90 protein-coding genes and 2 pseudogenes are annotated in these 105,467 nt (G+C 72.0%); 64 read left to right on the top strand and 28 right to left on the bottom strand.

Going from position 1 to position 105,467, the window contains the following annotated elements:
* Positions 1–104: 104 nt before the first annotated feature.
* Positions 105–1,220, bottom strand: coding sequence for a PAC2 family protein (locus tag ACFXKG_RS21770; RefSeq protein WP_384841392.1), 1,116 nt, complete (start codon positions 1,218–1,220; stop codon positions 105–107).
* Between the two features lie 305 nt (positions 1,221–1,525).
* Here ACFXKG_RS21770 and ACFXKG_RS21765 point away from each other — a divergent pair, with 305 nt between their 5' ends.
* From ACFXKG_RS21765 to ACFXKG_RS21745, 5 genes are all read left to right on the top strand, one after another.
* The gene (locus ACFXKG_RS21765) at positions 1,526–2,845 is read left to right on the top strand and encodes an enolase C-terminal domain-like protein (RefSeq protein ID WP_384841389.1); all 1,320 of its coding nucleotides are present in this window, start codon (positions 1,526–1,528) and stop codon (positions 2,843–2,845) included.
* The gene (locus tag ACFXKG_RS21760) at positions 2,842–3,618 is read left to right on the top strand and encodes an SDR family NAD(P)-dependent oxidoreductase (protein ID WP_384841386.1); all 777 of its coding nucleotides are present in this window, start codon (positions 2,842–2,844) and stop codon (positions 3,616–3,618) included. The genes ACFXKG_RS21765 and ACFXKG_RS21760 overlap by 4 nt, the downstream gene beginning before the upstream one ends.
* 83 nt (positions 3,619–3,701) lie before the next feature.
* Positions 3,702–4,781 (top strand): sugar ABC transporter substrate-binding protein, encoded by a 1,080-nt coding sequence (locus ACFXKG_RS21755; protein ID WP_384841383.1) that lies wholly within the window; start codon positions 3,702–3,704, stop codon positions 4,779–4,781.
* Between the two features lie 2 nt (positions 4,782–4,783).
* Positions 4,784–6,523: a sugar ABC transporter ATP-binding protein gene (locus tag ACFXKG_RS21750; RefSeq protein ID WP_384841380.1), complete on the top strand. Its 1,740-nt coding sequence runs from the start codon at positions 4,784–4,786 to the stop codon at positions 6,521–6,523.
* On the top strand, positions 6,520–7,548 hold the full coding sequence (locus ACFXKG_RS21745; RefSeq protein WP_384841377.1) for an ABC transporter permease: 1,029 nt from the start codon (positions 6,520–6,522) through the stop codon (positions 7,546–7,548). Before ACFXKG_RS21750 ends, ACFXKG_RS21745 begins: the two co-directional genes overlap by 4 nt.
* A gap of 45 nt (positions 7,549–7,593) precedes the next feature.
* On the opposite strand, the gene ACFXKG_RS21740 is transcribed toward ACFXKG_RS21745, so the two are convergent.
* From ACFXKG_RS21740 to ACFXKG_RS21720, 5 genes are all read right to left on the bottom strand, one after another.
* Positions 7,594–8,265 (bottom strand): FadR/GntR family transcriptional regulator, encoded by a 672-nt coding sequence (locus ACFXKG_RS21740; protein WP_384841373.1) that lies wholly within the window; start codon positions 8,263–8,265, stop codon positions 7,594–7,596.
* A gap of 162 nt (positions 8,266–8,427) precedes the next feature.
* Positions 8,428–10,038, bottom strand: coding sequence for an FAD-dependent oxidoreductase (locus ACFXKG_RS21735; RefSeq protein ID WP_384841370.1), 1,611 nt, complete (start codon positions 10,036–10,038; stop codon positions 8,428–8,430).
* Between the two features lie 52 nt (positions 10,039–10,090).
* Complete coding sequence (gene glpK, locus ACFXKG_RS21730) at positions 10,091–11,635, bottom strand: glycerol kinase GlpK (RefSeq protein WP_384841366.1); 1,545 nt, start codon at positions 11,633–11,635, stop codon at positions 10,091–10,093.
* Between the two features lie 45 nt (positions 11,636–11,680).
* On the bottom strand, positions 11,681–12,472 hold the full coding sequence (locus ACFXKG_RS21725) for an MIP/aquaporin family protein (protein ID WP_384841363.1): 792 nt from the start codon (positions 12,470–12,472) through the stop codon (positions 11,681–11,683).
* A gap of 237 nt (positions 12,473–12,709) precedes the next feature.
* Complete coding sequence (locus tag ACFXKG_RS21720) at positions 12,710–13,474, bottom strand: IclR family transcriptional regulator (RefSeq protein ID WP_384841360.1); 765 nt, start codon at positions 13,472–13,474, stop codon at positions 12,710–12,712.
* A gap of 240 nt (positions 13,475–13,714) precedes the next feature.
* Here ACFXKG_RS21720 and metH point away from each other — a divergent pair, with 240 nt between their 5' ends.
* From metH to ACFXKG_RS21705, 3 genes are all read left to right on the top strand, one after another.
* Positions 13,715–17,224, top strand: a complete 3,510-nt coding sequence (metH, locus tag ACFXKG_RS21715) for a methionine synthase (protein WP_384841357.1) — start codon at positions 13,715–13,717, stop codon at positions 17,222–17,224.
* 196 nt (positions 17,225–17,420) lie between these two features.
* Positions 17,421–18,134: an HAD family hydrolase gene (locus ACFXKG_RS21710; protein WP_384841354.1), complete on the top strand. Its 714-nt coding sequence runs from the start codon at positions 17,421–17,423 to the stop codon at positions 18,132–18,134.
* A gap of 489 nt (positions 18,135–18,623) precedes the next feature.
* Positions 18,624–20,222: an ABC transporter substrate-binding protein gene (locus ACFXKG_RS21705; RefSeq protein WP_384841350.1), complete on the top strand. Its 1,599-nt coding sequence runs from the start codon at positions 18,624–18,626 to the stop codon at positions 20,220–20,222.
* A 114-nt stretch (positions 20,223–20,336) separates the two neighbouring features.
* Here ACFXKG_RS21705 and ACFXKG_RS21700 read toward each other — a convergent pair whose 3' ends face one another.
* Together ACFXKG_RS21700 and ACFXKG_RS21695 are read right to left on the bottom strand one after the other, a co-directional pair.
* On the bottom strand, positions 20,337–21,008 hold the full coding sequence (locus ACFXKG_RS21700) for a response regulator transcription factor (RefSeq protein WP_365819535.1): 672 nt from the start codon (positions 21,006–21,008) through the stop codon (positions 20,337–20,339).
* A 56-nt stretch (positions 21,009–21,064) separates the two neighbouring features.
* Positions 21,065–21,997, bottom strand: coding sequence for a RecB family exonuclease (locus tag ACFXKG_RS21695; RefSeq protein WP_384841347.1), 933 nt, complete (start codon positions 21,995–21,997; stop codon positions 21,065–21,067).
* 58 nt (positions 21,998–22,055) lie between these two features.
* Here ACFXKG_RS21695 and ACFXKG_RS21690 point away from each other — a divergent pair, with 58 nt between their 5' ends.
* The 3 genes from ACFXKG_RS21690 (at position 22,056) to ACFXKG_RS21680 (ending at position 25,115) form a co-directional block, all read left to right on the top strand.
* On the top strand, positions 22,056–23,297 hold the full coding sequence (locus tag ACFXKG_RS21690; protein WP_382886971.1) for a site-2 protease family protein: 1,242 nt from the start codon (positions 22,056–22,058) through the stop codon (positions 23,295–23,297).
* A 105-nt stretch (positions 23,298–23,402) separates the two neighbouring features.
* Positions 23,403–24,308: a tRNA (adenine-N1)-methyltransferase gene (locus ACFXKG_RS21685; RefSeq protein WP_365819529.1), complete on the top strand. Its 906-nt coding sequence runs from the start codon at positions 23,403–23,405 to the stop codon at positions 24,306–24,308.
* 213 nt (positions 24,309–24,521) lie between these two features.
* Positions 24,522–25,115: a hypothetical protein gene (locus ACFXKG_RS21680; protein ID WP_384841342.1), complete on the top strand. Its 594-nt coding sequence runs from the start codon at positions 24,522–24,524 to the stop codon at positions 25,113–25,115.
* Positions 25,116–25,172: 57 nt separating this feature from the next.
* Here ACFXKG_RS21680 and ACFXKG_RS21675 read toward each other — a convergent pair whose 3' ends face one another.
* Positions 25,173–25,493: a ferredoxin gene (locus tag ACFXKG_RS21675; protein WP_365819525.1), complete on the bottom strand. Its 321-nt coding sequence runs from the start codon at positions 25,491–25,493 to the stop codon at positions 25,173–25,175.
* A 254-nt stretch (positions 25,494–25,747) separates the two neighbouring features.
* On the opposite strand from ACFXKG_RS21675, the gene arc reads away from it, so the two are divergent.
* The 5 genes from arc (at position 25,748) to prcA (ending at position 31,535) form a co-directional block, all read left to right on the top strand.
* Positions 25,748–27,514 carry a proteasome ATPase gene (gene arc, locus ACFXKG_RS21670; protein WP_384841339.1) on the top strand — a complete coding sequence of 589 codons (1,767 nt, stop codon included), beginning with the start codon at positions 25,748–25,750 and terminating at the stop codon, positions 27,512–27,514.
* A 261-nt stretch (positions 27,515–27,775) separates the two neighbouring features.
* Positions 27,776–29,287 carry a depupylase/deamidase Dop gene (dop, locus tag ACFXKG_RS21665; protein ID WP_384841336.1) on the top strand — a complete coding sequence of 504 codons (1,512 nt, stop codon included), beginning with the start codon at positions 27,776–27,778 and terminating at the stop codon, positions 29,285–29,287.
* Positions 29,288–29,421: 134 nt separating this feature from the next.
* Positions 29,422–29,640: a ubiquitin-like protein Pup gene (locus ACFXKG_RS21660; RefSeq protein WP_030754525.1), complete on the top strand. Its 219-nt coding sequence runs from the start codon at positions 29,422–29,424 to the stop codon at positions 29,638–29,640.
* Between the two features lie 141 nt (positions 29,641–29,781).
* Positions 29,782–30,627: a proteasome subunit beta gene (gene prcB, locus ACFXKG_RS21655; protein ID WP_384841331.1), complete on the top strand. Its 846-nt coding sequence runs from the start codon at positions 29,782–29,784 to the stop codon at positions 30,625–30,627.
* Between the two features lie 50 nt (positions 30,628–30,677).
* On the top strand, positions 30,678–31,535 hold the full coding sequence (gene prcA, locus ACFXKG_RS21650) for a proteasome subunit alpha (protein ID WP_384841328.1): 858 nt from the start codon (positions 30,678–30,680) through the stop codon (positions 31,533–31,535).
* A gap of 81 nt (positions 31,536–31,616) precedes the next feature.
* On the opposite strand, the gene ACFXKG_RS21645 is transcribed toward prcA, so the two are convergent.
* The gene (locus ACFXKG_RS21645) at positions 31,617–32,654 is read right to left on the bottom strand and encodes a LacI family DNA-binding transcriptional regulator (protein ID WP_384841323.1); all 1,038 of its coding nucleotides are present in this window, start codon (positions 32,652–32,654) and stop codon (positions 31,617–31,619) included.
* Between the two features lie 112 nt (positions 32,655–32,766).
* Between ACFXKG_RS21645 and ACFXKG_RS21640 the strand changes: the two genes are divergently transcribed.
* From ACFXKG_RS21640 to ACFXKG_RS21590, 11 genes are all read left to right on the top strand, one after another.
* Positions 32,767–34,041, top strand: coding sequence for an MFS transporter (locus ACFXKG_RS21640; protein WP_384841321.1), 1,275 nt, complete (start codon positions 32,767–32,769; stop codon positions 34,039–34,041).
* Positions 34,042–34,050: 9 nt separating this feature from the next.
* Positions 34,051–35,412 carry a Pup--protein ligase gene (pafA, locus tag ACFXKG_RS21635; RefSeq protein WP_382886954.1) on the top strand — a complete coding sequence of 454 codons (1,362 nt, stop codon included), beginning with the start codon at positions 34,051–34,053 and terminating at the stop codon, positions 35,410–35,412.
* Between the two features lie 129 nt (positions 35,413–35,541).
* Positions 35,542–36,480 carry an FKBP-type peptidyl-prolyl cis-trans isomerase gene (locus ACFXKG_RS21630; protein WP_384841316.1) on the top strand — a complete coding sequence of 313 codons (939 nt, stop codon included), beginning with the start codon at positions 35,542–35,544 and terminating at the stop codon, positions 36,478–36,480.
* Between the two features lie 45 nt (positions 36,481–36,525).
* The gene (locus tag ACFXKG_RS21625) at positions 36,526–36,897 is read left to right on the top strand and encodes an FKBP-type peptidyl-prolyl cis-trans isomerase (protein ID WP_384841313.1); all 372 of its coding nucleotides are present in this window, start codon (positions 36,526–36,528) and stop codon (positions 36,895–36,897) included.
* Between the two features lie 130 nt (positions 36,898–37,027).
* The gene (locus ACFXKG_RS21620) at positions 37,028–37,984 is read left to right on the top strand and encodes a helix-turn-helix transcriptional regulator (RefSeq protein WP_384841310.1); all 957 of its coding nucleotides are present in this window, start codon (positions 37,028–37,030) and stop codon (positions 37,982–37,984) included.
* A gap of 13 nt (positions 37,985–37,997) precedes the next feature.
* Positions 37,998–38,954 carry a helix-turn-helix transcriptional regulator gene (locus ACFXKG_RS21615; RefSeq protein WP_382886948.1) on the top strand — a complete coding sequence of 319 codons (957 nt, stop codon included), beginning with the start codon at positions 37,998–38,000 and terminating at the stop codon, positions 38,952–38,954.
* Positions 38,955–39,078: 124 nt separating this feature from the next.
* Entirely contained in the window at positions 39,079–39,360 is a 282-nt protein-coding gene (locus ACFXKG_RS21610) for a hypothetical protein (RefSeq protein ID WP_384841306.1), read from the top strand.
* 4 nt (positions 39,361–39,364) lie between these two features.
* Positions 39,365–39,562, top strand: a complete 198-nt coding sequence (locus tag ACFXKG_RS21605; RefSeq protein ID WP_384841303.1) for a hypothetical protein — start codon at positions 39,365–39,367, stop codon at positions 39,560–39,562.
* Positions 39,563–39,800: 238 nt separating this feature from the next.
* A complete protein-coding gene (gene tatA / locus ACFXKG_RS21600; RefSeq protein ID WP_365819061.1) occupies positions 39,801–40,088 on the top strand; it encodes a Sec-independent protein translocase subunit TatA in 288 nt (95 codons plus the stop codon).
* Positions 40,089–40,335: 247 nt separating this feature from the next.
* Positions 40,336–41,289: a twin-arginine translocase subunit TatC gene (gene tatC / locus ACFXKG_RS21595; protein ID WP_384841300.1), complete on the top strand. Its 954-nt coding sequence runs from the start codon at positions 40,336–40,338 to the stop codon at positions 41,287–41,289.
* A 104-nt stretch (positions 41,290–41,393) separates the two neighbouring features.
* Positions 41,394–44,222 carry a DEAD/DEAH box helicase gene (locus ACFXKG_RS21590; RefSeq protein WP_384841297.1) on the top strand — a complete coding sequence of 943 codons (2,829 nt, stop codon included), beginning with the start codon at positions 41,394–41,396 and terminating at the stop codon, positions 44,220–44,222.
* 75 nt (positions 44,223–44,297) lie between these two features.
* On the opposite strand, the gene ACFXKG_RS21585 is transcribed toward ACFXKG_RS21590, so the two are convergent.
* Complete coding sequence (locus tag ACFXKG_RS21585) at positions 44,298–44,951, bottom strand: fasciclin domain-containing protein (RefSeq protein WP_384841294.1); 654 nt, start codon at positions 44,949–44,951, stop codon at positions 44,298–44,300.
* 119 nt (positions 44,952–45,070) lie between these two features.
* Complete coding sequence (locus ACFXKG_RS21580; protein ID WP_384841291.1) at positions 45,071–46,693, bottom strand: molybdopterin-dependent oxidoreductase; 1,623 nt, start codon at positions 46,691–46,693, stop codon at positions 45,071–45,073.
* 211 nt (positions 46,694–46,904) lie between these two features.
* Between ACFXKG_RS21580 and ACFXKG_RS21575 the strand changes: the two genes are divergently transcribed.
* From ACFXKG_RS21575 to ACFXKG_RS21555, 5 genes are read left to right on the top strand one after another with little or no spacing between them, the layout of a single operon-like run.
* On the top strand, positions 46,905–48,182 hold the full coding sequence (locus ACFXKG_RS21575) for an NAD(P)/FAD-dependent oxidoreductase (RefSeq protein ID WP_384841288.1): 1,278 nt from the start codon (positions 46,905–46,907) through the stop codon (positions 48,180–48,182).
* A 47-nt stretch (positions 48,183–48,229) separates the two neighbouring features.
* Entirely contained in the window at positions 48,230–48,952 is a 723-nt protein-coding gene (locus ACFXKG_RS21570; protein ID WP_384841563.1) for a DUF1365 domain-containing protein, read from the top strand.
* Positions 48,953–48,954: 2 nt separating this feature from the next.
* Entirely contained in the window at positions 48,955–50,355 is a 1,401-nt protein-coding gene (locus tag ACFXKG_RS21565; protein WP_384841560.1) for a class I SAM-dependent methyltransferase, read from the top strand.
* Positions 50,352–51,698: a class I SAM-dependent methyltransferase gene (locus tag ACFXKG_RS21560; RefSeq protein WP_384841285.1), complete on the top strand. Its 1,347-nt coding sequence runs from the start codon at positions 50,352–50,354 to the stop codon at positions 51,696–51,698. The genes ACFXKG_RS21565 and ACFXKG_RS21560 overlap by 4 nt, the downstream gene beginning before the upstream one ends.
* Positions 51,695–52,507 (top strand): DUF1295 domain-containing protein, encoded by an 813-nt coding sequence (locus ACFXKG_RS21555; protein WP_384841282.1) that lies wholly within the window; start codon positions 51,695–51,697, stop codon positions 52,505–52,507. The genes ACFXKG_RS21560 and ACFXKG_RS21555 overlap by 4 nt, the downstream gene beginning before the upstream one ends.
* A 131-nt stretch (positions 52,508–52,638) precedes the next feature.
* On the opposite strand, the gene ACFXKG_RS21550 is transcribed toward ACFXKG_RS21555, so the two are convergent.
* On the bottom strand, positions 52,639–53,394 hold the full coding sequence (locus ACFXKG_RS21550; protein ID WP_384841279.1) for an anti-sigma factor domain-containing protein: 756 nt from the start codon (positions 53,392–53,394) through the stop codon (positions 52,639–52,641).
* Complete coding sequence (locus ACFXKG_RS21545; RefSeq protein ID WP_384841275.1) at positions 53,391–53,975, bottom strand: sigma-70 family RNA polymerase sigma factor; 585 nt, start codon at positions 53,973–53,975, stop codon at positions 53,391–53,393. The genes ACFXKG_RS21550 and ACFXKG_RS21545 overlap by 4 nt, the downstream gene beginning before the upstream one ends.
* Positions 53,976–54,181: 206 nt before the next feature.
* Between ACFXKG_RS21545 and ACFXKG_RS21540 the strand changes: the two genes are divergently transcribed.
* The 3 genes from ACFXKG_RS21540 to ACFXKG_RS21530 all read left to right on the top strand — a co-directional run bounded on the left by ACFXKG_RS21540 (position 54,182) and on the right by ACFXKG_RS21530 (position 56,988).
* Positions 54,182–54,901: a PadR family transcriptional regulator gene (locus tag ACFXKG_RS21540; protein ID WP_384841272.1), complete on the top strand. Its 720-nt coding sequence runs from the start codon at positions 54,182–54,184 to the stop codon at positions 54,899–54,901.
* A gap of 270 nt (positions 54,902–55,171) precedes the next feature.
* Positions 55,172–56,212: an ABC transporter ATP-binding protein gene (locus ACFXKG_RS21535; RefSeq protein ID WP_384841269.1), complete on the top strand. Its 1,041-nt coding sequence runs from the start codon at positions 55,172–55,174 to the stop codon at positions 56,210–56,212.
* Positions 56,209–56,988 (top strand): ABC transporter permease, encoded by a 780-nt coding sequence (locus ACFXKG_RS21530; protein ID WP_384841266.1) that lies wholly within the window; start codon positions 56,209–56,211, stop codon positions 56,986–56,988. Before ACFXKG_RS21535 ends, ACFXKG_RS21530 begins: the two co-directional genes overlap by 4 nt.
* A gap of 124 nt (positions 56,989–57,112) precedes the next feature.
* On the opposite strand, the gene ACFXKG_RS21525 is transcribed toward ACFXKG_RS21530, so the two are convergent.
* Positions 57,113–57,973 carry a siderophore-interacting protein gene (locus tag ACFXKG_RS21525; protein ID WP_384841263.1) on the bottom strand — a complete coding sequence of 287 codons (861 nt, stop codon included), beginning with the start codon at positions 57,971–57,973 and terminating at the stop codon, positions 57,113–57,115.
* Between the two features lie 52 nt (positions 57,974–58,025).
* Positions 58,026–58,931, bottom strand: coding sequence for a 5'-3' exonuclease H3TH domain-containing protein (locus ACFXKG_RS21520; RefSeq protein ID WP_384841557.1), 906 nt, complete (start codon positions 58,929–58,931; stop codon positions 58,026–58,028).
* A gap of 402 nt (positions 58,932–59,333) precedes the next feature.
* Here ACFXKG_RS21520 and ACFXKG_RS21515 point away from each other — a divergent pair, with 402 nt between their 5' ends.
* The 3 genes from ACFXKG_RS21515 to ACFXKG_RS21505 all read left to right on the top strand — a co-directional run bounded on the left by ACFXKG_RS21515 (position 59,334) and on the right by ACFXKG_RS21505 (position 63,858).
* Entirely contained in the window at positions 59,334–60,512 is a 1,179-nt protein-coding gene (locus tag ACFXKG_RS21515; RefSeq protein ID WP_384841260.1) for a glycine betaine/L-proline ABC transporter ATP-binding protein, read from the top strand.
* Positions 60,505–63,150: an ABC transporter permease/substrate binding protein gene (locus tag ACFXKG_RS21510; protein ID WP_384841257.1), complete on the top strand. Its 2,646-nt coding sequence runs from the start codon at positions 60,505–60,507 to the stop codon at positions 63,148–63,150. The genes ACFXKG_RS21515 and ACFXKG_RS21510 overlap by 8 nt, the downstream gene beginning before the upstream one ends.
* Before the next feature lie 165 nt (positions 63,151–63,315).
* On the top strand, positions 63,316–63,858 hold the full coding sequence (locus tag ACFXKG_RS21505; RefSeq protein WP_365819015.1) for a helix-turn-helix domain-containing protein: 543 nt from the start codon (positions 63,316–63,318) through the stop codon (positions 63,856–63,858).
* 81 nt (positions 63,859–63,939) lie between these two features.
* On the opposite strand, the gene ACFXKG_RS21500 is transcribed toward ACFXKG_RS21505, so the two are convergent.
* Positions 63,940–65,100: a TDT family transporter gene (locus tag ACFXKG_RS21500; protein ID WP_384841253.1), complete on the bottom strand. Its 1,161-nt coding sequence runs from the start codon at positions 65,098–65,100 to the stop codon at positions 63,940–63,942.
* A gap of 70 nt (positions 65,101–65,170) precedes the next feature.
* Here ACFXKG_RS21500 and ACFXKG_RS21495 point away from each other — a divergent pair, with 70 nt between their 5' ends.
* On the top strand, positions 65,171–66,127 hold the full coding sequence (locus ACFXKG_RS21495) for a LysR family transcriptional regulator (protein ID WP_384841250.1): 957 nt from the start codon (positions 65,171–65,173) through the stop codon (positions 66,125–66,127).
* Between the two features lie 32 nt (positions 66,128–66,159).
* Here ACFXKG_RS21495 and ACFXKG_RS21490 read toward each other — a convergent pair whose 3' ends face one another.
* From ACFXKG_RS21490 to ACFXKG_RS21480, 3 genes and pseudogenes are all read right to left on the bottom strand, one after another.
* Entirely contained in the window at positions 66,160–66,852 is a 693-nt protein-coding gene (locus tag ACFXKG_RS21490) for a gamma-glutamyl-gamma-aminobutyrate hydrolase family protein (RefSeq protein WP_384841247.1), read from the bottom strand.
* Between the two features lie 71 nt (positions 66,853–66,923).
* Positions 66,924–68,392, bottom strand: a pseudogene (gene eat / locus ACFXKG_RS21485) (ethanolamine permease).
* 217 nt (positions 68,393–68,609) lie between these two features.
* Entirely contained in the window at positions 68,610–69,359 is a 750-nt protein-coding gene (locus tag ACFXKG_RS21480) for a FadR/GntR family transcriptional regulator (protein WP_384841554.1), read from the bottom strand.
* Between the two features lie 87 nt (positions 69,360–69,446).
* Here ACFXKG_RS21480 and ACFXKG_RS21475 point away from each other — a divergent pair, with 87 nt between their 5' ends.
* From ACFXKG_RS21475 to ACFXKG_RS21455, 5 genes are read left to right on the top strand one after another with little or no spacing between them, the layout of a single operon-like run.
* Positions 69,447–70,811: a glutamine synthetase family protein gene (locus ACFXKG_RS21475; protein WP_384841244.1), complete on the top strand. Its 1,365-nt coding sequence runs from the start codon at positions 69,447–69,449 to the stop codon at positions 70,809–70,811.
* A 30-nt stretch (positions 70,812–70,841) separates the two neighbouring features.
* Positions 70,842–72,242, top strand: coding sequence for an aldehyde dehydrogenase family protein (locus tag ACFXKG_RS21470; protein WP_384841240.1), 1,401 nt, complete (start codon positions 70,842–70,844; stop codon positions 72,240–72,242).
* A gap of 5 nt (positions 72,243–72,247) precedes the next feature.
* Positions 72,248–73,111, top strand: coding sequence for a 3-oxoacyl-ACP reductase (locus tag ACFXKG_RS21465; RefSeq protein ID WP_384841237.1), 864 nt, complete (start codon positions 72,248–72,250; stop codon positions 73,109–73,111).
* Positions 73,112–73,134: 23 nt separating this feature from the next.
* Positions 73,135–73,407 carry a DUF2510 domain-containing protein gene (locus ACFXKG_RS21460; protein WP_384841551.1) on the top strand — a complete coding sequence of 91 codons (273 nt, stop codon included), beginning with the start codon at positions 73,135–73,137 and terminating at the stop codon, positions 73,405–73,407.
* A gap of 14 nt (positions 73,408–73,421) precedes the next feature.
* On the top strand, positions 73,422–74,168 hold the full coding sequence (locus tag ACFXKG_RS21455) for a hypothetical protein (protein WP_384841234.1): 747 nt from the start codon (positions 73,422–73,424) through the stop codon (positions 74,166–74,168).
* A 50-nt stretch (positions 74,169–74,218) separates the two neighbouring features.
* Here ACFXKG_RS21455 and ACFXKG_RS21450 read toward each other — a convergent pair whose 3' ends face one another.
* Complete coding sequence (locus ACFXKG_RS21450) at positions 74,219–75,433, bottom strand: amino acid deaminase/aldolase (protein ID WP_384841231.1); 1,215 nt, start codon at positions 75,431–75,433, stop codon at positions 74,219–74,221.
* A 205-nt stretch (positions 75,434–75,638) separates the two neighbouring features.
* Between ACFXKG_RS21450 and ACFXKG_RS21445 the strand changes: the two genes are divergently transcribed.
* Both ACFXKG_RS21445 and mycP read left to right on the top strand, forming a co-directional pair.
* Positions 75,639–77,639 carry a hypothetical protein gene (locus ACFXKG_RS21445; RefSeq protein WP_384841228.1) on the top strand — a complete coding sequence of 667 codons (2,001 nt, stop codon included), beginning with the start codon at positions 75,639–75,641 and terminating at the stop codon, positions 77,637–77,639.
* Between the two features lie 59 nt (positions 77,640–77,698).
* Entirely contained in the window at positions 77,699–78,928 is a 1,230-nt protein-coding gene (mycP, locus tag ACFXKG_RS21440; protein WP_384841547.1) for a type VII secretion-associated serine protease mycosin, read from the top strand.
* A gap of 91 nt (positions 78,929–79,019) precedes the next feature.
* Here the strand turns inward: mycP and ACFXKG_RS21435 are convergent, their stop codons facing one another.
* Complete coding sequence (locus ACFXKG_RS21435; RefSeq protein ID WP_384841225.1) at positions 79,020–79,697, bottom strand: serine hydrolase; 678 nt, start codon at positions 79,695–79,697, stop codon at positions 79,020–79,022.
* A gap of 41 nt (positions 79,698–79,738) precedes the next feature.
* On the opposite strand from ACFXKG_RS21435, the gene ACFXKG_RS21430 reads away from it, so the two are divergent.
* Complete coding sequence (locus tag ACFXKG_RS21430) at positions 79,739–80,554, top strand: SseB family protein (RefSeq protein WP_384841222.1); 816 nt, start codon at positions 79,739–79,741, stop codon at positions 80,552–80,554.
* Positions 80,555–80,576: 22 nt separating this feature from the next.
* On the opposite strand, the gene ACFXKG_RS21425 is transcribed toward ACFXKG_RS21430, so the two are convergent.
* Positions 80,577–80,957 (bottom strand): DUF1844 domain-containing protein, encoded by a 381-nt coding sequence (locus tag ACFXKG_RS21425; RefSeq protein WP_384841219.1) that lies wholly within the window; start codon positions 80,955–80,957, stop codon positions 80,577–80,579.
* A gap of 366 nt (positions 80,958–81,323) precedes the next feature.
* On the opposite strand from ACFXKG_RS21425, the gene infC reads away from it, so the two are divergent.
* From infC to ACFXKG_RS21375, 10 genes and pseudogenes are all read left to right on the top strand, one after another.
* Positions 81,324–81,998 carry a translation initiation factor IF-3 gene (infC, locus tag ACFXKG_RS21420; protein ID WP_384841216.1) on the top strand — a complete coding sequence of 225 codons (675 nt, stop codon included), beginning with the start codon at positions 81,324–81,326 and terminating at the stop codon, positions 81,996–81,998.
* 129 nt (positions 81,999–82,127) lie between these two features.
* Complete coding sequence (gene rpmI, locus ACFXKG_RS21415; protein WP_003947156.1) at positions 82,128–82,322, top strand: 50S ribosomal protein L35; 195 nt, start codon at positions 82,128–82,130, stop codon at positions 82,320–82,322.
* Between the two features lie 102 nt (positions 82,323–82,424).
* Positions 82,425–82,811: a 50S ribosomal protein L20 gene (gene rplT, locus ACFXKG_RS21410; protein WP_249951119.1), complete on the top strand. Its 387-nt coding sequence runs from the start codon at positions 82,425–82,427 to the stop codon at positions 82,809–82,811.
* Positions 82,812–83,076: 265 nt separating this feature from the next.
* A complete protein-coding gene (locus tag ACFXKG_RS21405) occupies positions 83,077–83,916 on the top strand; it encodes a TrmH family RNA methyltransferase (RefSeq protein WP_384841211.1) in 840 nt (279 codons plus the stop codon).
* An 83-nt stretch (positions 83,917–83,999) separates the two neighbouring features.
* Positions 84,000–85,130, top strand: a complete 1,131-nt coding sequence (locus tag ACFXKG_RS21400; RefSeq protein WP_384841208.1) for an ATP-binding protein — start codon at positions 84,000–84,002, stop codon at positions 85,128–85,130.
* 163 nt (positions 85,131–85,293) lie between these two features.
* The gene (pheS, locus tag ACFXKG_RS21395; protein WP_384841205.1) at positions 85,294–86,421 is read left to right on the top strand and encodes a phenylalanine--tRNA ligase subunit alpha; all 1,128 of its coding nucleotides are present in this window, start codon (positions 85,294–85,296) and stop codon (positions 86,419–86,421) included.
* The gene (pheT, locus tag ACFXKG_RS21390) at positions 86,421–88,949 is read left to right on the top strand and encodes a phenylalanine--tRNA ligase subunit beta (protein WP_384841202.1); all 2,529 of its coding nucleotides are present in this window, start codon (positions 86,421–86,423) and stop codon (positions 88,947–88,949) included. The genes pheS and pheT overlap by 1 nt, the downstream gene beginning before the upstream one ends.
* 375 nt (positions 88,950–89,324) lie before the next feature.
* A pseudogene (locus ACFXKG_RS21385) lies at positions 89,325–90,317 on the top strand (PP2C family protein-serine/threonine phosphatase); the annotation flags it as partial.
* Between the two features lie 714 nt (positions 90,318–91,031).
* Positions 91,032–92,372: a transcriptional regulator gene (locus ACFXKG_RS21380; RefSeq protein WP_384841199.1), complete on the top strand. Its 1,341-nt coding sequence runs from the start codon at positions 91,032–91,034 to the stop codon at positions 92,370–92,372.
* An 86-nt stretch (positions 92,373–92,458) separates the two neighbouring features.
* Positions 92,459–92,989, top strand: a complete 531-nt coding sequence (locus ACFXKG_RS21375; RefSeq protein WP_365813363.1) for an NUDIX hydrolase — start codon at positions 92,459–92,461, stop codon at positions 92,987–92,989.
* A gap of 32 nt (positions 92,990–93,021) precedes the next feature.
* Here the strand turns inward: ACFXKG_RS21375 and ACFXKG_RS21370 are convergent, their stop codons facing one another.
* Together ACFXKG_RS21370 and ACFXKG_RS21365 are read right to left on the bottom strand one after the other, a co-directional pair.
* Complete coding sequence (locus ACFXKG_RS21370; protein WP_365813361.1) at positions 93,022–93,279, bottom strand: hypothetical protein; 258 nt, start codon at positions 93,277–93,279, stop codon at positions 93,022–93,024.
* A gap of 158 nt (positions 93,280–93,437) precedes the next feature.
* Positions 93,438–94,298, bottom strand: coding sequence for a 3-hydroxybutyryl-CoA dehydrogenase (locus ACFXKG_RS21365; RefSeq protein WP_384841544.1), 861 nt, complete (start codon positions 94,296–94,298; stop codon positions 93,438–93,440).
* Positions 94,299–94,510: 212 nt separating this feature from the next.
* Here ACFXKG_RS21365 and ACFXKG_RS21360 point away from each other — a divergent pair, with 212 nt between their 5' ends.
* Entirely contained in the window at positions 94,511–95,890 is a 1,380-nt protein-coding gene (locus ACFXKG_RS21360) for a glycoside hydrolase family 10 protein (protein ID WP_384841194.1), read from the top strand.
* Here ACFXKG_RS21360 and ACFXKG_RS21355 read toward each other — a convergent pair.
* Complete coding sequence (locus ACFXKG_RS21355; protein WP_384841191.1) at positions 95,873–96,874, bottom strand: DMT family transporter; 1,002 nt, start codon at positions 96,872–96,874, stop codon at positions 95,873–95,875. The genes ACFXKG_RS21360 and ACFXKG_RS21355 overlap by 18 nt on opposite strands.
* Between ACFXKG_RS21355 and ACFXKG_RS21350 the strand changes: the two genes are divergently transcribed.
* Together ACFXKG_RS21350 and ACFXKG_RS21345 are read left to right on the top strand one after the other, a co-directional pair.
* Positions 96,873–98,315, top strand: coding sequence for a PLP-dependent aminotransferase family protein (locus ACFXKG_RS21350; RefSeq protein WP_384841188.1), 1,443 nt, complete (start codon positions 96,873–96,875; stop codon positions 98,313–98,315). The two genes, ACFXKG_RS21355 and ACFXKG_RS21350, sit on opposite strands and share 2 nt — an antisense overlap.
* 227 nt (positions 98,316–98,542) lie before the next feature.
* Complete coding sequence (locus ACFXKG_RS21345; protein ID WP_384841185.1) at positions 98,543–99,118, top strand: histidine phosphatase family protein; 576 nt, start codon at positions 98,543–98,545, stop codon at positions 99,116–99,118.
* A gap of 80 nt (positions 99,119–99,198) precedes the next feature.
* Here the strand turns inward: ACFXKG_RS21345 and recQ are convergent, their stop codons facing one another.
* Positions 99,199–101,301, bottom strand: a complete 2,103-nt coding sequence (recQ, locus tag ACFXKG_RS21340; RefSeq protein WP_384841182.1) for a DNA helicase RecQ — start codon at positions 101,299–101,301, stop codon at positions 99,199–99,201.
* A gap of 169 nt (positions 101,302–101,470) precedes the next feature.
* Here recQ and ACFXKG_RS21335 point away from each other — a divergent pair, with 169 nt between their 5' ends.
* Entirely contained in the window at positions 101,471–102,247 is a 777-nt protein-coding gene (locus ACFXKG_RS21335) for a VOC family protein (RefSeq protein WP_384841178.1), read from the top strand.
* Between the two features lie 67 nt (positions 102,248–102,314).
* Here ACFXKG_RS21335 and ACFXKG_RS21330 read toward each other — a convergent pair whose 3' ends face one another.
* Positions 102,315–102,506: a DUF1059 domain-containing protein gene (locus ACFXKG_RS21330; protein ID WP_384841175.1), complete on the bottom strand. Its 192-nt coding sequence runs from the start codon at positions 102,504–102,506 to the stop codon at positions 102,315–102,317.
* A gap of 138 nt (positions 102,507–102,644) precedes the next feature.
* On the opposite strand from ACFXKG_RS21330, the gene ACFXKG_RS21325 reads away from it, so the two are divergent.
* From ACFXKG_RS21325 to ACFXKG_RS21315, 3 genes are all read left to right on the top strand, one after another.
* Positions 102,645–103,100, top strand: a complete 456-nt coding sequence (locus tag ACFXKG_RS21325; protein WP_384841541.1) for a carboxymuconolactone decarboxylase family protein — start codon at positions 102,645–102,647, stop codon at positions 103,098–103,100.
* 137 nt (positions 103,101–103,237) lie between these two features.
* Positions 103,238–104,500, top strand: coding sequence for a glycosyltransferase family 4 protein (locus ACFXKG_RS21320; RefSeq protein WP_384841172.1), 1,263 nt, complete (start codon positions 103,238–103,240; stop codon positions 104,498–104,500).
* Entirely contained in the window at positions 104,497–105,393 is an 897-nt protein-coding gene (locus tag ACFXKG_RS21315; RefSeq protein WP_384841169.1) for a transferase, read from the top strand. The genes ACFXKG_RS21320 and ACFXKG_RS21315 overlap by 4 nt, the downstream gene beginning before the upstream one ends.
* Positions 105,394–105,467 lie beyond the last annotated feature (74 nt).

Here is a 105,467-nt window from a genome sequence, read left to right as displayed (position 1 = left end):
GGCACCCCCCCCCTTTTTTGTTGTATCCGGGGGGGGGCGGGCGGGGGCGGCCCCCCCCCCTCCATGTCCTCCACCGGTCCGCTGCTGGTGCACAGCGGCCGCGATCAGTCCTCGGACGGATCTCCGTCGTCGCCCTGCTCGCGTTCCCGGTCCTGCTCGCGTTCCTGACCCGGGCCCTGGTCCTTCTCCTGCGCGGAGGACTCCGGGGGGCCCGAAGGCCCGGACGGGCCGGGGCCCTTGTCCGTACCGGCGCCGCCGCGCGGCGGTCGCGGCGGACGGGCGCGGCCACCCGGGGCGTCCCGGCCGCCCGGTGTGTCGCGCAGGAACGACGGCCCGTCACCGCTCTCCGTGGCGTGGCTGCCCGGCGCCTGGCCGGGGCCGCCGTCCCGGCGACGCAGATACCGCTCGAACTCCCGGGCGATGGCCTCGCCGGACGCCTCGGGAAGCTCCGCGGTGTCCCGTGCCTCCTCCAGCGACTGGACGTACTCCGCCACCTCGCTGTCCTCGGCGGCCAGTTGGTCCACCCCGAGCTGCCAGGCCCGGGCGTCCTCGGCCAGTTCGCCCAGCGGGATCCGCAGACCGATCAGGTCCTCCAGGCGGTTGAGCAGTGCCAGCGTCGCCTTCGGGTTGGGCGGCTGCGACACGTAGTGCGGTACGGCGGCCCACAGGCTCACCGCGGGCACACCCGCGTGCGTACACGCCTCCTGGAGGATGCCGACGATGCCGGTCGGTCCCTCGTACCGCGTCTCCTCCAGATCCATCGTCCTGGCCAGGTCCGCGTCCGAGGTGACCCCGCTGACCGGCACCGGCCGGGTGTGCGGGGTGTCGCCGAGCAGCGCGCCCAGGATGACCACCATCTCCACGCCCAGCTCATGGGCGAAGCCCAGCAACTCGTTGCAGAACGAGCGCCAGCGCATGGACGGCTCGATGCCTCGGACCAGTACCAGGTCACGGGGCTTCTCGCCGCCGATCCGCACCACGGAGAGCCGGGTGGTCGGCCAGGTGATCTTGCGCAGGCCGCCCTCCATGAAGACCGTGGGCCGGTTGACCTGGAAGTCGTAGTAGTCCTCGGCGTCGAGCGCCGCGAACACCTCGCCCTTCCACTCCCGGTCCAGATGACCCACCGCTGTGGAGGCGGCGTCGCCCGCGTCGTTCCAGCCCTCGAACGCGGCCACCATGACCGGGTCGATCAGCTCGGGAACCCCCTCGAGCTCGATCACCCAGTGCCTCCTTCCGAAGTTCTCTCTTGTACGCACCAACCTTACGGCTTCACCGGTGCCCGCCCGCAGCCCCGTGCACGCTCCGCACACGCTCCGTGCACTTTTCCGCACCGGGTCATGGGCCAGGGAGCGTAGCCATTTCTCGCCCACCCTCCCGTCGATTCATCCGAGCTGTGGCCGTGAATTGACGTGAGGCTCTGGACGTCCGCACGTCAATGGCGCTATACATCGGATGACTGAAGAGATCCGATGTTCTTGTCCGTTCTCCTCTGTCTTCTCGAAGTTTCTTCTCAAAAGGGGCGTGCATGAGCCAGACCGTGACGGGGTTCGAGGTACACGACATCCGGTTCCCCACCTCGGAACAGCTCGACGGCTCGGACGCCATGAACCCCGACCCCGACTACTCGGCCGCCTACGTGGTGCTGCGTACCCAGGACGGCGCCGAGGGACACGGCTTCTGCTTCACCATCGGGCGCGGCAACGACATCACCGCCGCCGCCATCGAGGCGCTGCGCCCCTACGTCGTCGGAAGACCGGCGCCGCTCACCGCGGCCGACCTCGGCGCGCTCTACATCGAGCTGACCCACGACTCCCAACTGCGCTGGCTCGGCCCCGAGAAGGGCGTCATGCACATGGCCGCGGGCGCCGTCGTCAACGCCGCCTGGGACCTGGCCGCCAGGAGCGCGGGACTGCCCGTCTGGGAGTTCCTCGCCACCATGACGCCGGAGGAACTGGTCTCGCTCGTCGACTTCCGCTACCTCACCGACGTCCTCACCCCGGACGACGCGCTGGCCATCCTGCGCGCCGCCGAACCCGGCCGCGCCGAGCGGACCGCCCTGCTGCGCGCCGAGGGCTACCCCGCCTACACCACCTCGCCCGGCTGGCTCGGCTACTCCGACAGCAAGCTGGTCGCCCTCGCGGAACAGGCCGTCGCCGACGGGTTCGAGCAGATCAAGCTCAAGGTCGGCGGCGATCTCGCCGACGACATCCGGCGGATGAAACTGGCCCGCGCCGCCGTCGGCCCCGACGTGCGGATCGCCGTCGACGCCAACCAGCGCTGGGACGTGCCCGAGGCGCTGCACCGGCTGGCCGCCCTCGCCCCGTACGACCCGCACTGGATCGAGGAGCCCACCAGCCCCGACGACATCCTCGGCCACGCCGCCGTACGGGCCGGCCAGCCGGTCAAGGTGGCCACCGGTGAGCACGTCGCCAACCGGGTCGTCTTCAAGCAGCTCCTCCAGGCCGGCGCCGTCGACTACGTCCAGATCGACGCGGCCCGCGTCGCCGGCGTCAACGAGAACCTGGCGATCCTGCTGCTCGCCGCCAAGTACGGCGTGCCCGTCTGCCCGCACGCCGGGGGCGTCGGCCTCTGCGAACTCGTCCAGCACCTCGCGATGTTCGACTACGTCGCCGTCTCCGGCACCCGGGAGGGCCGGGTCATCGAGTACGTCGACCACCTCCACGAACACTTCGCCGACCCCGTGGTGATCGTCTCGGGACGGTACGCCGCCCCCGGCACGCCGGGCTTCTCCGCCCGGATGCTCCCCGAGTCGATCGCCGCGCACCGCTACCCGGAAGGGCCCGTCTGGCAGGCCCGCCGCACCACCGAGGAGATCACTTCATGACGGCCGCACGTGACTTCGACGGGCTCTGCGCCCTGGTGACCGGCGGCGCTTCGGGCATCGGCGCGGCCATCGCGACCCTGCTCCTGGAGCGCGGTGCCTGGGTCGCCGTACTGGACCGGGACACCGCGGGGGCACCCGCCGGGACCCTGCCCCTGGCGGCGGACGTCACCGACGACGCCGCCGTGAAGGCCGCGGTCGACGCGGCGGCGGCGGAGTTCGGCGCCCTGCACACCCTCGTCTCCAACGCGGGGATCGGCGCCATCGGCACCGTCGAGGACAACCCGGACGACGAGTGGAGCCGCGTCCTCGACATCAACGTCCTCGGCATGGTCCGTACGGCCCGGCACGCCCTGCCCCATCTGCGCCACGCGGCCCTCGCCCGGCCCGGCGCCGTCTCCATCACCCACACCTGCTCCATCGCCGCCACCGCCGGGCTGCCGCAGCGCGCCCTGTACTCGGCGAGCAAGGGCGCGGTCCTCTCGCTGACCATGGCGATGGCCGCCGACCACGTACGGGAGGGCATCCGCGTCAACTGCGTCAACCCGGGCACCGCCGACACACCGTGGGTCGGCCGGCTGCTCGACCAGGCCCAGGACCCCGCCGCCGAGCGCGCCGCCCTGGAGGCGCGCCAGCCCACGGGACGGCTGGTCACCGCGGCCGAGGTCGCCGCGGCGGTCGCCTATCTCGCCGGGCCGGCCGCGGCGGCCGTCACCGGAACGGCGCTCGCCGTCGACGGCGGAATGCAGGGACTCCGCCTGCGCCCCGCCCCCTGAGGCTCCGGCCCGCCCCTGAAACCCCGCCCCCTGAGAACAGCGCACCCCGCACTCACACCGAAGTGACAAGGAACGTGACTTCCATGCCGGGACACACCGTGGGGCGCTCCCCACTCCGCAGACCCCGTACGGCCACCACCTCGGCCTGCGCCCTCTTACTTGTGCTCGTGGCGGCCCTGACGGGCTGCAACCGTGATCAGGAAGGCGGGAAGGGGAGCGACGGCGGCGCGGTCGGCATCGATCTGCCGCGCAGCGACAGCGACTTCTGGAACTCCTACCAGCAGTACATCGAGAAGGGCGTGAAGGCCGGCGAGGTCCGCGCGCTCCCGCTGACCAACTCGCAGAACGACATCGGAAAGCTCGTCTCGAACGTCCAGGTCTTCACCGATCAGGGCGCCAAGGCCGTCGTCATGGCCCCGCAGGACACCGGGGCGATCGCCGAGACGCTGAGCACGCTCGCCGAGAAGAAGATCCCCGTCATCAGCGTGGACACCCGCCCCGACCAGGGCGACGTGTACATGGTCGTACGGGCCGACAACCGCGCGTACGGCGAGAAGGCCTGCCAGTTCCTGGGCGAGCGGCTGAAGGGCAAGGGCAAGGTCGCCGAGTTCCAGGGCGACCTCGCCTCGATCAACGGCCGGGACCGCTCCGAGGCGTTCAAGAGCTGTATGGCCGAGAAGTTCCCCGGCATCAAGGTCTTCGAGCTGGCCACCGAATGGAAGGGCGACGTCGCCTCCGCCAAGCTCCAGTCCACCCTCGCCGCCCACCCCGACCTGGGCGGCATCTACATGCAGGCGGGCGGTGTCTTCCTCCAGCCCACCCTGGCGCTGCTGGAGCAGAAGAAGCTGCTCAAGGCGCCGGACGAGCCCGGACACATCGCGATCGTCTCCAACGACGGCATCCCCGAGGAACTCGACGCCATCCGCGCCGGGAAGATCGACGCCACCGTCTCGCAGCCGGCCGACCTCTACGCGACGTACGCGCTGTACTGGGCGAATCAGGCACTGGCGGGCAAGAAGCCCGCGGCCGGGCCGACCGACCACGGCTCCACGGTCATCAAGATCCCGGGCGGTTTCGAGGACCAGCTCCCCGCGCCGCTGGTGACCAAGGAGAACGTGGACGACCCGAAGCTGTGGGCCAACCAGCTCGACGCGGGGGAGTAGCCGTGGCACCGCCGAGCACATCCCCCGAGGCCACGGCGGCGGACGGCGGGATCGTCCCGCCGCCCGCCGTACGGGCCGAGGGCATCGTCAAACGCTTCGGGCCCACCGTCGCGCTCGCCGGGGTCGGCATCACCGTCGGCCCCGGCGAGTCGCACGCCCTCGTCGGCCGCAACGGCGCGGGCAAGTCCACCCTGGTCGGCGTCCTCACCGGGCTGCACCGGCCCGACGAGGGAGAGGTGCGCTTCGGCGGCGCGCCCGCGCCCGCCGCCGGGGACACCGCGGCCTGGCGGACCAAGGTCGCCTGCGTCTACCAGAAGCCGATGATCGTGCCCGATCTGACCGTCGCCGAGAACCTGTTCCTCAACCACTACGGGCTGACGGGCCCCGGCTCCCGCTCCGGCGGGGGCCGTCTCATCGACTGGCGCGGACTGCGCCGCCGCGCCCGCGACCTGCTCGCGGAGTACGGCGTCGAGGCCGACCCGGACGCCCGGGCCAAGGATCTCCCGGTAGAGCAGCGGCAGTTCGTCGAGATCGCGCGGGCCCTCTCCTTCGGCGCCCGGCTGATCATCCTCGACGAGCCCACCGCGCAGCTCGACGCCCGCGGCATCCAGCGGCTCTTCGTCAAACTCCAGGAACTGCGCGGCCAGGGCGTGGCGTTCCTCTTCATCTCCCACCATCTCCAGGAGGTGTACGACCTGTGCACCACCGTCACCGTCTACCGTGACGCGCGCCATGTCCTGACCGCCCCGGTCGACTCGCTCCCCCGTACGGAACTGGTGGCCGCGATGACCGGGGACGCCGCGCGGACGGCCGCCACCCGGGGCGCCCGGCGCGCGGACCTGCCGGACCCGGCGGGCGAGCCGCCCGTACTGGAGGTCGAAGGGCTCGCCCTCGCCGGGGAGTTCGGGCCGCTGGACCTCGCCGTGCACCCCGGCGAGGTGCTCGGGCTGGCCGGCGCCACGGCCGCCGGCACCACCGCGTTCGGCGAGACCCTGGCGGGGATGCGGGCGGCGACCGCGGGCCGGATCGCGGTGCACGGCCGTACGGTACGGCCGGGCAGCGTCCCGGACGCGCTGGACGCGGGCATCGGCTACATCCCCGAGGACCGGCACCGCCAAGGGCTGATCCCCGACCGCAGCGTCGCGGAGAACGCCACGCTCACGGTCACCGGCCAGCTCGGCCCGTGGGGGACCGTACTGCCCGGACGGACCCGGGAGTTCGCCCAGAACGTGATCGACTCACTGGACATCAGGACGCGCGGCCCCGGGCAGCCGGTCTCCGGCCTGTCGGGCGGCAACCAGCAGAAGGTCGTGGTCGCCCGCGCCCTGGCGCGCGGACCCGGCGCGCTCATCGCCGTACGGCCCACGGCGGGGGTCGACGTCAAGTCCAAGGACGCGCTCCTCGGCGTGGTGCGCAGGGTGGCCGACGAGGGCCGGGCGGCCATGATCATCTCCGATGAGCTGGACGATCTGCGGGTGTGCGACCGGGTGCTCGCCCTCTTCCACGGGCGGGTGGTGGCCTCGTTCGGGAGCGACTGGACCGACCGGGAACTGGTGGCGGCCATGGAAGGCGTGGGCGGCACGGAACGTACGGACGGCGCGCTGGGTGACGACGGCGCCGACGGCACACAGGTTACGGACGGCACACGGGTTATGGACGGCACACAGGTTACGGACGGCATACGGGTGACGGAGGACACGGACGGCATGGCGGGCACGGACGACACGGGAGAGCGGCGATGACGGACACTCTGCGGCCGCGGGTGGCGGCCGGCCCCGAGGAGACGAGCCCGCTCCACCGGCTCCGGCTGATCCGGTGGAGCGACTTCTCGCTCGTGCCGGTGATCCTGGTGCTGATGGTGATCGGCTTCATCGTCTCGCCGGTCTTCCTCACCTCCGGCAATCTGATCAGCGTCGTCCAGCAGTCCTCGGAGCTGAGCCTGCTCGTCCTCGGCCAGGCGCTGATCCTGATCTGCGGCCGGATGGACCTGTCGCTGGAGTCGACGATCGGGATCGCGCCCGTCATCGCCATGTGGCTGGTGCTCCCCTCGGAGGGCGGCCGGTTCCTCGGGCTCGGGCTGCTGCCCGTCTGGGCGGCCATCCCGGTCTGCCTGCTCGTCGGGATGGCCATCGGCGGGATCAACGGCTTCCTCATGCTGAAGCTGCGCGTCAACGGCTTCATCGCCACGCTCGGCATGCTCACCATGCTGCGCGGCCTCCACATCGGCATCACCGAGGGCAAGTCGATCACCGATGTGCCGGAGTCCTTCCGCTACCTCGGCAAGACCGACTGGCTGGGCGCCCCGGCCGCCGTCTGGATCTGCCTGGTGCTCTTCGCCGTGGGCGGCGCCGCGCTGGCCTGGCTGCGCCACGGACGGGCGCTGTACGCGATCGGCGGCAACCCGGAGGCGGCCCGCGCCGCCGGGATCCGGGTGGACCGCGTCACCTGGATCGTGCTGGCGATCGGCGGGCTGCTGGCGGCGTTCGCCGGCATCCTCTACACCGGTCACTACGGTTCGGTCGCGGCCACCCAGGGCAACGGCTGGATCTTCCAGGTCTTCGCGGCCGCGGTCATCGGCGGCATCAGCCTGAAGGGCGGGCGCGGCACGCTCTTCGGCGCGCTGACCGGGGTGCTCACCCTTCAGCTGGTGGTCAACGTGATGACGCTCGGCGGGGTGCCCGCGCTCTGGAACCAGTTCCTGAACGGCGCCATCATCATCGTCGCCCTGGTCATCTCCCGCTTCGCGAGCGGCGAGAAGCAGGACTGACCACCGCGCGTGTGTTCGGCCCCTCCACGGACACCGGGGACGGCCTCAGAGCGTGGACCTGAGCCACATCTCCACGCTCGCGATGTGGACCGTGGCCCAGGACCTGGCCGCCTCGGCGTCCCGGGCACGCAGCGCCGCGAGGATCGCCCGGTGTTCGTGGAGCGTACGGCTGACGGCGTCCTCCTGGGTCAGCCCGCGCCAGATCCTGGCCCGGGTGGTGGGCCCGGAGAGCCCGTCCAGCAGGGAGCACAGCACCGCGTTGCCGGACTGCCGCACGATCCCGTGGTGGAATTCCAGGTCGGCGGCGACCAGTTCCTCCACCGAGGGCTCCGGGCCGAGCGCGTCGAGCTGGGCGCCGAGCGCGTCCAGCTCCTCCTCGGTGATCCGGGAGCTCGCCAGCGCCGTGGCGGCCGGTTCGAGTATCCGGCGCACGGCGAGGAACTCCAGCACGGTGTCGTCCCGGTGGAAGTCCACCACGAAGCTGAGCGCCTCCAGCAGGAGCTGGGGGGCCAGGCTGGTCACGTACGTACCGTCGCCCTGCCGTACGTCGAGGATGCGGATGAGCGACAGGGCGCGCACCGCCTCGCGCAGCGAGTTGCGCGAGAGCCCCAGCTCGGCGGCGAGCTCGCTCTCCTTGGGCAGCCGGTCGCCCGGGCGCAGCGCGCCCGAGACGATCATCCCCTTGATCCGCTCGATGGCCTCGTCGGTGACAGCCATGGGCACCCCTCCAGACATCCGATGTATCGGCCCCCATTATGCGTCCCGAACCGCCCGAACGGCGCACGAAGAGGGACGCATCCGGAAGGATGCGCCCCTCTCCCCGCTCACGCACCGCACACGGTGCGCCTCACGCGCCGCACAGATGTGCTGATGTACGGCTCAGTCGCGCTTGCCCAGCAGGTCCTCCACCCGGGCCCGGACCTCGTCCGTGTCCAGGCCGCGGATCGTCAGCGTCGTACGCCGGCGCAGCACGTCGTCGACCGTCTCGGCCCACTCGTGGTCGCGCGCGTAGACGGCCTGGGCCCAGATCTCCGGCGCGTCCGGGTGGATCCGCTCGGCCAGCTCCGGGTACTCGTTCGCGAGGCGCACGATGTCGAAGGCGAGCGAGCCGTAGTGGGTGGCGAGATGGCGCGCGGTGTCCACGGCCATGGACGGGCCCGTACCGCCGCCGTCGATCAGCAGCCGGTGCGCGACCGCGTTCGGGCTGGCGATCCCGGGCAGCGGAAGCTTCTTCGGCAGGTGGGAGACCGGCTCCATGCCCTCGCCGAGCGGATGGCCCGGCAGGGTCGCCAGCTTGTGCATGACCGTACGGCCGATGTGGCGGAAGGTCGTCCACTTGCCGCCCGCGACCGAGAGCATGCCGCCGCGGCCCTCGGTCACGACCGTCTCGCGCTTGGCCTTGGAGGTGTCGCCGGGGCCGCCGGGCAGCACCCGCAGCCCGGCGAAGGAGTAGGTGATCAGGTCGCGCGAGAGCTGCTGGTCGCGGACGGAGAACGCCGCCTCGTCGAGGATCTGGTGGATGTCCTTCTCGTTGACCGAGACGTCCGCCGGCTCGCCCTCGTACTCCTCGTCCGTGGTGCCGAGCAGCAGCATGTCCTCCCAGGGGAGGGCGAAGGTGATGCGGTACTTGTCGATCGGGGTCGCCAGCGCGGCCTTCCAGGGGGAGGTGCGCTTGAGGACCAGGTGCGCGCCCTTGGAGAGCCGGATGGAGGGCGCCGCGTCCGGGTTCTCCATCCGCCGCAGGTGGTCGACCCAGGGGCCGGTCGCGTTGAGGACCAGCCGGGCGTCGACACCGAACTCCGTACCGTCGATCCGGTCGCGCAGCTCGGCGCCGGTGACCCGGCCCTGGGTGAAGCGCAGCCCGGTGACCGTGGCGTGGTTGAGGACGGTGGCGCCGGAGTCGACCGCGGCGCGTACGGTCATCAGCGCCATCCGCGCGTCGTTCATCTGGTCGTCGCCGTAGACGGCCACGGCCTTGAGGTTGTCCGTACGCAGCTCGGGCACGGCCTGGCGGGCCCTGGCCGGGCTGATCACATGGCCGACGCCGTCGCCGAACGCGGAGAGCGCGGAGTAGGCGAAGACGCCCGCGCCGAGCTTGGCCGCGCCGTGCGGGCCGCCCTTGTAGACGGGCAGATAGAAGGTGAGCGGGTTGGCCAGGTGCGGTGCCACCTGCCGGGACACCGCCCGCCGCTCGAAGTGGTTCTCCGCGACCAGCTTCACCGCGCCGGTCTGGAGGTAGCGCAGACCGCCGTGGAGGAGCTTGGAGGAGGCGGACGAGGTGGCGCCGGCGAAGTCGCCGCCGTCCACCAGGGCCACCCGCAGTCCCGACTGGGAGGCATGCCAGGCGGTGGAGATGCCCAGAATGCCGCCGCCTATCACCAGGAGGTCGTACGTCGCGTTGGACAGTTGTTCCCGGGTTTCGGCACGGCTCGGCAGGGAACCGCCGGCCGGGTGCGTCCCCAGGGCGGGGACGCTGTGCGGGCTGCTCATGTGTAACTCCTCTTCAGCTCATCCCGGCTCTCCCGCCGGTGGCTGTGTTCGGTCAGCTTGCGTCGACGTCGAGCCAGCCCTTGGTCCGCTCGACGGCCTTGAGCCAGCTCTTGTACTCGCGGTCACGGGTGGCCGCGTCCATCCGGGGGGTCCACTCGGCGGCCCGGCGCCAGTTGGCGCGCAGCGCGTCGGTGTCCGGCCAGAAGCCCACGGCCAGTCCGGCGGCGTAGGCGGCGCCGAGGCAGGTGGTCTCGGCGACCATCGGGCGCACCACGGGAGCGTCCAGGACGTCGGAGAGCGTCTGCATCAGCAGGTTGTTGGAGGTCATGCCGCCGTCGACCTTGAGCGAGGTCAGCTCGACACCGGAGTCCTTGGTCATGGCGTCGCTGATCTCCCGGGTCTGCCACGCCGTGGCCTCCAGCACCGCGCGGGCGATGTGCGCCTTGGTGACGTAACCGGTCAGACCGGCGATGACGCCGCGGGCGTCGGGGCGCCAGTGCGGTGCGAAGAGGCCGGAGAAGGCGGGCACGAAGTACGCGCCGCCGTTGTCCTCGACCGAGGAGGCCAGGGTCTCGATCTCGGCCGCGGAGTTGATCAGGCCCATCTGGTCGCGCATCCACTGCACCAGCGAGCCGGTGACGGCGATGGAGCCCTCCAGGGCGTACACCGCGGGCTCGTCCCCGATGCGGTAGCCGACCGTGGTCAGCAGGCCGTTGTACGAGTTGACGGGCTTGCCGGCGGTGTTCATCAGCATGAAGGTGCCGGTGCCGTACGTGGACTTGGCCTCGCCCTCGGCGAAACAGGTCTGGCCGAAGAGGGCCGCCTGCTGGTCTCCGAGCGCGGAGGCGACCGGGATCCCGTCCAGGACGCCGCCCTTGGCGGTGCCGTACACCTCGGCGGAGGAGCGGATCTCCGGCAGGATCGCGGCCGGGACCTGCATCGAGTCCAGGATCTTGGCGTCCCACTGGAGGGTGTGCAGGTTCATCAGCATCGTGCGGGAGGCGTTGGTGACGTCGGTGACGTGCACACCGCCGTCGGTGCCGCCGGTCAGGTTCCAGATGACCCAGGAGTCCATGGTGCCGAAGAGGATGTCGCCGCGCTCGGCGCGCTCGCGCAGCCCCTCCACGTTGTCCAGCAGCCAGCGTGCCTTCGGCCCGGCGAAGTAGCTGGCCAGCGGCAGCCCGGTCTCGCGCCGGAAGCGGTCCTGGCCGACGTTGCGGCCCAGCTCGCGGCAGAGCGCGTCGGTGCGGGTGTCCTGCCAGACGATGGCGTTGTGGACGGGCTCGCCGGTGTTCCTGTCCCACAGCAGCGTGGTCTCGCGCTGGTTGGTGATGCCGATGGCCTTGACGTCGGCCGAGGTGATCCCGGCCTTCTCGACGGCGCGGGCCACGACTTCTTGGACGTTGGTCCAGATCTCGGTGGCGTTGTGCTCCACCCAGCCCGGCTTCGGGAAGATCTGCTCGTGTTCCTTCTGGTCGACGGCGACGATCCGGCCGTCCCGGTCGAAGACGATGCACCGGCTCGACGTGGTGCCCTGGTCGATGGCCGCGATGAACGGTCCTGTGCCGTGGGAGGAGGTGGTGTTCGTGTCGCTCACGGGGTGCTCCTGCTCGGTTCGAAGAGAAGGTTCGGGAAAGGTCGCCTACGCGAGGGCCAAGTTGTAGTACCCACCGGCCAGCGCGGCGCCGATCAGCGGGGCGACGACCGGTATCCAGGCGTAGCTCCAGTCCGAGCCGCCCTTGTTGGGCAGGGGCAGGAGCGCGTGCACGATACGGGGGCCCAGGTCACGGGCCGGGTTGATGGCGTACCCGGTCGGGCCGCCCAGCGAGAGGCCGATGCCGACCACGACGAACGAGGTGATCAGCACGCCGAGGGTGCCGAGCCCGTCGCCGGAGTTGTTGAGGCCCTGCGTGAGGATCGCGATGACCAGCACGAACGTGGCGATGATCTCCGTCAGCATGTTCTGCACGACATTGCGGACCTCGGGGCCCGTGGAGAAGACACCGAGCACGGGTCCGGCCTGGGGAGCCGCCTTCTGGTCGACGAGCCCCTCGGTGGCGGGCTGCGCCGCGAGGATCTCCGGGTCGGTGAGATGGGCCTTGAACTGGCCCAGGTACGCCGCCCAGACCAGGAACGCGCCGATCATCGCGCCCAGCATCTGGGAGCCGATGTAGAGCGGTACGTCACCCCACGCGACGCCGCCCTTGATCGCGAGGCCGATGGTGACCGCCGGGTTGAGCAGGGCCCCGGAGATCGGTGCGGAGAGATACGCGCCGACCATGACGGCGAATCCCCAGCCGAAGCTGATGGCGACCCATCCCGCGTTGTGCGCCTTGGAGCGCTTGAGAACGACCGCGGCGACCACGCCGCCACCGAGCAGGATCAGCAGGGCGGTACCTGTGACCTCGCCTATGAAGATGTCGAAGTTGGACACCCGAACTCCTTCGTCCAGGGGGAGACAAACCTCCGGCTCACACCAGTGGTCCGCGCCTTCAGATGAGGGCGTTACCCGCCGGTCGCGTTGTCACACACTAACTCGTATTACCGGTACGTGTTCGACAATGCCGACCGTTGAACGGCAGTTTTGTCCGTGGGGCGACGTGCCGTCAAGGGTGCTGTGGTCGAAACCTCGCTCTTCGTGCTGCTCACTGCCGATGATCGGGCATTGCGCTCAGAACCGCCCGGCGCCGATGTCCCGGGACACCGCGCGGGCGCACTCCCGTACGGCCGCCACCAGCTCGGACCGCACCTCTCCCGAGGGGCAGATCCGTTCCACCGCGCCGGTGATCGCGATCGCCCCGACCGGCATCTTCCGCCGGTCGTGGATGGGTGCCGCCACCGCGGCCACGCCCTCCCAGGTCTCCTCGACGTCGGCGGCCCAGCCGCGCGCCCTGGTCAGATCGAGCACCGCCTCGAAATCCGCCAAACCGGTGATCGTCCTGGGCGTGAAAGCCGTCCGCTCTCTCTCGACGGCCTCGCTGTGGGCCACCGGGTCGTACGCCGAGAGCACCTTGCCCAGTGCCGTGGAGTGCATCGGCTGCATGGCCCCCACCTCCAGGACCTGCCGGCTGTCGTCCGGGCGGAAGACATGGTGGACGATGAGCACGCCCTGCTGGTGCACCACCCCGAGATGGACGCTCTCGCCGCTGGAGCGGGCCAGGTCGTCCGTCCAGACCAGGGCGCGGGAGCGCAGCTCGTGCACGTCCAGATAGCTGTTCCCGAGCCGCAGCAGCTCGGCGCCGAGCTGGTAGCGGCCCGACGCGGCGTCCTGCTCGACGAACCCCTCCGCCTGCAGCGTGCGCAGAATCCCGTGCGCCGTCCCCTTGGCCAGACCCACCGAGGCGGCGATGTCGGAAAGACCGAGCCGCCGCTCGCCGCCCGCGAGCAGCCTGAGCATCGCCGCCGCCCGTTCCAGCGACTGGATGTTCTTCGCCATGGGCCCCAGACCTCCCCGTCCTGTTCGACAATGCTGAACACTATCGGTCGATGCCGACCTTCTCTCTCTGTCGAGAGGATCTGTCAAGTCCCGGCGCGCCGAATGTCGCAAAGGAACAGGATGCCGTCCGCCCGCTGGGACGACGCACCGTGACGGCGCCCGCCCGGCTACGCTGGCCCCGTGTGCCTGCCATCAGGACACGCAGAAGCCGACAGCCGTCGCAGCCCCGGGAGTACTTACATGGCCTCGTCGCCGACCCCCATCACCGACAGCCGGACCCGTATCGCAGCCCTGAGAGAGGCGCTCGCCACCCGTGTGGTGGTGGCCGACGGCGCGATGGGCACGATGCTCCAGGCGCAGGATCCGACGATGGAGGACTTCCAGGATCTGGAAGGCTGCAACGAGATCCTCAACGTGACGCGCCCGGACATCGTCCGCTCCGTCCACGAGGAGTACTTCGCGGTCGGCGTCGACTGCGTCGAGACGAACACCTTCGGTACGAACTACGCCGCGCTGGCGGAGTACGACATCCCCGAGCGGGTCCACGAGCTGGCCGAGGCGGGCGCGCGGATCGCCCGCGAGGTGGCCGACGAGTTCACCGCCTCCACCGGCCGGCAGCGCTGGGTCCTCGGCTCCATGGGTCCCGGCACCAAGCTCCCCACGCTCGGCCACGCCCCGTACCTCACGCTCCGCGACGCCTACCAGCAGAACGCCGAGGGCCTGATCGCCGGCGGCGCCGACGCCCTGCTCGTGGAGACCACGCAGGACCTGCTGCAGACCAAGGCCGCCGTCCTCGGCGCCCGCCGCGCCCTGAAGGCCACCGGCGCCGACCTGCCGGTCATCTGCTCCGTGACGGTGGAGACGACCGGCACGATGCTGCTCGGCTCCGAGATCGGCGCGGCCCTGACCGCGCTGGAACCGCTCGGCATCGACATGATCGGCCTGAACTGCGCCACCGGCCCCGCCGAGATGAGCGAGCACCTGCGCTACCTCGCCCGGCACTCCCGGATCCCGCTCTCCTGCATGCCCAACGCGGGCCTCCCGGTCCTCGGCAAGGACGGCGCGCACTACCCGCTGTCCCCGTCGGAGCTGGCCGACGCGCAGGAGACCTTCGTCCGCGAGTACGGGATGTCCCTGGTCGGCGGCTGCTGCGGTACGACACCGGAGCACCTGCGCCAGGTCGTCGAGCGGGTACAGGGCGCCGCCCTCACCGAGCGCACTCCGCACCCCGAGCCGGGCGCCGCCTCGCTCTACCAGACCGTGCCCTTCCGCCAGGACACCTCGTACCTCGCCATCGGCGAGCGGACCAACGCCAACGGGTCGAAGAAGTTCCGCGAGGCCATGCTGGCGGGCCGCTGGGACGACTGCGTGGAGATGGCCCGCGACCAGATCCGCGAGGGCGCCCACCTGCTGGACCTCTGCGTCGACTACGTCGGACGGGACGGCGTCGCCGACATGTCCGAGCTGGCCGGCCGGTTCGCCACCGCCTCCACCCTGCCGATCGTGCTCGACTCCACCGAGCTGCCCGTGCTCCGGGCCGGCCTGGAGAAGCTCGGCGGGCGCGCCGTCATCAACTCGGTCAACTACGAGGACGGCGACGGCCCCGAGTCGCGCTTCACCCAGGTCACCGAGCTGGCGGTCGAGCACGGCGCCGCGCTGATCGCGCTCACCATCGACGAGGAGGGCCAGGCCCGTACCGTCGAGCACAAGGTCGCCGTCGCCGAGCGCCTGATCACCGACCTCACCACCAACTGGGGCGTGCACGAGTCGGACATCCTCATCGACTGCCTCACCTTCACCATCTGCACCGGGCAGGAGGAGTCGCGGGGTGACGGCATCGCCACCATCGAGGCCATCCGCGAGCTGAAGAGCCGTCACCCCGACGTCCAGACCACCCTGGGCCTGTCGAACATCTCCTTCGGCCTCAACCCGGCCGCCCGTATCGTGCTCAACTCCGTCTTCCTGGACGAGTGCGTCAAGGCGGGACTGGACTCCGCGATCGTCCACGCCTCGAAGATCCTGCCCATCGCCCGGCTGGACGAGGAGCAGGTCAAGGTCGCCCACGACTTGATCTACGACCGGCGCTCCGAGGGGTACGACCCGCTCCAGCGGCTCATGGAGCTGTTCGAGGGCGTCAACACCAAGTCCATGAAGGACGGCCGCGCCGAGGAACTCCTCGCGCTGCCGCTGGAGGAGCGCCTCCAGCGCCGCATCATCGACGGAGAGAAGAACGGCCTGGAGGCCGACCTCGACACGGCGCTGGAGACCCGGCCCGCCCTCGACATCGTCAACGACACGCTGCTGGAAGGCATGAAGGTCGTCGGTGAGCTGTTCGGCTCCGGCCAGATGCAGCTGCCGTTCGTCCTCCAGTCCGCCGAGGTCATGAAGACCGCGGTGGCCTACCTGGAACCCCACATGGAGAAGTCGGACGCCGAGGGTAAGGGCACCATCGTGCTCGCCACCGTCCGTGGCGACGTCCACGACATCGGCAAGAACCTCGTCGACATCATCCTCTCCAACAACGGCTACAACGTGGTCAACCTGGGCATCAAGCAGCCCGTCGCCGCGATCCTGGAAGCCGCCGAGGAGCACCGGGCCGACGTCATCGGCATGTCCGGGCTGCTCGTGAAGTCGACCGTGATCATGAAGGAGAACCTGGAGGAGCTGAACCAGCGCAGCATGGCCGCCGACTACCCGGTCATCCTCGGTGGCGCGGCGCTCACCCGGGCCTATGTCGAGCAGGACCTGCACGAGATCTACGAGGGCGAGGTCCGCTACGCCCGCGACGCGTTCGAGGGCCTGCGCCTGATGGACGCGCTGATCGCCGTCAAGCGCGGGGTCCCCGGCGCCACCCTCCCGGAGCTGAAGCAGCGCCGCGTCAAGGCGACCGCGAACGCCGTGGTGGAGGAGCGCCCCGCGGAGGGCGCGGCCCGCTCCGACGTCTCCGTCGACAACCCCGTGCCCACCCCGCCGTTCTGGGGCACCCGCGTCGTCAAGGGCATCCAGCTCAAGGAGTACGCCTCCTGGCTGGACGAGGGCGCGCTCTTCAAGGGCCAGTGGGGGCTGAAGGAGTCCCGCAAGGGCGGCCCCAGCTACGAGGAGCTGGTCGAGACCGAGGGCCGGCCCCATCTGCGCGGCTGGCTGGACCAGTTGCAGACCCGGAACCTGCTGGAGGCGGCCGTCGTCTACGGCTACTTCCCCTGCGTCTCGAAGGGCGACGACCTCATCCTGCTCGGTGAGGACGGCTCCGAGCGCACCCGCTTCACCTTCCCGCGCCAGCGCCGCGGCCGGCGCCTCTGCCTGGCGGACTTCTTCCGCCCGGAGGAGTCCGGCGAGACGGACGTCGTCGGCCTCCAGGTCGTCACCGTCGGCTCGAAGATCGGCGAGGCGACCGCGGAGCTGTTCGAGGCCAACTCCTACCGCGACTACCTCGAACTGCACGGGCTCTCCGTCCAGCTCGCGGAGGCGCTCGCCGAGTACTGGCACGCCCGGGTCCGCTCCGAGCTGGGCTTCGCCGGTGAGGACCCCTCCGATGTCGAGGACATGTTCGCCCTGAAGTACCGGGGTGCGCGCTTCTCGCTCGGTTACGGCGCCTGCCCCGACCTGGAGGACCGCGCGAAGATCGCGGAGCTGCTGGAGCCCGAGCGGATCGGCGTACAGCTCTCGGAGGAGTTCCAGCTCCACCCCGAGCAGTCCACCGACGCCATCGTCATCCACCACCCCGAGGCGAAGTACTTCAACGCACGCTGAGACCTGGGGCCGGCCCGCGCCCGCACGTGCCGGCACCCGGTTCGCCGCGCCCCGCCCCACCCGGAGGAAACCGGGCGGCGCGGGGCGCGGACGGGTCGTACACTTGTCGGTCCAGCGCAGGCCGGTCGCCTGTCCCGGCGGGGATCCCCCGTGGGGCGGATGACCGGCCTTCTCGTCCCTCACGGAGGTGTGCCGGATGACCAGTACGGTCCCCGCGTCCTTGACCCGAACGGCCGAAGGGTCCGCCCTTCAGGCCGTCCTGCTCGACATGGACGGCACTCTGGTCGACACCGAGGGGTTCTGGTGGGACGCGGAGGTGGAGGTCTTCAAGGACCTCGGCCATGTCCTCGACGAGGCCTGGCGCGACGTGGTGGTCGGCGGGCCCATGAGCCGCAGCGCGGGCTTCCTCATCGAGGCCACCGGCGCCGACATCGCCCTCCCCGAGCTGACCGTCCGGCTCAACGACGCCTTCGAGGACCTCATCGGACGGGGCGTCCCCCTGATGCCCGGGGCGCTCCGGCTGCTCACCGAGCTGTCCGCGCACGAGGTGCCCACCGCGCTGGTCTCCGCCTCGCACCGGCGCATCATCGACCGCGTCCTGACCTCCCTGGGGCCGGAGTTCTTCGCGCTCACCGTCGCGGGCGACGAGGTGCCCCGTACGAAGCCGCACCCGGACCCGTACCTGCTGGCCGCGCGCGGTCTGGGCGCCGATCCGGCGCGGTGCGCGGTCATCGAGGACACCGCCACCGGAGTGGCCGCCGCCGAGGCCGCCGGGTGCCGGGTCGTCGCAGTACCGTCGGTGGCACCGATCGCCCCGGCGCACGGACGGACGGTGGTGGGCTCCCTCGAAGAGGTGGACCTGGTATTCCTGCGCGGTCTGATGACGCACGGGGACCGCACCGTGCACTGAGCGTCGCCATGAAATGCGCGACGGGAACTGTCGGCATTGGCCCGGATATTTTCCGTCACTTCACGTGGCGCATTCATGATCCCCGTAAAAGGGCGACGGAGTGACCTTTATCACCTGCGCACTCATCGACAGGGGCGCCAGGTGCTGATCCATGGCCGACACCGGTGGGGCTGCCTGTGCCCATGTGTCCCGCTTTGGGGAGGCCCGGAGGAAAGGCCGCCCCACCCGGATATCGACGCGCCGCTATTTCCGATCACTGTGTGATTGCGATGCCGATCAGGCCGGTTCCGGCATTACCGGCGCGTCCGACTAATCTCGTCGCGAGCACTTCGCCGTATCAACGAGCGTGTCCGCGACGGCCACCAAGTCGCCATGTACACAGGACCGATCGCCCTGTATCCCGGCCCGATCGCACTGCCCCGACCGGGTGGAGGCGGAGTCTCGTCAACACCGCTGTATCTCAGTGCCGGATGAGGGAGTACGTCCAGGATGAACCGCAAGACTTTGGCGCTGTCGGCCGCGCTCGGCCTGCTCGTGCCCGTGCTCGCCGGTTGTGGCGGCTCGGACGGTGGCTCCGGCGGCGGTGAAGCCATTGTCGTGGGCACGACGGACCAGTACATCGCCACGGAGGACGGCCCCGCACCCCTGGATCCGGCGTTCGCGTACGACACCGGTACCTGGAACGTGCTGCGGCAGGTCGTCCAGACGCTGGTGGCCGTCCCGCGCGGCGGCGGCAAGCCGGTGCCCGACGCGGCGTCCGAGTGCGGCTTCACGGACCGCGCGAACGAGAGCTACCGCTGCACGCTGCGCGAGGGGCTGAAGTTCCCCGGGGGCGACGCCATCACCGCCGACGACGTGAAGTTCTCCATCCAGCGCGCCCTGGACATGAAGGGCGAGAACGGTGTCGGCACGCTGCTGAGCAACATCGACACGATGGAGTCCGACGGCGCTCGCCAGATCGTCTTCCACCTCAAGTCGCCGGACGCGACCTTCCCCTACAAGCTCACCACCCCGGTCGCCGGCATCCTCAACCCCAAGGACTACCCGGCGAAGAAGGTCAGGACCGGCTTCGAGCTCAGCGGATCGGGCCCGTACACCCTGAAGACCGAGGTCAAGGGCGACGCGGTCGTCAAGGCCATCTTCACCAAGAACCCGGACTACAAGGGCAGCGTCAAGCTCCAGAACGACAAGGTCGAGCTGCGGCCCTTCAAGACCCCCGACGACATGGGCAAGGCGCTCTACGACGGCGACATCGACATGATGACCCGCGCCATGTCGCCCCAGCAGGTCGAGGCACTGATCGAGAAGCCCCGGGAGGACGTCCAGCTCACCGAGATGCCCGGGCTGGAGATCCGCTACCTCGTGTTCAACACCGACACCCCGCTCGTCAAGAAGAAGGCGGTACGCCAGGCGATGGCGTACACCGTCGACCGCGGTCAGCTCGTGACCGAGGCGTACGGCGCCATGGCCGAGCCGCTGTACTCGCTCGTCCCGTCGAGCGTGGCCACCCACACGAACCCGTTCTTCAACAAGTACGGCGACGGTGACGTCACCAAGGCGGCGCAGCTCCTGGAGGAGGCGGGCATCACCACGCCGGTGAAGCTGACGCTGGACTACACCACCGACCACTACGGCTCGGCCACGCAGAAGGAGTTCGAGACCCTCCGGGACCAGCTCAACGCCAGCAAGCTCTTCGATGTCGACATCAAGGGCACCGAGTGGTCGGAGTTCCGGCCGAACGGGCGGAAGGGCGAGTACACCGTCTACGGGATGGGCTGGTTCCCCGACTTCCCGGACCCGGACACCTACGTCGGTCCCTTCTTCGACCAGCCCAACTTCCTGGAGAACCCGTACGACAACGTCAAGATCCGCACCGAACTCCTCCCGGAGTCGCGGAAGCAGGCCGACCGCAGCGCGGCCACCAAGACGTTCGGTGAGATGCAGAACCTCGTCGCCGAGGAGGTCCCCTTCCTGCCGCTCTGGCAAGGCAAGCAGTACGTGGCGTCCCGGACCGAGATCTCCGGAGTGGAGTGGGCGGTCAACTCGTCCGCCGAACTGCACCTGTGGGAGCTCGGCCACGGAAACTGATCCACCGCACGCCGACGTACGAGAGGAGGGCCCCCGGGACACCCCGGGGGCCCTCCTCCGTCGTCATCACCCGTCAGGAGGCGCGCGACGGGCGCCCCCACGGCCGCTGCCGGGCTACTGGGCGCCGGGGCGCACCAGCCCGCTCTCGTACGCGTACACCGCCGCCTGGACCCGGTCGCGCAGGCTCAGCTTCGTCAGCACGTGCCCCACATGGGTCTTGACGGTCGTCTCGCTGACGAACAGGTCCGCCGCGATCTCCGCGTTGGACAGCCCGCGCGCCACCAGCTTCAGCACCTCCACCTCACGGTCGGTGAGGGTGTGCAGGGTGTCGGGGACCGGCTCCTCACCCGAAGGGAGGTGGTCCGCGTACTTGTCGAGCAGCCGGCGCGTGATGCTCGGCGCGAGCATCGCCTCGCCCGCCGCCACCACTCGGATGGCCTGCACCAGTTCATTGGCGGGCGCGTCCTTCAGCAGGAAGCCGCTGGCCCCCGCGCGCAGCGCCTCCACCACGTACTCGTCGAGGTCGAAGGTGGTCAGCACCAGCACCTTGGCCGGGCCGTCCCGGCCCGGGCCGGTGATCTGACGGGTGGCCTCCACCCCGTCCATCCGCGGCATCCGGATGTCCATCAGGACCACATCGGGCTGGAGCGCGCGCACCTGGTCGATGGCCTGGAGGCCGTCCCCGGCCTCGCCGACGACCGCGATGTCCTGCTCGGCCTCCAGGATCATCCGGAAGCCGGTGCGCAGCAGTGGCTGGTCGTCGACCAGTAGGACGCGGACTGTCACGGGTGAACTCCTTCAATAGACAGCCCCATTCTGCCCTGAGCCCCCCCCGCCCCGGGTCAGCCGGGCGCGGGGGCCTCGACCGGGGCCGCCGGCGCCGGCACGCTCAGCGGATAGACCGGTGGCGTGCCGCCGAACTCCGGACATACCGCCTGGTGGTCGCACCAGCCGCAGAGCTTCGAGGGCCGGGGCCGCCAGTCGCCGGTCTCCGTGGCCAGCTCGATCGCCTGCCAGAGCGCCAGCAGCTTGCGCTCCACCCGCTCCAGATCCGCCTCCACCGGGTCGTACGTCACGACCTCGCCGCTGCCCAGGTAGACCAGCTGGAGCCGGCGCGGCAGCACCCCCTTCAGCCGCCGCACCACCAGGGCGTAGAACGTCATCTGGAACCGCGCGCCCTCCGCGTACTCCGGACGCGGCGCCTTGCCCGTCTTGTAGTCGACGATCCGCACCTCGCCCGTGGGCGCGACGTCCACCCGGTCGATCACCCCGCGCAGCCGCAGCCCCGACTCCAGCTCCGTCTCGACGAAGAACTCACGCTCCGCCGGCTCCAGACGCGTCGGGTCCTCCAGCGAGAACCAGCGCTCCACCAGCCGCTCCGCCTGCCCCAGCCACGCCGCCAGCCGCTCGCCCGCAGCGCCCTCGGCGCCCGCAGTGCCCGCAGTGCCCTCGGGGGACTCCGCGAACAGTTCGCCCAGCTCGGGCCGGGCGGTCAGCAGCCGGTCCCACTGACCGGGCACCAGCGCCTTGGCCCGCGCCGCCGTGCGCTCCCCGGCCGGGGCGTCGAAGAGCCGCTCCAGCACCGCGTGCACCAGAGTGCCGCGCGTCGCCGCCTCGCTCGGCTTCTCCGGCAGCTTGTCGATCACCCGGAATCTGTACAGCAGCGGGCACTGCATGAAGTCGCTCGCACGCGACGGCGACAGCGAAGTGGGCGGCTTGCTCGTCCTCATGACGCAGACCCTACGGCCCGCCACCGACAGCAAGCCGAATACCATCGACTACAGAGCCACTCGCACCACATCGAGCGAGCGACGCCGCCGACGAAGGGAACCCGTGAAAGAGGACGACGAGAGCGGCGAAGGCAGGCTGCCGCAGCCCGGCAAGGGGGACACGGGCCCCGGTGGCAAGCCGCCGCGCCGTGAAGACCCCGGCGGTGGCATTCTCATGGGCCGCCCCTTCGGCGTGCCTGTTTACGTCGCCCCGAGCTGGTTCCTGGTGGCCGCGCTCATCACCTGGATCTTCGGCGGCCAGCTCGAACGCGTCCTGCCCGAGCTGGGGAACCTGAGGTATCTGGTCTCCCTGTTCTTCGCGGTCGCCTTCTACGCCTCCGTACTCGTCCACGAGCTGGCCCACACCGTCGCGGCGCTCCGCTTCAAGCTGCCCGTGCGCCGGATCCAGCTCCAGTTCTTCGGCGGGGTCTCCGAGATCGAGAAGGAGTCCGAGACACCGGGCCGGGAGTTCGTCCTCGCGTTCGTCGGACCGCTCCTCTCCCTGGTCCTCGCGGGCGTCTTCTACCTCGGCCTGTTCGCCGTCGAGCCCCGCACGGTCCCCGGCGTCCTGCTCGCGGGACTGATGATCTCCAACCTGATCGTCGCCGTCTTCAACCTGCTGCCCGGCCTCCCGCTGGACGGCGGCCGGATGCTGCGCGCGGTCGTCTGGAAGATCACCGGCAAGCCCATGAGCGGCACCGTCGCCGCCGCCTGGGTCGGCCGCGCGCTCGCGGTCACCGTCCTCATCGGCCTCCCGCTCCTCACCCGTACGGGTGCACTCGGCACGTCCGCCGCGAACGTCGGCGGCATGGAGACCGTCACGGACGCGCTGCTCGCGGCGATCCTCGCCGCCATCATCTGGACCGGCGCCGGCAACAGCCTGCGGATGGCCAGGCTCCGCGAACACCTCCCCGAACTCCAGGCCCGCGCCCTCACCCGCCGCGCGGTCCCCGTCGAGTCCGCCACCCCCCTCTCCGAGGCGCTCCGCCGCGCCAACGAGGCGGGCGCCCGCGCCCTGGTGGTCGTGGACGGCCAGGGCGCCCCGACGGCCCTCGTACGGGAGTCCGCGATCGTCGGCGTCCCGCAGCACCGCCGCCCCTGGGTCGCGGTGAGCGGCCTCGCCCAGGACCTCACGGAGGGCATGAAGGTCCCGGCGGACCTCGCGGGGGAGGCGCTCCTGGAACGCCTCAGGGCGAGCCCGGCGACGGAGTACCTGGTGCTGGAGGAGACGGGCGAGATCTACGGCGTCCTGTCGACGGCCGACGTGGAACGGGCCTTCGTCAGCGCGATGGCCCGGCCTCAGTGATTTTGCGGGCACCGTCGACGGTGCCCGCGGCCGGAGGCCGCTGATGGGCTCGGTCAGCGCCCGGAGGCGAACCGAGCCCTCAAAAAGAGGGGCTAAGCTTCGAACATGTCCGAACCGACCGGTGCCGCCCGACGACGCGGCCCCTTCAAGGTCGGGGACCAGGTCCAGCTCACCGACCCCAAGGGACGCCACTACACGTTCACGCTCGAAGCCGGGAAGAATTTCCACACCCACAAAGGGTCCTTCCCGCACGACGAGCTGATCGGTGCTCCCGAGGGCAGTGTTGTCCGTACCACGGGGAACGTCGCCTATCTCGCGCTGCGCCCCCTGCTCCCCGACTATGTCCTGTCCATGCCCCGCGGTGCCGCCGTGGTCTATCCGAAGGACGCCGGCCAGATCCTGGCCTTCGCCGACATCTTCCCCGGCGCCCGCGTCGTCGAGGCCGGTGTGGGTTCCGGCTCGCTCAGCAGTTTTCTGCTGCGGGTCATCGGCGATCAGGGCATGCTGCACTCGTACGAGCGCCGCGAGGACTTCGCGGACATCGCGCGGCAGAACGTGGAGCGCTACTTCGGCGAGCCGCACCCCGCCTGGACGCTGACGGTCGGTGACCTTCAGGACAATCTGTCGGACACGGACGTCGACCGCGTCATTCTGGACATGCTGGCTCCGTGGGAGTGCGTGGAGGCGGTCTCCAAGGCGCTCGTTCCCGGCGGCATCCTGTGCGCCTATGTCGCGACGACGACGCAACTGGCCCGTACGGTCGAGACGATCAGGGAGTTCGGCACGTTCAACGAGCCGGCCGCCTGGGAGTCGATGATCCGCAACTGGCATGTGGAGGGGCTGGCCGTGCGGCCGGACCACCGGATGATCGGGCACACCGGCTTCCTGGTCACGGCCCGCCGCCTCGCGGACGGTGTCGAGCCGCCGCTGCGCCGCCGCCGTCCCGCCAAGGGGGCGTACGGCGAGGACTACAGCGGTCCGGGCAGTGCGAGCGGCGGAGCCGCCCGCTGACCGCCACGGGCTGTCAATCGCCTACCGCCGCCGCCCAGTTCCCGCTCCGTACGGGGGAACTGGGCGGCGGCATCTTTACGTTGGGCATACGCACCGCATACGCACCGCATACGCACCCCGCTGTTCCGCCACCGTGTGACGTGTGGCACGATGCTGACTCCCTCCCACACCGTTGGTTACTCACCGGCACCGGCCTCACAGGAGACACCCCGCGTGCAGCTCTCCGACGCTCCGGACCTCGCGCACACCCGGCCCCGCCCCATCCACTGGCTCGCGACGGCGACCGCCATGGCCGCTGTCGTGGCGCTGGCGGGGCTGCTCCAGCCGGGGCCCGCCACCGCGTCCCAGACCGGCCCGGACGGCCTGAGAAAGGCCGCTGGGCCCGCCGAGGCGGCCCCGCTGCCCGCCCCCGACCCCGCGGGCGCCGACTTCCCGCTGGAGTGCGGGCCGGCCGGCACGGTGGTCACCCAGAAGGCCACCGGGGATCTCGACGGGGACGGCACCCCGGAGACCGTCGCGGTGGTCCGCTGCGACGCCGGCTCGGGGACCCCGCCGAGCGGGGTGTTCGTGCTGACGCGTACGGAGGGGGGCGCGCCCCGCGTCGTGGCCACTCTGGTGGACCCCGCGGACAAGCGGACCGTCGGGCCCGAGCTCACCGTGCGCGACGGTGTGATCCTGGCCACGCTCTTCGGCTACTCGGGGCCCTCCGTGCCGAGCTGCTGCCCGGACCAGGAGGACCGGGTCTCCTGGCAGTGGAGGAACGGCGCCTTCGTCCGGACCGAGCTGCCCGAAGCGCGCCGTAGCTGAGCGCTCGCTCCGGGTGCCCGGCGCCGCGGCGGACGGAGTCGCGGCGCCCGGAGCCGGTCAGGCCGCGTCCGGGCCGTACACCTCCACCTGGTCCGCCACTCTGCGTACATGGATGCAGTCACCGGGACACTCCCTGGCCGAATCCACCACGTCGGTCAGCAGCGGCAGCGGTACACGGGTGGTCGCGCCGGGTGACTGGAGCAGCTCGTCGTCGGCGCTCTTCACATAGGCCAGGCCGTCGATGTCCAGCTCGAAGACGTCCGGCGCGTACTGGGCGCAGATTCCGTCGCCGGTGCACAGGTCCTGGTCGATCCAGACCTCCAGCGGCTCACCGGTCCCGGTGACGCCTTCGGTGGGAGCCTCCTGCTGCACGCTCATCTCTCCTGCCGTTTGTCCGCGCCGGACGGCGCGTGACGGGGTAAGTCGCGCCAGCCCTGACGGGTGTTGAACACTTCGACGATACAACCGGCAGCTTTCCGATGTTCCTGGGTGGGTATTCCCCTGGCGTGAGGGAGAGCGCAAGGGTGAAGATCGGTCACACCCCGACCGTCTTTGTGATCTAGGGGTTTCAATCATCACCCACCCAGGTAGGGTCAGGAAGCGTCCAGCTCCCCTTGGAGGAGGTGAGGACCGTGGCAGCCCACGACGACGACATCAACCGCGGCATCCGGCCCGGGCGGGGGTCAGAAGACCCAGCCGGCCAGGTTGCCTATCTCGAGCAGGAAATCGCCGTCCTGCGACGTAAGCTCGCCGACTCTCCGCGGCACACGAGAATTCTCGAAGAGCGGATCGTCGAGTTGCAGACGAACCTGGCGGGTGTATCCGCGCAGAACGAGCGGCTCGCCAATACGCTGCGTGAGGCCCGCGACCAGATCGTGGCCCTCAAGGAAGAGGTCGACCGGCTCGCCCAGCCGCCGGCCGGCTTCGGTGTCTTCCTGCAGTCCAATGAGGACGGCACGGCCGACATTTTCACCGGGGGCCGCAAGCTCCGGGTGAATGTCAGTCCCGGCGTCGAGCTCGACGAGCTCCGGCGCGGCCAGGAAGTCATGCTCAACGAGGCGCTCAATGTGGTCGAGGCCATGGAATTCGAGCGTGCCGGGGACATCGTCACCCTCAAGGAGATCCTTGAGGACGGCGAGCGCGCCCTGGTCATCGGGCACACCGACGAGGAACGGGTGGTGCGGCTCGCGGAGCCACTCCTGGACATCACCATCCGCCCCGGCGACGCCCTGCTGCTCGAACCGCGCTCCGGCTATGTCTATGAAGTGGTTCCCAAGAGCGAGGTCGAGGAGCTGGTCCTCGAAGAGGTCCCGGACGTCGATTACGACAAGATCGGCGGCCTCGGCGGCCAGATCGAGATGATCAGGGACGCCGTCGAGCTTCCTTACCTCCACCCGGACCTCTTCAAGGAACACGAGCTGAGGCCGCCGAAGGGCATCCTGCTCTACGGTCCGCCCGGCTGCGGCAAGACGCTGATCGCCAAGGCGGTGGCCAATTCCCTCGCCAAGAAGGTCGCCGAGGTGACCGGGCGTCCGGCGGGGAAGAGCTATTTCCTCAACATCAAGGGTCCCGAGCTGCTCAACAAGTACGTCGGTGAGACCGAGCGCCACATCCGCCTGGTCTTCCAGCGTGCCCGGGAGAAGGCGAGCGAGGGCACTCCCGTCATCGTCTTCTTCGACGAGATGGAATCCCTCTTCCGCACCCGCGGCTCCGGTGTCAGCTCGGACGTGGAGAACACCATCGTCCCGCAGCTCCTCGCCGAGATCGACGGGGTGGAGGGCCTGGAGAACGTCATCGTCATCGGCGCCTCCAACCGCGAGGACATGATCGACCCCGCGATCCTGCGGCCCGGCCGGCTCGATGTGAAGATCAAGATCGAGCGTCCGGACGCGGAGGCGGCGAAGGACATCTTCGCGAAGTACCTGACGCCCACGCTGCCGCTGCACGTGGACGACATCTCCGAGCACAACGGATCCAAGGACGCCGCGGCCCACGGGATGATCCAGTCCGTCGTGGAGCAGATGTACGCGGAGTCCGAGGAGAACCGCTTCCTGGAGGTCACGTACGCCAACGGTGACAAGGAAGTCCTCTATTTCAAGGACTTCAACTCCGGCGCGATGATCCAGAACATCGTGGACCGGGCCAAGAAGATGGCGATCAAGGCCTTCCTCGACCACAACCAGAAGGGCCTCCGGGTCTCCCATCTCCTCCAGGCGTGCGTGGACGAGTTCAAGGAGAACGAGGACCTGCCGAACACCACCAACCCGGACGACTGGGCCCGTATCTCCGGCAAGAAGGGCGAGCGGATCGTCTTCATCCGCACCCTGGTGACCGGAAAGCAGGGCGCGGACACCGGACGCTCGATCGACACGGTGGCGAACACCGGTCAGTACCTGTAGAGCGCGGACCGGCTGCGGATGCCTCGGAGGGCATCCGCAGCCGGCTGCTTTCCCCGCACCTCCCACCACACCCGCACACCGGGCCAACCACCACACCAGGCCAATGACGAAAATGATCTCCCCGACGGCGCGGAGGGGCTCTAGGCTCGTTCGTACCGCCACGTCGCGCAGTGCGGGACCGGGCACCGCACACGCACCGGAGAGACAGCGGTACTTGAGCGCCGCTCCCGGAGGGGAGCGCCGCCGGGCAAGGAGGGCCGCATGACCGTACGGCGAGTAATGGGCATCGAGACGGAGTACGGCATCTCCGTCCCGGGCCACCCGAACGCCAATGCCATGCTCACCTCGTCCCAGATCGTCAACGCCTACGCGGCGGCGATGCACCGGGCGCGGCGCGCCCGCTGGGACTTCGAGGAGGAGAATCCGCTCCGGGACGCCCGTGGCTTCGACCTCGCCCGCGAGACGGCGGACTCCAGCCAGCTCACCGACGAGGACATCGGTCTGGCCAATGTGATCCTCACGAACGGTGCCCGGCTCTACGTGGACCACGCCCATCCGGAGTACAGCTCTCCCGAGATCACCAATCCGAGGGACGCCGTCCTGTGGGACAAGGCCGGCGAGCGGATCATGGCGGAGGCCGCGGAACGCGCGGCGCTGCTGCCCGGCGCCCAGCCCATCCACCTGTACAAGAACAACACCGACAACAAGGGCGCGTCCTACGGCACGCACGAGAACTACCTGATGAAGCGGGAGACCCCCTTCTCGGACATCGTGCGCCATCTGACGCCGTTCTTCGTCTCCCGGCAGGTCGTCACGGGCGCCGGCCGGGTCGGGATCGGCCAGGACGGCCACGAGCACGGCTTCCAGATCAGTCAGCGCGCGGACTACTTCGAGGTCGAGGTGGGGCTGGAGACGACCCTCAAGCGCCCCATCATCAACACCCGCGACGAGCCGCACTCGGACGCGGAGAAGTACCGCCGGCTGCACGTGATCATCGGCGACGCGAACCTCTCGGAGATCTCCACCTATCTCAAGCTCGGCACCACCGCGCTGGTCCTCTCCATGATCGAGGACGGCTTCATCAACGTCGACCTGGCGGTGGACCAGCCGGTCCGTACGCTGCACCAGGTCTCGCACGACCCGACGCTCGGCCGGCTGGTCACGCTCCGCAGCGGCCGGACACTCACCGCCGTCCAGCTCCAGATGGAGTACTACGAGCTGGCGAGAAAGTACGTCGAGGAGCGGTACGGGGCCGACGCCGACGAGCAGACCAAGGACGTCCTGGGCCGGTGGGAGGACACGCTCAACCGGCTGGAGAACGATCCGATGAGCCTCTCCGGCGAGCTGGACTGGATCACCAAGCGTGAGGTCCTGGAGGGCTACCGCCGCAGGGACGGCCTGGACTGGGACGCGGCGCGGCTGCACCTCGTCGACCTCCAGTACGCCGACGTACGTCCCGAGAAGGGCCTGTACAACCGTCTGGCGGCCCGCGGGAAGATGCGGCGCCTGCTGGACGACCGGGACGTCGAGCGGGCCAGGACCCAGCCTCCTGAGGACACCAGGGCGTATTTCCGGGGCCGCTGCCTGGAGCAGTACGCGGACGACGTGGCCGCCGCCTCGTGGGATTCGGTCATCTTCGACCTGCCGGGCCGCGACTCGCTCCAGCGGGTCCCCACGCTGGAGCCGCTGCGGGGCACGCGCAACCACGTCAAGGAGCTGCTGGACCGCTGCCGCACCGCGGAGGAGCTGGTCCGGGTGCTGTCCGGAGGCTGAAACAGTTCCGGCGTGGGAATGATCAGGGTGGCCCCCGGACGTTGTGGAAAGTGCGGGGCCGATGTCCGGCCCTCCTTGTAGGGTCGGATCTTGAAGGTCACATCCAGCGGGGCGAACCGAGCGGGGTGAGGGTTATGGCGACCAAGGACACCGGCGGCGGACAGCAGAAGGCGACGCGTTCCACGGAGGAGACCGAGGAGCAGGCGCAGGAAGCGCAGGCATCCGAGGACCTCAAGGAGCGCCAGGAGAAGTTGTCGGACGACGTGGACTCCGTCCTCGACGAGATCGACGACGTGCTGGAGGAGAACGCCGAGGACTTCGTGCGCTCCTTCGTGCAAAAGGGCGGCCAGTAGGCGCCGTTGTCCGTCCCCGGGGCCACCGGCGAAAGCCGGTCGCACCGGGGCGGATGACCGGCGACGGCGCGGGTAAGGTCCGTGCACAGATCTAAGATCGGCCCGGCCCGAGCGGGCCGCCGCCCATCCGGAAGGAAACGTGTGGAAGCCAACCCTCGTAACACCGGGCGTCTGCCGGCAGCCTTCCTGACGCCCGGCTCGTCCTCGTTCATGGATTTCCTCTCCCACCAGTCGCCGGAGATGCTGCCCGGCAAACGCGTCCTGCCGCCCTTGCAGGGCACGATCGAGGCACCGCACGGCACGACGATCGTCGCCGTGAGCTTCCCCGGCGGTGTGGTCCTCGCCGGTGACCGGCGGGCCACCATGGGCAACATGATCGCGCAGCGTGACATCGAGAAGGTCTTCCCGGCCGACGAGTACTCGGCGGTGGGCATCGCGGGCACCGCCGGGCTCGCCGTGGAGATGGTCAAGCTCTTCCAGCTCGAACTGGAGCACTTCGAGAAGGTCGAGGGGGCGCAGCTCTCGCTGGAGGGCAAGGCCAACCGGCTCTCCACGATGATCCGCAGCAATCTGGCGATGGCGATGCAGGGCCTGGCCGTCGTCCCGCTCTTCGCGGGGTGGGACGTGGACCGCGGGAAGGGCCGCATCTTCTCGTACGACGTGACGGGCGGGCGTTCCGAGGAGCCGGGTTACGCGTCCACGGGCTCCGGCTCCGTGTTCGCGCGCGGGGCGATGAAGAAGCTCTACCACGAGGACCTGACGGAGCAGCAGGCGTGCACCCTGGTCGTCCAGGCGCTGTACGACGCGGCGGACGACGACTCGGCCACGGGCGGTCCTGACGTGGCCCGCCGGATCTATCCGATCGTCACGGTCATCACCGAGGAGGGCTTCCGGAAGCTGGGCGACGGCGAGTCCGCCGACATCGCCCGGTCGATCCTGGAGCGCCGGCTCGAACAGCCCGACGGCCCGCGTGCCGCGCTGCTCTGACGCCGCCCTCCCGAACCACAACGCCTCTGACAGAAAGGGACGGATAGCCGGTGTCGACGCCGTTCTATGTCTCACCCCAGCAGGCCATGGCCGACCGGGCGGAGTACGCCCGCAAGGGCATCGCCCGCGGTCGCAGCCTGGTAGTGCTCCAGTACGCCGACGGCATCGTCTTCGTCGGTGAGAACCCGTCCCGCGCGCTCCACAAGTTCAGCGAGATCTACGACCGGATCGGTTTCGCCGCCGCCGGCAAGTACAACGAGTACGAGAACCTCCGCATCGGCGGTGTCCGCTACGCGGACCTGCGCGGATACACCTACGACCGTGACGATGTGACCGCCCGCGGTCTCGCCAACGTCTACGCCCAGACGCTCGGCACCATCTTCTCCAGCTCCGCCGAGAAGCCCTACGAGGTAGAGCTGGTCGTCGCCGAGGTGGGTGCCACGGCGGACGGGGACCAGATCTACCGGCTGCCGCACGACGGCTCGATCGTGGACGAGCACGGCTCGGTCGCGGTCGGCGGCAGCTCCGAGCAGATCAGCACCTTCCTCGACCAGCGGCACCGCGACGGCATGTCGCTCGCGGAGGCGCTGAAGCTCGCCGTGCAGGCGCTGTCCCGGGACACCAACGGCGGCGAGCGGGAGATCCCCGCCGAGCGGCTGGAAGTGGCCGTCCTGGACCGTACGAGACCGCAGCAGCGCAAGTTCAAGCGGATCGTCGGCCGACAGCTCGCCCGCCTGCTGGAGGCGGACGGAGCGGCCTCCACGCCGACGGACGCGCCGTCCGACACCGAGGAACCCGACGGGGCGACCCCGGTCCCGGCGGACGACGCCACGGACGCCTCCGACAAGCCGGATGCCCCGGACAAGCCGGACGCCTCCGACAAGCCGAAGGACACCGGCAAGAAGTAGCCGCACCGCCCGTGCCCCGGACCGCCCGCGCGCTCCGGGGCACGGGTGCGTCGGCGGCGCCCGGCTCCGCCCGCGGCGGTCTCAGTCTCCGCCGGCGCCCGGTGGCACCGGGGCCGTGGAGCCCCGGACGACCAGCGTGACCGGCAGCTCGCCGGTCTCCGGCCGCCGCCCCTCCAGGACGCTCAGCAGCGCCGCCATGCCGCGCCGCCCCACCTGCTCCGCGGGCAGTCGTACGGTGGTCAGCTCCGGCTCCACCGCCCGCGCCAGGGCCAGATCGTCGAAACCGGCGACGGAGATGTCCTCGGGGACGCGCAGCCCCAGCCGCCGTACCGCCTTGCAGGCCCCCGCGGCCAGCACGTCGCCGTCGCAGACCAGGGCCGTGGGACGGGCCCCCGGCGCCGCGAGGGCGCGCTCCGCGGCCGCCCGCCCCGCGTCGACCTCCAGGGGCGCGTGAACCGTCCGTACGGCCGCGCCGGGGACCTTCCGCACCGCCGCCGCGATGGCCTCGGCCCGTACCCGGAAGGTCCACGAGTCGACCGCGGAGGCGAGATGGAGCAGCCGCCGGTGGCCGAGGCCGAGGAGGTGCTCCGTCACCCCGCGCATGCCCCCCGCGATGTCGACGTTCACCCGGGCGGCGGCTCCCGGCGCCGCCGGATCGCTGTCCAGCATCACCAGCGGCAGATCCGCGCCGTCCGTGCCGCTGATCGCGTCGAGCGCGGCGGTCGCCATCGACGAGGCGATCACCCCGTCCAGCGCGGCCCGCGCCGAGGCGAACGGGTCCCTGGCCGGTCCCATCCCCTCCGGTGAGGGGTACAGGACCACCCCGAAGCCGTGCTCGGCGGCGACCTCGGCCGCGCCGGTGTAGACCCGGGCGAAGAACTCGTTGGTCAGCGCGGGCACCACCAGGAGCGCCGTCCTGGTCGTCCCCAGCCGCAGATTGCGGGCGGCGAGGTTGGGGCGGTAGCCCAGCGTGCGGGCCGCGTCCCTGACGAGCCCGGCGGTCCGCTCCGAAACCCTGCCCCGCCACTTGTCGCCGAGGACCAGCGAGACGGTGGCCTGGGAGACGCCCGCGGCCCGGGCCACGTCCCTGCTCGTGGGCCTGGCCGTGTGCTCTGTCATGACAGCCGTTCTCCGACGCGGGCGGGAATCGCGGTGGACCCGCGCACTGCGCACATGCTACTTATGAACCAGCCAGTTATACGTAACACGTAGTCAGAGGGAGAGACGGGCCATGGCCGCGGGAGCCACCGGGTACGCAGACATCATCAGGGCGCCGCACGCCGCGCGGCTGCTCACCGGCACGCTCGTGGGACGGCTGCCGAACGCCACGGCCCCCCTCGCGATCGTCCTGCTCGTCCGGGCGGGCGGCGGCAGCTACAGCCTCGCCGGGGCCCTCGCGGCCGTCTACGCCATCGGCAACGCCGTGGGGCAGCCGCTCCTCGGGCGCGCCGTGGACCTCCACGGCCAGCCCCGGATCCAGCTTCCCGCCGCCCTCGTGTCGGCCCTGGGAGCCGTCCTCCTCGTCGTCGCGGACATCGGTGACGACGGCCCGGTCCTCGCGTACGCCGCCGTGGCGGTCGCCGGGCTCTTCACCCCGCCCCTGGAGGGCGGGCTGCGGGCGCTGTGGCCCAGCGTTCTCGGCGGCGAGGAGCGGGTGCGCCGGGCGTACGCGATGGACGCGGTCGCCCAGGAGGTCATGTTCACGGTCGGCCCGCTGCTCGTCACCCTGCTGGTCGCGCTCTGGTCCCCGGCCGTCGCGCTGCTCGTCGTCAACGCGATCGGGGTGCTCGGCGCGCTCTCCGTCGTCCTGTCCGCGCCCTCCCGGGCCTGGCGCTCCGTGCCCCGCGAGGCGCACTGGCTCGGCGCCCTGCGCTCGCCGGGGCTGCTCGCCCTGCTGGGCGCGTTCCTCTTCATCGGGATGGCCCTCGGCTCCATCACGGTCGCGGGCGTCGCGTACGCCGACGACCAGGGCCGCGAGTCCGTCTACGGCTGGCTCATGGCCGCCCTGGGCCTGGGCGCGCTGGTGGGCGGGCTCGCGTACGGGGCCCGGCGGTGGACCGGCACCCCCGAGCGCCGGCTGCTCGGCATCACCGCCCTGCTGGCCCTCTGCTACCTGCCGCTGATGCTCACCCCGGGCATCCTCGCGATGACCGCGCTCGCCGCCCTCGCCGGTGTCTTCCTCGCGCCCGCGCTCGCCTGCGCCTTCGTCGTCGTGGACCGGCACGCGCCGCGCGGCACCGTCACCGAGGCGTTCTCCTGGCTCGTGACGACCTTCGGCGTCGGCGCCGCGCTCGGAACCGCCGCTGCGGGCCCGGTCGTCGAGATCGGCGGTACGTCCGCGAGCTTCGGGGTGGCGGGGGCCGCCGGCGCCGGCGCGCTGCTGGTCCTGCTGGCCACGGGGCGGGTCCTCGCAGTTCCCGGCGGTGCGCCCGAGGAGACCGTACGGACGGAAAATGATCCGAGCGGTGCGGTCGAACCCGGTTTCAGCTCAGGTCATCAGGCGTAATGTTCAGACATGGACCGCCGCATTTTCGGGCTGGAGAACGAGTACGGCGTCACGTGCACGTTCAGGGGACAGCGCCGACTGTCACCTGACGAAGTGGCGCGCTACCTCTTCCGCCGTGTTGTGTCATGGGGCCGCAGCAGCAATGTCTTCCTGCGGAACGGCGCCCGCCTCTACCTCGACGTGGGATCGCATCCGGAATACGCGACACCCGAATGCGACAACGTGACCGAGCTGGTCACGCACGACAAGGCCGGCGAGCGCATTCTCGAGGGCCTGCTCGTCGACGCCGAACGCCGCCTGCACGAGGAGGGAATCGCGGGCGACGTCTATCTCTTCAAGAACAACACCGACTCGGCGGGAAACTCCTACGGTTGCCACGAGAATTACCTCGTCGCCCGCCACGGGGAGTTCTCCCGGCTCGCGGACATTCTCATCCCCTTCCTCGTCACCCGGCAGCTCCTGTGCGGCGCGGGCAAGGTGCTCCAGACCCCGCGGGGCGCCGTCTACTGCGTCAGCCAGCGCGCGGAGCACATCTGGGAGGGCGTCAGCTCCGCGACGACCCGCTCCCGTCCGATCATCAACACCCGGGACGAGCCGCACGCCGACGCGGAGCGCTACCGCAGGCTCCATGTCATCGTCGGCGACTCCAACATGTCCGAGACGACCATGCTGCTCAAGGTCGGCGCCACCGATCTCGTCCTGCGCATGATCGAGGCGGGCACGGTGATGCGCGACCTCACCCTGGAGAACCCGATCAGGGCGATCCGCGAGGTCAGCCACGACCTCACCGGCCAGCGCAAGGTGCGCCTGGCGAGCGGCCGGGAGGCCTCCGCCCTGGAGGTCCAGCGGGAGTACTACGAGAAGGCCGTGGACTTCGTGGACCGCCGCGGCATCCGCACCGGCACCGTGGAACAGGTCCTCGAACTGTGGGGCCGTACGCTCGACGCGATCGAGGCCGAGGACCTCGACCGGATCGCCACGGAGATCGACTGGGTCATGAAGTACCAGCTCATCGAGCGGTACCGGGCCAAGCACAACATGACCATGTCGCATCCCCGGGTCGCGCAGATAGACCTCGCCTACCACGACATCCACCGTCGCCGCGGGCTCTATTACCTGCTGGAGAAGAAGGGCCAGGCCGCCCGGATCTGCAACGACATGAAGATCTTCGAAGGTAAGTCGGTGCCTCCGCAGACCACCAGGGCCCGGCTGCGCGGCGATTTCATCCGCCGCGCACAGGAACAGCGCAGGGACTTCACGGTCGACTGGGTCCATCTCAAGCTCAATGACCAGGCGCAGCGCACGGTGCTCTGCAAAGACCCGTTCCGTTCCGTGGACGAACGGGTGGAAAAGCTCATCGCCGGTATGTGAGCGCCCAAGTCAACCGGTAGCTGACACGCATAGGTGGAATGCGGCCAGGGCCCCGTACGTAGCGCGTACGGGGCCCCTGTCACGCCCTACAGTGGGCAGCTACTGTGCCGTCTGAGATCTGAGGAACACGTGCGCCGACTTGCCGGCCTGATCGTCGTCCCCTTGCTGCTGCTGTCCACAGCGGCCTGCGGTGGCGACGGAGGCTCCGAATCCACCTCGTCCAAGAACGGGCTCCCCGCCGTCACCGAGGGTGCCAAGTTCGGGGAGAAGCCGACCCTCGACAAGGGGGAGGGGGACCCGCCGAAGAAGCTGACGGTCGACGTCCTCAGCGAGGGCGACGGCGCGAAGGTCGAGAAGGGCGACGCGATCCAGGTCAACTACCTGGGCCAGACCTGGGACTCGACGAAGCCCTTCGACAACAGCTTCGACCGGAAGCAGCCGTTCGACCTGACCCTCGGCGCCGGCATGGTCATCAAGGGCTGGGACCAGGGCCTCGAAGGCCAGAAGGTCGGCAGCCGCGTCGAGTTGGGGATCCCCCCGGAGCTGGGCTACGGCTCCCAGGGACAGAGCAGCATCAAGCCCAACTCCACGCTGGTCTTCGTCGTCGACATCGTGAAGGCCACCAAGGTCCCCGCCTCCGCCAAGGGCACCGTGGTTCCGCAGGACGACAAGGCGCTGCCGCAGGTCGGCACCAACGACGACGGCAAGGAGCCGAAGGTCACCATCCCGAAGGGGACCGACCCGCCGAAGAAGCTCGTCTCCAACTATGTGCTGGAGAGCGACGGCGAGACCGTCAAGGACAGCGACACCGTGGTGCTCAACTACTCGGCGTACCTCTGGAAGGACGCCAAGCAGTTCGACAGCACGTACAAGACCGGCCGCACCACGACCTTCCCGCTGCCGCAGCTCACGCTGAAGGGCCTCAAGACGGGCATCGTCGACAAGAAGGTGGGCAGCAGGGTCCTGATCGTGATCCCGCCGGCCGAGGCGTTCGGGGACCAGGAGCAGCAGGGGATCCCGAAGAACTCCACACTGGTCTTCGCCGTGGACATCCTCGCGAAGGTGTAAGACTGTCCCGGTTGCACCGTTCATCATTTTGAGGAGCAGTTTCACGTGAGCATCGAGAAGCCCGAGATCGACTTCCCGGGCGGCGAGCCGCCGGCCGACCTGGAGATCAAGGACATCTGGGAGGGTGACGGACCGGTCGCGGCGGCGGGCGCCAACGTCAAGGTCCACTATGTCGGTGTGGCCTTCTCCACCGGTGAGGAGTTCGACTCCTCCTGGAACCGTGGCGCTCCGCTTCCGTTCACGCTCGGTGCCGGTCAGGTCATCGCCGGCTGGGACCAGGGTGTGCAGGGCATGAAGGTCGGCGGACGCCGTCAGCTCACCATCCCGCCGCACCTCGCGTACGGTGACCGCGGCGCGGGCGGCCGCATCGGCCCGGGCGAGACGCTGATCTTCGTCTGCGACCTCGTCTCCGTCTGACGTCCCGTTCCGAGGCGTACCACCGAGGGTCCGTGCCGTACGGCACGGACCCTCGGCTTTGCCGCGACACCCCGGGACGGTACGGTCAGCGGGCGGAGGCGGCACGATCAACGAGGGGTGCGAGGCGTCGATGGCCATTGCCAAGGCCGAGCGGCTGATGAATCTGGCGCTGTGTCTGCTCGGGACCCGGCGGCCGCTCAGCAAGCGTGAGCTGCGCGGCTCCATCGAGGCGTACCTGGAAGCCGGCACCGACGACGCCTTCAACCGGATGTTCGAGCGGGACAAGGACGACCTCCGTGAACTCGGCCTGGTCATCGAGACGGTGGAGAACCTCGACGGCGAGACCGGCTACCTGGCCCGCCGCGACAGCAACCGGCTGCCGCCCATCACCCTCGACGCCGAGGAGGCCGCGGCTCTCGGGCTCGCCGCCAAGGTCTGGCAGCAGGCGCGCCTCGCCGGCGCGGCGAGCGGCGCCCTCCAGAAGCTGCGCGCCGCCGGGATGCCCGAGGCCGAGGACAGCTACGAGGCCCACCACGGCGCCCTCGAACCCCGTATCCCCGTCCACGAGGCCGCCTTCGAGCCGCTGATGCTCGCCTGCCGCGACCGGCGCCCCGTCTCCTTCGAGTACCGCAAGGCCAATGCCGCCCGCGCCGAGCAGCGTCAGGTCGAGCCCTGGACGCTGGAGTGCTGGCGCGGTCACTGGTACCTGGCCGGCTGGGACCGCGACCGGGGCGCCGAGCGCGTCTTCCGGCTCTCCCGGATCGCCGGCCGGGTCCGCTCGCGCGTCGGCACGTTCACCGCGCCCGTACCCGACGCGGTGACCGTCCGCGAGACCGTGGAGAGCTGGGCGGGGGAGACCGCGACCCGCTCCGCGCTGATCAGACTGCGCGCCGGGTGCGGCTACCCGCTGCGCTCCCGGGCACTGGCCACCCGGCGGCTGGCCGACGGCTGGGACGAGCTGGAGATCCCGTACGGACACGGCCTGGACGCCTGGCTGGTGGAGTTCGGCCCGGACGTGGTCGTACTGGAGCCCGCGGATCTGCGGGCCGACGTCCTGGACCGGCTGCGCGCCGTGGCCAAGGACTGAGGGGGACAACACCGTGGCAGCCAACGCGATCGACCAGACCCGGCGGATGCTCTCGCTGGTGACCTATCTGCGGGAGCGCCCCGGCGCCCATGTCGGGGACGTGGCCCGCGCGTTCGGGATCAGCGAGGACGAGCTGATCTCCGACCTCGACGTCCTGCCCATGTGCGGGACGAGCTTCCGCGGCGGGGACCTGCTGGACATCGACACCGACGGCGACCGCATCTGGTGGCACAATCCGGACGATGTCGCCGAGCCGCTGCGGCTCGCCGCCGACGAGGCGACCGCGCTGCTCGTCGCGGCCCGCGCGGTCGCCACCCTGCCGGGGCTGCGCGAGGGCGACCGGCAGGCGCTGCTGCGCGCCACCGCCAAGCTGGAGGCCGCGGCCGGTGAGGCGGCGGGCGCCAGCTCCCGGCTCTCGGTGACCTTCGAGTCCGAGGGCGGGGTCTTCGCGGAGGTCGACCGGGCCATCTCCGAGCGGCGCCGGCTGTGGCTGCGCTACTACTCGCCGGCCCGTGACGAGCTGACGGAGCGCGAGGTCGACCCGATCAGGCTCTTCGCCGTCGGCCACACCTACATGGAGGCCTGGTGCCGGCTCTCCGAGGCGCGGCGTACGTTCCGGCTCGACCGGGTGGCCGAGATCCGGCTGCTCGACGCCCCGGCCGCGCCGCCCGAACTGGAGCTGCGGGACCTCTCCGAGGGGCTCGTACAGCCGTCGGCGGAGGACCCCGAGGTGATCGTCGAGGTGGGCCCCGGCGGGCGGTGGGTCGCCGAGTACTACCCGCACGACAGTGCGGTGGAACTGCCCGACGGCGGACTGCGCATCACCCTGCGGACCCCGGTGCCCGCCTCGCTGCGGCGGCTCGCGCTCCGGCTCGGCGGTGACGGGCGGATCGTCTCCCCGCCGGAGCTGGCGGACAGCGCGCGGCGGGCCGCGGCCGAGGCGCTGGCGGCGTACGACCTCCACGACTGAGCCCCGCCCGGCCGGTGACCGAACGGGCGAGAGTGCAGGACTGACAACGACAACGGCAACGACAACGACGATGGCAACGACAACGACGATGGCAACGGCAACGAGGACAAGGAGAAACGGAAATATGTCGGTAATGTCTGGGCCGTCTGGTTTTTCGACGGTGGTCCCGGTCCTCTTCAGGGCGGCCTGCCCCGAGTGCCGTGCCGCCTTCGAACTGTCGGCGGGCGCGCTGCGCCTGGCGATCGGGGCCAGCCGGCGCACCACCTTCTACTCCTTCGTCTGCCCCGAGTGCGAGGCCCCGGTCCGCAAGCCCGCCGGTGAACGCATCGTCGAACTCCTCACGGGCGGCGGCGTACGGACGATGCGTCTGCACTCCACGCTCCAGGAACTCCCCGGGACGGTCTAGTCACATGCTCTGGCCCATGATCGCCATCGCCCTGGGGTTCCTCGGGATCGCCGTCCTCGGCGTCCTGGCCGTCCGGGTCTTCCTCGAAGCCCAGCGGCTCGGCCGCCAGGTCGCCGCCACCACGGAGCGGATCAACCTCGCCGCCGAGGACCTGGAACGGGCCGCGACCCGGCTCGCCGCCACCGGCGACACACTGCGGTAGGCGGAGCCGGACGGCCGGCCCTCGCCCACGCGCCCCCTGCTCAGGGCGGTTCCGGAGAGGTACGCTGCACCACGTGGCCCGGGCAGCGAGGCACGGGCCGCGTGCTGGAAGTACGCACGGGGATTGCTCTGTGTTCACCCCCGCGCGTTACGATCGCTGGGCAACCTGTCGGACACAAGTCCGGCCTATCCACGCAGGCCCGTTCCGTGCCGCCTCGGTGAGAAGGTAAAGACTTATGCTGTTCGGAAAGATCGGTGCCCCCGAGATCATTCTCATCCTCGTCGTCGTCGTCCTCCTGTTCGGCGCGAAGAAGCTTCCCGACATGGCGCGTTCGCTGGGCAAGTCGGCCCGCATCCTCAAGAGCGAGGCCAAGGCGATGAAGTCCGAGGGACAGCAGACCGCCCCGGCCGATCCGCCGAACGACGCCCCGCAGGACCAGACCGTGCCGCGCACGATCCAGGCTTCCCCCGGCGACGTGACGAGCGCGCGCCCGGTGAACGAGCCGACGGACTCGACCAAGCGCTGACACCACCTGGGCCCTAGGGCCTGCCGTCTGGATCCAGGGCCTGTCGTTTGGATCATGCTGGGCTCGCGTGCCCTGGTGCCGCGCCTCGCGGCGTTGTCGTCAGTCGGCGACGCTCCGCGTCGCCTCCCTCCTCCGCCTTGCGATCCACGGCACCAGACCCCGCTCCCTGATCCAGCCTGATCCAAACGAAAGACCCTAGCGGGCACTGCCACGAGGGGCGGCCCGCCGCACGAGATGAGGACGTGGGTTGCTGAAGTCCGCCCGCAAGAAGGAGACGGACCCCGAGGGGCGGATGCCTCTGGTCGAGCATCTGCGCGAGCTGCGTAACCGGCTCGTCAAGGCGCTCATCGGGATCGTCATCGTGACCATCGTCGCGGCTTTCTCCTACAAGGAGATCATCGAGTTCTTCACGAACCCGGTGCTGCAGTCCGTCGGGTGCTCCGCGAGCTTCGCCGACCTCGCCCAGCGGGAGGACGGCACCTGCGCGCGGATCGTCCTCAACGGCCTGATCACGCCCTTCACCCTCGCCCTCAAGGTCTCCCTGATGGCCGGTGTCGTGCTCTCCTCGCCGGTCTGGCTCTACCAGCTCTGGGCGTTCATCGCGCCGGGGCTCCACAGGAACGAGAAGAAGTACTCCCTCGGCTTCGTCGCGGCGGGCTTCCCGCTCTTCCTGATGGGTGGCTTCTTCGCGTACAAGACGCTGCCCACCATGGCGAGGGTCCTCCTCGAGTTCTCGCCCGCCGACCTCGACAACCAGCTCCCGCTCGACGATCTGCTCGACCTGATCACCCGCATGGTGGTCGTCTTCGGCCTCGCCTTCGAACTGCCGCTCCTCCTCGTGATGCTCAACCTCGGCGGAGTGATCAGCGGCAAGCGGATGCTCGGCTGGTGGCGCGGCATGATCCTCGGCATCACGATCTTCGCGGCGGTCGCCACCCCGAGCACCGACCCGCTCAGCATGCTCGCCCTGGCCGTACCGATCTGGGTGCTGTACTTCTTCGCCACGGGGATCTCGCTGATCAACGACCGCCGCAAGCAGCGGCGCGAGGAAGACGGCCCCGGCGACGACGAGGCGTCGGACCTGGACCTGACGCCGTCCGACATCGGTGAGATCGAATCCGTGCCGACGCGGCGCGCGCTCCCGGAGCAGTCGGACGGCAACCGGAACAACCGGGTGAACGGGTTCGACGACGTCACCTGACCGGTGCCGGTGGAGCGGTGCCGCCCCAGGACGGAGCGGTGCCGCCCAAGGACGATTAAAGATCGGGCTGACTGTCAGAGGGGGCGGGTAGGCTCGACCGCAAGATGACAGAGGACCTCTCACCTGCCGAGCGCTACGCCGCTGCCCGGATCCGCGCCGCCGACCGGGCCACGGCGCTCGCGCCCTTCCGCGAGATGTACGAATTCGGTCTGGACCCCTTCCAGACCGAAGCCTGCCAGGCCCTGGAGGCCGGGAAGGGCGTGCTCGTCGCGGCCCCCACCGGCTCCGGCAAGACGATCGTCGGCGAGTTCGCCGTGCACCTCGCCCTGGCCGAGGGCCGCAAGTGCTTCTACACGACCCCGATCAAGGCGCTCTCCAACCAGAAGTACGCCGACCTCGCGAAGCGGTACGGCGCCGACAAGGTCGGCCTGCTCACCGGTGACAACAGTGTGAACGCGGACGCGCCGGTGGTCGTCATGACCACCGAGGTCCTGCGCAACATGCTCTACGCGAGCTCCCAGGCGCTCCTCGGGCTCGGTTATGTGGTGATGGACGAGGTCCACTACCTCTCCGACCGGTTCCGCGGCGCCGTCTGGGAAGAGGTGATCATCCACCTCCCCGCCTCCGTCACCCTGGTCTCGCTCTCGGCGACCGTGTCCAACGCCGAGGAGTTCGGCGACTGGCTGGACACCGTCCGGGGCGACACCGAAGTGATCGTCTCCGAGCAGCGGCCCGTGCCGCTGTGGCAGCACGTGATGGCCGGCCGCCGGATGTACGACCTCTTCGAGGAGGAGACCGACCACGGCGGCCGGGGCGTCGCCAAGCGCGAGGTCAGCCCGGACCTCGTCCGGCTGGCCCGGATGGAGAACCAGCGCACGTACAACCCCCGCGACCGCCGGCGCGGCAAGATGGTCCGCGAGGCGGACCGGGAGCGCGAGCGCCGCCAGCGCAGCCGCATCTGGACACCGGGCCGCCCCGAGGTCATCGAGCGGCTGGACGCCGAGGGACTGCTCCCCGCGATCACCTTCATCTTCAGCCGGGCCGGCTGCGAGGCCGCCGTCCAGCAGTGCCTCCACGCCGGCCTGCGGCTCAACACCGACGAGGCGCGCCGCCGGGTCCGGGAGATCGTAGAGGAGCGCACGGCCGCCATCCCCGGCGAGGACCTGCACGTCCTCGGCTACTACGAGTTCCTGGAGGGCCTGGAGCGGGGCATCGCAGCGCATCACGCGGGCATGCTGCCCACCTTCAAGGAGATCGTGGAGGAGCTGTTCGTCCGCGGTCTGGTCAAGGCGGTCTTCGCGACGGAGACCCTGGCCCTCGGCATCAACATGCCGGCCAGGTCCGTGGTCCTGGAGAAGCTCGTCAAGTGGAACGGCGAGCAGCACGCCGACATCACCCCCGGCGAGTACACCCAGCTCACCGGGCGGGCCGGGCGCCGGGGCATCGACGTCGAGGGCCACGCCGTGGTGCTCTGGCAGCGCGGCATGGACCCGGGCGCGCTCGCCGGGCTCGCCGGGACCCGTACGTATCCGCTGCGCTCCAGCTTCCGCCCCTCGTACAACATGGCCGTCAACCTCGTGCAGCAGTTCGGCCGGCACCGCTCGCGTGAGCTGCTGGAGACCTCCTTCGCCCAGTTCCAGGCCGACCGGTCGGTCGTCGGGATCTCCCGGCAGGTCCAGCGCAACGAGGAGGGCCTCGACGGGTACCGGGCGGGCATGACCTGCCATCTCGGGGACTTCGAGGAGTACGCGCGAATGCGCCGCGACCTCAAGGACCGCGAGACGGAGCTGGCCAAGCAGGGCGCGGCACAGCGCAGGGCCGCCGCGGCCTCCTCCCTGGAGCGGCTCAAGCCGGGCGACGTGATCCATGTGCCGACGGGCAAGTTCGCCGGCCTCGCGCTCGTGCTGGAGCCGGGGCTGCCCGCGGGACGGGCCAACGGCCACCGCGGCTTCGACTACCAGGAGGGCCCCCGTCCGCTCGTCCTGACCGCCGAGCGGCAGGTCAAGCGGCTGGGCGCGATGGACTTCCCGGTGGCCGTGGAGGCGCTGGAGCGGATGCGGATCCCCAAGTCGTTCAACGCGCGCTCACCGCAGTCGCGCCGCGATCTGGCGTCCGCGCTGCGCACGAAGGCCGGGCACATCGTTCCCGAGCGGCACCGCAAGCAGCGGGCGGAGGCCGCCGACGACCGGGAGATCTCCCGGCTCCGTACGGCGCTGCGCGCCCACCCCTGTCATGGCTGCGACGAGCGCGAGGACCACGCCCGCTGGGCCGAGCGCTACCACCGGCTGCAGCGGGACACCCGCCAGCTGGAGCGCAGGATCGAGGGGCGGACGAACACGATCGCCCGCACCTTCGACCGGATCGTCGCGCTCCTGACCGAGCTGGACTATCTCCGCGGCGACGAGGTCACCGAGCACGGCAAGCGGCTGGCCAGGCTCTACGGCGAGCTGGACCTCCTCGCCAGCGAATGCCTGCGGGACCATGTGTGGGAGGGACTCTCCCCGGCCGAGCTGGCCGCCTGTGTCTCGGCGCTGGTCTTCGAGGCCCGGCAGGCCGACGACGCGGTGGCGCCGAAGCTCCCCGGGGGCGCCGCGAAGACCGCGCTGGGCGAGATGGTCCGGATCTGGGGCCGGCTCGACGCCCTGGAGGAGGACCTGAAGATCAGCCAGACGGAAGGCGTGGGCCAGCGCGAGCCGGACCTGGGCTTCGCCTGGCCGGTCCACCTGTGGGCCTCCGGCAAGGGACTCGACGAGGTGCTGCGCGAGGCGGAGATGCCGGCCGGTGACTTCGTACGCTGGTGCAAGCAGGTCATCGACGTCCTCGGCCAGATCGCGGCGGCGGCCCCCCGCGAGAACAGCACGGTCGCGAAGAACGCCCGCAAGGCGATCGACGCGGTACGGCGCGGAGTGGTGGCGTACAGCTCGGTCGGCTGACGCCGGACCACCGCGGGCCCGTACTCCCCTGGGAGCGCGGGCCCGCGGCAGGTCCGCCGGGCGGCGGAAACCGGGTCACATCTTCGGCATCAGGACCGTGTCGATGATGTAGACGGTGGCGTTGGCGGTCGGGACGTTGCCGCAGACGACCTTCGCCGAGTCGTTCACCGTGTAGGACTCGCCCGAACCGGCCGTGGTCAGCGTGGACTTCTCCAGGGTCGGGAAGGTGCCGCTCTCCAGCGCCTTCGGGGGGAGCTTCTCGCCCACGACGTGGTACGTGAGGATCTTGGTCAGGGTGGCCTTGTCGGCGAGGACCTTGTCCAGGTCGGCCTTCGGGATCTTGGCGAAGGCCTCGTTGGTCGGGGCGAAGACCGTGATGTCCTTGGCATTGTTCAGGGTGTCGACCAGACCGGCCTCCTTCACCGCGGTGACCAGGGTGGAGAGGTCGGGGTTGTTCGACGCGGCGGTCGCCACCGGGTCCTTCGACATGCCGTCGAAGGAGCCCGCGCCGGTCGTCGGCACCGAGGCACAGGCCGAGCCGAAGGGCTGGTCGCCCGAGCCCGCCGCGTTGTCCGCCGGGGTGTCCGCCGTCTCCGGGGCGGCTTCGGACGCCGAGGACGCGGCCTTGGTGTCCTTGCTGTCGTCGCCGGAGCAGGCGGTGAGGGCGAGCGGCAGTACGGCGGCGCCGACGAGGGCGATGGCGGCGCGCTGGAAGCGGGTGGCGTTCATGGTGAATCTCCTTGGGAAGGCGGTGCTCGCCGGAATGCGGGCACAGGGGGGTAGGGACAGGTGGAAATGGCTTGTCGTGGGGTGGTTCCGGGTCAGATGGCGGCGGGACGGGTTGGCGGTCAGGTGACCGAGACGACCACCGAGTGCCAGCCGGTCGCCCCGTCGGGGACGGTGCCGACGCGTCTGCTCGTCTGGGTGTAGCCGTCCTGGTCGGTGGCGCGGACCTCAAGGGTGTGGCTGCCGGTGGTCGCGGGCCACTCCCACACCCACTGGCGCCAGGTGTCCCGGGTGTCCTCGGCCCCTAGCCGCGCCGGGTGCCAGGGGCCGCCGTCGACCCGTACCTCCACCCGGGCGATGCCCCGGTGCTGGGCCCAGGCGACCCCGGCGACCGGGACCTTGCCGGGCTTCGGGCTCGCGAAGGGGCGCGGGGTGTCGATGCGCGACTCGGTCTTGATGGGCGCCTGCTGTGACCAGCTCCGCTTCACCCAGTAGGCGTCGTAGGCGGCGAACGTGGTCAGCTCCAGGTCCTGGAGCCACTTGCAGGCCGATACGTAGCCGTACAGTCCCGGCACCACCATCCGGACCGGGAAGCCGTGGTCGAAGGGGAGCGGCTCGCCGTTCATCCCGACGGCCAGCAACGCGTCCCGGCCGTCCATGACCGTCTCGACCGGGGAACCGATGGTCATGCCGTCCACCGAGCGGGCCACCAGCTGGTCGGCGGGCCCGCCCTTCGAGGGCGGCCGCACGCCGGCCTCGCGCAGCAGGTCCGCCAGGCGTACGCCGATCCAGCGGGCGTTGCCCACGTACGGGCCGCCCACCTCGTTGGACACACAGGTCAGCGTGATGTCCCGCTCGATCAGTTCGCGCCGGAGCAGGTCGTCGAAGCCGACGGTGAGGGGCCGGGTGACCCCCTCGCCATGGATCTTCAGCCGCCAGCCCGTGGCATCGACCCGCGGCACCACCAGCGCGGTGTCCACCCGGTAGAAATCCTTGTTGGGTGTCGTGAACGGGCTGAGCCCGCGGATCCGCAGATCCGCCCCCGCCGGTACGGGCCGGGCCGGGGAGGCCGGAGCCGGTAGAACGGTCTTCTCCCGCGAGGCGACGGCGCCCGCGCTCCCCGACGCGTTGAGCCGGCGACCGAGAGCGCCCGCCCCGGCCGACGCCACCGCCGCCGCCGTCGCGGCGATCACGAAACCGCGCCGGTCGAACGTACCGTCCGTCCCGCCGGCCGCGCGGGACGGACGGAGCGCGAGCCGGCCGGCCAGCAGGTACAGCACCCCGCAGGCCACCAGCGCCCCCACCACCGAGGGCACGGCGTCGGCGGGGCCGCCGCCGGGACGGCCGACCGCCGCCACCGCGCCGATCGCACCGAAGACCAGGACCGCCGCGGAACCCGCCCGCCGGTGCCGCAGCGCGATCACGCCGACCGCCATCGCGAAGAGCGCCAGCACGACCAGGATGCCGAGCTGGAGCACCAGCTTGTCGTTGGTTCCGAAGTTCCGTACGGCGAAGTCCTTGAGCCACGGGGGAGTGCGGTCGATGAACGCGCTTCCGACCGCCGTCACGGGACTGGCCTCGGGGCGGACCGCCGCCGCGGCGAGCTCCGCCGTGGCGAGCGCGGAGAAGCCCGCGATCAGCCCGCTGAGCGCGCCCAGGCCGCGGTGCAGCAGGCGCGCCGTCGGGCCGTGGTGCTGAGGGGCCTCCGGTTCCGGCACTTTCCGATCTTCGCTCACACCGGCCATTCGGGGCCGGAAGCAAGGCGGATTGGTCCGCCACCCGAAGGAATGAAAAAACGTACCGCCGACGCCAGGAGCGGGCCCGGTCCCACGAGGGCCCCCGGAAAGATCGCGCCGGACACCAATCCCCGGCTCGTGCCGCCCCGAATGCCCCGTGGAGGAGGGTGCGTGCGGCACCTGCCGCACGGGCCCGGAAAGCCGGAGGAGAGGGAGCAGCATGAGTGGTGGGGAACGCCCGCGTACCGCCGTGGTGGGCGGGGGAGTGGCGGGGCTGACCGCCGCGTACGTCCTGCGGAGCGCGCACGAGGTGTCGCTGTACGAGGCGGACGACCGGCTCGGCGGCCACGCGCACACCCACGACGTCCCGTCGGCCGACGGCCGGGTCCACCACGTCGACTCCGGCTTCATCGTCCACAACGACCGCACCTACCCGTATCTGCGCAAGCTCTTCCGGGAACTCGGAGTCACCACACAGGAATCCGAGATGAGCATGTCCGTGCGGTGCGACGGCTGCGGACTGGAGTACGCGGGGGCCCGCGGCGCCGCCGGTCTCTTCGCCCAGCCGCGCAACGCGCTCCGCCCGCGTTATCTGCGGCTGCTCACCGAGGTGCCGCGCTTCCACCGGGCGGCCCGCCGGCTCCTCACCTCGGACGACGCCTCGCGCGACGACCGGACGCTGGGCGAGTTCCTCGCCGCGGGCCGCTTCTCGCCGTACTTCCTCTCCCACTTCATGACCCCGCTGGTCTCCTGCGTCTGGTCCTGCGACGCACGGACCGCGATGCGCTACCCGGCCCGCTACCTCTTCCGCTTCATGGCGCACCACGGCCTGCTGACGATCGCGGGCTCGCCGGTCTGGCGGACGGTCACCGGCGGCTCGCGCGCCTACGTCGACCTCATCGGCAAACACCTGGCCGCCGTCCACACCGCCACCCCGGTACGGTCCGTACGCCGCCACCCGGACGGCGTCGAGATCGTGGCCGGGGACGGCACCGCCCGGCGGTACGACGCGGTGGTCATCGCCGTCCACCCGGACCAGGCCTTGCGGCTGCTCTCCGACGCCACCGAGGACGAGCGCCGGGTGCTCGGCGCGTTCCCGTACTCCCGCAACGCCACCCAACTGCACACCGACACCGGGGTGCTGCCGCGCAGCGCGGGCGCCCGCGCCTCCTGGAACTACCTGATGCCGGCCTGCGACGCGGGCGCCGACGCCGTACGGGTGAGCTACGACATGAACCGGCTCCAGCGGCTCGACGCCCCCGAGACCTATGTGGTCACGCTGAACGGCGTCGACCGCGTCGACCAGGACCGGGTCCTCGCCCGCATGGTCTACGAACACCCCGTCTACACCCCGGAGTCGGTCGCCGCCCAGCGCGAACTGCCCGCGCTCAGCGGCCCGGTCACCGCGTTCGCCGGGGCCTACCACGGCTGGGGGTTCCACGAGGACGGCTGCCGCTCGGGCGTGGCGGCGGCGAAGGCACTGGGGGTGACCTGGTGACCACCTCGGAGGGCGGCCCGGCGACCACCACGGAGTCCGCCTCCGTCGTGCCCGCGCTCTACACCTGCGACGTCCGCCACGTCAGGACCGCGCCGCGCCGCTACACCCTGGGCCTGCGCACCTACATGTGGCTGATCGACCCCGACCGGCCGCCGCGGCTGCCCCGGCCGCTCCGTCCCCTCGCCCGCTTCGACGCCCGCGACCACTTCGGCGGGACCCGGCCCACCATCCGCGCCGGGCTGGCGGCGTTCCTCGCCGCCCAAGGGGTCGACCTCGGCGACGGCCGGGTGACGATGCTCGCCCACGCCCGGGTCCTCGGACACGTCTTCAACCCGCTCACCCTCTACTGGTGCCACCGGCCCGACGGCACACCCCTGTGTGTCGTCGCCGAGGTCCACAACACCTACGGGGAGCGGCACTGCTACCTGCTGCGCCCGGACGGGACCGGCCGGGCCACCGTGGGCAAGGAGTTCTACGTCTCACCGTTCTTCCCGGTCGACGGCGGCTACACCATGCGCCTGCCGGAACCCGATGAACGGCTGCGGCTGACGGTGCGTCTGGAGCGCGCCGGGGGAAGCCCGTTCACCGCGACCGTACGGGGCGAGCGCCGCCCCGCCACCCCCCGGACGCTGCTGCGCGCCGCTCTGCGCCACCCCTGGTCCACCGCCGTCGTCTCCGCCGGTATCCGGCTGCACGGCATCCGCCTCCACCTGCGCGGGCTGCCCGTCCAGCCCCGTCCCCGTCACCAGCCCCAGGAGGGTCTTCAGTGAGCGTGTCCGTCTCCCCGGCTTCCCCGGCGTCCCCCGGCGCTCCCGGGTCCCCCCGTCCCGGCCAGGCACCGGCACCCGCTGTCTCCGGGGCCCCCGCGTCGTCCGTCCCCGCGTCGTCCGTCCCCGCGTCGTCCGTCCCCGCGCCGGCCTCCGCCTCGTCCGCCTCCGCCTCGTCCGTCGCCCCCGACCCGTCGCGCTGGCCCGATGTCGCCCATCTGCCGCGCGGCTCCTGGCTCCGCACGGCCATAGCGGAACGGCTTGTCCGGCATGCCTTCGGCCGCCTCCCGCTGCGCGTCCGTTTCGACGGCGGCGAGACGATCGGCCTCGGCGGCCCGCTGATGGAGATCCACGACGCCAAGGCGTTCCACCGCCGGATCGGGGCCGGCGGACTGATCGGTTTCGGCGAGTCCTACATGGCCGGCGAATGGGAGGCCCGCGACCTGGTCGGCGTGCTGACCGTGCTGGCCGAACGCCTCGCCGAGCTCGTCCCCCGGCCGCTCCAGCGGCTCCGCGCCGCCTGGGCACCCCGGCAGCCCGCCGCCCAGCGGAACACCCCCGAGGGCTCGCGCGACAACATCAGCCGTCACTACGACCTCTCCAACGACCTCTTCGCCCTCTTCCTCGACGAGACCCTCTCCTACTCCTCGGCGCTCTTCCGCGGCTTCCCCGCCGACCACTCGCTGCTCGCCGCCGCCCAGCACCGCAAGATCGACCGGCTGCTCGACGAGGCCGGGGTCGGCCCCGGCACCTCGCTGCTGGAGATCGGCACCGGCTGGGGCGAACTGGCGCTGCGGGCCGCCGCCCGCGGCGCCCGCGTCCGTACCGTCACCCTCTCCGGGGAACAGCGCGAACTGGCCCTCGTCCGGATCCGCGAGGCCGGGTTCGAGGACCGTGTCTCCGTCGAGCTGTGCGACTACCGCCAGGTGGAGGGAGTCTTCGACGCCGTCGTCAGCGTCGAGATGATCGAGGCCGTCGGCGCGGAGTTCTGGCCCGAGTACTTCGCCACCCTGGACCGGCTCCTCGCCCCCGGCGGCCGGATCGCCCTCCAGGCGATCACCATGCCGCACGAGCGGATGCTCGCCACCCGGTCCACCTTCACCTGGATCCAGAAGTACATCTTCCCCGGCGGATTCCTGCCCTCGGTCGCGGCGATCGAACAGATCACCGCCGACCGCACCGCCCTGCGCGTGGCCTCCCGCGACGGTTTCGGCCCGCACTACGCCGAGACGCTGCGGCTGTGGCGCGAACGCTTCACCGAGCAGGCACCGCAGGTCGACGCGCTCGGCTTCGACCCGGTCTTCCGCCGCCTGTGGACCTTCTACCTCGCCTACTCGGAGGCGGGCTTCCGCTCCGGCTACCTCGACGTCCAGCAGATGGTGCTGACCAAGGAGACCTCCCGATGACCTCCACCCCGCCGGCCCCGCCGGCGCCGGCCCGGCCGCGCGCCGGCGCCGCCCACCAGCTCCACGCCCTCGTCGAACAGCTCCTCGGCGGCAGGCTCCCGCTGCGGCTGCGCGCCTGGGACGGCTCCGTCGCCGGCCCCGAGGGCGCGCCCGTCGTGGTGATCCGTTCCCGCCGCGCGCTGCGCCGACTGGTCTGGCAGCCGGACGAACTCGGCCTCGCCCAGGCGTACATCACGGGTGAGCTGGAGGTCGAGGGCGATCTCGCCGACGGGCTGCGCGTCCTGTGGGGTGCCGTACGCGACCGTGGCCTGCGCCCGCCCCGGCTCACCGTCGGCGACCGCGCGAGGGCCGTCCGTACCGCACTGCGCCTCGGCGCCGTCGGGGTCCGCCCGCCCGCGCCCGCCGCGCAGGCCCGGCTCACCGGCTCCCCGCACAGCAGGGCCAGGGACCGCGCCGCGATCAGCCATCACTACGACCTCTCCAACGACTTCTACGCGCTGCTGCTCGACGAGACCATGGCGTACTCCTGCGGCTACTGGACGAGCGGCGAGCCGGGTTACGGGCCCGCCGACGCCCAGCGCGACAAGCTGGAGCTGATCTGCCGCAAGCTCGCCCTGCGTCCCGGCGCCCGGCTGCTGGACATCGGCTGCGGCTGGGGATCGCTCACCCTCTACGCGGCCGAGGAGTTCCGGGCCCGGGTCACCGCCGTCACGCTGGCCGGGGAACAGGCCGCGTACGTGAGGGCGCAGGTCGCGGCGCGCGGTCTGGAGGAACTGGTCGAGGTACGGCTCTGCGACTACCGCGACATCGAGGCCGGCGGCTACGACGCGGTGTCCTCCGTCGAGATGGGCGAACACGTGGGCGACGCCGAGTACCCCGCCTTCACCGCCACCCTGTACGGGATGCTCGGGCCGGGCGGCCGGGTCCTCGTCCAGCAGATGTCGCGGTCCACGACGGTCCCCGGCGGCGGTGCCTTCATCGAGTCGTACATCGCCCCCGACATGCACATGCGCCCCCTGGGCGAGACCGTGTCGCTGCTGGAGGGCGCTGGCCTGGAGGTACGGGCCGTGGAGGCGATGCGCGAGCACTACGTCCGGACGATCCGGGCCTGGCACCGCACGCTGGAGGAGCGCTGGGGCGAGTTCACCGAGCTGGTCGGGGCGGGAACCGCGCGCGTCTGGCGCCTGTACCTGGTGGGCTCCGCGCTCGCCTTCGAGGAGGGCCGGATGGGCGTCGATCAGATCCTCGCCGTACGGCCGGCGGCCGCGGGGGAGAGCGGGATGTGCGGGAGCGGTCCGCCCGGCACGCTCCGGGAGTGGTACCAGGACGGCGGGCGGCGGTGAACGGCTTCTCGTGGGCGGCGTTCGGCCAGGGGATCGGCGGCGCCGCCGCGGCGGCCCTCGCCGTCATGCTCGTCACCTTCGCGGTCGCCGTCGCCAAGGGGGTGCACCGGATCGTCGACATCGCCTGGGGGCTCGCCTTCACGGCCGTCGCGGTCGTCTCGTACGCCGTGTCGGCCGACGGCGGCGGCGACGGAGCACGGCGGCTGCTGGTCACCGTCCTGACCATCGTGTGGGGGCTGCGCCTGGCCGGCCACATCGCCGCGCGCGGCTGGGGACACGGCGAGGACGCGCGGTACGAGGCGATGCTCGACAAGGCGCCCGGCAACCGGAATCTCTACGCCCTGCGCACGGTGTACCTGCTCCAGGGCGTCCTGGTGGTGCTGGTCTCGCTCCCCGTACAGGCGGCGCAGTACGTCACGGGTCCGCTCGGCCCGGTCGCGTACGCCGGCTGCGCGCTCTGGCTGGTCGGGCTGGTCTTCGAGGCGGTCGGGGACCGGCAGCTCGCCCGTTTCAAGGCGGATCCCGCGAACCGGGGCCGGCTGATGGACCAGGGGCTGTGGGGCTGGACCCGGCACCCCAACTACTTCGGGGACTTCTGCGTCTGGTGGGGGCTCTTCCTGATCGTCTGCGACGACCCGGTGGTGGCCGCGGCGACGGTGGCCGGTCCGCTGGTGATGAGCCTGCTGCTCATCAACGGCAGCGGGAAGCGGCTGCTGGAACGCCATATGGCGAACCGTCCGGGCTTCGCCGAGTACACCGCTCGCACGAGTGGTTTCCTCCCGCTGCCGCCGAGGAAGAGAGCGGGGTGAAGTGGCCCGGCGCCCCCAGGGAGGGCGCCGGGCTGTCGCGTGCGGTGCGTGCGGACTGCTGTTCGTGTGGACGTGCTGTGCGTCCGGCGTGGTGCGTGCGGTGTCCGTGTGCCGCACCCGGCACACGGGCCTCAGACGACCGGGAAGTTCATCAGGGCGAGCGGGGTGGAGGTGGGCTGCTGGGAACCACCCGCCGGTTCCACCGTGATGCCCATGCCGGACGCTCCGTTCACCGGACCCTCCATCAGCACCGAGGCGGAGCCGGTCGTGGGGTCCAGCAGCCCCGCGGCCCGCATCGTGCCGCCGTCGTTGTACCAGAGCTCGTAGACCTTGCCGCTCGGCGCCTTCGGCATCCCGGCGGCGACGAAGACCGCGCGGTCCTTGCTGCGGGAGACGATCACGCTCCCGGTCGCGCCGTTCGTCAGACCGCCCGTGGCCACTTTCGCGTCGGGTGCCGCGAGCACGGTGGCCAGCTCCTCGGAGTGCAACTGCGCCGCCCGCGCCTCCTGACGTGCGTCCCGCGCCTCCTGGTTCTGCCAGACCGCGACCCCGCCGAGCCCCGCCGCGGCGGCCAGGCACGCGGCCAGGGCGAAGCGGGAGAGCGTCCGGCCCCGGCCGGCGCCACCGGACCTGGCCTGATGGTGGGTCACCTTCGGTGGCTCCTGGCGCTCGGTCGCGATCCGCCGGAGCACCTGCTCCTTGAGCGCGGGCGGCGGGGCCACGGCCACCGCCCGGCCCAGCCGGGCCGCGGTCGCCGAGAGTTCCCGTACCTCCTGGGAGCACGCGTGACATGCCACCAGATGACGCTCGAACTCGGCGCGCTCCGCCGGGGCCAGGGCGTGCAGCGCGTACGCGCCGGTCAGCGTGTGGAGATCCGCGGTGGTCATCCGTTCACCCCCAAGCAGTCGCGCAGCCGGATGAGTCCGTCGCGCAATCGGGTCTTGACCGTGCCCAGCGGGACCGAGAGCAACTCGGCGACTTCCCGGTAGGCCAGGCCCTGGTAGTACGCCAGTGTGACGGACTGGCGCTGGAGTTCGGTGAGAGTCCGCAGGCAGCGGCGCACCTGTTCCCGTTCGAGACTGGCCTCCACCTGCTCGGTGACCTCGTCGAAGGCGGGCGTACGGTCGAGCAGCGCGGCGCGGTGCTCCCGGTCGCTCGACGCCTGCGCCGACCGCACCCGGTCCACGGCGCGCCGGTGCGCGAGGGTCAGTACCCAGGTCATGGCGCTGCCGCGGGAGGGCTGGTAGCGGGTGGCCGTCCGCCAGACCTCCAGCAGGACCTCCTGCGCCACCTCCTCCGACTGGGCCGGATCGCGCAGCACGCTGCGCACCAGGCCCAGTACGGGGCCGCAGACCTGGTCGTACACCCGGGAGAACGCCTCCTGGTCGCCCCGGGCCACATGGCCCAGCAATTCCTGAAGATCGGGCCCCGCCGAAGCGGGGCCGCCGATGTGTACGGCTTCTTTCACGCGGCTTTTCCTCCAGGTGCGCACATGTGCGTGTGTTCCGAACAGACTCCAGCATGGATTCGGAGTCCGGGGGGACTCGGATTGGTTGTCCCGCCCCCTAATATTCGAGATATGTCGCGTGTTCGGTTGACCGGAGCGCGGGGTCGCGATATGTTCGTCGCCGAGTATTCGTGAACGTATGTATGTGTGAGGCAGGGACGGTGACCATGGCGACCAAGCGGCGCAAGCTCGGCAATCCGCTGGCGCTCGCCGTGATGGCGCTGCTCTCGGAGCGCCCCATGCATCCGTACGAGATCGCGCAGACCCTGCGGCAGCGCGGCAAGGAACACAGCGTCAAGATCAATTTCGGCTCGCTCTACACCGTCGTCCAGAACCTGGAGAAGCACGGATTCGTGGAGGTGGCCGACGTCCAGCGGCAGGGCAACCGCCCCGAGCGCACGCTGTACGGACTGACCCCCGCGGGACACGAGGAGATGCTGGAGTGGCTGGCCGACCTCGTGGCCGTCCCCGCCCGTGAGTTCCCGCTCTTCGAAACCGCCCTCTCCCTGATCGGCGTGCTCACCCCCGACGAGGTGGTCTCGCTCCTCGATGAGCGGGTGGCGGCGCTCGACGTGCACGCCGCCGCGCTGCGCGGCGCGCTGACGAAGCTGTACGAGCAACTGCCGCGGCTCTTCGTCGTGGAGACCGAGTATCAGCTGCACATGGTGGAGGCCCAGGCCCGGTGGACTCGCGGGCTGCTGCGGGAGATCGCCGACGGCACGCTCACCGGCGTCGACGCGTGGCGCGCCCTGCGCGCGACCGGTGAGGTGCCGGCGGAGTGGAAGAGGCTGGAGGGCGTGCGGATCGACATCGACGTCGACACCGCGGCCGACGAGGAGAAGACGTCGTCGGGCGCCACGAAGGAGGAGCGTCCCCGGAACCGTTGAGACCGGATCGGGAGACCGTGGAACCGCGACCGGTCCCACGTCCCGGAAGCCGGAGCGCAGGACCCAAGAACCGGAACGACCCCGGCGGTCGCTGTTGCAGCAGCTCCCGCCAGGGTCCCCCAACCCCGGACCGGACCGCCGTGCAGGCGCCCGGGCGATCGAGGTGCGGCACACCCAGGATAGCCCGGCGCTCACGCGTGGATCCGGCTCGGGAGACCCGAGCCCCCTCGGCAGCCCCGAGAGGCCCGACCACCACAGGAGAGCTCTGCCATGAGTACCGGTAGTCCCGGTGTCACCCGCACCGGCGCGCCCGCCGTCCGGGCGCACGATCTGACCAAGACCTATCCCGGCGGGGTCACCGCCCTGAACGGAATGGGCATCACCGTCGAGGCGGGCACGGTCCTCGGCCTGCTCGGCCCCAACGGCGCCGGCAAGTCCACCACCGTCAAGATCCTCACCACCCTCGCCCGCCCCGACAGCGGCACCGCCACCGTCGCCGGACACGATGTGCTGCGCCATCCCGACCGGGTGCGCCGCGCGATCGGGGTCGTCGCCCAGAAGTCCGGCGCCGACCCCGTCGCCACCGGCCGGGAGAACCTCGTACTCCAGGGCCGGCTGTACGGCCTCCGGGGGACGGAGCTGGCGCGCCGCGTCGACGGGCTGCTGGAGCGGTTCGCCCTGTCCGACGCCGCGAAGCGGCCGGTCAGGGGGTACTCGGGCGGCATGCTGCGGCGCCTCGACGTGGCGCTCGGGCTGGTCCACCGGCCCGAGGTGCTCTTCCTGGACGAGCCGACGACCGGGCTCGACCCGGAGGCCCGTACGGCCATGTGGGAGGAGATCGGCCGGCTCGCCGGGGACGAGGGGCTGACCATCCTGCTCACCACGCACTACCTGGAGGAGGCCGACCGGCTCGCCGAGCGCATCGCGATCGTCGACCGCGGCCGGGTCGTCGTCGAGGGCACCCCCGACCAGCTCAAGGGCGAACTGCGCGGCGACGCCGTCCATATCGAACTGCGCGACGACGGCGACCGGGTGGTGCTCGCCGCCGCTCTCGCCGCGCTGCCCGGGGTGCACGACACGGTGGTGGAAGGACGCCGCGTCAGCGTCCGCGCCGACGACGGCGCCGCCGCCGTCCCCGTGCTGCTCGCCGCGCTGGAGCGCGCCGGGGCGGCCGTGACCGCCGCGACGGTGGCCCGGCCCTCCCTGGACGACGTCTACCTGCGGTACGCGGGACGCCGCTTCGCGGAGGCCGACGCCGCCGCGAACCCGCCCGTCCTCGCCGCCGCCCAGGCCGCCGGAGGTGCCCGATGAGTACCGAAGTCCTCAGCCACACCTGGTACATGACGCAGCGCCAGCTCATCGCGGTCCTGCGTCAGCCGGTCTTTCTGCTGATCTCCCTGATCCAGCCGGTGATCTGGCTGTTCCTCTTCGGCAACCTCTTCAAGAAGGTCGTCGAACTTGGCGGCTTCGGCACCACGTCGTACCTCGACTACCTGATCCCCGGCATCGTGGTGATGAGCGCGCTCGGCTCCAGCATGTGGGCCGGGATGGGCACCCTGGAGGAGATCGAGCGCGGCACGCTCAACCGTTTCCTGACCACCCCGGTCAGCCGCAGCGCCCTGATGAACGCCAATGTCGTGCAGAACGGCATCAGTACGGCCGTCCAGTCGGCGATCATCGTGCTGCTCGGGCTGCTCGCCGGGGCCGCCTACCCGGGCGGCGCCACCGGACTGGTCATCCTGGTCGCCGCGTCGATCCTGCTGGGCACGGTCTTCGGGGCGCTCTCCAACGCCCTGGGCATGCTGGTGCGGGAGCGCGAGTCGATCATCGGCATCAACACCTTCCTGCTGCTGCCGCTGACGTTCCTCTCCTCGGCGTTCATGGCCCCGGCGCAGATGCCGTCCTGGATGGCGCGGATCGCGGACTTCAACCCGGTCAACTGGGCGATGGTCGCGGGACGTTCCGCGCTGTCGGCCGACCCCGACTGGGGCGATGTGCTCAGCCGGGGAGGTGCTCTGCTGGCGCTGGCCGCCGGGGCGGTCTGGCTCTCCACCCGCACTTTCCACGCGTACCAGAAGTCCGTCTGAGAGCTGCTTCCGGTACGGGCCGGGCCTCCGGTAGGGGCCGGGCTTCCGGTACGGGCCGGGCTTCCGGTACAGGCGGTCCGCCGGTACCGGAAGCCCGGCCCGCAGAGGCGACGGCGGGCGCGGGTCAGGCTGCGGGGCGCTGCCCCGGGGCCCGCTCCTGCTCCTTCTCCACCTGCTCGTTCCACTCGCGCTTGACGGCGCGCCACGCCTCGTCGGTCTGGCCGAGCCGCCAGTACCCGGAGATCGAGAGCCGCTCGCGCGGTATGCCGCGCTCCAGCCGGAGGTGGCGGCGCAGTTCCTTCACGAAACCGGCCTCGCCGTGGACGAAGGCCAGGACGTCGCCGGGCGGGAAGTCGAGCGCGCGCACGGCGGCGGTCAGCGCCTCGCCCACCGGGCGGGAGCCGCGGTGCAGCCAGGTGATCCCGACCCCGTCCGGCGTCGTGATTTTCTGCTCCTCCTCGGGGCCGGAGATCTCCACGAACGCGTGCACGACCGCCCCGGCCGGCACCCGCTCCAGCGACGCGGCGATCGCCGGCAGCGCGCTCTCGTCCCCGACCAGCAGATGCCAGTCGGCGGCCGGGTCCGGCGCGTAGAGACCGCCGGGGCCCAGCAGCCGTACGGTCTCGCCGGGCTTCGCCCGCGCCGCCCACGGGCCGGCCAGGCCCTCGTCGCCGTGGACCACGAAGTCGATGGTCAGTTCGAGGGCCGCCGGGTCCCAGGCGCGCACGGTGTACGTACGGTTCGCGGGCCACTGGTCACGCGGGAACTCCGCCCGGATCCGGTCCATGTCGAACGGCTCCGGGTACGTCACGCCCTCCGGGGTGAAGAGCACCTTGACGTAGTGGTCCGTGAACTCCCCGGCCCGCACCGCGGCCAGCCCCTCGCCGCCGAGAACGACCCGCACCATGTGCGGGGTGATCCATTCGGTGCGCAGGACCTGTCCCTCATGGGCCTTCGGTGCTTGGCGGGCCGGCTGTTCTGCCACGGCGGTCTCCCTCGACTCCACGACGCTTAGGCTTACCTAAGTAAGCTAACACTCACCGTGGAAGTGTGGCGAGTAGGCGCTGAAGCGCTCCGCCGAGACCCCACCGCGCGCCCAGCGCGTCGACCATGGCCGGATCGCGGGGGCCGGCGGGCAGCGCGGGGTCGAACTCGGGCAGCGGGACGTCCCCGGCGACCCGGACCACCGTGGGCGCCACCGCCACGTACTCCCGGGCCCCGTCCAGCCGCTTGCGCTGCGACGGGGTGAGGCGGGAGGCCGGGTCGTCGACCGCCGCCATGATCCCGGCGAGGTCGCCGTAGGCGTCCAGCAGCTTGGCGGCGGTCTTCTCGCCGATCCCCGGCACCCCGGGCAGCCCGTCGCTCGGGTCGCCGCGCAGCAGTGCCAGATCGACATATCCGGCGCCGTCCACCCCGTACCGCTCGCGCAGCGCCGCCTCGTCCATGAGCTGGAGCGTCCCCACACCCTTGACCGGGTACAGCACCCGCACGCCCCGGGCGTCGTCGATGAGCTGGAAGAGGTCCCGGTCGCCCGTGACGATGTCGACCGGGCCCGTGGCGCGCCCGGCGAGCGTGCCGATCACGTCGTCCGCCTCGTACCCCGCGACGCCGACCCGCGCGATGCCCAGCGCGTCGAGGACCGCCTCGATCACCGGGACCTGCGGGGCCAGCGTGTCCGGGGTCTCCTCCTCGTCGGGCCCCTCCGGCCGCTCCTGGGCCACCCGGTGCGCCTTGTACGACGGGATCAGCTCCACCCGCCAGGCGGGCCGCCAGTCCGCGTCCATGCAGGCGACCAGGGAGTCCGGGTGGTGGTCCTGGACCAGCCGGGCGATGAAGTCGAGCAGACCGCGCACCGCGTTGACCGGCGTACCGTCCGGGGCCCGTACGGAGTCGGGGACCCCGAAGTAGGCGCGGAAGTAGAGGGAGGCGGTGTCGAGGAGCATGAGGCGTCGGGTCACATCCCGATGATGCCCCAGTGCACTGACAGCGGGGCCCACCACCCGGAGTGCACTGACAGCGGGTCCCGTCGCCCGGGACGGCCTGTCGCCCGGGACGGCCTGTCGCCCGGGACGGTCTGTCGCCCGGTACGGCCGGTCGTCCGGTACGGCCCGTCGCCGCCGTCGGACGGCTGTACGGGGAAGGGGTTTTCACGCCGATTTGCCGTGATCCCATGTGACCTGGGTCACTTAATTGTTTGCCTTCTGTAAGGACGGGCAGGCGCGATCACGGAGCCAGCTGGACGGCGATTTCACGCATCGTCCCCGGTGGGCGGACCGAATCCGCCCGCTCCACGGCCCGCCCGCGGGGGTGACGGGCCGTTTTTCCGTTCAACCCGTGAGGTGTATGTGACCAGGCTGCAAGCCGATCACCTGTACAAGGTATTCGGCAGACGACCGGACGAAGCCGTGACGAAGCTCAAGAACGGTACGGACCGTGAAGAGCTGCGCGCCGATGGTACGACCGCAGCGGTGATCGACGCCTCGTTCTCGGTCGAGCCCGGCCAGATCTTCGTGGTGATGGGTCTCTCGGGATCCGGCAAGTCCACGCTGCTGCGCATGCTCAACGGACTCCTGGAGCCCACCTCGGGCCAGGTCCTCTTCGACGGCCAGGACCTGACCGCCCTGCCCCCCGCCGAGCTGCGCCATGTCCGTTCCACCAAGATCAGCATGGTCTTCCAGCACTTCGCGCTCTTCCCGCACCGCAGCGTGCTGGAGAACGCCGGATACGGACTCGAAGTGCAGGGCGTGCCCCGCGCGGAGCGCGAGAAGCGCGCGGCGGAGGCCCTGGAGATGACCGGTCTGGGCGGCTGGGAGAAGTCCTGGCCGGACGAGCTGTCGGGCGGTATGCAGCAGCGCGTCGGGCTGGCCCGCGCGCTCGCCACCGACGCCGATCTGCTGCTGATGGACGAGTCCTTCAGCGCGCTCGACCCGCTGATCCGCCGCGACATGCAGGATCAGCTCCTCGAACTCCAGAAACGGCTCAAGAAGACCATCGTGTTCATCACCCACGACCTCAACGAGGCCATGCGCCTCGGTGACCGGATCGCGGTCATGCGCGACGGGGAGATCGTCCAGCTCGGCACCGCCGAGGACATCCTCGTCACCCCGGCCAACGACTACGTCGCCTCCTTCACCCAGGACGTCGACCGCTCCCGGGTGCTCACCGCGAGCGCCATCATGGCCGACCCGGATACCGCCTTCGGCACCCTCACGGACAGCGGCAAGGAACTCCGTACCGCGCGGGACGTCCTCGACGCCGCGCCCGCCACGGTCACCGAGTCCACCCCGATCATCGAGCTGTTCACGCCCTGCTCCACCAGTGGGGTCGCCGTCGCGGTCGTCGACGACGAGGGCACCCTCGTCGGGGTCGTCCCGCGCGCGCGACTGCTCGCCGTCCTCGGCGAGCCGATGACGCCCGCCGACGCCGCCGTCCCGGTCGCACGGACCGAGGCGGACACGCCCACGGCCGCCGCGGGAGCCGTGGCCAAGGGCACCGGCACGGACAAGGCGGTCGCCGGTGCCTAGGCTGCCTCTCGGTGACTGGGTCGACAACGCTGTCGACTTCCTCCAGAACCACTTCGCCTGGCTGTTCGACGCGATCGGCTGGGTTGTCTCACACCTGTACGACGCCATCAACGCCGTGCTCTCCGCGCCGCAGCCGCTGCTCCTCGCGGGGATCCTCGCCGTACTCGCCTGGTGGCTGCGGAGCCTCAGCGCGGGTGTCCTCGCCTTCGTCGGCTTCGCGCTCATCGACTCGATGGAGCTGTGGAGCGAGGCGATGGAGACGCTCTCGCTGGTGCTGGTCGCGACCATCGTGGTGCTGGCCATCGCGATGCCGCTCGGCATCTGGGCGGCCCGCTCCAAGACGGTCAGCTCGCTGATCCGGCCGGTGCTCGACCTGATGCAGACCATGCCCGCCATGGTCTACCTGATCCCCGGTGTGGTCTTCTTCGGCATCGGCGCGGTGCCCGGCATCATCGCCACGATCATCTTCGCCCTGCCGCCCGGCGTCCGGATGACCGAGCTGGGCATCCGGCAGGTCGACGCGGAACTGGTCGAGGCCGCCGAGGCGTTCGGCACCACCCCCCGGAACACCCTGCTGCGGGTCCAGCTGCCGCTGGCCCTCCAGACGATCATGGCAGGCATCAACCAGGTCATCATGCTGGGCCTGTCCATGGTGGTCATCGCCGGCATGGTCGGCGGCGGCGGGCTCGGTGGCGCCGTCTACCGCGCGCTCGGCAACATCGACGTGGGCCTCGGCTTCGAGGCCGGTCTCTCCGTCGTGATCCTCGCCGTCTACCTGGACCGGATCACCGGCGCGCTCAGCCTCCAGGTCTCCCCGGTCGGCCGCCGCATCCTGGCCAAGGCCAAGGAGGCGAGCGGCGGCCTGAAGATCTGGCAGCACCGTCCGCAGCCCGTCGTGGCCATCGCCGGCGTGCTCGCCCTCGCGCTCGCCGCGGGCGGCATCGGCCTCTTCGGCGGTTCCTCCTCGTCGTCCACCTCGAACGACGCGAGCAACGTGGGCCAGGGCAAGAAGATCAGCATGGGGTACATCCCCTGGGACGAGGGCATCGCCTCCACCTTCCTCTGGAAGGAGCTGCTGGAACGGCGCGGCTTCGAGGTCGACGCCCGGCAGTACGAGGCGGGCTCGCTCTACACCGGCCAGGCCAACGGCCAGATCGACATCCAGACCGACTCCTGGCTGCCGGTCACCCACGCCTCCTACTGGGCCAAGTACAAGGACGACCTGGAGGACATGGGGGCCTGGTACGAGAAGACCTCCCTGGAGCTCTCCGTGCCCTCGTACGTGAAGGGCGTCAACTCCCTGGCCGACCTCAAGGGGAAGAGCTCCACCTTCAAGGGCCGCATCATCGGCATCGAGCCCAGCGCGGGCGAGATGGGCCTCCTCAAGGACAAGGTCCTCAAGGCGTACGGCCTCGACAAGGAGTACACCCTGGTCGACGGCTCCACCTCCGGCATGCTCGCCGAGCTGAAGCGCTCGTACGCCAAGAAGGAACCCGTCGTCGTGGTGCTGTGGTCGCCGCACTGGGCGTACAACACGTACGACCTCACCAAGCTGGCCGACCCGAAGAAGGCCTTCGGCGCGGAGAGCGACGGCGTGCACACCCTGGCGCGCAAGGGCTTCTCCGAGGAGAACCCGGAGGTGGGCGCCTGGCTGAAGAACTTCAAGATGGACGAGGAGCAGCTCACCAGCCTGGAGGCCGAGATCCAGAAGGCCGGCCAGGGCAAGGAGCAGGAGGCCGTACGGACCTGGCTCGACGCCAACCCGGGCGTCGCCGACCAGTGGACCCCCGTCGACAAGGCGGGCATGTCCGGCACGGCGGCCAAGGCGGCGGCCGGCACGGGCGAGACCGAGCGCCCCGTCAACATCGCGTGGTTCCCCTGGGAGGAGGACATCGCCGCCACCTACCTGTGGAAGGCGGTCCTGGAGGAGCGCGGCTACAAGATCAACCTGAAGCAGTTCGAACTCGGCCCGATGTACGAGGCGATGTCCCGCGGCCAGATCGACGTCCAGTTCGACGCCTGGCTGCCGAACGCGCAGAAACGCTACTGGGACAAGTACAAGAACGACCTCACCGAGCTCGGGTCCTGGTACGGCCCCACCACTCGTGAGGTCGCCGTCCCCTCGTACGTCAAGGGCGTCGAGTCCCTGGACGACCTCAAGGACCGCGGTGACCAGTTCAAGGGCCGGATCGTCGGCATCGAGCCCGGCACCGAGCAGATGAACGTCCTCAAGGAGAAGGTGCTGCCCGGGTACGCCCTCGGCGACGAGTACAAGGTCGTCGACAGCTCGACGCCCGGCATGCTCGCCGAGCTGAAGCGCGCGTACGCCAAGAAGGAGCCGATCGCGGTCTCGCTGTGGAGCCCGCACTGGGCCTACAAGGAGTACGAGCTGACCAAGCTCAAGGACCCGAAGAAGGCCTTCGGTGACGGCGACCGGCTCACCACCGTCGCGCACAAGAGCTTCACCGGGAACTATCCGCAGCTCACGAAGTGGTTCAAGGACTTCAAGCTGAGCGAGGAGCAGCTCGCCGGTCTGGAGAACGAGATCCAGAAGGCCGGCACGGGCCACGAGGAGGAAGCCGTGAAGACCTGGATGGACCAGAATCCGGGCATCGCGGACAAGATGGCCCCGGTGTAGCCGGAAGTCATCACCGAGGTTGACCCGGAAGGGTGGGTGTCGCGCCGCGCGATACCCGCCCTTCCGGCGTTTCCGTTCCGTCTCTGCCGCGCGCATCATGGAGGACAGCTCTTGTAGGGCCGTCAACTCTGAGAGGATGACGATCCGGTCGGGAGGGAGCCAGTCATGGACGACAAGGAAGCGCTCAGGGTGGGCGCGGCCGTCCGCAGGCGGCGCAGGTCCCTCGGCCTGACCCTGGCGGCGGTCGCGGCCCGCAGCGGGCTGTCCGTGCCCTTCCTCAGCCAGATCGAGAACGAACGGGCCAGGCCGAGCACCCGCTCGCTCGACCGGGTCGCGGACGCCCTGGAGACCACCCCCGCACAGCTCCACGCCGCCGCCGACTCCGCCCGTACGGTCGATGTCGTACGGGCGGCTCCCGGGCCCGGCGTACGGCGCGTGGTCCGCGGCGGGCACCAGCTCAACGCCAAGGAGTTCACCGGCGAGCAGGACACGGGCCGGGAGTACCAGCACCGCAACGACGAGGTCATGTACATCGCCGACGGAGCCGCCGAGGTGGAGGCGGAGGGCCGGGCCTACCGGCTGGAGCGCGGTGACACGCTGTATCTCTCCGGTGGCGTACGGCACCGCTGGCGCGCCACCGAGCCCGGCACCCGCATCCTGGTCGTCGCCGTCGCGGAGGACGTCGACGCCACCTTCGACCGGCGCTGACCCGGGGGCCACCCGCCCTGACCGTCGTCCCTGACCCCGGGGCCAGCCTCGCAGGCCCGCCACCGGCCCGTCACGGGTCCGTCACGCGAGGTGCGCGGCCTCGGGGGCGGGCACCCGGGGCGCCCCCGGCAGCGTGCCGGCCAGCAGCCCGCGCACCGTGCCCCACCCGGCGACCGCCCAGGCCGTCACCAGCAGCGCGAACAGCCCCACGGCCAGCCACGAGAACGCCGCGAGCCCGGTGTGCCGCGCCAGCCCCGCCGCGCCCGTGACACACGTACCGACCGGGAAGGTGAAGGCCCACCACGTCATCGAGAACCGCATCCCGCGCCGGGCGCCCCGCGCCACCAGCGCCGCCGCGAGAGCCAGCCACAGCAGCGCGAACCCCATCACCGGCACCCCGTACACCACGGCGAACGCGGCGAGCGCGCCCGCGTACGGGGCGCCGACCGCCGAGGGCGCCACATCGGCGAGCCGGCCCACGGCGGTGGTCGACTGGCCCAGCGGGCCCAGCACCAGGCAGAGCGCCGGGGTCAGCGCGAGCGGCAGCGGGCCGTGCGTCACCAGCCGCGCGAAGACCAGCGGCAGCATCATCAGCGTGGCCAGCAGGCTCAGCCCGAACAGCGCGTAACAGCCGAGGAGCAGCGCCGTGCGCCCCTGGCCCGCCGGGAGGTACGGCACCAGCGACGGGCCGACCGCCGCCGAGACCATCGGGGTGACCACCGGCAGCAGCCATACCGGCGACGCGTCCGCGGCGGCGGGCCGGTGGCGTACGACCATCAGGTACGGGATCCCGACCACGATCACGAGGCCCAGCAGCGTCCCCGCGCCGAACAGCACCGCGTCCACGGCGAGCGCCGCCCGCTCGCCCAGCACGTCGCGGCCCACGGTGAGCGTCCCGCCGCCGACGGCCAGCAGCGCCATCGCGAGACAGCCGTGGAACGGCGCCACGGCCGGGTCGAGGAGATGGGCGCGGGCCTGGTCGCGGTGGTGCAGCCAGTGCCCGGCGCGGGCCGTCAGCACGGCGGCGAGCGCGATCACCGACAGCGCCCACACCGCCACCCAGACCGCCCGGAGCCCCGGCACCTCCAGCGGGAGGGCGGCGCCCGCGGCCGGGACGATCGCCGTGCCCATGACCGCCGCGTACCAGTTGGGCCCGAGATGGCGCAGCGCGGGGAGCCGGGCGCCGGGCGGGGGCCCGCCGACGGAACGGTCGGGACGGGCGGGGGGTGCGAGGACGGCCATGGGCTCAGCGTCCCGCCGGGCCCCGGCCCCCACCAGCCCCGCTCTTCCTATGAGGTCATAAGCTGGGTTTATGTCTGCGCCTATGTCCGAGGACCCGCTCGCGGCGCCGCTCTCGCACCGGGTGCCCGACCTCGGTGCGCTGGAGCTGCTCCTTGCCGTCGCCCGGCTGGGCAGCCTCGGCCGGGCCGCGCGTGAGACGGGGATCAGTCAGCCCGCCGCGAGCAGCCGGATCCGGGCGATGGAGCGGCAGCTCGGGGTGGCGCTGGTGGACCGCTCGCCGCGCGGCTCCCGGCTGACCGACGCGGGCACCCTGGTCACCGACTGGGCCCGGCGGGTGGTGGAGGCGGCCGAGGCGTTCGACGCGGGCGCGCAGGCGCTGCGCGGCCGCCGGGACTCCCGGCTGCGCGTCGCCGCCAGCATGACGATCGCCGAGTACCTGCTGCCGCGCTGGCTGATAGCGCTGCGCCGGGCGCGCCCCGACACCGCCGTCTCGCTGCACGCGGGCAACTCCGTCGCGGTCGCGGCGCGGCTGCTGAGCCATGAGGCGGACCTCGGCTTCGTGGAGGGCCTGGCCGCCCCCGACGGGCTGGACTCCGCGGTCATCGGCCACGACCGGCTGCTGGTGGTCACGGCGCCGGGGCACCCGTGGGCCCGCCGCCGCGCCCCGCTCGCCCCGGCCGAGCTGGCCGGGACGCCGCTGATCCTGCGGGAGCCGGGCTCCGGCACCCGCCAGGTGCTGGACGCCGGGCTGAGCGCCTACGGCGGTCCCGCCAGGCCGCTGCTGGAGCTGGCCTCCACCACCGCGCTGAAGGCCGCCGCGGTCAGCGGGGAGGGCCCGTGCGTGCTGAGCGAGCTCGCGGTCGGCGAGGAGCTGGCCGCGCGCAGGCTGGTCCGGGTGCCGGTGGCGGGCGTACGGCTCCGCCGCGACCTGCGGGCGGTCTGGCCGGCCGGTACCCGCCCGGCCGGCCCCGCGCGGGACCTGCTGTCACTGACGCGCGGCGCCGCTCCGGACCCGTCCACCGGTTGAGAGCCCGCCGGGCGGCCTTCGATCCGCCCAGGTCAGTCGGCAGCCTCCGAGGCGGCCTGGACCAGCCAGGACATCACGCGGGTGTCCTCGCCCATCTCGGGATGCCACTGCACCCCGAGCACCGGCCGGGGATCCGGCAGTTCCACGGCCTCGACGGTCCCGTCGGCGGCGAACGCCGAGGCGGTCAGCCCCGCGCCGAGCCGGTCCACCGTCTGGTGGTGGTACGTCGGTACGGCGGACTCCTCCGGCACCAGACCGGCGTAGCGGGTGCCGGGCAGCGGTTTCACCGGATGGCTGCCGAAGGAGCCGACGGCGGGGGAGGTGTGCCCGTCCACGTGCTGGACGAGCGTCCCGCCCAGCGCCACGTTGAGGAGCTGCATGCCCCGGCAGATCCCCAGCAGCGGGGTGCCGGAGGCCAGCGCCGCCTCGATCAGGGCGAGCTCCCAGGCGTCCCGCTCCAGGGCGGGCGGCCCGGTGCGGGGGTCGGTCCGCGCCCCGTACCGCGCGGGCCGTACATCGGGGCCGCCCGCGATCACCACCCCGTCCAGCCGGGCCACCACGGCGGCCGCCGTGTCCGGGTCGTCCGGCGGGAGCAGCACGGCCGTACCACCGGCGCGCTGGACGAGCCGGTGGTAGCCGGCCGGCAGCAGCGCCGCGGGCAGCTCCCACACGCCCCACGCGGCGGACTCCTCCAGATAGCTGCTGATGCCGATGAGCGGCTTCACTGTTCCTCCGTACGAGTGGTTCGGGCGCGGGCTGTGTGCGTACGGGCTGTCTGCGTACGCGCGGTGTGCCGTCAGCCGCGTTCGAGCTCGGCCTCGGCGGCGGCGAGGGCCGCGAACTCCTCCTCGGGCGCGGCCGCGACCAGCCGGTGCCGACTGTAGAAGGTGAAGTAGGCGAGGGCGACGACATAGACGCCGAGCGCGATGAACGCGGCGTCCCTGTCCACCAGGAACGTCGCGACCAGCGCGGACAGCGCGAGCACGAAGGCGACACCCGAGGTCAGCATGCCACCGGGGGTCCGGTACGGACGGGGCAGACCGGGCTCCCGGCGGCGCAGCACCAGGTGCGAGAGGGCCATCAGCGCGTACGAGATGGTGGCGCCGAACACGGCCACGTTGAGCATCCGCCCGCCGTCGCCGGTGCCCGCGGCGAGCGCGAAGCCGATGGCGCCGGGGATGACGAGACCCAGATAGGGGGCTTTGCGGCGGCTCGTGAGGGAGAGGAATCGCGGCAGGTATCCGGCGCGGGAGAGTGCGAAGAGCTGCCGGGACCCGGCGTAGATGAGCGAGAAGAAGGAGGCCACGAGCCCGGCGAGACCCGCGTAGTTCACGAACCGGCCGAGCGGGGTCGGCTCGCCCTCCCCCTGGAGCGCGACCACCAGCGGATTGCCCGCCTCCTGGATGGCCGCCGAGCCGCGGGCACCCGTCGCGGCGAAGAAGGTGAGCAGGGCGAGCAGCACGAGCACACCCATGGAGATCGACAGTGCCCTGGGCATCGAACGCACCGGGTCCTTGGCCTCCTCGGCGGCGAGCGGCACCCCCTCGACGCCCAGGAAGAACCACATGCCGAAGGGGAGGCCGCCCAGATGCCCAGTACGCCGTACGGGAGCCAGGAGCTGGAGCCGAACGCGTCCGGGTCGGCGGGGATGTCGTTGAGCCCACCGGCGTCGAACTCGGTGAACGCGCCCACCGCGAAGATCAGCAGCGCCGCCACGGCGACGGCGGTCACCACGAGGCTGAAGCGCAGCGCCTCCCCGACACCCCAGAGATGGATCCCGATGAAGATCACGAAGCAGGCCAGATAGACCGGCCAGCCGGCCGTCAGACCGAAGAGACGGAGGGACTCGACATACTCGCCGATGAAGATGGAGATCGCGGCCGGCGCCAGGATGTACTCGATGAGAATGGCCGTCCCGGTGAGAAAGCCGCCCCAGGTGCCGAGCGCGCGCCGGGCGAAGCCGTAACCGCCGCCCGCCGTGGGCAGGATGGCGGAGAGCTCCGCGAGCGAGAAGACCAGACAGGCGTACATCGCGCCCATGAGCAGGGTGGCGATGGCCAGCCCGCCGAAACCGCCCTCGGACAGGCCGATGTTCCACCCCGAGAAGTCCCCGGAGACGACATAGGCGACGCCCAGACCGGTGAGCAGCAGCCAGCCCGCGCTGCCGCGGCGCAGGGCGCGCCGCCGGAGGTAGTCGGCCTCCGGGGGAGCGGTGCCGTCCGCCACGGCGGCCGGTGGGGTGCGCGAGTCCGTGCCTTCGGACATGATCCGCTCCTGCCTCGGGGTATTGGTGTGGGGCCATACCATTGCCGCCGGGACGGCCGCGCGCAAGACCCGTGCGTTAAACGGCTGTTACGGATCGGCGTCACGGCGGGCCGGGCCGCGCGCGAGGCGAGCGGGCGGGGCCGGCAGGGGCGGGCGGCTCGCGCGGCGGGGCGGCACGCGGGGTGCGGGGCGGGGCGGCTCGCGGGGCGGGTGGCGCTCAGGCCAGGAAGCCCCGCAGCAGCGCCGCCGTACCGCCGCAGTGCTCGCGCGCGATCTCGCGCGCCGCGTCCACGTCACCGTCGAGCACCGCCCCGACCAGCGCGGTGTGCTGCCGCTGCGAGTGCTCCAGATTCCGTACCAGCAGCGGGATGCAGTCCAGCAGATCGTTCACCCCCGCCCGCACCGCCGCGTACTGCGCGGTCAGCGTCGCGGACCCGGCCAGCTCGGCGAGCGTGAGATGGAGCAGCGTGTCCAGCCTGCGGTACTCCGCCAGCGGCGCCTCGTGCGTCGCGGCCAGCGCCGAACGGAGCCGCTCCGCCTGCGAGGTGCTGAAGGCCGGCCCGTACGTCGCGCACAGCTCCGCCGCGCCGGTCTCCAGCACCTCACGGAAGCGCAGCACGTCCTCGATGTCCGTCCCCGCCACCCGCCGCCGCAGCTCCTCCTCGGCGCCCGCCACCGGGGCGTCGGGGCGGGGGCGTACGAAGGTCCCGCCGTACCGGCCGCGCCGGCTCTCCAGCAGCCCCTGGTCCTGGAGGACCTTGAGCACCTCGCGGAGCGTGACCCGGCTGATCCCCAGCCGCTCCGCCAGCTCCCGCTCGGCGGGCAGCCGCTCCCCGGCCGCGACCAGCCCCAGCCTGACGACCTGGAGGATCTGCTCCAGTGCCTCCTCGAAACCGTTCCCGGCCCGCACCGGCCGCAGCACCGGAGCGAGCGGGTCCGCGTCCGGCGGGTCCATCGGCTCGTTCATCCTCGCCACGTCGCCGTTTCCCCTTCCCAACCAAAGGTCTTCAGGAATACCTTATGGCTTCCGGCTGACCGAAGGAGGAACAATCCCGTGGCAGACCGCACACCCCCGCTCTCCGTCGAGGAACTCCGCGTACTCGTCGCGAGCGGTGAGATCGACACAGTTGTCCTGGCCTTCCCCGACATGCAGGGCCGGCTCCAGGGCAAGCGGTTCGCCGCGCCCTTCTTCCTCGACGACGTCCTGGAGCACGGCACCGAGGGCTGCAACTACCTCCTCGCCGTCGACACGGACATGAACACCGTCGACGGATACGCGATGTCCTCCTGGGAGCACGGTTACGGCGACTTCGCCATGCGCCCCGACCTCACCACGCTGCGCCGCGTCCCCTGGAACGAGGGCACGGCGATGCTCGTCGCCGACCTCGCCTGGCACGACGGCTCACCCGTCGTCGCCGCGCCCCGCCAGATCCTCCGCCGCCAGCTGGAGCGCCTCGCCGGGCACGGCTACACCGCGCACGTCGGTACGGAGCTGGAGTTCATCGTCTTCAAGGACACCTTCGAAGAGGCCTGGGACAGCGGCTACCGCGGCCTGACCCCCGCCAACCAGTACAACGTCGACTACTCCGTCCTCGGCACCGGCCGCGTCGAGCCCCTGCTGCGCCGGATCCGCAACGAGATGGCCGCCGCCGGACTCACCGTCGAGTCGGCCAAGGGCGAGTGCAACCCCGGCCAGCACGAGATCGCCTTCAAGTACGACGAGGCCCTCGTCACCTGCGACCAGCACGCCATCTACAAGACCGGCGCCAAGGAGATCGCCTCCCAGGAAGGCGTCTCCCTCACCTTCATGGCGAAGTTCAACGAACGCGAGGGCAACTCCTGCCACATCCACCTCTCGCTCCAGGACGCGGGCGGCACCAACGCCATGGCCGGGGACGGCCCCGGAGGCATGTCCCCCCTGATGCGCCACTTCCTGGCCGGGCAGCTCGCGGCACTGCGCGACTTCTCCCTCCTGTACGCGCCCACCGTCAACGCGTACAAACGCTTCCAGCCCGGCTCGTTCGCCCCCACCGCCGTCGCCTGGGGGTACGACAACCGCACCTGTTCGCTGCGGGTGGTCGGCCACGGCCGCTCGCTGCGCTTCGAGAACCGGCTGCCCGGCGGCGACGTCAACCCGCACCTCGCCGTCGCCGGACTCGTCGCGGCGGGCATCCACGGCATCGAGAACGAACTCGAACTCCCCGAGGCCTGCGCCGGGAACGCCTACTCGGCCGGGTACCCCCAGGTCCCGACCACCCTCGCGGAAGCCGCAGCCCTCTGGGAGAACAGCCCCATCGCGCACGCCGCCTTCGGCGAGGAGGTGGTGGCGCACTACGCCAACATGGCGCGCGTCGAGGTGGACGCCTTCAACGCCGCGGTGACCGACTGGGAGCTCCGCCGCTCCTTCGAACGCCTGTGAGGAACCACTGCCTGTGAGGAACGACCGCCGATGAGGAGCGACGTGCAGGAACAGGAACAGCAACACCACCCCGCCGTGCACCAGGTACTCGACCCCGCCACCGGGGAGACCGTCGCGGAGATCGCCGCGACCACCGTCGCCCAGGTCGACACCGCGGTACGGCGCGCCGCCGCCGCCCAGCGCGGATGGGCCGCCGCGGCCCCCGCCGACCGCGCCCGGCTGCTGCGCCGCTTCGCGGCCGTCGTCGACGCGCACACCGAGGAACTGGCCCGGCTGGAGGTCACCGAGGCGGGCCACACCATCGGCAACGCCCGCTGGGAGGCGGGCAACGTCCGCGACCTCCTGGACTACAGCGCCGGGGGAGTGGAACGGCTGACCGGCCGGCAGATCCCGGTGGCCGGGGGCCTCGACATCACCCTGCTGGAACCGCTCGGGGTGGTCGGGGTGATCGCCCCCTGGAACTTCCCCATGCCGATCGCCGCCTGGGGCACCGCCCCCGCGCTCGCCGCGGGCAACGCCGTCCTCCTCAAACCCGCCGAGACCACTCCGCTCACCGCGCTGCGACTGGCCGAACTCGCCCTGGAGGCGGGACTTCCCGAACACCTCTTCCAGGTCCTGCCCGGCGCGGGGGCCGTCGCGGGCGACGCCCTGGTCGAACACCCCGGCGTCGCCAAGATCGTCTTCACCGGCTCCACCCGGGTCGGCCGGCGGATCATGGCGAAGGGCGGCGCCCTGATGAAGCGCGTGACCCTCGAACTCGGCGGCAAGAGCCCCAACATCGTCTTCGCCGACTCCGACCTCGAACAGGCCGCCGCGTCCGCCCCGATGGCCTTCCTCGACAACGCGGGACAGGACTGCTGCGCCCGCAGCCGGATCCTCGTCCAGCGCGACGTCCACGACCGCTTCCTCGAACTGCTCGCCTCCGCCGTGGCGTCCGTCGTCGTCGGTGATCCCTCCGACGAGAAGACCCAGATGGGGCCGCTGATCTCGGCCCCGCAGCGGGAGCGCGTACGGGCGTACGTCCCGGACACGGCCGGCGCGATCCTGGGCAGCGCGCCCGACGGCCCCGGTTTCTGGTTCCCGCCGACCGTCCTCACCGACGCCGCCCCGGACTCCGCCGTCGCCACCGAGGAGGTCTTCGGCCCCGTCGCCGTCGTCCTGCCCTTCGAGGACGAGGACGACGCCGTCCGGCTGGCCAACGCCACCGAGTACGGCCTCGCCGGGTCGATCTGGACCCGGGACGTCGGCCGCGCCCTGCGGGTCTCGCGCGCCGTCGCCGCGGGCAATCTCTCCGTCAACTCGCACAGCGCAGTCCGCTACGGAACCCCCTTCGGCGGCTACAAACAGTCCGGCATCGGCCGCGAGCTGGGCCCGGACGCGCTCGCCGCCTTCACCGAAACCAAGAACGTCTTCCTCAGCACGGAGGTCTGAGCACGATGACCGACCCCATCACCGACCCGACGGCGGCCCCGGCGGCCGGCACCACGGCGGGTACCACGGCCGGCGCCACGTCCGACGCGGCGGCCGAGACCGTCTGCCGCCGCCTGGTCGGCCGTACCGCCGTCATCACCGGAGCCGGCAGCGGCATCGGGCTCGCCACCGCGCGCCGCCTCGCCTCCGAGGGCGCGCACATCGTCTGCGGCGACATCGACGAGACCGCGGGCAAGGCCGTCGCCGAGGCGGTCGGCGGCATCTTCGTACGCGTCGACGTCACCGACGCCGAGGAGGTCGAGGCGCTGTTCAAGGCCGCCCACGACACCTACGGCAGCGTCGACATCGCCTTCAACAACGCGGGCATCTCGCCGCCCGACGACGACTCCATCCTCACCACGGGACTGGAGGCCTGGAAGCGGGTCCAGGAGGTCAACCTCACCTCCGTCTACCTCTGCTGCAAGGCGGCCCTCCCCTACATGCGCCGCCAGGGCCGCGGCTCCATCATCAACACCGCCTCCTTCGTCGCCCGGATGGGCGCCGCCACCTCCCAGATCTCGTACACCGCCTCCAAGGGCGGCGTCCTCGCCATGTCCCGTGAACTGGGCGTGCAGTTCGCCCGGGAGGGGATCCGGGTCAACGCGCTCTGCCCCGGGCCGGTCAACACCCCGCTGCTCCAGGAACTGTTCGCGAAGGACCCGGAGCGGGCCGCGCGCCGGCTGGTGCACATCCCGCTGGGCCGATTCGCCGAGGCGACGGAGATCGCGGCGGCCGTCGCCTTCCTCGCCAGCGACGACTCGTCCTTCGTGAACGCCACCGACTTCCTGGTCGACGGCGGTATCTCGGGCGCGTACGTCACCCCTGTGTAGCCGCATAGGCTGGACGGGTGACCATGACGCCCCCGCCCGGCTGGTACCCCGACCCGAACGTCCCGGCCACCGAACGCTGGTGGGACGGGACCGTCTGGACCGCGCACACCCGCCCGCCCGGCGCCGCCCCCGCGCCGGGCGGTCGGGTGTGCGCGGCGGCGGCCCCGGCTCCGTGGGGGGGGGGGGGCTCCGGCCGCCCCCCCCCCCCCCCGCCCGGCCGGGCCCCCCCCCGGGCGGGGGGGGGGGGGCGCCCGCGGCGGCGGCCCCGGCGCCGGGCGGTGGCCGGAAGCGGCTGATAACCCTCCTCGCCGTGGGGCTGGCCGCCGCAGCCGTGGTCACCGCCGTGGCGCTGCGGCCCGGTGGCGACGACAGCGGCGCGGCACCGCACACCGCGGAGAGCGCGGCGCCGCCCACCACCGCACCACCGGAACGGAGCGCGGGAGGCGACGAGGAGAGCGGGAGCGCGGAGCCCGAGGAGGAACCCGGCGAGGACCCGACCCGCCTCACCGACCAGCTGAACGGCATCACCCTGCCGATCCCCGACGGCTGGGAGCGCCCGACCTCGGTCAGCGGCGGCGACCTCATGGTGCACACCGCCGACACCTACGCCTGCCCCGGTGCCCCCGCCAAGGAGTGCCGGCACGGCACGCTCTCCTCCCGTACCGCGAGCGGCACCGACAAGACCTCCCCCAAGGCACTCGCCGAGGAGGACATCGAGAAGGCGGCCCAAGAGGCGTTCGGCGACGCCGAGTACCTCGACTACAGCACCCACCGCGACATCACGTCCCACACGGTGGTCCTGTCCCGGGCCACCGTCGTCGCGGGCCGTACCGGACACCTGGTGCGCTGGAAGGTCACCACCGGTGCCGGCCCCGGCGGTTACGTCCAGTCCCTCGCCTTTCCCTCGGCCGTGGGCACCGAGTCACCCGTCATCGTGCGAACGGCCTTCGACGCGGGCCCCGGCGGCCCGCCGCTCACCCTGATGGACACGATCACCGAAGGGATCCGCCCCATCGGCGACGTCTCGGGCGGAGTGGGCAGCTCCATCGGCCCCTGAAGCGCCGGCCCCTGAAGTGCCGGTTCCGGCCTGTCCCCGCACGCCCGGGCTCAGAGGAAGGTGCGGCCCTCGCCCCGGTACGTGGGCACGGACGCCACCACGCGGTCGCCCTCGACCAGCCGCAGTGTGTCGAACCGCTCGCACAGCTCCCCGGCCTTCGCGTGCCGGAACCACACCTTGTCGCCGATCAGCAAGTCGTCGGCCGCCGCCCCCAGGAGCGGGGTCTGCACCTCGCCCGGTCCCTCCTGCGGGTCGTAACGCAGCCCCTCCGGAAGGTACGGCACGGGCAGCCGGTCGGCGCCCGCCGGGCCGGAGGCCGGATAGCCGCCCCCGAGTACGGTCACCACGCCGACGCCAGGCCTGCGCACCACGGGCTGGGCGAACAGCGCCGCCGGACGGCCCGTGAACGAGGTGTAGTTGTCGAAGAGCCGCGGTACGTAGAGGCCCGAGCCCGCCGCGATCTCCGTCACCGCGTCCTCGGCGGCCGTGTGCTGGACGCTGCCCGTCCCCCCGCCGTTGACGAACTCCAGGCCGGGCGTGACCGCCCGGACGGCACGCACCACCGCGGCGCGCCGCTCGGCCAGCTCCCGGCGGGCGGCGGACTGCATCAGCCGGATCGCGCGCGAGCGCAGCGGCCGTCCCGCCAGGGCGTCCCCCACCCCGGCCACATGTCCCTCGTACGCCATGAGCCCGACCAGCCGGAAGCCGGGGCGCCGCTCCACCGACCTGGCCAGCTCGGCCAGTTGGGCCGGCTCGCTCAGCGGGGAACGCAGGGCGCCGACCCTGATCCGGCCGCCGAACAGCCGCAGGGCCGTGTCCAGTTCCAGACAGACCTTCAGCTCCTCCCGGCCACCTTCGCGCGCCGCGTCGATCAGATCGAGGTGCGCCGGGTCGTCGATCATCACCGTGACCGACGCCGCCAGTTTGGGGTCCGCGGCGAGCTCCGCGTACCCCGCGCGGTCGGCCGACGGGTAGGCGAGCAGGATGTCGTCGAAGCCCGCCCGGGCCAGCCACAACGACTCCGCCAGCGTGAACGACATGATCCCCGCGAAGCCGTCCCTGCCCAGCACCCGCTCCAGCAGGGCGCGGCAGCGCACCGACTTGCTCGCCACCCGGATCGGCTTGCCGCCGGCCCGCCGGACGAGATCGTCCGCGTTGGCGTCGAATGCATCGAGATCGACCATCGCGAGCGGCGCGTCGAGATGGGCGGTGGCCCGGTCGTACCGGGCACGGTCGGTGGCGCGCGGGGGCGGGGACGGAGTCATGGGCCGAGCCTGCCAGACCGGATTACCGCGCGGTAGGGGGATGATCTGGGCAGATCACCACGGGCCTCCGCGGACGTTCCCGCGGGGTGCTCTCCAGCCCGTAGAGTGACGCACACGCCGCGTCGAACGGGCCTGCGCCGTACGGCCGACAGCGGTGTGGGGTGGATCAGGTCTGCATGGGTGTCACAGTGTCACAGGGGGTCGGATGAGCACCGAGACGCCACGGGCTCCGATCCCGCCCCGCCCCACGGCGCCCCCGCGCGTCCCCGCCCAGCCGGCCGCCCGTGGCCCGGAGCGGACGGAGGCGGAACCGCGCCCGACGGCCGACGGCTCCACTGCCGCCCCGCCGCCCGCACAGCCTCCGATTCCCGCTCAGGCTCCGGTGTCCGGTCAGGCTCCGGCCGCCGCGAACCCGGCCCCGGGCGGGGCGCGGACCGGGGCGCCGTCCCCGGTCCTGCCGTACGGGGATGTACGGTTCACCGCCGCCGGGCTCGTGCCGTACGGCCCCCGGCCCTCGGGCGGCGGGTACTTCAGCCGGGAGCGCGGCTCCGCCGCCGTCCCGAGCCGGCCCGCGGTCCCCGTCCCGCCCGCCGAGCAGCAGCCACAGCCACTGCCGCCGGCCGAGGCCCCCGCGCCGACACCCCCTCCCGGGCCGGGCCCGGCCCCCGCCGCCCCGGCAACGACGGACGAACCCCGGATCACGGGCACGGGCACAACTCCGGGTACGAGCACAACTCCGGGCACAGGGACGGGCAGCGGCCCGGAGCCGCGTACGGCCGACCGGCTCCGCCAGGACGAGAACGCACCCTTCGCAGCCCCGCGCCCCGCCCCGGTCGCCCCCGTGGAACCGCCGCACCCCGCCCCGGTCGCTCCTGCCGAGCGCCCGCGTCCCGCGCCGGTCGCCCCGGTCGAGCCCCCGTCGGCCGGGCTCTTCGCCCCGGTGGACCCTCCGCGCCCCGCGCCGGTCGCCCCTACCGGACCTCCGTCCGCCGAAGAGCCGCCGCCCGTCGAGCCCGCGCCCCCTGCCGTGGTTCGCGTGCCGCCACAGCCCGTCGCCGCCCCGCGTCCCCCGCAGGGGCCGCCGCCCGGCACGGCCCTTCCGCTGACCTACCAGCCGGCCGCCGACGAGCCCGGCCAGGGGATCGCCCACCGGCCCGGCGGCGCGGCGGGCCGGGCCGGCACACCGGCCGGCGGCATCCCCGTACCGCCGACCGGCCTGCCGCGGCCCCGCGCCTCGAACAGCCCGTTCCCCACCCCGTTCCTGATCGCGGGCTCCGCCGCCTCGTACGCCTCCTATGCACCGCCCCGCTCCGTGCCGGCCGTACCGCCGCTGCCCCCGCGCCCCCCGGCGATGCCGTCCGCCCCGGCCGTACCGAAGGCGTTCCCCTGGGCCACCGGGCCCGCCGGCCGGCGCTCGGAGAGCACCGCGCGGCTGCGTCCTGTCCCCGTACGGCGTCCGGCCCGGGCGGCCGCCGCCGTGGCCTGCGTGGTCCTCGGGGTCGGCCTCATCGGCGGCGCCGTCACCGGGAGCTGGCTGACCGGGGACTCGGCCGCGGAACCGGTCGTCAGGGACGACTTCACCGTCGCGCGCGGCCTCTGGCACAGCGTCCCCGTGGACACGCTCTTCCCGCGCACCCTCAAGGGGGACGGCGCCGGGCCCGGCGGCGCGGACCGGCGGTGGACCCGGATCGGCGTCGCGCCCGACAGCGGCTGCGCCGGCGCGCTCGACCCCCTGCTGGCGGGCCTGCTGCGCCCCCTGGGCTGTACGCGGGTCGTGCGTGCCACGTACGTCGACGCGACCTCCACCAGCGTCACCACCGTCGGACTAGTCTTCACCCAGGGCGACCCGGCCGCGATGGCGGCACTGCGCAACCGGTTCCGGGTGGACGACCTCACCGACCGCGCCGACCTGATGCCCCGTACGTTCCCCGTCCGGGACACCGCCGCCGCGGACTTCGGCGACGCGCAGCGCGCGAGCTGGACGGTGAACGTCCTCACCGAGGTGCCCGTCGTCGTGTACGCCGTCTCCGGCTTCGCCGACGGGCGCCCGGTCACCTCTCCGCAGCCCGCCGGCCAGGCCATGGTCAGCGGCGCCACGACGCCGGCCGCGGAGGCCGGGCTCGGACATGAGGCGAAAGGCGTCGCGGACCGTATAGAACGCGGGCTGCGCAAGGCAGTCAGCGCCGGCACGGCGGCTCCCCGTTGACCCGCCCCGATCCCGACGGGGCCGCCGCCGGCCACGAGAACGCGGAGAACCCGGACCCCATGACGTCGAAGACCGCCGCGCCGAGACGGAAGACCGCCGCGCCGGGACGGAGGCGCCGTCACCGCGTCGCCGCCGTCCTCACCGCCGCGTCCGTGCTGCTCCTCCCCGCGAACGCGGCGCACGCCGACGCGATCCGGGCGCAGCAGTGGGCGCTGGACGCGATGAACACCGAAGAGGCCTGGCGCCACGCGCAGGGCACGGGCGTCACCGTCGCGGTCCTGGACACCGGCGTGGACGGCACCCACCCGGACCTCGCGGGGCAGGTGCTGCCCGGCAAGGACCTGATCGGCTTCGGCGCGCGCAGCGGCGACCGCTCCTGGGCCAGGCACGGCACCGCCATGGCCGGGATCATCGCGGGACGCGGCCACGGCTCCGGCCGGGCGGACGGCGTGCTCGGCATCGCGCCCGAGTCGAAGATCCTTCCCGTCCGGGTCATCCTCGAAGGCAGCGACCCGGCCCGCGCGAAGGCACGCGCCTCCAAGGGCGGCGCGCTCGCCGAGGGCATCCGCTGGGCCGCCGACCAGGGCGCCGACGTCATCAACCTCTCCCTCGGCGACGACAGCGAGTCCGCCCATCCCGAACCCGCCGAGGACGCGGCCGTCCAGTACGCCCTGTCCCGGGGCGCGGTCGTCGTCGCCTCGGCGGGCAACGGCGGCGAGAAGGGCGACCACGTCTCGTACCCGGCGGCCTACCCCGGGGTGATCGCCGTGACCGCCGTCGACGAGTACGGCACGCACGCCTCCTTCTCCACCCGCCGCTGGTACGCCACGGTCAGCGCCCCCGGCGTCGACGTCGTCATCGCCGACCCGGACCGCCGCTACTACGAGGGCTGGGGCACCAGCGCCGCCGCCGCGTTCGTCTCCGGCGCGGTGGCGCTCATCCGCTCCGCCTACCCCGACCTCACCCCCGCCCAGATCAAGAAGCTCGTCGCGGACACCGCGCGCGACGCCCCCACGAGCGGCCGTGACGACGCCCGGGGGTACGGCTTCATCGACCCGGCCGCGGCCCTCGACGCGGGCGCGAAGCTGGCCCGTACGGATCTCGGGAGCCGGTCCGCCGGGTTCGGCAAGCAGTACTTCGGCAGCGGCCCCGCCGTCGCGCGCGAGAACCCGGACCCCGCCGCCTGGCTGGCCCCCGCCGCGGGCGTGACCGGCGCGGTCCTGCTGGCGGGCGCGGTGCTGCTGTGGCGCGGCTCGGGCCGCCGCATCGGCATCGGACGCCGGCGCTAGGGTTCCCGGGCGCCGCCACGGGTGGGGTGCCCGGGCCGCCACGGCCAGGGCAGCTCAGTCCAGGTCGCCTCACGCCGTACGGTGTTCCGCCTCACCCGCGCCGGAGCGCCGTGATCCGGCGTACCGCGCCGACCGCGGCCTCCTCGACCCGGGCGATGCCCGCCTCCTTCGAGGCGTGGCCGTCGGACAGGACCGCCACCAGGCAGCCGCTCACCCGCCCCACGGAGTGGACGACCCACAGTTCGCTCCCCGTGCGCGGCAGCCAGCCGTTCTTCAGAGCGACACCGGACGGGGCCGCCGCGCCGCCCGCCGCCGACACGCCCCAGTCCTGCCCCGCCACCACTCGCTCCATCAGGCCCGCCACATAGCGGCGGGACCGCGCGTCCAGAGGGGCCTCCGGCCGGGTCTCCGGGGCGAAGACCGCCTTCAGGAGGGTGAGCTGATCGCCCGCCGTGGTCCGCGTCAGCCCCCATGCCGGGGCCGCGGTGGTCCGGTCCATCCCGAGGCGCGCGTGCGCCGCGTCCAGCCCCGGCACACCCCCGGCGGCCGTCCGCAGCGCCGTCGCCGCCTCGTTGTCGCTGCGCCCGATCATGGCCTCGGCGAGCCGCTCCTCGCCCGCGTCCAGCCACCGGCCGGTGTCCCGCGCCCGCAGCAGCAGGGCGGCCAGCACCGCGACCTTCACCACACTGGCGGTGACATACGCGCGCTCCGGGCCGTACGCCGCCTCGTGCCCGCCCACCATGTCGTACACCGCGACCGAAAGATTCACCCCCGGACCGTACGCCCCGCCCGCTCCTCTAGGCTCGTCCCGTGGCGCTCAAGAACATTCCGGACCCCGGTTTCTCCGACGACGACGGCACCGCCGATCCCGCGCTGACGGCGGCCCTCGCCGCCTGGGCCGAGGACCGCGCGGCCCATGGGCCGGTGCTGGCGGCGCTGCGCACCTCCCGGCTGCTGGTGCCCGTCGTCGCCGTCCTGGGGGAGGTCGAGGAGGTCGAGGAAGCCGATGAGGGGGGCCGCGTAGCGTCGGACAAGGGTGGTGGTGCGCGACGGGCGGGCCTGCGCCGGGAGAAGACCAGCGACATGGCCGTGCCGACGCTCCGGGCCGGTGACCGCCGCGCCCTGCCCGCCTTCACCTCCGTCGAGGCGCTGGCCCGCTGGGACCCCGCGGCCAGGCCCGTCGCCGTACCGCTGCACCAGGCGCTCCAGGCCGCCGCGCACGAGGGGGCGGACACCGTGGTCCTCGATCTCGCGGGCCCCGTCCCGTACCAGCTCACCGGGCCCGCCCTGCTCGCCCTCGCGGAGGGGCGTACGGGGACCGGTCCGCTCGACGACCCGGCCGTGACGGCGGCGGTACGTTCGGTGGTCGCCGCCGAGCCCGCGGTGGTACGGGCGTATCTCGGCCCCGGCAGCGCGGACGGCACCCTCGCCCTGGTGCTGGACCCGGCCGCGCCCGCGGCGGAGGCGGCCCGCAGGGTCGCGCGCGCCCTCGCGGACGACGACGTGCTGAGGGCCCGCCTGGTGCGCGGACTCGACCTGGCGGTGCTGCCGGCCGAGGCCACCCCACCGGGCGAGCCCCTGTACGTACGGGATCAGCCGCCCCGCTACGGAGAGCGCCCCGCGTGACGGCGCGGGGCGGGGGCGCCGGTCAGCCGTAGACCGGGCCCGTGTACTTCTCGCCCGGGCCCTGGCCCGGCTCGTCCGGTACGACCGAGGCCTCGCGGAAGGCCAGCTGCAGCGACTTCAGCCCGTCACGCAGCGGCGCCGCGTGGAACGAGCTGATCTCCGTCGTGCTCGCGTCCAGCAGTCCGGCCAGCGCGTGGACCAGCTTGCGTGCCTCGTCCAGGTCCTTGTGCTCGTCGCCCTCGTCGGTCAGGCCGAGCTTCACCGCCGCCGCGCTCATCAGGTTCACCGCGACCGTGACGATCACCTCGACGGCGGGAACTTCCGCGATGTCGCGGGCCATGGCGTCGTAGCCGGGTGATTCCGGGGCCGCCGGGGTGGACTGGGGGGAGGTCGCGTCGCTCATGCCCCACACGATAGGCCCACGCGGAGGGCGCCCGTCCGGCGGAGCGGGGGGATACACAGGGTTCGCGCACCGGCCCGGCGGATGCTAACCTTGTGTAACGACCGGCCGGACACGTGCGTGCCCGGCCCACAAGTGGAGGCTCCGATCTCCCACCTGGCTGCCCCTGAGGGGCGGCGGGTCACCGGTCAGGCGGTGCCCATCGTTCCGTACGGACGATGGAACCGCCCGATGCGCCCCGTGGCAGTCGCGCGGCGGTGCTCCGGTATTCGAGGAGCTCCTGCCTGTGTGCCGTCCGGGGCATTTTTGCTGTGCCGCCGCGGTTGGTCTGAAACAAACAGACGTTACGCGGCTGTCTGCCAGACAGTCGTGTGGTGCTACCGAGGAGGATCCATCAGCGCCGAGCCCCGCATCAACGACCGGATTCGCGTTCCCGAAGTGCGACTTGTCGGTCCCAGTGGCGAGCAGGTGGGCATCGTCCCGCTCGCCAAGGCCCTGGAGCTTGCACAGGAGTACGACCTGGACCTGGTCGAGGTCGCGGCGAACGCCCGTCCGCCCGTGTGCAAGCTCATGGACTACGGGAAGTTCAAGTACGAGTCGGCCATGAAGGCCCGTGAGGCGCGCAAGAACCAGGCGCACACGGTCATCAAGGAGATGAAGCTCCGGCCGAAGATCGACCCGCACGACTATGACACCAAGAAGGGTCACGTCGTCCGGTTCCTCAAGCAGGGCGACAAGGTCAAGATCACGATCATGTTCCGTGGTCGCGAGCAGTCCCGCCCGGAACTGGGCTTCCGACTGCTCCAGCGGCTCGCCTCCGACGTCGAGGAACTCGGCTTCATCGAGTCGAACCCGAAGCAGGACGGCCGGAACATGATCATGGTTCTCGGTCCGCACAAGAAGAAGACCGAGGCCATGGCCGAGGCCCGTGAGGCGCAGGCGGCCCGCAAGGCGGAGCGCCAGGGCCACACGCCCGAGGAGTCGGCCGACGGGAACGTCGAGGCTCCGGCCGAGAGCCCCGTCGAGGCATCTTCCGAGGTGTGATCCGTGGGGGCGCCACCCAGGCGGCCCCCGGCTCCGCTCGGAACCACACACCAGAGATCTGACGCTCCCGCGCGCCGGTCGAGAAAGCGGACCGGCTGGGAGCGCCACTGACGAGGAGAGAACGGCGCTATGCCGAAGAACAAGTCGCACAGCGGTGCCAGCAAGCGCTTCAAGATCACCGGCTCCGGCAAGGTGCTGCGCGAGCGGGCCGGCAAGCGCCACCTGCTCGAGCACAAGTCGTCAAGGCTGACGCGTCGCCTCACCGGCAACGCCGAGATGGCCCCGGGCGACGCCAAGAAGATCAAGAAGCTTCTCGGCAAGTGAGGCCGCAGCCCCCCGTGACCGGGGGCGCGGCAACAGGACCGGGACCTATTCGTTTTCGGGCCGTGTGAGTCCAACCACGGCCCCGCTACAAGGAGTCAACACGTGGCACGCGTCAAGCGGGCGGTCAACGCCCACAAGAAGCGCCGGGCAATCCTCGAAGCGGCCAGCGGTTACCGCGGCCAGCGTTCGCGTCTGTACCGGAAGGCGAAGGAGCAGGTCACCCACTCCCTCGTCTACAACTACAACGACCGCAAGAAGCGCAAGGGCGACTTCCGTCAGCTCTGGATCCAGCGGATCAACGCCGCTGCCCGTGCCAACGGCATCACCTACAACCGCTTCATCCAGGGTCTGAAGGCCGCCAACGTCGAGGTGGACCGCAAGATCCTCGCGGAGCTGGCCGTCAACGACGCGGGCGCGTTCGCCGCGCTCGTCGAGGTCGCCCAGAAGGCGCTCCCCAGCGACGTCAACGCCCCGAAGGCCGCGGCCTAAGAGCCTGCCGGCTCTTCAGCCCGCGCCCCTTCCCGCCGGACCCGCAGGCACACCGCCTGCGGGTCCCGCGTGTTTCCGCACCACCCGCCGGCGTGCGCAGTGATCCCCGGAACGCGCGGAACCGGACCGCCCGCCGCCGGGGGACGGGACCGCCCGTACGGAGACCGCCAGGCACCGGGACTTCCCGGTACTGAAACCGCCCCGCACCGAGACCGACCCGTACCGAGTCCGCCCGTACCGCCAGACGAGAAGCGAGCCGCCGCCCATGGGCACCCCCGAGCTGATCTCCCCGCGTTCCCCCCGTGTCACGGCCGCGCGCAGGCTCGCCAAGCGCGCCTTCCGGGGCAAGGAGCGCCGGTTCATCGCCGAGGGGCCGCAGGCCGTGCGCGAGGCGGTGGCGCACCGCGGTGCCGACGGCGAACCCACGCTCGTCGAACTGTTCACCACCGCCGAGGCCGCCGAGCGGTACGGCGACATCATCGACGCGGCCCGCGCCACCGGGGCCCGGGTGCACTTCGCGCCGGACACCGTCCTCGCCGAGGTCTCGCAGACCGTCACCCCGCAGGGCCTGCTGGGTGTCTGCCGCTTCCTGGACACCCCGTTCGCCGACGTCCTCGCCGCGGGCCCCCGGCTCGTCGCCGTCCTCGCCCACGTCCGCGACCCCGGCAACGCCGGTACGGTGCTGCGCTGCGCGGACGCCGCGGGGGCGGACGCCGTCGTCCTCACCGACGCCTCCGTCGACCTGTACAACCCGAAGTCCGTCCGCGCGTCGGCCGGCTCGCTCTTCCATCTGCCCGTCGCCGTCGGCGTCCCCGTGGAGCAGGCCGTACGCGGCCTCCAGGGCGCCGGGGTGCGCATCCTGGCGGCCGACGGCGCGGGCGAGGACGACCTCGACGACGAACTGGACGCGGGCACCATGGCCGGGCCCACCGCCTGGATCTTCGGCAACGAGGCGTGGGGGCTGCCGGAGGAGACCCGCGCCCTGGCGGACGCCGTGGTGCGGGTGCCGATCCACGGAAAGGCCGAGAGCTTGAACCTCGCGACCGCCGCGGCCGTATGTCTCTATGCCTCAGCGCGTGCCCAGCGCGTCCGCGGTATGCGCTGAGGGGGTCCGTCCGGTCACCGTCAGCTAGTAAGGTGGCGTGCTCGGGGACCCACTGAGCTAGCCGGAAGAGGTGGGGTGCGGGGATGACCGTCGGGGCGAGCCGACCCGCAGGGGTCCAGGGAGCCTTACCCGCCGCTGCCGACGGCCCGGCCGGACCGGGGCTGGACCCCGACGACCTCCCCGACGGGCTGATCATCGCGGACGAGACCGGCCGCGTCGTCTGCTTCAACGCCGCCGCCGCCCGGATCACCGCCGTCGACCGCGCCGCCGCCCTCGGCAGCCCGCTGGAGCACGCGCTGCCGCTGGAGGACCTCAAGGGCCGCCGCTGGTGGACGCTGACCGACCCGTACGGCGGCCTCGCCACCCGGACCGGGCAGCCGGAGCGCAACCTGCTGCTCCCTGGCGGCCGCGAGGTCCTGGTCTCCGCCCGCTACGTCCGCGCGTACCCCACCGGCCCCGTCCGCAAGCTGGTGATCTGCGTACGGGGCACGGAGGCCCGCCGCCGCACCGAGCTGAGCCACGCCGAGCTGATCGCCACCGTCGCCCACGAGCTGCGCTCGCCGCTGACCTCCGTCAAGGGGTTCACGGCGACCCTGCTCGCCAAGTGGGAGCGGTTCACGGACGACCAGAAGCGGCTGATGCTGGAGACCGTCGACGCCGACGCCAACCGGGTCACCCGGCTCATCGCCGAGCTGCTCGACATCTCCCGGATCGACTCCGGACGGCTGGAGGTGCGCCGCCAGCCCGTCGACATCGGCGCGGCCGTCGGCCGGCACGTCCAGTCGCACACCGCGTCGGGAGAGTCGCCGGACCGGTTCCTCGTACGGATAGAGCAGCCGCTGCCCGATCTGTGGGCGGACCCCGACAAGATCGACCAGGTCCTCGGCAACCTGCTGGAAAACGCGGTGCGCCACGGCGAGGGAACCGTCACCATTGTGGTGGCGCCCGCGCGTATCGAACACGCGGCGGAGAGTGAGAAGGGAACGGCCGTCACCGTGTGCGACGAAGGACCCGGCATCCCCGAGGAGTCGATGCAGCGCGTCTTCACCCGCTTCTGGCGGGGCAGCAAGCGCGGCGGGACGGGGCTGGGCCTCTACATCGTCAAGGGCATCGTCGAGGCGCACGGCGGCACGATCACCGTCGGCCGCGGCCCCGGCGGCGGCGCGCAGTTCCGGTTCGTCCTGCCCGTCGGCGCTCCGGCCTACCTCTCCTGACGGTCTCCCGACCGATCCGGGGAACCGGCCCGGGCCGCCCGCGGGCGGAGCCATCTTCGTACGACCCCTTAGACTCGGCTTTTGGCACCTTCACACCCTCGGTGAACGAGCAGAGTCGTCGAGCAGGGTCGTTTCGCCAAGCCAATCGGAAGTACGGGAAGAGATGTCCGCACCCAACAAGTCGTACGACCCGGTCGAGGTCGAGGCACTGAAACCGAAGCGCATCGAGCGGATCAAGGACGAGGCGCTCGCCGCCTTCGCCGCCGCCGGTGACCTCGACGCGCTCGCCCACGCGAAGACCGCCCACACCGGGTCCACCTCGCCGCTCTCCCTCGCCAACCGGGAGATCGGCGCGCTGCCCCCGCAGGCCAAGGCCGAGGCGGGCAAGCGCGTGGGCCAGGCCCGCGCCGCCGTCGGCCGGGCCCTCGCCGCCCGGCAGACCGAGCTGGAGGCCGAGCGCGACGCCCGGGTGCTGGTCGAGGAGGCGGTGGACGTCACACTGCCGTACGACCGCACCCCGGCCGGCGCCCGCCACCCGCTCACCACCTTCATGGAGCGGGTCGCCGACGTCTTCGTGGCCATGGGGTACGAGGTCGCCGAGGGGCCCGAGGCCGAGGCCGAGTGGTTCAACTTCGACGCCCTCAACTTCGTGCCCGACCACCCGGCGCGCCAGATGCAGGACACCTTCTTCGTCTCCGGCCCCGAGGGCACCACGGGCGACGAGTCCGGCGTGGTGCTCCGCACGCACACCTCACCGGTCCAGGCCCGCACCCTGATCGACCGCGAGCCGCCCGTCTACGTCGTCTGCCCCGGGCGGGTCTACCGCACCGACGAGCTGGACGCCACGCACACCCCGGTCTTCCACCAGATCGAGCTGCTCGCCGTCGACGAGGGCCTGACCATGGCCGACCTCAAGGGCACCCTGGACCACATGGTCCAGGCGCTCTTCGGCCCGGACATGAAGACCCGGCTCCGCCCGAACTTCTTCCCGTTCACCGAGCCGTCCGCCGAGATGGACATGGTCTGCTACGTCTGCCGCGGCGCCTCCGTCGGCAACCCCGACCGGCCCTGCCGCACCTGCGGCAGCGAGGGCTGGATCGAGCTGGGCGGCTGCGGCATGGTCAACCCGAAGGTGCTCACCGCCTGCGGCGTCGACCCCGAGAAGTACAGCGGATTCGCCTTCGGGTTCGGCATCGAACGGATGCTGATGTTCCGCCACAACGTCGAAGACATGCGAGACATGGTCGAGGGTGACGTCCGGTTCACCCGGCCGTTCGGGATGGAGATCTGATGCGCGTCCCGCTTTCCTGGCTGCGGGAGTACGTCGACCTGCCGGCGACGGAGACCGGCCGTGACGTACAGGCCCAGCTCGTCGCCGCCGGTCTGGAGGTCGAGACCGTCGAGCAGCTCGGCGCCGGCCTCAAGGGCCCCCTCGTCGTCGGCAAGGTCCTCACCATCGAGGAGCTGGAGGGCTTCAAGAAGCCCATCCGCTTCTGCACCGTCGACGTCGGCACCGCCAACGGCACCGGTGAGCCGCAGGAGATCGTCTGCGGCGCCCGCAACTTCGCCGTCGGCGACAAGGTCGTCGTCGTGCTGCCCGGCGCCGTCCTCCCGGGCGACTTCGCGATCGCCGCGCGCAAGACGTACGGCAGGACCTCGCACGGCATGATCTGCTCCGGCGACGAGCTGGGCATGGGCGATGACGGCTCCGGCGGCATCATCGTGCTGCCGCCCGAGTTCGAGCCCGGCACCGACGCCATCGCGCTCCTGGAGCTGGTGGACGAGGTTCTGGACATCGCCGTCACCCCCGACCGCGGCTACTGCCTCTCGCTGCGCGGCGTCGCCCGCGAGACCGCCATCGCGTACGGCCTGCCGCTGCGCGACCCGGCGCTCCTCGACGTCCCCGCGCCGAACGCGTACGGCCACCCCGTGAAGATCGCCGACCCGATGGGCTGCGACCGCTTCACCGCGCGTACGGTCACCGGGCTCGACCCCGAGGCCCGCTCGCCGATCTGGCTGCGCCGCCGCCTCCAGAAGGCCGGGATGCGCCCCATTTCGCTCGCCGTCGACATCACCAACTACGTGATGCTGGAGCTCGGCCAGCCGCTGCACGCCTACGACCGGACCCGGCTCGACGGCGCGATCGGCGTCCGCCGCGCCGAGGCCGGCGAGAAGATCACCACCCTCGACGGCGTCCAGCGCGTCCTCGACGCCCAGGACCTCGTCATCACCGACGACCGCGGGCCGATCGGCCTCGCGGGCGTGATGGGCGGCGCCCACACGGAGATCGCCGATGTCGTCACCGACGCCGAGACCGGCGCCGTGCACGGCACGACCGAGGTCGTCATCGAGGCCGCGCACTTCGACGCGATCACCATCGCCCGTACCGCGCGCCGCCACAAGCTGCCCTCCGAGGCGTCCAAGCGCTTCGAGCGCGGCGTCGACCCGGCGGCCACCGCCGCCGCGGCGCAGCGCACCGTCGACCTGCTGGTGCTCCTCGCGGGCGGCTCCGCCGAGGCCGGGGTCACCGAGGTCATCGCGCCCTCCGCGCCCCACACCATCACCATGCCCGCCGACCACCCCGACCGCGTCGCGGGCGTCGGCTACGGCCGGGAGACCGTCGTACGGCGCCTCCAGCAGATCGGCTGCGACGTGTACGGGCAGGACGAGCTGATCGTCACCGTCCCGTCCTGGCGTCCCGACCTCGGCGCGCCCAACGACCTCGCCGAGGAGGTCATCCGGCTGGAGGGGTACGAGAACCTGCCCTCCACACTGCCGACCCCGCCGTCCGGCCGCGGGCTCACCGAGCGGCAGCGGCTGCACCGCCGCGTCGGCCGCGCCCTGGCCGGGGCGGGCTACGTCGAGGCGCTGAACTACCCGTTCACCGGCCCGGCGGTCCTCGACGCGTTCGGCCTCCCCGCCGACGACGACCGGCGCCGTACGGTCACCCTCGTCAACCCGCTCTCCGACGAGGAGCCCGCGCTGCGCACCACGCTGCTGCCCGGCCTCCTCACCGCGCTGCGCCGCAACGACGGCCGCGGCTCGCACGACCTCGCGCTCTTCGAGACCGGGCTGGTCTTCCGGCCGACCGGCGAGGAGACCGTACCGGTCCGGCTGCCCGTCGACCGGCGGCCCACCGACGAGGAGATCGCCGCCCTCGACGCCACGCTGCCGCGCCAGCCGCGCCACGCCGCGGTCGTCCTGTCCGGTGCGCGCGAGCAGGCCGGCTGGTGGGGCAAGGGCACCCGGGCGAACTGGGCGGACGCCGTCGAGGCGGCCCGCACCGTCGCCCGTGAGGCCGGCGTCGAGCTGTCCGTACGGGCCGACCGCCACGAGCCGTGGCACCCCGGCCGCTGCGCCGCGCTCCTCGCGACGGTGGACGGCACGGAGACACTCGTCGGGCACGCGGGTGAGCTGCACCCGCGCGTCGTCAAGGCGCTCGGGCTGCCGGAGCGCACCAGCGCCATGGAGATCGACCTGGACCTGCTGGAGCGGGCCGGCACCGGCGCCCTCCAGGCGCCGCGCATCTCCACCTACCCGGTGGCCACCCAGGACGTGGCGCTGGTCGTCGCGGACGACGTGCCGGCCGGGGACGTGGAGCGCGCGCTGCACGAGGGCGCGGGCGAACTCCTGGAGTCCCTGCGGCTGTTCGACGTCTTCTCCGGCGAACAGGTCGGCGCGGGGAACAAGTCCCTCGCGTACGCCCTGCGCTTCCGTGCCACCGACCGCACGCTGACGGTCGAGGAGGCCACGGCGGCCCGTGACGCGGCCGTCGCGCTCGCCGCCGAGCGGACCGGGGCGGTCCTGCGGGGCGCGTGACCGTCTGACCACGCCCTGAGGGGCGCGTCCGGGGCTCCCGGACGCGCCCCTCACTCATTTGAGTGAGAACCCTCGGCGGGTCGCGCCATCGGCGGCGAGTGATCGACACAATCGATCCGGCCGCGACGGTCGACGTACGCCCAACGGCTGAGTGGCCGGACGGCCGAGGGGGGCCGACGTATGAATCGGACCAGTGCAGAAGAGCAGACACCCGAGGAGACAGCCTCCTGGGGATTCGTGGAGTGCGCGATTCCCGGTGGCGTGCTCGCGCTGGTGATCACCTGGGAGCTGACGCGTCCGCCCTCGGAGCGCGACACGCTCCTGCCGCGCATCGTGACGTGTGTGGCCTTCACCCTGCTGATGGCGTATCTCGTCATGCGGGTACGGCGCCGCGCGGCGCGCGAGATCCTCCAGGTGCGCGCCGTGGCGCGCGCCGCGCAGGAGGTCCTGCTGCGGCCGCTGCCGTCCCGGCTCGACGGATTGGCGCTCCACGCCCGTCAGCTCTCCGCGTCGCGCGGCGCGGACGTGGGCGGCGACCTGTACGAGGTGATGGCGACCACCCACGGGGTGCGCGTGGTCATCGGCGACGTGCGCGGCCACGGGCTGCCCGCCATCGGCACGGTGGCGGCGGTGCTCGGCAGCTTCCGCGAGGCCGCCCACGACGAGAGCGGGCTCGACGGTGTCCTGCGCAGGCTCGACCGGGCGCACCAGCGGCATCTGCGGGAGCGGGAGCAGGCCCTCCGAGAACCCGACCACGCCGCGGCGCTCCGGGTCGCCGTGCTCGCCGACGCGGCCGCGAGGAACGGGGCGGCGGACGCCGCGGACGCGGCCGAGGTCGCCGAGGCGTGCCGGGCCGCCCAGCGGATGGCGGAGGCGGAGGCGGACGACGTCGCGGAGGAGTTCGTCACCGTTCTGCTGCTGGAGATCGGGCCCGACGCGGAGGTACGCGCCCTCAACTGCGGCCATCCCTGGCCCTATCGGCTCGGGACCGGGGCGGAGCCGCTCGCCTGCGGGGAGCCGCTGCCGCCGCTGGGCGCCTTTCCGCTGCCGGCGGAGCTCACCCCGTACCGCTGCGGACGCCTGCTGCCGGGCGAGGCGCTGTTCCTGCACACCGACGGCGCGGAGGACGCCCGGGACGCGCGGGGGCGCTTCTTCGGTCTCAGGGAGGCGCTGGCGGAGGTGGCTTCGGCCACCGTGCTGTCGCCCGCCGCGGTGGTAGGGCAGGTGCACACGGCGCTGCTGCGGCACACCGGCGGACGGATCACCGACGACATGGCGCTGCTGGTGCTGCGCAACGACCGGGTGGACGGCACCGCGTGCGCGGCGGCCGGAGGGCGGTCGGGACCCGCCGACGACCCACCGGCCGACCGGTCCGGGGGCGGCCCCCGCGAGTCCGGGTCCGCCGATTCCGGTCGGCGGGGCGCCGACCGCTCCGGGGCGGACCGGGCGGGGCCGGGCGGCCTCGCGGATCAGGACGGATTCGTGGATCAGGGCAGCCTCGCGGATCCGGACCGGCTCCCCGGCCCGGACGAGACGCCTCGGCCGCCGGAACCGCCACCGGTCAACGGCCAGGCGCCGCCGGGCTGTCGTTCCGTACGGGACGAGCGCACACGGGTGCCGGCGCAGTCCGGCGAACCGGCGCTGCACCGTACCCGTCCCGCTCCTTCCCGTCCCTAGACTCCGGTGCTGTGACCGCTGTCGTCCGTCACCGGACTCGTCTCCCACCCAGGAGCACCACGTCCGAGGCCTGAGGGAACCATCGGCGCGGTGGCCGCGTCGTCCGCCCCGCCGCGGAGTGTCGGGCAGGTGCGGGACGGACGACACGGTTGCGGGCCGCCGCACTTACGAGGGGGAGCCGGCGACCCGGCCGCCTCCTTGATGAGGAGAACCAGTCAACAGGCCCCGCCCGCCCGGCGGCAGTGCGCACACGGCGCGAGTCCGGGCACTCCGTTCACACCCCGTGCGTTTCCCGTTCCACCCGAGACGAGCACGTCCGAAGTGACACCGTCCGTCCCCTTGCGGCGGGCGGGAGTTCGGACTTCCTCGGCTAGGCTGGATTCGGCCGAGTCACCGGAGGGGCACATGCAGCCCAACACTCTGCTCGATTCCCTGCTCGACGAGGCGGGCATCTCCCATGCCGGTCTCGCCGCCCGGGTCAACCAGGCGGGCCGCGCCAGGGGCCTCGCGCTGCGGTACGAACACACCGCCGTGTCCCGCTGGCTGAAGGGCCAGCGGCCTCGCGGGCAGGTGCCCGACCTGATCTGCGCGGTGCTCAGCGACCGCCTGCGCAGACCCTTCACCCTGGACGACATCGGGTTCGGGGTGGCGGGGGAGACACCTCTGCCCCATTCCACCCCGCTCTCCGGCTTCGTGGAGCGCGCCGCCGCGCTGTGGCGCAGTGACGAGCAGCAGCGCCCGCACATAGTGGGCGCCCCCGCCGTCACCGGCACGCCCGCCGTGATGCCCGTCTGGGAGTGGGAGAACCCGCCGGAGGACTCCGACGTGTCCCGCGCGGGCGGCACGAAGGTCGGCCCCGCCGACATCAACCTGCTCAGATCGGCCCGCGCGCACTACGAGTTGATGTACCGCCGGGCGGGCGGTGTCGCGACCCGCGCCCGGATCGTCCGGTTCCTCAACGCCGAGACCGCGCCGCTGCTGCGCGGCGGGTACAGCGACGCGCTGGGGCGCCAGCTCCACCGCGCCACCGGCGGCCTGGTCGCGGTGGCCGGCATCTGCGCGTACGACTCCGACGCCCACGGTCTGGCGCAGCGCTACTTCCACCAGGCGCTGCGGCTCGCGAAGGCCAGCGGCGACCGCGGGTTCGGCGCGTACGTGATCGCGCTGCTCGTCAACCAGTCGCTGTTCATGGGGGAGTACCGTCAGTCCGTGGCCTTCGCGGAGGCGGCCCTGCGGACGTCGGGGGGCCGGATCACCCCGGCGCTCGCCGCCGATCTCTACGCGATGCAGGCCAAGTCGTACGCGCATCTCGGCGACGCCGCCGCGGCGCTCGGCTGCATCCGGCGGGCGGAGACCGAGGCGGAGCGCATCAGTCCGGGCCATGAACCGGACGAGACGGGCTACGTCCAGCCGGGCCTGGTCAATGTGCAGGTGGCGGAGGCGCTCCTCAGCCTCGGCGAACTGGCCGCCGCGCGGGTGCACGCGACGGCGGCCGTGGACACCCCGGCGCACGACCGCGGCCGGGTCCACCGGCTCGCGATGCTCAGTCATATCGAGTTGCGGCAGGGCGAGGCCGACCGGGCTGCCAGAACGGCGGCGGAGATGGCCGAGCGGGCCCGGGGGATGGAGTCCCAGCGGCTGCGCGACCGCTTGCGCGAGGTACGCGAACAACTCGTGGCCAGCGGATCCTCGGATGCCGAGGACACGGCGGAACTGATCGCGGGGGCGCTGCGCGTTCCTCTGTGAGCCCCCGGGTGAGCCCCCCGTGCTTTCGCCGGTGCGGGCGTCGCTGCTGCGATATTGCCATCAACTTGTCGGAAGGTGGCAGAAACGTGCAGTGGACGAACTTAAGCGAGCAGACCGTGTACGAGAACCGATGGTTCAGCGTCAATCTCGCCGACGTCAAACTCCCTGACGGCCGGCATCTGGACCACTTCCTCATCCGGCTCCGCCCGGTCGCCGTGGCGACCGCGGTCAACTCCGCCAACGAGGTGCTGATGCTCTGGCGGCACCGCTTCATCACCGACAGCTGGGGCTGGGAGCTGGCCGCCGGGGTCGTCGAGGACGGCGAGGACATCAAGACCGCGGCCGCGCGGGAGATGGAGGAGGAGACCGGCTGGCGCCCGGGACCCCTCAGGCATCTCCTCACGGTCGAGCCGTCCAACGGGCTCAGCGACGCGCGGCACCATCTCTACTGGGCGGAGGACGCGACGTACATCGGTCATCCGCAGGACGACTTCGAGTCCTCACGCCGCGAGTGGGTGCCGCTCAAGCTGGTGCCCGACATGATCGCCAGGGGCGAGATCCCGGCCGCCAACATGACGGCCGGGCTGCTGATGCTCCACCACTTGAGGCTGGGCTGAGAGCCTGTCGGTGACCTGAACCGCACAGGCCCCTAACGGCCCAGGCTCTGCCAGACGGCGACCGCGAGCGCGCCCAGTGAGCAGAGCGCCGCCACGGCGGGCAGCGGCCACCTGGAGTGCTCCAGGGCCGCCACACGCGCGGCCAGATCGGCCACATCCTTGTCGGTCTGGTCGTTGCGGTGGGCCAGTAGCGCCATCCTGCCGTCGGTCCTGGCAAGACCGACGTCGAGGCTGCGACGTAACTCCGCGCGCTCCTGGCCGACCACGGAATGGTCAGAGTCGGTGGTCACGATGTTCCGCTCCTGTTCGGGGAGAAGTGTTCCACGATGCGACTGCCTGGCCGCGACGGGTTCGGCGGCCAAGCGGAATCGAGTCAACTCCCCCTGAACGGCGGGCATCAGGGTGTACGGATGTCATATGCGCGCACCCTCCGCACACACCGTGTGAATCAGGAGTACGGGTAGAAGCCCGCACCCGTCTTGCGGCCCAGCCGGCCCGCGTCCACCATCCGCTGGAGCAGCGGCGATGCCGCGTACAACGGCTCCTTGTACTCCGCGTACATCGAGTCCGCGACCGACGCCACGGTGTCCAGACCGATCAGATCGGCGAGCTTGAGCGGGCCCATCGGGTGGGCGCAGCCCAGCTCCATCCCGTTGTCGATGTCCTCGCGGCTGGCGATGCCCGACTCGAACATCCGGATCGCGGCGAGCAGGTACGGGATGAGCAGCGCGTTCACCACGAAGCCCGAGCGGTCCTGGGCGCGGATCGCGTGCTTGCCGAACACGCCTTGGACGACGGCCTCCGAGCGGAGAATCGTCTCCTCGGACGTCGTCAGCGCGGGGATCAGCTCGACGAGCTGCTGTACGGGGGCCGGGTTGAAGAAGTGGATCCCGATCACCTGGTCGGGGCGCGAGGTCGCGACGGCCAGTTTGACCAGCGGGATGGAGGAGGTGTTGGAGGCCAGGATCGCGTCGGGACGCGTCACCACCTGGTCGAGCACCTGGAAGATCTCCGTCTTGACCTGCTCGTTCTCCACGACGGCCTCGATGACCAGATCGCGGTCGGCGAACTCCCCGAGATCCGTGGTGAAGCTCAGCCTGCCGAGCGCCGCGTCGCGCTCCTCCTCGCTGATCTTGCCGCGTTCCGCGGCCTTCGCCAGCGAGTTCTGCAGCCGGGTCCGGCCGATCTCCAGCGCCTCGCCGGTGGTCTCCGCGACGATGACCTCCAGGCCGCTGCGCGCGGCGACCTCCGCGATGCCTGCGCCCATCTGGCCGCAGCCCACCACTCCGACGCGGGCGATATCGGTCAGGGTGTCGGTCACATCGTGCCTTTCTCCGGTCCGTGTCCGTGCAGGTCCCCCGTACGATTCCGGCGCCTGCCCCGGGAACAGGACGTTACTCCGGCAGCGGATGCGCGTGACGGTCCGGGGCAGGCATGCTCGGCGGTGGACCGGGCCGTCCGTTGCCGCGGCGGCGCGGTCCATTGCCGGGACATGACACGCGACAGGGTGAGGGACGGCGCATGGGGCACGAGTCGGGGCAGGGCACGACGGAGTACGGCACGGCGGGGCAGGGCGCGAGCGGGTACGGCGCGGCGGAGCGGGGGCGGCCGCGGGGGCGGCCGCGGGGCGCGGCGCCCGTCGGGCGGCGCGGGTTCGTCGCCGCCGCGGCCGGGGTGGCGGCCACCCTGCTGACCGCGGGGGACACGGTCGCCGCCGGAGCCGCCCCGGGACAGGGGCCCGGCGGGCGCCCCGTGCCGGTCCACCACGGGACGCGCCCCGCGCTGCGCGGCATGTGGGTGGCGACCGTCGCCAACCGGGACTGGCCCTCGAAGCCCGGGCTCCCGGCCGACCGCCAGCGGGCCGAGCTGATCAAGCACCTCGACACGGCGGTGGACCGCCGGCTCAACGCCGTCGCCTTCCAGGTCAGGCCCACCGCCGACGCGCTGTGGCCGTCGCCGTACGAGCCCTGGTCGCAGTACCTGACCGGCACGCAGGGCGTGGACCCCGGCTGGGACCCGCTGGGCACGGCGGTACGGGAGGCCCACGCCCGCGGCCTCGAACTGCACGCCTGGTTCAACCCGTACCGCGTCGCCACCCACACCGACCCCACCCGGCTCTCCCCGGACCACCCGGCCCGGATCCATCCCGGCTGGGTCCTGCCGTACGGCGGGAAGCTCTACTACAACCCGGGCCTGCCCGAGGTACGGACCTTCGTCCAGGACGCCATGCTCGACGCCGTCGAGCGGTACGACATCGACGCCGTGCACTGGGACGACTACTTCTACCCGTACCCGGTCGCCGGACAGGTCTTCGACGACGACGCGGCGTACGCGCGGTACGGGGCGGACTTCCCCGACAAGGCGGCCTGGCGGCGCGACAACACCGACCGGCTGGTGCGCGGGACGGCGGAGCGGATCAGGAAGACCAAGAAGGGCGTGCGCTTCGGGATCAGCCCGTTCGGGGTGTGGCGCAACGCCGCCACCGACCCGCTCGGCTCCGACACCCGGGCGGGCGTGCAGACCTACGACGACCTGCACGCGGACACCCGCGCCTGGGTCCGCAAGGGCTGGATCGACTACATCGCCCCGCAGCTCTACTGGAACATCGGCTACGCCGCCGCGGACTACGCGAAGCTGGTGCGCTGGTGGGACGCGACCGTACGGGGGACGGGCGTCGACCTCTACATCGGCGAGGCCCTGTACAAGGCGGGCGACCCGGCCCAGCCCGCCGCCTGGCAGGATCCCGCCGAGCTGTCCCGCCATCTCACGCTGGCGAAGGACTTCGCGGGGGTACGGGGCCACTGCTACTTCTCGGCGAAGGAGGTCGGCGCCGATCCGATCGGGGCGATGACGCGCGTGGTGACGGACCACTACGGCAGGCGGTCACGGCTGTCGCGCTGAGCCCGGGGCACCGGTGGGCCGCGGCTCCTCGCGGGGGCCCTGCCGGCGGGTGGCGGCACGCTGGGTCACCGCGATGCAGACCAGCACCGCCACGGCGGCCACGGGCGCCGCCGGGGTGAGGTGTTCGCCGAGCAGCAGCACCGACCAGACCAGGGTCAGCACCGGCTGCGCGAGCTGGAGCTGACTGGCCCGCGCGATCCCGATCGCCGCCATGCCCCGGTACCAGACGTACAGCCCGAAGAAGGTGGAGACCAGCGCCACCCAGACCACGCCGATCACGCCGTGCGCCGTCAGCCGCACCGGCTCGAAGGAGAGCGCGACGGCGCCGCCGGCCAGCGAGAGCGGGAGCGCGCCGACCAGCGCCCAGCCGATCACCTGCCAGCCCGGCATCTCCCGGGCCAGCCGGCCGCCCTCCGTGTACCCCGCCGCGCACACCAGCAGCGCGCCGAAGAGATACAGATCCCCCGTGGACAGCGCCCCGCCGCTCTGCCCCACCGTGAAGGCGACCACCACGGCGGCTCCGGCGACGGCCGCCGCCCAGAAGGTACGGGAGGGCCGGCGGCCCGTACGGACCGCCGCGAAGGCGGCCGTGGTGAGCGGCAGCAGCCCGACCACCACGGCCGCGTGCGAGGTGGTGGAGGTCTCCAGCGCGAGCGAGGTGAGCAGCGGGAACCCCACCACGACCCCGACGGCCACGACCACCAGCCCGCCCCGGTGCCGGCGCTCGGGGACCGGGACGCGCAGCGCCAGCAGACAGCCTCCCGCGAGGAGCGCGGCCAGCGCGCTGCGGACGGCGACGAGGGACCAGGGGCCGAAGCTCTCCAGGCCCCACACGGTGGACGGGAAGGTGAGGGAGAAGGCGACGATGCCCAGGGCGGCGAGGAGCGTGCCCCGGTTGCCCTGGCCGTCCTGGCTGTCCCGGTCGGTGGCGCCCCTGCCGACCGCTATCGTCGTGTGGGGTGTAGCGCTATTCTCTGCTGTCATGTATGAGCGTAGCAGTGTGGCCGAGCTGGCCGAATCCCTGAAGCGTGAGCTGAACCACTACTCACCTGGTGGAAAGCTGCCGTCCAGCAGAGAGCTGATCGAGCGCTACCGGGTCTCGCCCGTGACCGTCTCCCGCGCGCTCGCTCGGCTCACCGCCGAGGGTCTGGTCGTCACGCGCCCCGGCGCCGGAGCCTTCCGGGCCCCCGAGCGCCCCGCCCCGGCCAGGGCCGGCGACACCTCCTGGCAGGAGGTCACCCTCAGCGCGGAGACCACGGCCGACGGAGTGCCGCGCGCCGTCGACGCCTCCGGTGTCCTGATCACCCTCGCCGCGCCGCCGCCCGGCGTCATCGAGCTGAACGGCGGCTATCTGCACCCCACGCTCCAGCCCGAGGCCGCGATGGCCGCCGCCCTCGCCCGCGCGGGCCGCCGCCCCGGCGTCTGGGGCCGGCCGCCCGTCGACGGACTGCCCGAACTGCGCGAGTGGTTCGCCCGGGCCGTCGCGCCCACCAGTACCGCCGCGGAGATCCTGGTCACGGCGGGCGGCCAGAGCGCGCTCACCACAGCGCTGCGCGCCCTCGCCCCGCCCGGCGCGCCGGTCCTCGTCGAGTCGCCCACGTACCCGGGCATGCTGGCGATCGCCCGCGCCGCCGGGCTGCGCCCCGTCCCCGTACCGGTCGATCCGGACGGGGTACGGCCCGACCTGCTCGCCGCCGCCTTCCGGGCCAGCGGCGCCAAGGTCTTCGTCTGCCAGCCGCTCTTCCAGAACCCGACCGGCGCCGTGCTCGCCCCGGACCGCAGGCCCGAGGTGCTGCGGACGGCCCGGGAGGCCGGGGCCTTCGTCGTCGAGGACGACTTCGCGCGCCGTATGGTCCACGCGGACGCGGGCCCGCTGCCTCCCACGCTCGCCGCCGACGACCCCGACGGCGTCGTCGTCCATGTCTGCTCGCTCACCAAGGTGACCTCGCCGAGCCTGCGCGTCGGCGCCCTGGCCGCCCGGGGACCCGTACTGGAACGGCTGCGCGCCATCCATGTCGTCGACACCTTCTTCGTGCCGCGCCCGCTCCAGGAGGCCACCCTGGAGCTGGTGGGCTCCGTCGCCTGGCACCGCCAACTGCGCTCCGTGTCAGCCGAGTTGAAGACCCGAAGAGACACCCTGATCACCGCGCTGCGCACCACGCTGCCGGGGCCGACCCTCACGCACATCCCGGCCGGGGGGTACCACCTCTGGCTCCGGCTGCCCGACGGCACCGACGAGGCGGCCGTCGTCGCCGCGGCGCTGCGCGCGGGTGTCGCGGTGGCGCCGGGCCGCCCGTACTTCGGCGCCGAGCCGCCCGCCCCGCACCTGCGGCTGAGCTTCGCGGCGCCGGCCGGCCCCGCCGAGATCACCGAGGGGGTGCGCCGGCTCCGTACCGCCTGCGACGAAGTGCTCGGGTCCGGGTGACGGTGTGCCCCTGGTACGAAAACCCGTCCGAGAGCCCGTCCGAATGCCGTCCGGGTGCCGTCCGAAAGCCCAGGAGGGGCGCACTCGCCCGTGGATGACCGGCGCGTGACGGGCGTGTGACAGGGCGGGGGCCGGGGCGCCCCTCCCCGGGATTCCCCGGGGATCAGGGCGTTCCGCGTGCCTGAGACCCCTTGACCGGTACCGCTTTCCCCTCCACGATCACGGCCATGAGTGTTCGGGTCACCTTGGTCGCCGCGGCGCGCAGCGCGGACCTGTACGACGAGCGCTTCGGGGACGACCGCCCCCTCGACCGGACCGGCTGGCACGAGATGCAGCGCGTCGCCCACACCCTCATCCCGCTCGCCGCCGCCGATCTCCGCTACTGCTCACCCACCCCGCGCAGCCGCGCCACCGGCGACGCCCTCGGCTTCGCGCCGCTCGTCCAGCCGGCCCTGCGCGACTGCGACATGGGGCGCTGGCGCGGCTACACCCTCGCCGAGGTGATGGCCCTCGAACCGGCCGGTGTCGACGCCTGGCTCGCCGACCCGCGCGGCGCCCCGCACGGCGGCGAGCCGCTGCTCACCTTCATCTCCCGGATAGGCGGCTGGCTGGACACCCGCCCGGCCGAGGACATCGCGGCGATCGTCGCGGTCGCCGAACCGGCCGTCGTCCGCGCGGCGCTGGTCTACGCGCTGCAGGCACCGCCCCGTACGTACTGGTACGTGGACGTACGGCCGCTGTCGACCGTCACCCTGACCGGCACGCCCGGCCGCTGGAACCTGCGGCTCGACCCCCGCGCCTGACCGACCCGCCCCGCGACGGCACGCGCCGGGACAGGCCGCGCGCCGACGTAGGCCGGGGGCAGGCCTCACATCTCCGCGGCTCACGCCGTACCCAGCGCCTCCAGGATCTGCTCCCCGTACTTCGCCAGCTTGTTCTCGCCGACCCCGGTCACCGTGGACAGCTCCGCCAGCGTCGACGGCGCCAGGACCGCGATCTCGCGCAGCGTCGCGTCGTGGAAGATGACATACGCGGGCACGCCCTGCTCCTTCGCCGAGGCGGCCCGCCAGGCGCGCAGCGTCTCGAAGACCGTCACGGCCTCGGCCGGCAGATCCACCGGCGCCGAACGCTGCCTGGCCGGCTTCTCCGCGCGCGCGGGCCGCGCCGGCTTCTCGGGCTCGCGCCGCAGCATCACCTGCCGCCGGCCGCCCAGCACCTCGGCACTCTCCTCCGTCAGCACCAGCGTCCCGTAGTCCCCCTCCACGGCGATCAGCCCCTGCGCCAGCAACTGCCGTGCCACACCGCGCCATTCGGCCTCGCGCAGATCCGCGCCGATCCCGAAGACGCTCAGCGCGTCATGGTCGAACTGGATGACCTTCGCGGTCTTCTTGCCCAGCAGGATGTCGGTGATCTGCCCGGCGCCGAACTTCTGGTTGCGCTCGCGCTTCAGCCGGACGACCGTCGACAGCAGCTTCTGCGCGGGGACCGTGCCGTCCCAGGACTCCGCGGGCGTCAGACACGTGTCGCAGTTGCCGCACGCGGTGCTCTTCTGCCCGAAGTACGCGAGCAGTTGGACCCGGCGGCACTCGACCGTCTCGCACAGCGCCAGCATCGCGTCCACATGCGCGCCGAGACGCCGCCGGTGCGCCTCGTCGCCCTCGGACGTGTCGATCATCTTCCGCTGCTGGACCACGTCCTGGAGCCCGTACGCGAGCCACGCCGTGGACGGCAGCCCGTCCCGCCCGGCGCGCCCGGTCTCCTGGTAGTAGCCCTCCACCGACTTCGGCAGGTCGAGGTGGGCGACGAAGCGCACGTCCGGCTTGTCGATGCCCATCCCGAAGGCGATCGTCGCGACCATCACCAGCCCCTCCTCCCGCAGGAAGCGCGACTGGTTCACGGCCCGCGTACGGGTGTCGAGCCCCGCGTGGTACGGCAGCGCCGCGATCCCGTTCTTCACCAGGAACTCGGCGGTCTTCTCCACCGACGCCCGCGAGAGGCAGTAGACGATCCCCGCGTCGCCCTCGTGCTCGGCGCGCAGCAGCTGGAGGAGCTGGCGCTTGGGGTCGTTCTTCGGCGCGATCCGGTACTGGATGTTGGGCCGGTCGAAGCTCGCGACGAAGTGGCGGGCGTCCTGGAGCTTCAGCCGGGAGGCGATCTCCCCGTGTGTCGCCTCGGTGGCCGTCGCGGTCAGCGCGATCCGGGGCACGTCGGGCCAGCGCTCGTGGAGCGAGGAGAGGGCGAGGTAGTCGGGGCGGAAGTCGTGGCCCCACTGGGCGACGCAGTGCGCCTCGTCGATGGCGAAGAGCGAGATCGTGCCGCGCTCCAGCAGCCGTACGGTCGCCTCGACCCGCAGCCGCTCCGGCGCGAGATAGAGCAGATCCAGCTCGCCGGCGAGGAACTCGGCCTCCACCAGGCGCCGTTCCTCGAAGTCCTGGGTGGAGTTGAGGAATCCGGCCCGCACGCCGAGCGCCCGCAACGCGTCGACCTGGTCCTGCATGAGCGCGATCAGCGGTGATACGACGACCCCGACGCCCTTCCGTACGAGGGCCGGGATCTGGTAGCAGAGGGACTTGCCGCCGCCGGTCGGCATGAGGACCAGCGCGTCGCCGCCGGACACCACATGCTCGATGATCTCCTGCTGGCTCCCGCGGAACGAGTCGTAACCGAAGACGCGGCGCAGCACCTCCAGCGGGTCACCGGCCCCCGCGGCGGCCCCCGGACCGCTCGCGGAACGGGCCCCCGGACCGGTCTCGGACCCGGCCCAAGGATCGGGCTCGGGGCCGGTCTCGGAACCGGCCCAGGGGTCGGACTCGGGACCGGGTTCGGAACCGGCCCACGGATCCGCCCACGGGTCGGACTCGGGACCGGGTTCGGGACCGGTGTCCGGACCGGCCCACAGATCCGTCCCCGGATCGGTCTCGGTACCCGGCTCGGTGCGCGGCTCGGTGCCCGGCTCGGGAACGGTGGCGGAATCGGGAGCGCTCATCCGGCGATTCTACGAGGCCCCGGTGACAGCGGCCGGTGCGATCCGGCGGATCCGCCGGATCGGGGCCGGGCCCGCCCACGCGTGCGGCGCGAAGTAGGACACGCCCTGTCCTGGAGGCGATCTAGCGTCGAACACGCAGGCCAGGAGAGAACAGCAGAAGGAGCCGATCATGAGCACGGTCACGGCCAACCAGCCCACGGGCACCCCGACGTGGATCGATCTCGACGTCCCGGACGTCGAGACGGCCAAGGAGTTCTACGGGGCGGTGTTCGGCTGGGAGTTCAGCGCGCCCGGCGCCGGCGGGTACACCTTCGCCCTGCTGCGCGGCAGCCGGGTCGCGGGGCTGCGCCCGGTCCCCGCGCCGGCGTCGCCGCGGCCGCCCCGCTGGTGCGTCCACCTCGCCACCGACGACTGCGACGCCACCGCCCGCCGCGTCACGGAAGCGGGCGGCACGGTCACCGCGGGCCCGCTGGACAAGGGCGAGCAGGGCAGGGCGGCCCTGGTGGCCGACCCGGGCGGCGCCGTCTTCGGCCTCTGGCAGGGCGGCACCCTGCCCGGCTGCGAACTCGTCAACGAGCCGGGCAGCCTCGTACGCAACGACCTGATCACGCCGGACCCGGCCCCGGCGCGGGAGTTCTACGCGAAGGTCTTCGACTTCACCCTGGACGCCAACCAGGACATGCCCGACACGGACTTCACCTTCCTGCGCCGCCCCGACGGCCACGAGATCGGCGGCATCATGGGCGTTCCGGAGGCGCCGGCCGCCGCCTGGGGGACCCTCTTCGAGGTGGCGGACACGGACGGGACGGTACGGCGCGCGGTGGCGGCGGGCGGCACCGCCGGGGAGCCGGAGGACACCCTCTACGTACGGATGGCCGAGATCACCGACCCGTTCGGGGCCGTGTTCCAGGTGGGCGCGAGGCCCCCGGCCGCTCGGGCGAGCTGACCGCGGGCCCCGTATCGGGGATGTGGTGTCTGTGGTGTCGAGGACGGGGATGACGGGCCGGTCCGGTTCAGGCGTGCTGGGGGACCTCGTCCTTCAGCGCCGACCGGATCTGCTGCCGCAGCTCGGTGCTGTCCTCGTGACCGTGCACGGAGACGGCGTGCTCGCTGGCGGCGCGGACCACCTCGTCCTCCTCGCCGGTGATGGCGAGCGAGCACTCCGTCTCGCTCGGGAAATCCCGGCAGTCGGCGACCTTGCGCATGACGCACCTCCTCCCCTCCAGTATCCGGCCGCCCCGTGGCGGGCGCTTCCCGGCCGCGGGCCGTGTCACATTCCCGTGGCGCGACCCGTCGGAACAGTGACCGGCCACCGTGACCGGCCACTTACCAGGAGACCGATGATGCAGACACGTATGAAGAACCCGGCGCTGGTCCTTCCCGAGGCGATGCCCGCCGTCCTCGCCGTGGCCAAGGCCGCGCGGCAGGGCGGTGTGCCCGAGGCGACGATGGAGCTGGTCCATCTCCGCGCGAGCCAGATCAACGGGTGCGGCTACTGCGTCGACGGCGGGGTGCGCCAGGCGCGCAAGGCGGGGGAGACCGACGAGCGGCTCTTCGCGGTGGCGGCCTGGCGGGACACGCCGTACTTCACCGACGCCGAACGCGCCGCGCTGGCCCTGGCCGAGGCCGTCACCCGGCTCAGCGACCGCGCGGACGCCGTACCGGACGAGATCTGGGACGAGGCCGCCCGCCACTACGACGAGCGGGGTCTCGCCGCCCTCGTCCTCATGATCGCCACGACCAACCTCTTCAACCGGATCAATGTCACGACCCGGCAGATCGCGGGCCCCGGCTGGTGAATCCGGCCCGGGACGGTTCCCGTCCGGCTCTCCGGAGCCGAACGGGAACCGTCCCACCGCGTCACGGAAAGCAAACAGCCGGCCAACAAAGCGGCAACACGGACAACCTGGCCACCGCCCGGACGGTCTTCCGGCGCATGAAGATCTCTTTACTCATTCACAACGCCTACGGAATCGGAGGGACCATAACGACCACGTACAACCTGGCCCGTTCGCTGGCCGACCGGCACGAGGTGGAGATCATCTCCGTGTTCCGGCATCGCGAGGCGCCGAACCTCACGCCGGATCCGCGGATCACCCTGCGTCCCTTGGTCGACCTCCGCACCGAGCGGGACCACCCGGCCCAACTGCGCCCGGCGAAGGTCTACCCGGCCTCGGAATACCGCTACGACCAGTACAGCGAGCTGACCGACGAGCGGATAGGCGCCTGCCTGGCAGGGCTGGACGCCGACGCCGTGATCGGCACCCGCCCCGGGCTCAACGTCCATCTCGCGCTCCAGGCACCCGAGCGGGTGCTGCGGATCGGGCAGGAGCACCTGACCCTGGACAACCACTCGCCGCAGCTGCGGAAGGTCCTGCGCCGCGCCTACACCCGGCTCGACGCGCTGACCACCGTCACCGAGGCCGACGCCGCCGCCTACCGGCGCAAGATGCGGCTGCCGGGCGTCCGGGTGGAGGCGCTGCCCAACAGCGTCCCCGATCCGGCCCTGCCCCCGGCCGACGGGAACGCCCGCGTCGTGGTCGCCGCGGGCCGGCTGGTCCCGGTGAAGCGGTACGACCTGCTCGTCGAGGCGTTCGCACAGGTGGCGGCGCGCCATCCGGAGTGGCGGCTGCGCATCTACGGCGGGGGTGAGGAACAGGACCGGCTGCGCGGGCTCATCGACGGACTGGGCCTGCACGACAACGTTTTCCTGATGGGCTCGGCCATCCCCATGGAGGCCGAGTGGGTCAAGGGCTCCATCGGGGCCGTGACCTCCAACTTCGAACCGTTCGGCATGACGATCGTCGAGGCGATGCGGTGCGGGCTGCCCGTCGTCGCCACCGACTGCCCGTACGGCCCCGCCGAGATCATCCGGGACGGCGTCGACGGCACGCTGGTCCCGGTCGGCGACCGGGACGCCCTGGCCGCCGCGCTGCTGGCACTCGTCGGCGACGACGAACGGCGCCGCCGGATGGGCCGTGCCGCGCTGGAGAACTCCCGGCGCTTCGCCCCCGGCCCCGTCGTCGCGCAGGCCGAGCGGCTCCTCGGCGACCTCGCCGCGGCCCGCCGCGCGGGCCGACCGGCGGCCCCGCCGGCGCGCCCGGTGAGCGCGCTGATCAGCGGCGGCTACGCGGCCAGGGACACCGCCCGGGTCGCGGCCGGCGCGGCCCTCAGGACCGTACGGAAGGCAGGCCGATGAGCACGACGGAACACGCCCCGCCCGCCGAGCCGGCCGGCCCGGCCAGGCCCGCCACGCCCGCCGGACGGCCCCGCGCCGACTGCACGGTGGACGGCGCGGGCCGGATCACCTGGAACGTCCACCGGACGGTCCCCGGCGGAGCGCTCCCCCGGCTGCTGCTGCGGCTGCGCCCGAAGAAGGGGCGGCCCGAGACGGTCCGGCACCTCCTCGACCTGGAACCGGGCGGTCCCGACCTGCTGCGGGCCGTCCTGGAACCGGAGCCGGTGCTCGCCGAGGGCCGCTGGGACACGTACCTGGTGCCCGCCTCCGGCGACACCGGGGAGGCGGCGCGGCAGCGGCTGCTCCCGGGGCTGCGGGACCTGCGCGCGCTGCTCTCCGGCCGCCCGGCCGGCGGGAGCGCGCCGCTGGCCGTCCGGGTCCCGTACGCCACGGCCGACGGCTATCTCGCCGTACGGGCCTGGCTGCGGCCCGGTCACGCCGAGGCGGCCGGTATCCGTGTCGCGGGCCACACCCTGACCGTACGCGCGCGGCTGTACGGCGCCGGTCCCGCGGCCGGGACGGCGGTCCTGCTGCGCCGCCGGGGCGGGGACGGCGCGGAGCTGCGGACGGAACCCCGCGCCGAGGGCGGCCCGGACGGCGAGGACTTCTCCTTCACCGTCGACTACCGCGAGCTGCTCGACGCGGGCGGCGGGGGCCACGGGGTGTGGGACCTCTACGTGCAGCCGCGACCTGGCCGGGCCGTCGCGGGCCCGGTCCGGATGGGCCGGCTGCTGGACGACGTGGCGGACCGCAAGAAGATCTTCGTCTACCCGGCGGCCACACTCGGCGGGGTGACCGTCCGCCCGTACTACACGCTTGACAACGACCTCTCCCTGGAGGTGACGGGAGACTGAACCGGGCCGGGGCCGGGGCCGGCCGCGAGGGCGGGGCGGTTCGTGTATGCGGGGACAAAGACTCCCCGCATACA

This window comes from Streptomyces sp. NPDC059255, from assembly GCF_042752355.1.
In the GTDB taxonomy this organism is placed as follows: Bacteria; Actinomycetota; Actinomycetes; order Streptomycetales; family Streptomycetaceae; genus Streptomyces.
Note: the sequence above shows the minus strand (reverse complement) of the source record. Positions and strands in the feature narration are given on the sequence as shown.

Coding starts and splice junctions, on each gene's coding strand:
- ACFXKG_RS21765 (WP_384841389.1), top strand. CDS start 1,526: ATGAGCCAGACCGTGACGGGGTTCGAGGTACACGACATCCGGTTCCCC.
- ACFXKG_RS21760 (WP_384841386.1), top strand. CDS start 2,842: ATGACGGCCGCACGTGACTTCGACGGGCTCTGCGCCCTGGTGACCGGC.
- ACFXKG_RS21755 (WP_384841383.1), top strand. CDS start 3,702: ATGCCGGGACACACCGTGGGGCGCTCCCCACTCCGCAGACCCCGTACG.
- ACFXKG_RS21745 (WP_384841377.1), top strand. CDS start 6,520: ATGACGGACACTCTGCGGCCGCGGGTGGCGGCCGGCCCCGAGGAGACG.
- ACFXKG_RS21740 (WP_384841373.1), bottom strand. CDS start 8,265: ATGGCTGTCACCGACGAGGCCATCGAGCGGATCAAGGGGATGATCGTC.
- ACFXKG_RS21735 (WP_384841370.1), bottom strand. CDS start 10,038: ATGAGCAGCCCGCACAGCGTCCCCGCCCTGGGGACGCACCCGGCCGGC.
- ACFXKG_RS21720 (WP_384841360.1), bottom strand. CDS start 13,474: ATGGCGAAGAACATCCAGTCGCTGGAACGGGCGGCGGCGATGCTCAGG.
- metH (WP_384841357.1), top strand. CDS start 13,715: ATGGCCTCGTCGCCGACCCCCATCACCGACAGCCGGACCCGTATCGCA.
- ACFXKG_RS21710 (WP_384841354.1), top strand. CDS start 17,421: ATGACCAGTACGGTCCCCGCGTCCTTGACCCGAACGGCCGAAGGGTCC.
- ACFXKG_RS21705 (WP_384841350.1), top strand. CDS start 18,624: ATGAACCGCAAGACTTTGGCGCTGTCGGCCGCGCTCGGCCTGCTCGTG.
- ACFXKG_RS21695 (WP_384841347.1), bottom strand. CDS start 21,997: ATGGTATTCGGCTTGCTGTCGGTGGCGGGCCGTAGGGTCTGCGTCATG.
- ACFXKG_RS21685 (WP_365819529.1), top strand. CDS start 23,403: ATGTCCGAACCGACCGGTGCCGCCCGACGACGCGGCCCCTTCAAGGTC.
- ACFXKG_RS21675 (WP_365819525.1), bottom strand. CDS start 25,493: ATGAGCGTGCAGCAGGAGGCTCCCACCGAAGGCGTCACCGGGACCGGT.
- dop (WP_384841336.1), top strand. CDS start 27,776: ATGACCGTACGGCGAGTAATGGGCATCGAGACGGAGTACGGCATCTCC.
- ACFXKG_RS21660 (WP_030754525.1), top strand. CDS start 29,422: ATGGCGACCAAGGACACCGGCGGCGGACAGCAGAAGGCGACGCGTTCC.
- ACFXKG_RS21645 (WP_384841323.1), bottom strand. CDS start 32,654: ATGACAGAGCACACGGCCAGGCCCACGAGCAGGGACGTGGCCCGGGCC.
- ACFXKG_RS21640 (WP_384841321.1), top strand. CDS start 32,767: ATGGCCGCGGGAGCCACCGGGTACGCAGACATCATCAGGGCGCCGCAC.
- pafA (WP_382886954.1), top strand. CDS start 34,051: ATGGACCGCCGCATTTTCGGGCTGGAGAACGAGTACGGCGTCACGTGC.
- ACFXKG_RS21620 (WP_384841310.1), top strand. CDS start 37,028: ATGGCCATTGCCAAGGCCGAGCGGCTGATGAATCTGGCGCTGTGTCTG.
- ACFXKG_RS21610 (WP_384841306.1), top strand. CDS start 39,079: ATGTCGGTAATGTCTGGGCCGTCTGGTTTTTCGACGGTGGTCCCGGTC.
- ACFXKG_RS21605 (WP_384841303.1), top strand. CDS start 39,365: ATGCTCTGGCCCATGATCGCCATCGCCCTGGGGTTCCTCGGGATCGCC.
- ACFXKG_RS21590 (WP_384841297.1), top strand. CDS start 41,394: ATGACAGAGGACCTCTCACCTGCCGAGCGCTACGCCGCTGCCCGGATC.
- ACFXKG_RS21585 (WP_384841294.1), bottom strand. CDS start 44,951: ATGAACGCCACCCGCTTCCAGCGCGCCGCCATCGCCCTCGTCGGCGCC.
- ACFXKG_RS21580 (WP_384841291.1), bottom strand. CDS start 46,693: ATGGCCGGTGTGAGCGAAGATCGGAAAGTGCCGGAACCGGAGGCCCCT.
- ACFXKG_RS21575 (WP_384841288.1), top strand. CDS start 46,905: ATGAGTGGTGGGGAACGCCCGCGTACCGCCGTGGTGGGCGGGGGAGTG.
- ACFXKG_RS21560 (WP_384841285.1), top strand. CDS start 50,352: ATGACCTCCACCCCGCCGGCCCCGCCGGCGCCGGCCCGGCCGCGCGCC.
- ACFXKG_RS21550 (WP_384841279.1), bottom strand. CDS start 53,394: ATGACCACCGCGGATCTCCACACGCTGACCGGCGCGTACGCGCTGCAC.
- ACFXKG_RS21540 (WP_384841272.1), top strand. CDS start 54,182: ATGGCGACCAAGCGGCGCAAGCTCGGCAATCCGCTGGCGCTCGCCGTG.
- ACFXKG_RS21535 (WP_384841269.1), top strand. CDS start 55,172: ATGAGTACCGGTAGTCCCGGTGTCACCCGCACCGGCGCGCCCGCCGTC.
- ACFXKG_RS21530 (WP_384841266.1), top strand. CDS start 56,209: ATGAGTACCGAAGTCCTCAGCCACACCTGGTACATGACGCAGCGCCAG.
- ACFXKG_RS21520 (WP_384841557.1), bottom strand. CDS start 58,931: ATGCTCCTCGACACCGCCTCCCTCTACTTCCGCGCCTACTTCGGGGTC.
- ACFXKG_RS21505 (WP_365819015.1), top strand. CDS start 63,316: ATGGACGACAAGGAAGCGCTCAGGGTGGGCGCGGCCGTCCGCAGGCGG.
- ACFXKG_RS21500 (WP_384841253.1), bottom strand. CDS start 65,100: ATGGCCGTCCTCGCACCCCCCGCCCGTCCCGACCGTTCCGTCGGCGGG.
- ACFXKG_RS21495 (WP_384841250.1), top strand. CDS start 65,171: ATGTCTGCGCCTATGTCCGAGGACCCGCTCGCGGCGCCGCTCTCGCAC.
- ACFXKG_RS21480 (WP_384841554.1), bottom strand. CDS start 69,359: ATGAACGAGCCGATGGACCCGCCGGACGCGGACCCGCTCGCTCCGGTG.
- ACFXKG_RS21470 (WP_384841240.1), top strand. CDS start 70,842: ATGAGGAGCGACGTGCAGGAACAGGAACAGCAACACCACCCCGCCGTG.
- ACFXKG_RS21465 (WP_384841237.1), top strand. CDS start 72,248: ATGACCGACCCCATCACCGACCCGACGGCGGCCCCGGCGGCCGGCACC.
- ACFXKG_RS21460 (WP_384841551.1), top strand. CDS start 73,135: ATGACGCCCCCGCCCGGCTGGTACCCCGACCCGAACGTCCCGGCCACC.
- ACFXKG_RS21450 (WP_384841231.1), bottom strand. CDS start 75,433: ATGACTCCGTCCCCGCCCCCGCGCGCCACCGACCGTGCCCGGTACGAC.
- ACFXKG_RS21445 (WP_384841228.1), top strand. CDS start 75,639: ATGAGCACCGAGACGCCACGGGCTCCGATCCCGCCCCGCCCCACGGCG.
- mycP (WP_384841547.1), top strand. CDS start 77,699: ATGACGTCGAAGACCGCCGCGCCGAGACGGAAGACCGCCGCGCCGGGA.
- ACFXKG_RS21425 (WP_384841219.1), bottom strand. CDS start 80,957: ATGAGCGACGCGACCTCCCCCCAGTCCACCCCGGCGGCCCCGGAATCA.
- rpmI (WP_003947156.1), top strand. CDS start 82,128: ATGCCGAAGAACAAGTCGCACAGCGGTGCCAGCAAGCGCTTCAAGATC.
- ACFXKG_RS21405 (WP_384841211.1), top strand. CDS start 83,077: ATGGGCACCCCCGAGCTGATCTCCCCGCGTTCCCCCCGTGTCACGGCC.
- ACFXKG_RS21400 (WP_384841208.1), top strand. CDS start 84,000: ATGACCGTCGGGGCGAGCCGACCCGCAGGGGTCCAGGGAGCCTTACCC.
- pheS (WP_384841205.1), top strand. CDS start 85,294: ATGTCCGCACCCAACAAGTCGTACGACCCGGTCGAGGTCGAGGCACTG.
- pheT (WP_384841202.1), top strand. CDS start 86,421: ATGCGCGTCCCGCTTTCCTGGCTGCGGGAGTACGTCGACCTGCCGGCG.
- ACFXKG_RS21380 (WP_384841199.1), top strand. CDS start 91,032: ATGCAGCCCAACACTCTGCTCGATTCCCTGCTCGACGAGGCGGGCATC.
- ACFXKG_RS21360 (WP_384841194.1), top strand. CDS start 94,511: ATGGGGCACGAGTCGGGGCAGGGCACGACGGAGTACGGCACGGCGGGG.
- ACFXKG_RS21350 (WP_384841188.1), top strand. CDS start 96,873: ATGTATGAGCGTAGCAGTGTGGCCGAGCTGGCCGAATCCCTGAAGCGT.
- ACFXKG_RS21355 (WP_384841191.1), bottom strand. CDS start 96,874: ATGACAGCAGAGAATAGCGCTACACCCCACACGACGATAGCGGTCGGC.
- ACFXKG_RS21345 (WP_384841185.1), top strand. CDS start 98,543: ATGAGTGTTCGGGTCACCTTGGTCGCCGCGGCGCGCAGCGCGGACCTG.
- recQ (WP_384841182.1), bottom strand. CDS start 101,301: ATGAGCGCTCCCGATTCCGCCACCGTTCCCGAGCCGGGCACCGAGCCG.
- ACFXKG_RS21335 (WP_384841178.1), top strand. CDS start 101,471: ATGAGCACGGTCACGGCCAACCAGCCCACGGGCACCCCGACGTGGATC.
- ACFXKG_RS21330 (WP_384841175.1), bottom strand. CDS start 102,506: ATGCGCAAGGTCGCCGACTGCCGGGATTTCCCGAGCGAGACGGAGTGC.
- ACFXKG_RS21325 (WP_384841541.1), top strand. CDS start 102,645: ATGCAGACACGTATGAAGAACCCGGCGCTGGTCCTTCCCGAGGCGATG.
- ACFXKG_RS21320 (WP_384841172.1), top strand. CDS start 103,238: ATGAAGATCTCTTTACTCATTCACAACGCCTACGGAATCGGAGGGACC.
- ACFXKG_RS21315 (WP_384841169.1), top strand. CDS start 104,497: ATGAGCACGACGGAACACGCCCCGCCCGCCGAGCCGGCCGGCCCGGCC.